84 protein-coding genes and 3 pseudogenes are annotated in these 95,268 nt (G+C 59.5%); 47 read left to right on the top strand and 40 right to left on the bottom strand.

Features of this window, described 5'->3' with window-relative positions; translation table 11 throughout:
• Positions 1-211: 211 nt before the first annotated feature.
• On the bottom strand, positions 212-1,432 hold the full coding sequence (locus tag TRP66_RS20920; protein WP_333406727.1) for a CaiB/BaiF CoA transferase family protein: 1,221 nt from the start codon (positions 1,430-1,432) through the stop codon (positions 212-214).
• Positions 1,433-1,444: 12 nt separating this feature from the next.
• A complete protein-coding gene (locus TRP66_RS20925) occupies positions 1,445-2,623 on the bottom strand; it encodes an acyl-CoA dehydrogenase (RefSeq protein ID WP_333406729.1) in 1,179 nt (392 codons plus the stop codon).
• Between the two features lie 150 nt (positions 2,624-2,773).
• Here TRP66_RS20925 and TRP66_RS20930 point away from each other — a divergent pair, with 150 nt between their 5' ends.
• The 10 genes from TRP66_RS20930 to TRP66_RS20975 all read left to right on the top strand — a co-directional run bounded on the left by TRP66_RS20930 (position 2,774) and on the right by TRP66_RS20975 (position 12,532).
• Positions 2,774-3,682 carry a LysR family transcriptional regulator gene (locus tag TRP66_RS20930; protein ID WP_333406731.1) on the top strand — a complete coding sequence of 303 codons (909 nt, stop codon included), beginning with the start codon at positions 2,774-2,776 and terminating at the stop codon, positions 3,680-3,682.
• Between the two features lie 406 nt (positions 3,683-4,088).
• Positions 4,089-5,210 (top strand): Re/Si-specific NAD(P)(+) transhydrogenase subunit alpha, encoded by a 1,122-nt coding sequence (locus tag TRP66_RS20935; protein ID WP_333406733.1) that lies wholly within the window; start codon positions 4,089-4,091, stop codon positions 5,208-5,210.
• An 11-nt stretch (positions 5,211-5,221) separates the two neighbouring features.
• Positions 5,222-5,542, top strand: coding sequence for an NAD(P) transhydrogenase subunit alpha (locus tag TRP66_RS20940; RefSeq protein WP_333406734.1), 321 nt, complete (start codon positions 5,222-5,224; stop codon positions 5,540-5,542).
• A complete protein-coding gene (locus TRP66_RS20945; RefSeq protein ID WP_333406736.1) occupies positions 5,542-6,987 on the top strand; it encodes an NAD(P)(+) transhydrogenase (Re/Si-specific) subunit beta in 1,446 nt (481 codons plus the stop codon). The genes TRP66_RS20940 and TRP66_RS20945 overlap by 1 nt, the downstream gene beginning before the upstream one ends.
• A 185-nt stretch (positions 6,988-7,172) precedes the next feature.
• On the top strand, positions 7,173-8,666 hold the full coding sequence (locus TRP66_RS20950) for an acetyl-CoA hydrolase/transferase family protein (RefSeq protein WP_333406738.1): 1,494 nt from the start codon (positions 7,173-7,175) through the stop codon (positions 8,664-8,666).
• A 320-nt stretch (positions 8,667-8,986) separates the two neighbouring features.
• The gene (locus TRP66_RS20955; protein ID WP_333406740.1) at positions 8,987-9,202 is read left to right on the top strand and encodes a DUF1127 domain-containing protein; all 216 of its coding nucleotides are present in this window, start codon (positions 8,987-8,989) and stop codon (positions 9,200-9,202) included.
• A 295-nt stretch (positions 9,203-9,497) separates the two neighbouring features.
• The gene (locus tag TRP66_RS20960) at positions 9,498-9,815 is read left to right on the top strand and encodes a DUF2388 domain-containing protein (RefSeq protein WP_333406742.1); all 318 of its coding nucleotides are present in this window, start codon (positions 9,498-9,500) and stop codon (positions 9,813-9,815) included.
• A 93-nt stretch (positions 9,816-9,908) separates the two neighbouring features.
• Positions 9,909-10,214: a DUF2388 domain-containing protein gene (locus tag TRP66_RS20965; RefSeq protein WP_333406744.1), complete on the top strand. Its 306-nt coding sequence runs from the start codon at positions 9,909-9,911 to the stop codon at positions 10,212-10,214.
• Positions 10,215-10,253: 39 nt separating this feature from the next.
• Complete coding sequence (locus TRP66_RS20970) at positions 10,254-10,574, top strand: DUF2388 domain-containing protein (RefSeq protein ID WP_333406746.1); 321 nt, start codon at positions 10,254-10,256, stop codon at positions 10,572-10,574.
• On the top strand, positions 10,571-12,532 hold the full coding sequence (locus tag TRP66_RS20975; protein ID WP_333406748.1) for a DUF7844 domain-containing protein: 1,962 nt from the start codon (positions 10,571-10,573) through the stop codon (positions 12,530-12,532). The genes TRP66_RS20970 and TRP66_RS20975 overlap by 4 nt, the downstream gene beginning before the upstream one ends.
• Positions 12,533-12,571: 39 nt before the next feature.
• Here the strand turns inward: TRP66_RS20975 and TRP66_RS20980 are convergent, their stop codons facing one another.
• From TRP66_RS20980 to TRP66_RS20995, 4 genes are all read right to left on the bottom strand, one after another.
• Positions 12,572-13,018: a hypothetical protein gene (locus TRP66_RS20980; protein ID WP_333406750.1), complete on the bottom strand. Its 447-nt coding sequence runs from the start codon at positions 13,016-13,018 to the stop codon at positions 12,572-12,574.
• 260 nt (positions 13,019-13,278) lie between these two features.
• Positions 13,279-13,554: an HU family DNA-binding protein gene (locus TRP66_RS20985; RefSeq protein WP_125829470.1), complete on the bottom strand. Its 276-nt coding sequence runs from the start codon at positions 13,552-13,554 to the stop codon at positions 13,279-13,281.
• Positions 13,555-13,738: 184 nt separating this feature from the next.
• Positions 13,739-14,887 (bottom strand): NAD(P)/FAD-dependent oxidoreductase, encoded by a 1,149-nt coding sequence (locus TRP66_RS20990; RefSeq protein ID WP_333406752.1) that lies wholly within the window; start codon positions 14,885-14,887, stop codon positions 13,739-13,741.
• Positions 14,888-14,901: 14 nt separating this feature from the next.
• The gene (locus TRP66_RS20995) at positions 14,902-15,069 is read right to left on the bottom strand and encodes a rubredoxin (RefSeq protein WP_333406754.1); all 168 of its coding nucleotides are present in this window, start codon (positions 15,067-15,069) and stop codon (positions 14,902-14,904) included.
• 187 nt (positions 15,070-15,256) lie between these two features.
• On the opposite strand from TRP66_RS20995, the gene TRP66_RS21000 reads away from it, so the two are divergent.
• Positions 15,257-15,817 (top strand): chorismate--pyruvate lyase family protein, encoded by a 561-nt coding sequence (locus tag TRP66_RS21000; RefSeq protein ID WP_442965240.1) that lies wholly within the window; start codon positions 15,257-15,259, stop codon positions 15,815-15,817.
• Positions 15,817-16,707, top strand: a complete 891-nt coding sequence (ubiA, locus tag TRP66_RS21005) for a 4-hydroxybenzoate octaprenyltransferase (protein ID WP_333406756.1) — start codon at positions 15,817-15,819, stop codon at positions 16,705-16,707. The genes TRP66_RS21000 and ubiA overlap by 1 nt, the downstream gene beginning before the upstream one ends.
• Before the next feature lie 30 nt (positions 16,708-16,737).
• On the opposite strand, the gene TRP66_RS21010 is transcribed toward ubiA, so the two are convergent.
• Positions 16,738-17,115 carry a COG4315 family predicted lipoprotein gene (locus TRP66_RS21010; protein WP_333406758.1) on the bottom strand — a complete coding sequence of 126 codons (378 nt, stop codon included), beginning with the start codon at positions 17,113-17,115 and terminating at the stop codon, positions 16,738-16,740.
• Positions 17,116-17,262: 147 nt separating this feature from the next.
• Between TRP66_RS21010 and phoB the strand changes: the two genes are divergently transcribed.
• The 3 genes from phoB (at position 17,263) to TRP66_RS21025 (ending at position 20,766) form a co-directional block, all read left to right on the top strand.
• On the top strand, positions 17,263-17,952 hold the full coding sequence (gene phoB, locus TRP66_RS21015; protein ID WP_322166693.1) for a phosphate regulon transcriptional regulator PhoB: 690 nt from the start codon (positions 17,263-17,265) through the stop codon (positions 17,950-17,952).
• 87 nt (positions 17,953-18,039) lie between these two features.
• Positions 18,040-19,326, top strand: a complete 1,287-nt coding sequence (gene phoR, locus TRP66_RS21020) for a phosphate regulon sensor histidine kinase PhoR (RefSeq protein WP_333406884.1) — start codon at positions 18,040-18,042, stop codon at positions 19,324-19,326.
• Between the two features lie 99 nt (positions 19,327-19,425).
• A complete protein-coding gene (locus TRP66_RS21025; protein ID WP_333406762.1) occupies positions 19,426-20,766 on the top strand; it encodes a hemolysin family protein in 1,341 nt (446 codons plus the stop codon).
• A 103-nt stretch (positions 20,767-20,869) separates the two neighbouring features.
• Here TRP66_RS21025 and TRP66_RS21030 read toward each other — a convergent pair whose 3' ends face one another.
• From TRP66_RS21030 to TRP66_RS21065, 8 genes are all read right to left on the bottom strand, one after another.
• Entirely contained in the window at positions 20,870-21,772 is a 903-nt protein-coding gene (locus TRP66_RS21030) for a M23 family metallopeptidase (RefSeq protein ID WP_333406764.1), read from the bottom strand.
• A gap of 160 nt (positions 21,773-21,932) precedes the next feature.
• On the bottom strand, positions 21,933-22,829 hold the full coding sequence (locus TRP66_RS21035; RefSeq protein ID WP_333406766.1) for a response regulator: 897 nt from the start codon (positions 22,827-22,829) through the stop codon (positions 21,933-21,935).
• A gap of 204 nt (positions 22,830-23,033) precedes the next feature.
• Positions 23,034-23,795, bottom strand: a complete 762-nt coding sequence (gene phoU / locus TRP66_RS21040; RefSeq protein ID WP_333406768.1) for a phosphate signaling complex protein PhoU — start codon at positions 23,793-23,795, stop codon at positions 23,034-23,036.
• 69 nt (positions 23,796-23,864) lie between these two features.
• Complete coding sequence (gene pstB / locus TRP66_RS21045; RefSeq protein ID WP_333406770.1) at positions 23,865-24,698, bottom strand: phosphate ABC transporter ATP-binding protein PstB; 834 nt, start codon at positions 24,696-24,698, stop codon at positions 23,865-23,867.
• A gap of 69 nt (positions 24,699-24,767) precedes the next feature.
• Positions 24,768-26,384, bottom strand: a complete 1,617-nt coding sequence (gene pstA, locus TRP66_RS21050) for a phosphate ABC transporter permease PstA (RefSeq protein WP_333406886.1) — start codon at positions 26,382-26,384, stop codon at positions 24,768-24,770.
• A 69-nt stretch (positions 26,385-26,453) separates the two neighbouring features.
• On the bottom strand, positions 26,454-28,736 hold the full coding sequence (locus TRP66_RS21055; protein ID WP_333406772.1) for an ABC transporter permease subunit: 2,283 nt from the start codon (positions 28,734-28,736) through the stop codon (positions 26,454-26,456).
• A gap of 131 nt (positions 28,737-28,867) precedes the next feature.
• Positions 28,868-29,869, bottom strand: a complete 1,002-nt coding sequence (locus tag TRP66_RS21060) for a phosphate ABC transporter substrate-binding protein PstS family protein (protein ID WP_333406774.1) — start codon at positions 29,867-29,869, stop codon at positions 28,868-28,870.
• Positions 29,870-30,035: 166 nt separating this feature from the next.
• Entirely contained in the window at positions 30,036-31,325 is a 1,290-nt protein-coding gene (locus TRP66_RS21065; protein ID WP_333406776.1) for an MFS transporter, read from the bottom strand.
• 437 nt (positions 31,326-31,762) lie between these two features.
• Here TRP66_RS21065 and TRP66_RS21070 point away from each other — a divergent pair, with 437 nt between their 5' ends.
• Together TRP66_RS21070 and TRP66_RS21075 are read left to right on the top strand one after the other, a co-directional pair.
• Complete coding sequence (locus TRP66_RS21070; protein WP_333406778.1) at positions 31,763-32,164, top strand: acyl-CoA thioesterase; 402 nt, start codon at positions 31,763-31,765, stop codon at positions 32,162-32,164.
• 233 nt (positions 32,165-32,397) lie between these two features.
• Complete coding sequence (locus TRP66_RS21075; protein WP_333406781.1) at positions 32,398-33,315, top strand: D-hexose-6-phosphate mutarotase; 918 nt, start codon at positions 32,398-32,400, stop codon at positions 33,313-33,315.
• A 15-nt stretch (positions 33,316-33,330) separates the two neighbouring features.
• On the opposite strand, the gene TRP66_RS21080 is transcribed toward TRP66_RS21075, so the two are convergent.
• The 5 genes from TRP66_RS21080 to TRP66_RS21100 all read right to left on the bottom strand — a co-directional run bounded on the left by TRP66_RS21080 (position 33,331) and on the right by TRP66_RS21100 (position 37,604).
• Positions 33,331-33,864: a DUF3299 domain-containing protein gene (locus TRP66_RS21080; protein ID WP_333406783.1), complete on the bottom strand. Its 534-nt coding sequence runs from the start codon at positions 33,862-33,864 to the stop codon at positions 33,331-33,333.
• Between the two features lie 159 nt (positions 33,865-34,023).
• Positions 34,024-34,272 carry a GlsB/YeaQ/YmgE family stress response membrane protein gene (locus tag TRP66_RS21085; RefSeq protein WP_333406785.1) on the bottom strand — a complete coding sequence of 83 codons (249 nt, stop codon included), beginning with the start codon at positions 34,270-34,272 and terminating at the stop codon, positions 34,024-34,026.
• Positions 34,273-34,852: 580 nt separating this feature from the next.
• Positions 34,853-35,935, bottom strand: a complete 1,083-nt coding sequence (locus tag TRP66_RS21090) for a 5-(carboxyamino)imidazole ribonucleotide synthase (RefSeq protein ID WP_333406786.1) — start codon at positions 35,933-35,935, stop codon at positions 34,853-34,855.
• A 10-nt stretch (positions 35,936-35,945) separates the two neighbouring features.
• On the bottom strand, positions 35,946-36,437 hold the full coding sequence (purE, locus tag TRP66_RS21095) for a 5-(carboxyamino)imidazole ribonucleotide mutase (RefSeq protein ID WP_333406788.1): 492 nt from the start codon (positions 36,435-36,437) through the stop codon (positions 35,946-35,948).
• A gap of 228 nt (positions 36,438-36,665) precedes the next feature.
• Positions 36,666-37,604, bottom strand: coding sequence for a LysR substrate-binding domain-containing protein (locus TRP66_RS21100; RefSeq protein ID WP_333406790.1), 939 nt, complete (start codon positions 37,602-37,604; stop codon positions 36,666-36,668).
• A 221-nt stretch (positions 37,605-37,825) separates the two neighbouring features.
• Here TRP66_RS21100 and aspA point away from each other — a divergent pair, with 221 nt between their 5' ends.
• From aspA to TRP66_RS21115, 3 genes are all read left to right on the top strand, one after another.
• Positions 37,826-39,250 carry an aspartate ammonia-lyase gene (gene aspA / locus TRP66_RS21105; RefSeq protein WP_333406792.1) on the top strand — a complete coding sequence of 475 codons (1,425 nt, stop codon included), beginning with the start codon at positions 37,826-37,828 and terminating at the stop codon, positions 39,248-39,250.
• 266 nt (positions 39,251-39,516) lie between these two features.
• On the top strand, positions 39,517-40,965 hold the full coding sequence (locus TRP66_RS21110) for an alanine/glycine:cation symporter family protein (protein ID WP_333406794.1): 1,449 nt from the start codon (positions 39,517-39,519) through the stop codon (positions 40,963-40,965).
• Positions 40,966-40,997: 32 nt separating this feature from the next.
• Positions 40,998-42,002, top strand: a complete 1,005-nt coding sequence (locus TRP66_RS21115) for an asparaginase (protein ID WP_333406796.1) — start codon at positions 40,998-41,000, stop codon at positions 42,000-42,002.
• Positions 42,003-42,204: 202 nt separating this feature from the next.
• Here TRP66_RS21115 and TRP66_RS21120 read toward each other — a convergent pair whose 3' ends face one another.
• From TRP66_RS21120 to pdxR, 3 genes are all read right to left on the bottom strand, one after another.
• Positions 42,205-43,086 (bottom strand): bestrophin family protein, encoded by an 882-nt coding sequence (locus TRP66_RS21120; RefSeq protein ID WP_333406798.1) that lies wholly within the window; start codon positions 43,084-43,086, stop codon positions 42,205-42,207.
• Between the two features lie 124 nt (positions 43,087-43,210).
• Positions 43,211-44,422, bottom strand: coding sequence for a YeeE/YedE family protein (locus TRP66_RS21125; RefSeq protein WP_333406800.1), 1,212 nt, complete (start codon positions 44,420-44,422; stop codon positions 43,211-43,213).
• A 66-nt stretch (positions 44,423-44,488) separates the two neighbouring features.
• Positions 44,489-46,048 (bottom strand): MocR-like pyridoxine biosynthesis transcription factor PdxR, encoded by a 1,560-nt coding sequence (gene pdxR, locus TRP66_RS21130; RefSeq protein WP_333406802.1) that lies wholly within the window; start codon positions 46,046-46,048, stop codon positions 44,489-44,491.
• Positions 46,049-46,139: 91 nt separating this feature from the next.
• Between pdxR and TRP66_RS21135 the strand changes: the two genes are divergently transcribed.
• The 3 genes from TRP66_RS21135 to TRP66_RS21145 are packed head-to-tail and all read left to right on the top strand — an operon-like array spanning position 46,140 to position 47,943.
• Positions 46,140-46,775 (top strand): FMN-binding negative transcriptional regulator, encoded by a 636-nt coding sequence (locus TRP66_RS21135; protein WP_333406804.1) that lies wholly within the window; start codon positions 46,140-46,142, stop codon positions 46,773-46,775.
• Positions 46,772-47,218, top strand: a complete 447-nt coding sequence (locus tag TRP66_RS21140; protein WP_333406806.1) for a GNAT family N-acetyltransferase — start codon at positions 46,772-46,774, stop codon at positions 47,216-47,218. The genes TRP66_RS21135 and TRP66_RS21140 overlap by 4 nt, the downstream gene beginning before the upstream one ends.
• Before the next feature lie 14 nt (positions 47,219-47,232).
• Positions 47,233-47,943: a GNAT family N-acetyltransferase gene (locus TRP66_RS21145; RefSeq protein ID WP_333406808.1), complete on the top strand. Its 711-nt coding sequence runs from the start codon at positions 47,233-47,235 to the stop codon at positions 47,941-47,943.
• 100 nt (positions 47,944-48,043) lie between these two features.
• Here the strand turns inward: TRP66_RS21145 and oadA are convergent, their stop codons facing one another.
• Positions 48,044-49,867 (bottom strand): sodium-extruding oxaloacetate decarboxylase subunit alpha, encoded by a 1,824-nt coding sequence (gene oadA, locus TRP66_RS21150; protein ID WP_333406810.1) that lies wholly within the window; start codon positions 49,865-49,867, stop codon positions 48,044-48,046.
• Positions 49,868-49,878: 11 nt separating this feature from the next.
• Positions 49,879-51,294 carry an acetyl-CoA carboxylase biotin carboxylase subunit gene (locus TRP66_RS21155; protein WP_333406812.1) on the bottom strand — a complete coding sequence of 472 codons (1,416 nt, stop codon included), beginning with the start codon at positions 51,292-51,294 and terminating at the stop codon, positions 49,879-49,881.
• A 177-nt stretch (positions 51,295-51,471) separates the two neighbouring features.
• On the opposite strand from TRP66_RS21155, the gene TRP66_RS21160 reads away from it, so the two are divergent.
• Positions 51,472-52,422, top strand: coding sequence for a LysR family transcriptional regulator (locus TRP66_RS21160; protein WP_333406814.1), 951 nt, complete (start codon positions 51,472-51,474; stop codon positions 52,420-52,422).
• Here the strand turns inward: TRP66_RS21160 and TRP66_RS21165 are convergent.
• On the bottom strand, positions 52,376-52,561 hold the full coding sequence (locus TRP66_RS21165) for a PA3496 family putative envelope integrity protein (protein ID WP_333406888.1): 186 nt from the start codon (positions 52,559-52,561) through the stop codon (positions 52,376-52,378). The two genes, TRP66_RS21160 and TRP66_RS21165, sit on opposite strands and share 47 nt — an antisense overlap.
• A gap of 149 nt (positions 52,562-52,710) precedes the next feature.
• Positions 52,711-53,577 (bottom strand): transcriptional regulator HexR, encoded by an 867-nt coding sequence (gene hexR / locus TRP66_RS21170; RefSeq protein WP_333406816.1) that lies wholly within the window; start codon positions 53,575-53,577, stop codon positions 52,711-52,713.
• A gap of 344 nt (positions 53,578-53,921) precedes the next feature.
• Between hexR and uvrD the strand changes: the two genes are divergently transcribed.
• The 3 genes from uvrD (at position 53,922) to TRP66_RS21185 (ending at position 57,718) form a co-directional block, all read left to right on the top strand.
• Positions 53,922-56,105, top strand: coding sequence for a DNA helicase II (gene uvrD, locus TRP66_RS21175; RefSeq protein ID WP_333406818.1), 2,184 nt, complete (start codon positions 53,922-53,924; stop codon positions 56,103-56,105).
• Positions 56,106-56,335: 230 nt separating this feature from the next.
• Positions 56,336-57,178 carry a Tim44 domain-containing protein gene (locus TRP66_RS21180; RefSeq protein WP_333406820.1) on the top strand — a complete coding sequence of 281 codons (843 nt, stop codon included), beginning with the start codon at positions 56,336-56,338 and terminating at the stop codon, positions 57,176-57,178.
• Positions 57,179-57,310: 132 nt separating this feature from the next.
• The gene (locus TRP66_RS21185) at positions 57,311-57,718 is read left to right on the top strand and encodes an SMI1/KNR4 family protein (RefSeq protein WP_333406822.1); all 408 of its coding nucleotides are present in this window, start codon (positions 57,311-57,313) and stop codon (positions 57,716-57,718) included.
• 33 nt (positions 57,719-57,751) lie between these two features.
• Here the strand turns inward: TRP66_RS21185 and TRP66_RS21190 are convergent, their stop codons facing one another.
• Positions 57,752-59,515, bottom strand: a complete 1,764-nt coding sequence (locus TRP66_RS21190) for a cation:proton antiporter (RefSeq protein ID WP_333406824.1) — start codon at positions 59,513-59,515, stop codon at positions 57,752-57,754.
• A gap of 283 nt (positions 59,516-59,798) precedes the next feature.
• Between TRP66_RS21190 and TRP66_RS21195 the strand changes: the two genes are divergently transcribed.
• A complete protein-coding gene (locus TRP66_RS21195) occupies positions 59,799-60,284 on the top strand; it encodes an acyl-CoA thioesterase (protein ID WP_333406826.1) in 486 nt (161 codons plus the stop codon).
• 22 nt (positions 60,285-60,306) lie between these two features.
• Here TRP66_RS21195 and pdxY read toward each other — a convergent pair whose 3' ends face one another.
• On the bottom strand, positions 60,307-61,173 hold the full coding sequence (gene pdxY, locus TRP66_RS21200; RefSeq protein WP_333406828.1) for a pyridoxal kinase PdxY: 867 nt from the start codon (positions 61,171-61,173) through the stop codon (positions 60,307-60,309).
• 115 nt (positions 61,174-61,288) lie between these two features.
• On the opposite strand from pdxY, the gene TRP66_RS21205 reads away from it, so the two are divergent.
• Positions 61,289-61,681, top strand: coding sequence for a DUF3301 domain-containing protein (locus tag TRP66_RS21205; RefSeq protein ID WP_333406830.1), 393 nt, complete (start codon positions 61,289-61,291; stop codon positions 61,679-61,681).
• Between the two features lie 3 nt (positions 61,682-61,684).
• On the opposite strand, the gene TRP66_RS21210 is transcribed toward TRP66_RS21205, so the two are convergent.
• Positions 61,685-62,656 carry a CobW family GTP-binding protein gene (locus TRP66_RS21210; RefSeq protein ID WP_333406832.1) on the bottom strand — a complete coding sequence of 324 codons (972 nt, stop codon included), beginning with the start codon at positions 62,654-62,656 and terminating at the stop codon, positions 61,685-61,687.
• Between the two features lie 59 nt (positions 62,657-62,715).
• Here TRP66_RS21210 and TRP66_RS21215 point away from each other — a divergent pair, with 59 nt between their 5' ends.
• Positions 62,716-63,093: an NADH:ubiquinone oxidoreductase gene (locus tag TRP66_RS21215; protein ID WP_333406834.1), complete on the top strand. Its 378-nt coding sequence runs from the start codon at positions 62,716-62,718 to the stop codon at positions 63,091-63,093.
• Between the two features lie 6 nt (positions 63,094-63,099).
• Here the strand turns inward: TRP66_RS21215 and zigA are convergent, their stop codons facing one another.
• Together zigA and TRP66_RS21225 are read right to left on the bottom strand one after the other, a co-directional pair.
• Positions 63,100-64,308 carry a zinc metallochaperone GTPase ZigA gene (zigA, locus tag TRP66_RS21220; RefSeq protein WP_333406836.1) on the bottom strand — a complete coding sequence of 403 codons (1,209 nt, stop codon included), beginning with the start codon at positions 64,306-64,308 and terminating at the stop codon, positions 63,100-63,102.
• A 185-nt stretch (positions 64,309-64,493) separates the two neighbouring features.
• Positions 64,494-65,015 (bottom strand): DUF3617 domain-containing protein, encoded by a 522-nt coding sequence (locus TRP66_RS21225; RefSeq protein WP_333406838.1) that lies wholly within the window; start codon positions 65,013-65,015, stop codon positions 64,494-64,496.
• Positions 65,016-65,165: 150 nt separating this feature from the next.
• Between TRP66_RS21225 and cls the strand changes: the two genes are divergently transcribed.
• On the top strand, positions 65,166-66,605 hold the full coding sequence (cls, locus tag TRP66_RS21230; RefSeq protein ID WP_333406840.1) for a cardiolipin synthase: 1,440 nt from the start codon (positions 65,166-65,168) through the stop codon (positions 66,603-66,605).
• Between the two features lie 11 nt (positions 66,606-66,616).
• Here cls and cfaB read toward each other — a convergent pair whose 3' ends face one another.
• Positions 66,617-67,801, bottom strand: a complete 1,185-nt coding sequence (gene cfaB, locus TRP66_RS21235) for a C17 cyclopropane fatty acid synthase CfaB (RefSeq protein ID WP_333406842.1) — start codon at positions 67,799-67,801, stop codon at positions 66,617-66,619.
• Between the two features lie 507 nt (positions 67,802-68,308).
• Here cfaB and TRP66_RS21240 point away from each other — a divergent pair.
• From TRP66_RS21240 to TRP66_RS21255, 4 genes are all read left to right on the top strand, one after another.
• On the top strand, positions 68,309-69,931 hold the full coding sequence (locus tag TRP66_RS21240) for a glucan biosynthesis protein D (RefSeq protein WP_333406844.1): 1,623 nt from the start codon (positions 68,309-68,311) through the stop codon (positions 69,929-69,931).
• Positions 69,932-70,233: 302 nt separating this feature from the next.
• Positions 70,234-71,547 (top strand): hypothetical protein, encoded by a 1,314-nt coding sequence (locus tag TRP66_RS21245; protein ID WP_333406846.1) that lies wholly within the window; start codon positions 70,234-70,236, stop codon positions 71,545-71,547.
• Positions 71,548-71,593: 46 nt separating this feature from the next.
• The gene (locus TRP66_RS21250; protein WP_442965241.1) at positions 71,594-72,853 is read left to right on the top strand and encodes a hypothetical protein; all 1,260 of its coding nucleotides are present in this window, start codon (positions 71,594-71,596) and stop codon (positions 72,851-72,853) included.
• A 69-nt stretch (positions 72,854-72,922) separates the two neighbouring features.
• Positions 72,923-74,803, top strand: a complete 1,881-nt coding sequence (locus TRP66_RS21255; protein ID WP_333406848.1) for an acyltransferase family protein — start codon at positions 72,923-72,925, stop codon at positions 74,801-74,803.
• Between the two features lie 56 nt (positions 74,804-74,859).
• Here TRP66_RS21255 and TRP66_RS23710 read toward each other — a convergent pair whose 3' ends face one another.
• The 3 genes and pseudogenes from TRP66_RS23710 to TRP66_RS21265 all read right to left on the bottom strand — a co-directional run bounded on the left by TRP66_RS23710 (position 74,860) and on the right by TRP66_RS21265 (position 77,240).
• Positions 74,860-75,777, bottom strand: a complete 918-nt coding sequence (locus tag TRP66_RS23710) for a methyl-accepting chemotaxis protein (protein WP_442965242.1) — start codon at positions 75,775-75,777, stop codon at positions 74,860-74,862.
• A pseudogene (locus tag TRP66_RS23715) lies at positions 75,763-76,782 on the bottom strand (methyl-accepting chemotaxis protein); the annotation flags it as partial. The gene TRP66_RS23710 and the pseudogene TRP66_RS23715, both read right to left, overlap by 15 nt.
• 233 nt (positions 76,783-77,015) lie before the next feature.
• Positions 77,016-77,240 carry a DUF6555 family protein gene (locus tag TRP66_RS21265; protein ID WP_333406852.1) on the bottom strand — a complete coding sequence of 75 codons (225 nt, stop codon included), beginning with the start codon at positions 77,238-77,240 and terminating at the stop codon, positions 77,016-77,018.
• A gap of 407 nt (positions 77,241-77,647) precedes the next feature.
• Between TRP66_RS21265 and TRP66_RS21270 the strand changes: the two genes are divergently transcribed.
• The 3 genes from TRP66_RS21270 (at position 77,648) to TRP66_RS21280 (ending at position 79,412) form a co-directional block, all read left to right on the top strand.
• Positions 77,648-78,529, top strand: coding sequence for a manganese catalase family protein (locus TRP66_RS21270; protein ID WP_333406854.1), 882 nt, complete (start codon positions 77,648-77,650; stop codon positions 78,527-78,529).
• Between the two features lie 50 nt (positions 78,530-78,579).
• The gene (locus tag TRP66_RS21275) at positions 78,580-78,777 is read left to right on the top strand and encodes a hypothetical protein (protein ID WP_333406856.1); all 198 of its coding nucleotides are present in this window, start codon (positions 78,580-78,582) and stop codon (positions 78,775-78,777) included.
• 371 nt (positions 78,778-79,148) lie between these two features.
• Entirely contained in the window at positions 79,149-79,412 is a 264-nt protein-coding gene (locus TRP66_RS21280; protein WP_333406858.1) for a DUF1652 domain-containing protein, read from the top strand.
• Positions 79,413-79,472: 60 nt separating this feature from the next.
• Here TRP66_RS21280 and TRP66_RS21285 read toward each other — a convergent pair whose 3' ends face one another.
• A complete protein-coding gene (locus TRP66_RS21285; RefSeq protein ID WP_333406891.1) occupies positions 79,473-79,985 on the bottom strand; it encodes a DUF4142 domain-containing protein in 513 nt (170 codons plus the stop codon).
• Between the two features lie 259 nt (positions 79,986-80,244).
• Between TRP66_RS21285 and TRP66_RS21290 the strand changes: the two genes are divergently transcribed.
• From TRP66_RS21290 to TRP66_RS21315, 6 genes are all read left to right on the top strand, one after another.
• Positions 80,245-80,745, top strand: a complete 501-nt coding sequence (locus TRP66_RS21290) for a CinA family protein (protein WP_333406860.1) — start codon at positions 80,245-80,247, stop codon at positions 80,743-80,745.
• A 146-nt stretch (positions 80,746-80,891) separates the two neighbouring features.
• A complete protein-coding gene (locus tag TRP66_RS21295) occupies positions 80,892-82,334 on the top strand; it encodes an iron-containing redox enzyme family protein (RefSeq protein WP_333406862.1) in 1,443 nt (480 codons plus the stop codon).
• On the top strand, positions 82,331-83,317 hold the full coding sequence (locus TRP66_RS21300; RefSeq protein WP_333406864.1) for a class I SAM-dependent methyltransferase: 987 nt from the start codon (positions 82,331-82,333) through the stop codon (positions 83,315-83,317). The genes TRP66_RS21295 and TRP66_RS21300 overlap by 4 nt, the downstream gene beginning before the upstream one ends.
• Positions 83,318-84,093: 776 nt before the next feature.
• A complete protein-coding gene (locus tag TRP66_RS21305; RefSeq protein ID WP_333406866.1) occupies positions 84,094-85,944 on the top strand; it encodes an AAA family ATPase in 1,851 nt (616 codons plus the stop codon).
• A gap of 609 nt (positions 85,945-86,553) precedes the next feature.
• Positions 86,554-88,413 carry an SIR2 family protein gene (locus TRP66_RS21310; protein WP_333406868.1) on the top strand — a complete coding sequence of 620 codons (1,860 nt, stop codon included), beginning with the start codon at positions 86,554-86,556 and terminating at the stop codon, positions 88,411-88,413.
• Positions 88,413-89,861: an argonaute/piwi family protein gene (locus tag TRP66_RS21315; protein ID WP_333406871.1), complete on the top strand. Its 1,449-nt coding sequence runs from the start codon at positions 88,413-88,415 to the stop codon at positions 89,859-89,861. The genes TRP66_RS21310 and TRP66_RS21315 overlap by 1 nt, the downstream gene beginning before the upstream one ends.
• 514 nt (positions 89,862-90,375) lie before the next feature.
• Here the strand turns inward: TRP66_RS21315 and TRP66_RS21320 are convergent.
• Positions 90,376-91,128, bottom strand: coding sequence for an abortive infection family protein (locus tag TRP66_RS21320; protein ID WP_333406873.1), 753 nt, complete (start codon positions 91,126-91,128; stop codon positions 90,376-90,378).
• A gap of 218 nt (positions 91,129-91,346) precedes the next feature.
• On the opposite strand from TRP66_RS21320, the gene TRP66_RS21325 reads away from it, so the two are divergent.
• The gene (locus TRP66_RS21325) at positions 91,347-91,946 is read left to right on the top strand and encodes a hypothetical protein (protein WP_333406875.1); all 600 of its coding nucleotides are present in this window, start codon (positions 91,347-91,349) and stop codon (positions 91,944-91,946) included.
• Between the two features lie 414 nt (positions 91,947-92,360).
• Here the strand turns inward: TRP66_RS21325 and TRP66_RS21330 are convergent, their stop codons facing one another.
• Entirely contained in the window at positions 92,361-93,248 is an 888-nt protein-coding gene (locus TRP66_RS21330) for a LysR family transcriptional regulator (protein ID WP_333406877.1), read from the bottom strand.
• A gap of 164 nt (positions 93,249-93,412) precedes the next feature.
• Here TRP66_RS21330 and TRP66_RS21335 point away from each other — a divergent pair, with 164 nt between their 5' ends.
• The gene (locus TRP66_RS21335; RefSeq protein ID WP_333406879.1) at positions 93,413-94,402 is read left to right on the top strand and encodes a zinc-dependent alcohol dehydrogenase family protein; all 990 of its coding nucleotides are present in this window, start codon (positions 93,413-93,415) and stop codon (positions 94,400-94,402) included.
• Positions 94,403-94,471: 69 nt separating this feature from the next.
• On the opposite strand, the pseudogene TRP66_RS21340 reads toward TRP66_RS21335, so the two are convergent.
• Positions 94,472-94,668: pseudogene (locus tag TRP66_RS21340) on the bottom strand (LysR family transcriptional regulator); the annotation flags it as partial.
• Between the two features lie 122 nt (positions 94,669-94,790).
• Here TRP66_RS21340 and TRP66_RS21345 point away from each other — a divergent pair.
• Positions 94,791-95,003, top strand: a pseudogene (locus TRP66_RS21345) (hypothetical protein); the annotation flags it as partial.
• Positions 95,004-95,268: the final 265 nt, after the last annotated feature.

Raw genomic sequence — 95,268 nt, forward strand, 5'->3', positions numbered from 1 at the left:
CGATCAACCGGATCGACGCTGCTTCTTCGCTGACTTCACTTCAAAACCTTGTAACTCATTGAATCAGAAGGCTTTTTCGTTTCCGTCTGCGCCGGAAGTGGGGCGAATTATAGAGACATTGAGAGGCGCGTCAACACTTAATTTCAAATCAGGCGAAATTAACCGCCAACCCCTTTTGCCTATATATAGAAGAGCTCCCAGGAGCTGATCATCAGATCACTCCCGCCTGGCGCAGCAAAGCGATTTCATCCGCACCCAGGGCCAGCCAGTCGTTCAGCACTTGCTCGCTATGTTCTCCCAGAAGCGGCGGAGCCCGACGGTACTCGACGGGAGTCTCCGACAGTCTTATCGGGCTGGCCACCTGCGGGACAACACCTCCTAACGCATGCGGCAGTTCGATCGCCAGCCCACGCGCCTGCACCTGGGGATCGGCGAACACCTGTGCCAGGTCATTGATAGGCCCGCACGGCACGCCTGCCGTTTCCAGTTCCGCTACCCACTGGGCGGTGGTCTTGAAAACCGTGGCCTGCCGAATCAAGGGTATCAACGCACTTCGGTTGGCAACCCGCAGCGTATTGGTCAGGAACCTGGGATCCTCCGCCCATTCGGGGTGCCCCGCCACTTCGGCGAACTTCCTGAACTGACCGTCATTGCCCACGGTAAGGATGAAATCACCATCAGCCGTTGGAAAGTCCTGATAAGGGACTATGTTCGGATGCGCGTTGCCCAGCCGGCGCGGAGCTGTTCCGGTCGTCAGGTAGTTCATCGCCTGATTCGCCAGACAGGCCACCTGCACGTCGAGCAGAGCCATATCGATATGCTGCCCTTCTCCGCTGCGGTCACGACTCGCAAGCGCCGCGAGTATGGCCGTGGCGGAATAGACACCCGTGAGAATGTCGGTCAGCGCGACACCCACCTTTACCGGTCCCGCGCCCTGCTCGTCGTCGCTGCGCCCCGTAAGGCTCATCAGGCCGCCAAGCCCCTGCACCATGAAATCGTATCCGGCGCGCCTGGCATAGGGCCCGGTCTGACCAAAGCCTGTGATCGAGCAATAGATCAGGCGAGGGTTGATTGCCTTGAGCGCGGCATAGTCAAGGCCATAGGCCCGTAGCCCGCCCACCTTGAAGTTCTCGATCAGAATGTCGGCCTTGGCAGCCAGCCCTTTGACCAGCTCTTGCCCTTCGGGCCTGGTGAAGTCGATGGTGACCGACTGCTTGTTGCGATTGGCGGAAAGGTAGTAGGCGGCCTCGCTGGAGGATTCGCCAGAAGGCGTCTTCAGAAACGGCGGCCCCCAGGAACGGGTATCGTCCCCGGTGCCGGGACGCTCGACCTTGACGACCTCGGCACCCAGATCGGCCAGGATCTGTCCCGCCCATGGCCCGGCCAGCACGCGCGACAGATCCAGTACCCGAAGGTGTGAAAGCGCTCCCATTGGCTTGCCTCCTTAATAGAAGGCCTGGATGCCCGTCTGGGCGCGGCCGAGAATCAGCGCGTGGACGTCATGGGTGCCCTCGTAGGTATTGACCACTTCCAGGTTGACCAGATGGCGAGCAATGCCGAACTCGTCGGATATGCCGTTCCCGCCCAGCATGTCCCGGGCCATGCGTGCCACGTCCAGCGCCTTACCGCATGAGTTGCGTTTCATGATGGAAGTGATCTCGACGGCAGCCGTGCCTTCGTCCTTCATGCGCCCCAGACGCAGGCAACCTTGCAGGGCCAGAGTGATTTCGGTCTGCATGTCCGCCAGTTTCTTCTGGACCAGTTGATTGGCGGCCAGCGGGCGACCGAATTGCTGACGATCGAGGGTGTACTGGCGCGCCGTGTGCCAGCAGAACTCCGCCGCTCCCAGGGCTCCCCAGGAAATGCCGTAACGCGCCGAGTTAAGGCAAGTGAATGGCCCTTTCAGACCGCGCACATCGGGGAAGATGTTCTCCTGCGGCACGAACACGTTATCCATCACGATCTCTCCGGTGATGGAAGCGCGCAGCCCGACTTTGCCGTGGATCACGGGTGCACTGAGTCCTGCCCAGCCTTTCTCAAGCACGAAACCCCTGATATCGCCTTCATCGTCCTTGGCCCAGACGACGAACACGTCGGCGATAGGGCTGTTGGTGATCCACATTTTGCTGCCCGTCAGACGGTAGCCGCCTTCTACTTGCCGGGCCCGGGTGATCATCGCTCCCGGATCGGACCCATGATTGGGCTCGGTCAGGCCGAAACAGCCGATCCATTCTCCCGAGGCCAGCTTGGGAAGGTATTTTTCCTTCTGCGCCTGGGTGCCGAATTCATTAATGGGCACCATGACCAGCGATGACTGAACACTCATCATGGAGCGATAACCGGAATCGACCCGCTCGACTTCACGGGCAATCAGCCCGTAGCAGACGTAGTTGAGACCACTGCCGCCGAACTCGGCCGGAATGGTCGCGCCGAGCAGACCCATTTCTCCCATCTCGCGAAAGATCGCCGGATCGGTCCGCTCATGCCGAAAGGCTTCCAGAACCCGGGGAGCGAGTTTGTTGCCGGCGAACTGCGCGGCACTGTCGCGAACCATTCGTTCTTCTTCTGTCAGTTGCTGGTCCAGCAACAGTGGGTCGATCCAGTTAAAGCTCGCCTTGCTCATGCCTCACCTCAGGGTATCGGGTCTGGAAATCGATCCTAGACCCGGGGAATGCCGGGCACAAACGATGAATACGCAATAGCGTGTGCTAATTTCTCACTCCGAAACTCCCTAAATGGGGTCGTTCCTTCACCCAAGGTGAGAGTCACGCACATGCGCCGCAAGATCCCCAGCACCGCCGCACTCGTCAGCTTCGAAGCCGCCGCTCGTCATGAGAGCTTCACCCTCGCCGCGCAAGAGCTTTCGCTGACGCAAGGCGCGGTCTGTCGCCAAGTCGCCGCCCTGGAAAGCTTTCTGGACGTACAGTTGTTCAAGAGAACCCGACGCGGGGTGAAACTGACTGAAGCAGGTCTCTCATACAGCAGGCGCATAGCCGCGCAACTTGACGCAGTGGAACGCGATACGTTGTCCGTGATGGGGCAGCAAGGTGCCAATGTGATCGATCTGGCCGTCGTTCCTACGTTCGGTACCCAGTGGCTGCTGCCGCGCCTCAAGGATTTCCAGCGTCTGCACCCGGAAGTGACGGTCAACCTGACCAATCGCACGCGACCTTTCCTGTTCGCCGACACAGAGTTTGACGCGGCCATCTATTTTGGCGATGGCGACTGGCCCGGCACCCAGGCCCATCGTCTGATGGGCGAAAACCCGATGCCGGTGTGCAGCCCTTCATTGATGGAGGATCAAAAGAGCCTGAGCACTGAAGTCATCGCCTCTCTGCCGCTGCTCCAGCAGACGACAAGACCTTACGCCTGGCGGCAATGGTTCAACGCCCAGGGAGCCAGCGTCGCCCGCGATCTTGCCGGGCCTCGGTACGAACTGTTCTCCATGTTGGCCCAGGCTGCCACCCATGAAATGGGGATCGCTCTGATTCCTCCGTTTCTGATTCAGCGGGAACTGCAAGACCACCGGCTGGTGATCGCCAACCCGCAAGCTCTTCAAAGCGACAAGGCGTATTACCTGGTGATTCCGGAACGCAAAACCAAGGCAGCGTCGCTTGAAGCCTTCAAGCTGTGGTTGGCCACGCAAACCGCCGCGTACCGGCTGCCCCGCGCCGAGGAATAGCCCTGCCACCATCAGGTAGTAGCACATCATCAGCACCTACAAATGTAAGGTAATGTCGCATCTGAGTAACTTGCCCGAAAACGAAGGAAGTAGGTCGACAAGCGCATTTCGCACACTTTCAGGCGATTTTCCTTTAAAAAACTTTGTTTTCCACTGAAATCTCAGGGTTTTTCCTCCAGCCCGCGTCTATCAAGGCCTCTAGCAGACTGCTGCGACAATAGGTCACAGGATGACTTGTAGTTAATCTATAGTCTCGTTACAGAATGTGTTGAACCCCCATTTCCGGACCTGCAAAATGCCTCGCCTCGTACACCACGGGGCGTGCTGATCGGCCTCGACAGACGCACCAGCCGTAGTGCCCTGGCCTGTCTATGAAGATAAAAAAAGATCGCGCAGGAGATTTGACGTGCACATTGGTGTTCCTCTTGAAACCCTACCGGTTGAGACGCGGGTTGCCGCAACCCCGGAAACCATCAAAAAGCTGGTCAGCCAAGGCCACAGAATCACTGTGCAAAGCGGAGCCGGCATTCAAGCCAGCGTCCCGGACAGTGCCTATGTCGCCGCGGGAGCAACCATAGGCAGCCTCGAAGAAGCGTTCGGAGCGGAACTGGTTCTGAAAGTGACCGCGCCCAATGACGCTGAACTGGCATTGATGAAACAGGGCGCGCTGCTCGTCGGCATGCTCAATCCGTTCAATGACCAGACCATCGCCAGAATGGCCGCCCAGGGCGTCACCGCTTTCGCTTTGGAAGCCGCGCCGCGCACTTCCCGAGCGCAGAGCCTCGACGTGCTGTCCTCCCAAGCCAACATTGCCGGTTACAAGGCCGTGCTGCTGGGCGCCCATCATTATCCGCGCTTCATGCCGATGCTGATGACCGCTGCGGGCACTGTGAAGGCTGCGCGGGTGCTGATCCTGGGCGCCGGAGTCGCCGGTCTGCAGGCTATCGCCACCGCCAAGCGTCTGGGTGCCGTGGTCGAGGCTTCCGACGTACGTCCCGCGGTGAAGGAGCAGATCGAGTCGCTGGGTGCCAAATTCATCGACGTGCCTTACGAAACCGATGAAGAACGCGAATGCGCCGAAGGTGTTGGCGGTTATGCGCGCCCGATGCCTGCCAGCTGGATGCAGCGTCAGGCGGCGGCGGTCCACGAGCGTGCGAAACAGGCAGACATCGTGATCACCACTGCGCTGATACCCGGTCGCAAGGCCCCAGTGCTGCTGAGTGCCGACACCGTTGCGCAAATGAAGCCCGGTTCGGTGGTCATCGATCTGGCAGCCGCTCAGGGCGGCAACTGCCCGCTTACGGTCGCGGATAAGGTCGTGGTCGAACACGGCGTGACCATCGTCGGCCATACCAACCTGCCCGCGCTGGTCGCCGCCGATGCTTCGGCGCTGTACGCACGCAACCTGCTGGATTTCATGAAGCTGCTGTTCGACAAGGAAGGCATGCTTTCGATCAACCTCGAAGACGACATCGTCGCCGCGTGCCTGATGTGCCGCGACGGCCAGGTCATCCGCAAGAACAGCTGAGGACGCTACCCATGGAAGAGCTGATCTCTCCCGGTATCTACAACCTGATCATTTTCGTGCTGGCTATCTATGTCGGCTATCACGTGGTCTGGAACGTTACCCCCGCCCTGCACACCCCTCTGATGGCGGTTACCAACGCAATTTCCGCCATCGTGATCGTCGGTGCGATGCTCGCGGCGGCGCTGACCGTTACGCCTCTGGGCAAGACCATGGGCACGCTGGCCGTCGCTCTGGCGGCGGTGAACGTATTCGGTGGTTTTCTCGTCACCCGGCGCATGCTTGAGATGTTCAAGAAAAAGGCACCAAAAACCAAGGACGAGGTGCAGAAGTAATGAGCATGAACCTGGTAACCCTGTTGTACCTGATCGCCTCGGTCTGCTTCATTCAGGCGCTCAAAGGGCTCTCGCACCCGACCACTTCCCGGCGCGGCAACCTGTTCGGCATGCTGGGCATGGCCTTGGCTGTCGTCACCACCATTGGTCTGGTCTACAAGCTGGCCGCGCTGTCGACGGCGAGCGCGGGCATCGGCTACATCATCGTGGGCTTGCTGGCAGGCGGCACCGCCGGCTCGATCATGGCAAAGCGCGTCGAGATGACCAAGATGCCGGAACTGGTGGCCTTCATGCACAGCATGATCGGTCTGGCGGCCGTGTTCATCGCAATCGCCGCGGTCGTGGAGCCTCAGTCGCTGGGCATCGTCCACAACCTCGGCGATGCGATTCCGGTGGGTAACCGTCTGGAGCTGTTCCTGGGCGCGGCCATTGGCGCGATCACTTTTTCCGGTTCGGTCATCGCTTTCGGCAAATTGTCCGGCAAATACAAGTTCCGCCTGTTCCGGGGCGCTCCGGTACAGTTCGCCGGCCAGCACAAGCTGAATCTGGTGCTGGGCCTGGCGACCCTGTTCTTCGGCCTGACCTTCATGTTCACCGGCAACCTGGCCGCGTTCGCCATCATGCTGGCTCTGGCGTTCGTGATCGGCGTGCTGCTGATCATCCCCATCGGCGGCGCGGACATGCCCGTGGTCGTTTCCATGCTCAACAGTTATTCAGGCTGGGCGGCGGCGGGAATCGGCTTCTCGCTGAACAACTCGATGCTGATCATCGCCGGTTCGCTGGTCGGTTCTTCCGGCGCGATCCTGTCGTACATCATGTGCAAGGCGATGAACCGCTCCTTCTTCAACGTCATCGGCGGCGGCTTCGGAGGCGCGGCGGATGCCGGAGGCCCGGCGGGCGCCAAAGAAGCGCGGCCGGTCAAATCCGGTTCGGCGGACGACGCCACCTTCCTGCTGACCAACGCCGACACCGTGATCATCGTGCCGGGCTACGGTCTGGCAGTCGCCCGCGCGCAGCATGCACTCAAGGAGCTGACCGAAAAGCTGGTTCATCGCGGGGTGACGGTCAAGTACGCCATTCACCCGGTTGCCGGTCGGATGCCGGGACACATGAACGTGTTGCTGGCTGAAGCCGAGGTCCCTTACGACCAAGTCTTCGAGATGGACGACATCAACTCCGAATTCGGCCAGGCTGATGTAGTGCTGGTGCTGGGCGCCAACGACGTGGTCAACCCGGCCGCCAAGAATGACCCGAAATCGCCGATCGCGGGCATGCCGATTCTCGAAGCGTTCAAAGCCAGGACCATCATCGTCAACAAGCGCTCCATGGCGAGCGGTTACGCCGGTCTGGACAACGAACTGTTCTATCTCGACAAGACCATGATGGTGTTCGGCGACGCCAAGAAGGTGATCGAGGACATGGTGAAGGCCGTGGAAAACGCATAACGTCACTCGCCTGCCGTGAAGGCTCCGGATCGCTCAACGACCGGGGCCTTTTTACATTCCGCGTAACAGTGTTTTGCGCTGAAAGCCGCTAATTAGAGCCCTCCAATGCGACCTTGGTAGCGGGACGGATAATCTCCAACTCACTAGACTTGGCGCTCGCTTCCTCTATCCGAGAACAAGACTCCATGTACCGTGATCGTATTCGCCTGCCCTCCCTGATGGACAAGGTAATGAGCGCCGCAGACGCTGCTGCCTTGATCGAAGATGGCATGACCGTCGGCATGAGCGGCTTTACCCGCGCCGGTGAAGCCAAGGCCGTTCCGGTCGCGCTGGCCGCCCGCGCACTGCTGACGCCGCTCAAGATCAGCCTCATGACCGGCGCCAGCCTGGGCAACGACCTCGACAAGCAGCTTACTGAAGCGGGCGTTCTGTCGCGGCGCATGCCCTTCCAGGTCGACAGCACCCTGCGCAAGGCGATCAACAGCGGCAACGTGATGTTCATCGACCAGCATCTGTCCGACACGGTCGAACAGCTGCGCAACCGGCAGATCAAGGCAGTGGACGTCGCGGTCATCGAATGCGTGGCGATCACCGAGGACGGGCATCTGGTACTGAGCACCTCGGTTGGCAACTCGGCCAGCTTCGCAATCCTGGCGAAACAGGTCATCGTCGAGATCAACCTGTCCCAGCCGCTGGAACTCGAAGGGCTGCATGACGTTTACATCCCCAGCTACCGCCCCACGCGGCTGCCGATTCCGGTTCTGGAAGCCGACTCGCGAATCGGCAGTCACGCCGTACAGATCGATCCGTCGAAGATCGTCGGCATCGTCATCAGCGACCGGCCCGACTCACCTTCCACCGTTTTGCCGCCTGACGAAGATACCCAGGCCATCGCCAGCCATCTGGTGGAATTCTTCAAGAAAGAAGTCGATGAAGGTCGCTTGACCAACAAGCTGATGCCGCTGCAAGCCGGCATCGGGACCATTGCCAACGCGGTGATGCATGGTCTGCTCGATTCGCCTTTCGAAGATATGACGATGTACTCCGAAGTGCTGCAGGATTCGACCTTCGACTTGTTCGACGCCGGCAAGCTGAGTTTCGCCTCGGGCAGCTCGATGACGCTGTCGGCGACCAAGCATGCGCAGGTGTTCGCCGACTTCAATCGCTATAAATCCAGGCTCGTGCTGCGCCCGCAGGAGATCTCCAACCATCCGGAAGTGATCCGCCGCCTGGGTATCATCGGGATCAACACCGCGCTGGAGTTCGATCTGTATGGCAACGTCAACTCGACGCATGTCTGCGGCACGCGAATGATGAACGGCATCGGCGGTTCGGGAGACTTCTCGCGCAACGCCCACCTGGCGATCTTCGTCACCAAGTCGATTGCCAAGAACGGCGCGATCTCCAGCGTGGTGCCCATGGTCAGCCATGTCGATCACACCGAGCATGATGTCGACATCCTCGTTACCGAGCAGGGCCTGGCTGATCTGCGCGGCCTCGCTCCCCGTGAGCGCGCTCGGGTCATCATCGACAACTGCGTGCATCCGAGCTATCGCGAAGCTTTGAACCGTTACTTCGCAGCAGCATGCGAACGTGGCGGCCACACTCCCCATGTCCTCAGTGAAGCCCTGAGTTGGCACATCAACCTTGAACAGACCGGCAGTATGTTGGCCGTGTGACAAACACAGTTTCCAGTGGGTTGCGATTCCTAGCGCCCACTGACACAGCTTACCCGTCGCAGATTTCAAAAACTGTACTTCTGTACCGGTCAAAAACCCACTCAAACGAGGGTAATTCCACAGGGGCCGGGATTAAATGCACTGATAAGGTGCGGACCGATACAGTTGCCCCATTTATGAACAAAACAGTACCCCTAAACAGTTAACTGAGCTCACACAATACAGACCAACTGTGTCTATGGAAGCTGTCTGACCGAGAGGAAAATGGGCACCAGTCAAGTCACCGTCTAATCCCGCCACAAGCGGAAGGAAGTCGCACCATGGAACGTACAGTCAGTTCCGACCTGTTCAACACCAGCTCCACCACTGCTCCAAAAGCTGCTCTGCCCCTGCGCATGTTCGCTAACCTGATGCTCTGGCAGCGTCGCCTCTCCAGCCGCCACCAGCTGGCTCGTCTGGACGCACGTCTGCTCGCCGACGCAGGTATCAGCGAAGCCCAGCGTTACGAAGAGCTGAGCAAGCCGTTCTGGCGCTAATACCGCGCCCGCTGGCCCAGGCTTGATGCCTCCCGCCAGCACCGAATTCTTCAACGAAACCCGCCCGGGCATACCAGGCGGGTTTCGTCGTTATGAGCCTGCGGAAAACGATCCGGCGAACAGATACAGTTGAACAAGATCATAAACGTATCAGTACAGTTAAAATCGATCACTGGCATTGCGCTGCGATGACAAGGCAGGCGGGCCTGCGCTAGGCTTAGGTTCATTACGCCCCATGCCGTCATTGCACGCTCGGGGTTCGGATATCTGGCTATCTCACATGACGGACTCAATCATGACCCTGGTACGAATTTTCGGCGCAGCTGTACTGTTGACGGCGGCTGTAAGCGCAAACGCTTCGAGCTTCATCGTGACGACCGACACGATCGTCGACGCGGTGGCAGCATCGACCGACGCTACTTCGGACCTGACGTCCTCGCTACGAGACGACAAGATCGTGCGAGAGGCCCGGGACGAGGCCGCAAGTTTCGTTGGCAGCGATGGAGAAATTCGTGGCGCCCGGCTGGAAAGCGCGTTGAACCATATCCGTCAGCAGCTCCCGCAACTGCAAGCCACGGATACGCAGCTGGCCCAGGCGATTCTGGCCATCTGAGCAACCACTGCCCCGGCAGCCGGCCTGCCGGGGTAGCCCTCATGACAGCATTACGCTAGCCTTGCCGCTCGTTCCGCCGCTTGACAGAAAACCATGCGTTCATTGCCCCTCGTACTCCTGGCTTCCATTGCCTGCCTGCTCTGCATCAGTCCCGCTCAAGCGTTCGATACGACTACCCAGGGCCTGGTCAAGACCGGGTATGTGACCAGTCAGGTCACCTCCGCGCCGTTCGATAACAAAGTGATACTTGCAGCCCAGGATGACGCCGCAGCGTTCGTCGCTTCGGACGGTCAGTACAAGGGCGCGAGGCTGGAAGCCGCGTTTCGCAGCCTGCGACACAATCACGCAAAACTTCATGCCAGCGACCTTGAACTGGCGCAGGCAATCCTCGTCCAATAAGCACTTTTTTGAACCTAGCGTTACTGGAGACGTTTCTACATGCGCACCCCGCTGATAGCCGCCACCCTCGGCCTGCTGTTGATCGCTGATTTCGCCCAGGCCCAGACCGTTGTGGCAACGAGCAATATCATCGTTCGCGCTTTCGGTCGCTCCATCGATTTCACCTCCGACACCACCACTTCCATCCGTGACTCGAAAGTCGTCGTGGAAGCCAAGGACGATGCCGCCAGCTATGTCGCAACCGGTGGCGACATTCATGGCGCGCAACTCGATGCGGCCTTCGATGCACTGCGCAGCCGCGTACCGGAAGCACGCGATGCCAGCGACCAGACTCTGGCCGAAGCAATTCTCGCACTGTGAGGCGTCTTGGCGTCTGGCTGCTGGCCGGCGCATTGTCGCTGGCCGCGACTCATGCCATCGCCGGCCTGAAGCTGCAGCTCGACGCCAATGAGCTGACCCCACCGCAGCGTCAGGCGAGCCAGACACTGCTTGACGAAGCCGTAAGCGCGTTGCCGCCCGGCTTCGTCACCCGGCTGGACCGAACGATCGAAGTCAGCTGGTCCGACGACATGCCGGCCAATGCCTACGGCCAGGCCGCCGGTCCCTATCAGCTGTATCTCAATTCCCGTCTGCTCGCGCCGCTCGCCGACGGCACGGCCGCGAAGGAACAGACCGGTCGCCCGCACGGAACGGTCCGTCGGGAACTGCTCGCCACCGTGCTGCATGAGCTGACCCACGTTTATGATCGCGCGCGCCTGTGGTCATCGGCTGACCGCGCCCTGATCTTCCAGTGCTCGCGCCGTGGCAGCACGCTGGGCAAAGTCGGATTGCCCGACGAATGCCGAGGACAGACGGAACGGCGCTTTACCCTCAGCGACGATCCACGCCTGCTGGACCTGGCCGGCTGGCCGCAATATGTCGGGAAGCGTGGCGAGCGGGAGCAACACAACGGCCAGGTTGTGCGTAGCCCGGATCTATACGAAGTCAGCAGCCCGCTGGAATTCGTGGCGGTCAACATGGAGTACTTCCTGCTCGATCCGGCCTATGCCTGCCGTCGTCCCGCGCTTTATGCGTGGTACAAGGCGCACTTCGGATGGGCGCCGGCGGCAAAAAGCGAGTGCCCGACTGTTTATCCGTATCTGAATGCGGGTAACGATTTCGGACGCGAACCGTTGGGCAAGCTGGATCCGGAACGCGTTTACGCGGTCGATTACCTGCTGGCAGAGGCCAACCAGAACTGGGTCAGCCGCTGGGGTCACAGCATGCTGCGACTGGTGATCTGCAAGCCAGGACGCCCGCGCGGGCCGGACTGCCGACTGGACCTGGACCAGCATCTGGTTCTGTCCTATCGGGCTTTCGTGGGCGATGTGCAGTTGTCCAGCTGGGACGGACTGATGGGTGCCTACCCGTCCCGACTATTCGTTCTGCCGCTGGGCCAGGTGATCGACGAGTACACCAAGACCGAACTTCGCAGCCTGGCGTCCGTGCCGCTGACGCTTTCGCGCCCGGAGATCGAAGGTCTGGTGCAGCATGCCGCCGAGATGCACTGGAGCTACGACGGCAACTACTACTTCCTGTCCAACAACTGCGCGGTGGAAAACCTCAAGCTGCTGCGCAGCGGCACGCATAATCCGAAGCTGGTCGGCCTGGACAGCATCCTTCCCAACGGCCTGCTCGAAGTGCTCAAAGGCCGTGGTCTTGCCGATACCAGCGTGCTGGACGACCCGAAGGAAGCCTTGCGCCTGGGTTATCGGTTCGATTCCTACCGGGACCGGTATCAGGCCATGTTCGAGGTGCTGAAGAAAAATCTGCCGATCGATCAGACAACGGTCGAGGACTGGTTGTCTCTACCTGCCGAGAAGCGCCGCCAATGGTTCGCCAATGCGGACCTGCGTACGAGCGCTGCGATTCTGCTGCTGGAACAGGCTAGCCTGCGTCGCCAGCTGCTGGTCGCCCAGGACGAAGTGAAGCAGCGCTATCTCGGGGCTCGGGAGCAACAGCCGGACAACGTGTCGAATGCCACACGCACGCTGCAGCAGCTTCTGGAAAGCAGCGGTTTTCTGAGTCGTCCCGCCGAACTGCTGGGCAGTGACGGTTACGGTCTGCCGCAAGCCGGGGAATGGACACGTCTGGAAGCGGAAAGCAGTCAGCGTCAGAAGCAGTTGAAGCGACTGACCGGAGATCTGGATAAGGAAGTTCGCGCTTTGCTGGAGCCGGAACGCGCCAGGGAAATCGCGGCCAACGAAGCTAACCTCAAACAGGTCGGCGAACACCTGCGGACGCTGCACAAGGCGGCGGGCGGTCTGCAACTGCCCTGATCGATGGCGCTGCCTCGGTGAAGGCAGCGCGCAGAAGCATCAGCGAATGCTGTTGATGCTGCCTTTATTGCCGGTCACTTTGACGTCGACCTTCTTGAAGATGAAGTAGTCCTTCACGTTGACTTCGTAGCGTGGCGCAACGATCAGGTCGGCGCCGGAGGATTTCACTGCCTTGTAGGCGGCAGCCGCTTTGGTCGTGGCGACCGGATCGGGGAATGGCAGTGCCAGACCGCCACCGCTTGCGCCCGCGCCGCCGTAGGTCACGCCGTCGGCGAACTGGGTATCGCCGCCAAAGGCCAGGAAGTTGAACAGAATGTTGGTGGACGACTCACCGGTGATGGTGCCGCCAACCTTGACGTCCGCCTTGAGATCCGCCTTGACCGTGCTGTCCAGAGGGGCGACCGGCTGGCTCGCGTTGTAGCTCACGCAGCCGCTGGTGGTAACGATCAGGGTAGCGACCGCGGCGGACATCCATAGCTTTTTCATCATGACTTTCCAGTTGTTGTTTATAAAGTGCAGCAGGGCCGCGACTTTAAGGGAATAACCAAGAGGAAGAAGTCAGGCGAATCCGCATGTGGCTGAGGTAAACAAACGCTGATAAGTAGGAAAAGTCTCTGCATGTGGCCAGCATGATCCAAAGGAGAACGCTCTCCTTTCATCGACCGGTATGACGAAAAACGGGCACCCAACCTGGTTGGCGCGCCCGTTTCAGTGACCGCCCGCCTGTACGGGGCGTGCAGCGTCTATCAAGGATTCACACTGTCTTTGAGCGCTTTGCCCGGCTTGAAGGCTACGGTGTTGCTGGCTTTGATTTTTACCGGCTCTCCGGTTTGCGGGTTCTTGCCGGTACGCGCGCCGCGATGACGTTGCAGGAACGTGCCGAAACCGACCAGCGTGACGCTGTCCTTGCGATGCAGGGCGTTGGTGATTTCTTCGAGGACGGCGTTGAGGACGCGATTGGACTGTTCTTTGGTGAGGTCCGCCTTTTCAGCAATGGCGGCTGCTAGATCTGGTTTACGCATATGAAGCCTCTTTATGGTTTTTGTTTTTATGTCCCGCGCCGCTTGGGAGACGGCAACCGGCACCGCAACGGCTCTGCGCTGCGGTCAACGTGAACGAGGATGGCATGCCGTCCGTGCCCGCGCCAGCCCATGCGGCGCGATATTCGAAAGAAAACGGCGGGCTATCCGACAAAATGAACCGAAATCAGCTCATCAGTGCAGGCAGCGCTTTGTTCAGCGCCAGTTTTTGCATAACGGCCGTTCCGGTCAGCGCGTAGCCAAGCAGCTCGCCTTGAGCGCCGTGGCATAGCGCGGTGATGTCCGCCCCCTGCCCTTCGATTCTCCAGGTGCCTTCGACGCCACGCGGGGGTGGCGAAACCACCAGAGGACAGGCCGGGGTCTTGACCGTAATGGGCATCGGGCCGTACTTCACCGCTGTCGGCGAACCCGCAAGCGTCTGGGCCAGCGCCCGGGCGCACGACATCAGCGGCATCACGTACAGCAGGTTGAGCCCGTCGACTTCGGCACAATCGCCCAGCGCGTAGATGTTGGTGTGGGAGGTCTGCAAATGGCGGTCAACCTGAATGCCTCGATTGATCTGCAATCCGGCCGCGGCGGCCAGTTCGACTCTGGGGCGAAGACCAATGGCCGAGACCACCAGATCGCATTCGATGATCTGACCGTCGGAGAGGTGCGCTTCCAGGCTGTCTTCAACGCGTTGCAGGCGCGTCAGCACTGGCCCCAGATGAAATCTGGCTCCCAGCGTTTCAAGACCGGTCTGCACGGCGGATGCGGCTGCCGGCGGCAGCAGGGTCGGCATGATCTGCTCGCAGGGCGCGACCAGATCGACTTCATACCCACCGAGCATGAGGTCATTGGCGAACTCGCAACCGATCAGGCCGGCCCCGAGGATCAGCACACGTCGCTTGCCATGTGCCGCTGTCCGGAACCGGCCATAGTCCTGGAGATCGTTCACCGAGTAGACAGCATCGGCGGCATCGCCCTGCACGGGGACCAGGATGCTTTCGGCGCCCCAGGCCAGAATCAGGTCGCGGTAATAAAGCGCTTCTTCATTTATCCACACCCGCTGGTGGCCCGGATCGATGCCACTGACTCGGGTATGGGTGCGGATCTCGGCCTTCAACTGCTCGGCCATGAGGCTCGGCTCAGCCATGCTCAAGCCGTCGGCGTCCTTGTTCTTGCCGAAACCCGTGGACAGCATGGGTTTGGAATAGGAGCGGCCATCGTCGGCCGTAATGAGCACCAGCGGCGTATCGCCATCCAGCTTGCGAAATTCCCGGGCCAGGTTATAGCCCGCAAGGCCGGTTCCGATGATGACGACAGGTGCGCTCATTGCCACTCCAGGGTTCAGGCGATTTCGATCATTTCAAAGTCGGTCTTGCCGACGCCGCAGTCGGGGCAGAGCCAGTCTTCCGGCACATCTTCCCAGCGGGTCCCCGGCGCGATGCCGTCGTCCGGCCAGCCGTCCGCTTCGTTATAGATCAGGCCACAGACGATGCATTGCCACTTCTTCATGATTCGGACTCTCTCGGTATTCAGGCTGAACGTTGCGTGGCGGTCTGTTGCCGCCTGAACGGGTTTGTACTGATCGACGCGCCAGTATGCAAGTCTGTTTATGTAAGCGGCGCTGCGCCCGACGCTCAGTCGAGGGTGGCAATCATGCTAAGCTCGCGGCCTCGATGATTGCCGATAATCGCTAACCGTGACCCAGCAGACCTCCGCATTGATGCTTGCAGCCTGGCTTGAGCGCGAGCAGTTGAACGACACTCCAGAGCCGGCGATGCTCGAATGGCTGTTCAATCAGGACTCCCTGACCCGCCGCCTTACACACCTTTCGCAAGACAGGTTCAGCGTCTTGCCGCTGCAGGAAGGCTGGCAGATCTTGCGTGACGATGAATGCGCGGCGTTGCACATTCCGGTCGCCAGTGAGGGCTGGGTGCGCGAGGTCTATCTGCTCGGACATGACGAAAAATGGGTGTTCGCTCGCAGCGTCGCCGCGCGCAGTGCGCTGCTGGCCAGTGGCTTGAACATGGAGGCGCTTGGCACGCGCTCGCTGGGTGAGTTGCTGTTCAGCGACCCCGCCTTCGAGCGCGGCCCGCTGCAGGTGTGCCGATATCCGGCAGACTGGTTGCCGGCATCCGACGCCATGCCGGGTCTCTGGGCTCGTCGCTCGTGCTTCAGCCGTGGTCCGCTGAGCCTGGTGGTCACCGAAGTTTTCCTGCCCGACCTGTGGAATGCGATTCAGACCAAGGAACACGCCTGATGTACCTCTCGCTGCTCAAGTCTCTCAATCGTCTGAATCCCCGCGCCTGGGACTTCATTCAGCTGACCCGCATCGACAAGCCAATCGGCATCTACCTGCTGCTCTGGCCGACCTTGTGGGCGGTCTGGATCGCCGGGAAAGGCTCGCCGTCGCTGGCGAACGTGCTGATTTTCGTCGTTGGTGTGTTCCTGATGCGCGCCGCGGGCTGCGTGATCAATGACTTTGCCGACCGCAAGGTCGACGGACACGTCAAGCGCACTGAGCAACGCCCGCTGGTGAGTGGCAGGATCAGCGGTCGCGAGGCTCTGGTGCTGTTCGCGATTCTGGTGGGCCTGAGCTTTCTGCTGGTGCTCATGACGAATGCCACGACCATATGGCTGTCATTCGGCGGCTTGGCGCTGGCCGCGTGTTATCCATTCATGAAGCGTTACACCTACTACCCGCAGGTGGTGCTGGGCGCTGCGTTTTCATGGGGCATGCCCATGGCGTTCACCGCCGAAACCGGTGAACTGCCGGCCGCGGCCTGGCTGCTGTATATCGCCAATCTGTTGTGGACCGTGGGATATGACACCTACTACGCCATGGTGGACCGCGACGATGACCTCAAGATCGGCGTCAAATCCACCGCCGTGCTGTTTGGCGACGCGGACCGGACCATCATTCTCGTCCTGCAAGGCCTGGCGCTTGGCTGCCTGGCACTAGCGGGCGCACGTTTCGAACTGGGCGGCTTCTTCTATGCCGGCCTGGCGGCAGCCGCCGCGTGCTTCGCCTGGGAGTACTACAGCACTCGCCTGCGGGACCGCGACGCCTGTTTCAAGGCGTTCCTTCACAACCACTGGGCAGGGCTGGCGATCTTCCTGGGAATCGTGGCCGATTACGCCGTGCGATAAGCGGCCGGCCTCTGACCGGCCGCCCTGCGCTCAGGGTTTGGCGACGTGCCAGACGCCACCTTTGCCATCGCCTTCGATGTCGCCTGCCTTGGCGTCATTCTTGAAGGTATACAGCGGCTTGCCCGCATACGCCCACTGGCGTGTCTTGTCGTCGCGGGTGACCACCGTCCATTTGCCTTGCGCGGCGCTGTCGGCCTCGGCAGCGAGCGGCGGCCAGTTCACGGCGCACTGATCGTTGCAGGCAGATTTGCCGGCCGAGTCCTTGTCGAACGTGTACAGCGTCTTGCCTTCGAGATCCACCAGCTTGCCGCCTTCGATCATGGCCGGTTCGGCGGCGAAAGCCATCGCGGGCGCGGTCAGGGCGACCGCCAGCAGCATGCGCATCAGTACAGCGGAGAGATTGACCATCGGATGCCTCCTCTTATTGTTGTCGGCCCGATCAAGCTTAGCTTCGCGCTCGGCTACCGTGCTAGCCTCCTCGCAATCTGTCACACGACTGCAATAATTCCGTTATCTAATGCGCCCCAAGACAGTTGAATGACAAGAGGTTCAAGCATGGCTGGCAGGAGCATCCTGATCGTTGACGACGAAGCGCCGATTCGCGAAATGATCGCTGTTGCATTGGAAATGGCCGGCTATGACTGCATGGAAGCCGAAAACTCTCAACAGGCCCATGCGATCATCGTCGATCGCAAGCCCGACCTCATTCTGCTCGACTGGATGCTGCCCGGCACCTCCGGCATCGAACTGGCCCGCCGCCTCAAGCGCGATGAGCTGACCGGAGACATTCCGATCATCATGCTCACCGCCAAGGGCGAAGAGGACAACAAGATCCAGGGCCTGGAGGTCGGTGCCGACGACTACATCACCAAGCCCTTCTCGCCACGCGAACTGGTCGCGCGCCTCAAGGCCGTGCTGCGCCGCGCCGGGCCGACCGACGGCGAAGCGCCGATCGAGGTGGGCGGTCTGCTGCTGGACCCGATCAGCCATCGCGTGACCATCGACGGCAAACCGGCGGAAATGGGGCCAACCGAGTACCGCCTGTTGCAGTTCTTCATGACCCACCAGGAACGCGCCTACACGCGCGGCCAGTTGCTGGACCAGGTGTGGGGAGGCAATGTCTATGTCGAGGAGCGTACCGTTGACGTACACATCAGGCGCCTGCGCAAGGCGCTGGGCGATGCCTATGAAAACCTGGTCCAGACCGTGCGCGGCACCGGCTACCGCTTCTCCACGAAAAGCTGAAGCGGTACGCCCAGACACGGGGCGCAAGCCAAGACAAGGATGTACGCTTAATTGAACCAGAATTGGTACGGCACCCTGATACGCCACATGTTGCTGCTGGTCTCGGCATGCCTGCTGGTCGGGCTGGTCAGCGGCGAATATGGCTGGAGCCTGGCGATCGGGCTGGGGCTGTATCTGGCCTGGACCCTCAAACAACTGCTGCGCCTGCACGACTGGCTGAGCAGCCACAAGGCCGATGAGCCCCCGCCCGATGGCTATGGCCTCTGGGGCGAGGTGTTCGACAGCATCTACCACCTGCAGCGTCGCGATCAGCGCGTACGTGGCCGGCTGCAAGCCGTGATCGATCGCGTTCAGGAGTCCACCGCCGCCCTCAAGGATGCGGTGATCATGCTCGACAGCGAGGGCAACCTGGAATGGTGGAACCGCGCCGCTGAAACGCTGCTTGGCCTCAAGACTCCTCAGGACAGCGGGCAACCGGTCACCAATCTGGTCCGGCATCCGCGCTTCAAGGAGTACTTCGCCCACGGCAACTATGCCGAGCCGCTGGAGATCCCCTCGCCCAGCAACGATCACATGCGCATTCAGATGCTGATCACCCGGTACGGCAACAACGAACACCTGATGCTGGTGCGCGATGTCACCCGGATTCATCAGCTGGAGCAGATGCGCAAGGACTTCGTCGCCAACGTATCCCATGAGCTGCGCACCCCGTTGACCGTGATCTTCGGGTACCTGGAAACGCTGCTGGACAACGTCGAGGAAGTGAACCCGCGCTGGGTTCGCGCACTACAGCAGATGCATCAGCAAGGCGGACGCATGCAGACGCTGCTCAATGACCTGTTGTTGCTCGCCAAGCTGGAGGCCACCGACTACCCGTCGGACAACTACCCGGTGGACACCGCCGAGCTGCTCAAGACCATCAAGGGCGATGCCCAGGCACTTTCGGGCAGCAAGAACCAGACGATCGTGCTGGATATCGAGAGCGACATGCGCCTCAAAGGCAGTGAGACCGAGCTCCGCAGTGCCTTCTCCAATCTGATTTTCAATGCGGTGAAATACACGCCGGCTGAAGGACACATCCGCATTCGCTGGTGGGCAGACGGCCGAGGAGCACATCTGAGCGTGCAGGATTCGGGCATCGGTATCGAAAGCAAACATCTGTCGCGCCTGACAGAACGCTTCTATCGCGTCGATACCAGTCGGGCTTCCAACACTGGCGGCACCGGGCTGGGCCTGGCGATCGTCAAACATGTGCTGTTGCGCCATCGCGGCACGCTGGAGGTCAACAGCGTGCCGGGCAAAGGCAGTGTTTTCATCTGTCACTTCGCGGCCGTGCAGCTCGCCAAAGCCGGCGACGGGGAGCCTGCCTACTAGGCAAGCTGGCCCGCAGCCGCTACATTGCCTCGTTCAAGGCGCAACATTTCGCCACAGTCTTACCCTTTTCAGACTCTACGGACTCCGTAAAACCCCACCATGGACCCTTCCCCTAGTTTTACCCTGGCTTCCCTGTTCGCCGATTTCGGCATGATTCTTTTCGCATTGTTCCTGGTTCTGCTCAACGGCTTCTTCGTCGCCGCCGAGTTCGCCATGGTCAAACTGCGCTCGACCCGCGTCGAAGCCATTGCCGACAAAAGCGGCTGGCGCGGGCATATCCTGCGCAAGGTCCATGGCCAGCTGGACGCTTATCTGTCGGCCTGTCAGCTTGGCATCACCCTGGCGTCACTCGGCCTGGGCTGGGTCGGAGAACCCGCCTTCGCGCACCTGCTCGAACCGTTGCTCGCGGCGTTGGGCGTGGATACTCCGGAAGTCATCAAGGCCATCTCTTTCTTCACGGCCTTCTTCATCATTTCCTATCTGCACATCGTGGTCGGCGAGCTGGCCCCCAAATCCTGGGCGATCCGCAAGCCCGAGCTGCTGTCGCTGTGGACGGCGGCACCGCTGTATCTGTTCTACTGGCTGATGTATCCGGCGATCTACCTGCTCAACGCCAGCGCCAACACCATCCTGCGCATCGCAGGCCAGGGCGAGCCGGGCCCGCACCACGAGCATCACTACAGCCGTGAAGAACTCAAACTGATCCTGCACTCCAGCCGCGGCCAGGACCCGAGCGACCAAGGCATGCGTGTTCTGGCGTCGGCGGTGGAAATGGGCGAGCTGGAAGTGGTCGACTGGGCCAACTCCCGGGAAGACCTGGTGACTCTGGACTACAACGCGCCGCTCAAGGAAATCCTGGCCCTGTTCCGCCGCCACAAATTCAGCCGCTATCCGGTCTACGATGCCGAGCGCGGCGAGTTCGTGGGCCTGCTGCACATCAAGGACCTGCTGCTCGAACTGGCGGCGCTCGATCACATCCCCGAGTCGTTCAACCTTGCCGAGCTGATCCGTCCGCTGGAGCGTGTGTCGCGGCACCTGCCGCTGTCCCAGCTGCTGGAGCAGTTCCGCAAGGGCGGCGCGCACTTTGCGCTGGTCGAGGAAGCGGATGGCAAGGTCATCGGTTACCTGACCATGGAAGACGTGCTCGAAGTGCTGGTCGGCGACATCCAGGACGAACATCGCAAGGTCGAGCGCGGCATTCTGGCCTATCAGCCGGGCAAACTGCTGGTGCGCGGCGACACGCCTCTGTTCAAGGTCGAACGCCTGCTGGGCATCGACCTGGACCACATCGAAGCGGAAACGCTGGCCGGCCTCATTTACGAAACCTTGAAGCGGGTGCCGGAAGAGGAAGAGCAGATGGAAGTCGAGGGCCTGCGCATCATTATCAAGAAGATGAAAGGTCCGAAGATCGTGCTGGCGAAGGTGTTGAAGATCGATTGATCACGTATAACCTGTGGGAGGGAGCGCAGCTCGCGACACAAACAACGCGGTCTGTCAGGCAAACCGTGTCGGTTCTGTCGCCAGCTTCGCTGCCTCCCACAAATCAATTCCCGCCCACGGCAAAATTGGGCAGGCTCTGCACCGGCTGGGCGAATTCATAGGGAATGGATTCCAGCGCCAGGCCGGTATTGCGTTGGACCACGAAGTGCAGATGCGGCCCGGTGCTGTTGCCGGTATTCCCGGATTTGGCCAGTGCGCTGCCGACGTTCACTCGCTGGCCTTCCTGAACGACCACCGAGCCGCGCATCAGGTGCAGATAGACGCCCATGGTGCCGTCGTCGTGCAGGATCCTGACGAAATTCCCCGCCGGGTTCGATCCACGTCCGGTCTGGTCGTTCTCGACCTTGACCACGGTTCCCGCTCGCGCCGCGATGATCGGCGTGCCGACCGGCATGGCGATGTCTCGCGCATAGCGCCCTTTGGGACCGTAATGGCTGTATTGGCCACCCGGCCCCTGCGTCAGCCGGAACGGCCCGCCTATCCACGGCAGCGGATAGCGGTAGGCATGGGTCGCCACCTTGGGGTCGCCCAGAGTCGAGGTGAGCATCGAGGCGTAATTCATGGCCTTGCCGGGCACTTTGGGGCTCAGCACGACCACACGCTGATTGCTGCGCGCCGCGATGGTCCTGCGCAGCGTCGAGGATGAGCCCGAAACGCCCAGCACGTTCTTGATTCCCGAGAGTTTCAGCTCGACTTCGACCGGCGCATACAGATCGTTGCGCACGTAGAGGCTGTGAACACCTTTATCGCGCTTGACGCTCAGATGCACCTGGCGCTCGAAGCGCTCCACCATCCGGTCCTTGAACACCACCACCGAAGCGCCACGGGCCGGTCGGTCCGTGAAGGACACCACGCCATCGGCATCAGTGAATTTGTAGATCGTGACTGCCCCGGCCGTTTGCGCGGCCAGCGTCAAGGCGAACAGTATCAGTAGGCGCTCAAGCATCGGGGCAGGTCTGGATCGTGGCGATGAATGCCCAGCCTAGCAGCGTTGCAGGCAAAAGAGGAATCGCGGGTATCAATCGGCAACAGGCCGGGCGTCAATAGTTTCGCGCCAGCGCAGAGATTATGAGGCGATCCTGACCGCAGGACGCCCCATCGGACGATCAGGCGCCTGGAACGAAGTGTTTCTGCGCCGTGCCGCGCGCTATCAGGCGCGACAGGTAATCGAGCTTTTGCGCGTCCTGATCGACGAAACGGAAGGTGAGTTGCAACCATTCGCTGTCAGGCTTCTGCTCGAACGCAACGATGGCGTGAACGTAACCATTGAGACGCGCGACTTCATTGCTTTCGCCCTGCTCCAGATCCAGTACCGCGCTGTCGAGAATCTGCGGCAGGTTCTCGGTACGACGCACGACCAGCAGCGCTTCCTTGAGACTCAGCGCCTTGATCACGCAGGACTGCACGCCATTGGGCAGACGCAACTGGCCCTGTCCGCGCCCAGCCGGCTCCGCTGATTTGGTCGGTACCGCCGGCGCACGGGCGATGCCGCCCGCTGCCGGGGCTGCCGCGGCTGCGGGTCGCACGACTTCCGCCTTGCCGCCGGTCAGGGCGCTCAGCGAATCATTGAGCGGCGAGCTCATGCGCGCGGGCGCCGAGGACATCACTGCATCCAGCTTGCCGACCCGGGCCAGAGCTTTCTTGACCTTGGTCAGCAGTTGTTCGTTGGTGAACGGCTTGCCGACGAAGTCAGTTACGCCGGCCTGAATGGCCTGCACGACGTTTTCCTTGTCGCCACGGCTGGTCACCATGATGAAAGGCACGGTTTTCAGATAGTTGTTCTGCTCACGGCACCATGCAAGCAGCTCGAGACCGGACATCTCGGGCATTTCCCAGTCGCACAGAATCAGATCGAAGGATTCCTTGCTCAGGATGATCTGGGCCTTGCGCCCGTTGACCGCATCCTCGGTGTGAATGCCGGGGAAGTAATTGCGCAGCCCTTTTTTCACCAGATCGCGAATGAACGTCGCGTCGTCCACCACCAATACACTGACCTTACTCATCGACGCTCCTGCGGACGTGTTCACCACGAAGGCGACTGCGGTATGCCAACACGCCCTATGTTTCGGCAAGCATAGCGTTGACTCATAGCCAACTGCCATATTGATTGACTGCGCCAGGCGCTTTTCTACGCGGGCGACTTGGATGTTCGCGCCTGGGAACGAAAAACGCCCAGCGCAGGCCGGGCGTTTTTTTCGCAGGCAATCTTACTTATCGTCAGGGCTGCCTGGAACATTAGCGGTTTCGCTTGAGATACCTTGCACTTCTTCCTTCATGCGCTTGAGGCCCATGTGGCGTACGTCGGTGCCGCGTACCAGATAGATGACCAGTTCAGAGATGTTGCGGGCATGGTCGCCGATACGCTCCAGCGAACGCAGGACCCAGATCACGTTCAGGACCCGGGAAATCGAACGTGGGTCTTCCATCATGTAGGTTGCCAGTTCGCGCAGCGCGGTCTTGTACTCGCGGTCGATGACCTTGTCGTACTGGGCGACGGACAGCGCCAGCTCGGCATCGAAACGAGCGAAGGAATCCAGCGCATCGCGGACCATGTTGCGCACCTGATCGCCGATGTGGCGCACTTCCACATAACCGCGAGGCGCTTCACCTTCCTCGCACAGCTGAATAGCGCGGCGCGCGATCTTGGTCGCTTCGTCGCCGATGCGCTCCAGGTCGATCACCGACTTGGAGATGCTGATGATCAGACGCAGGTCGGAAGCCGCCGGCTGGCGACGCGCGAGGATGCGCAGGCATTCCTCGTCGATGTTGCGCTCCATCTGGTTGATCCGGTCATCGACTTCCCGAACACGCTGCGCCAGGCCCGAGTCGGCCTCGATCAGCGCGGTCACCGCATCGTTGACCTGCTTCTCGACCAGCCCGCCCATTTCGAGCAGATGGCTGCGAACGTCTTCGAGTTCAGCGTTGAACTGTTGGGAGATGTGATGTGTATGGCTGTCTTTATGGATCATGCTGAATATCCTTGGAACGTCCGGTGAATGCGAAAACGCAGCGGTGATTCAGGTTCGAGGAAGCACGTCCTAGCCGTAACGACCGGTGATGTAGTCTTCCGTCTGTTTTTTTGCCGGATTGGTGAACAAGGTATCTGTGTCACCGTATTCGACAAGCTTGCCCATGTACATGAACGCGGTGTAATCCGACACCCGAGCCGCCTGCTGCATGTTGTGGGTGACGATCACAATGGTGTATTTGGATTTCAGTTCGTAGATCAGCTCTTCGACTTTCAGCGTCGAAATCGGGTCGAGCGCCGAGCAGGGTTCATCGAGCAGCAGCACTTCGGGTTCCACGGCAATCGTGCGGGCGATGACCAGACGTTGCTGCTGGCCGCCGGACAGGCCCAGGGCCGACTCGTGCAGCCGGTCCTTGACCTCGTCCCAGAGCGCCGCGCCCTTGAGCGCCCACTCCACCGCCTCGTCGAGCATCCGCTTCTTGTTGATGCCCTGGATGCGCAAGCCGTACACCACGTTTTCGTAGATGGTCTTGGGAAACGGGTTGGGTTTCTGGAACACCATGCCGACGCGCCGACGCAGCTCCGCGACTTCTTCGCCGCGGGTATAGATATTGTGGCCGTAGAGGTTGATCGCCCCTTCGACCCGGCAGCCGTCGACCAGATCGTTCATCCGGTTGAAGGTGCGCAGCAAGGTCGACTTGCCACAGCCGGACGGGCCGATGAACGAGGTGACCTTCTGCTTGGGAATGTTGAGGGCGATATCGAACAGCGCCTGTTTGTCGCCATAGAACAGGTTCAGGCCGGGGACCTCGATCGCCACCGTTTCGTCAGCCAGATGCAGGCCTTGCTTCTTGCGCCTCAAGGGGGACATGTTCACGCCTTGAGTGGAGCTGTGGTGTTGCATGGTCTGCTCCTGTGCGAACCATTGATTTCATCAGGCCACCCGTCCAGGTTGGAGGGCAGCGCTCTCGGATCAGGTGTCCAGCGCCTTGTACTTTTCCCGCAGATGGTTGCGGATCGCGACGGCCGACAGGTTCAAGAACGCGATCACCAGCACCAGCAGCAGCGCGGTGGCGTACACCAGCGGACGCGCCGCTTCGACATTCGGGCTCTGGAAGCCGACATCGTAGATATGGAAGCCCAGATGCATGATCTTCTGATCCAGGTGCAGGTAGGGGTAATTGCCATCCACGGGCAGCGACGGCGCCAGCTTGACCACACCCACCAGCATCAGCGGCGCGACCTCACCGGCTGCCCGGGCGACCGCCAGAATCAGGCCGGTCATCATTGCCGGGCTGGCCATTGGCAGGACGATCTTCCAGAGGGTCTCGGCCTTGGTTGCGCCCAGCGCCAGCGAACCTTCGCGCAAACTGAGCGGAATGCGCGCCAGCCCTTCCTCGGTCGCGACAATCACCACCGGAACCGCGAGCAAGGCGAGGGTCAGCGATGCCCACAGCAGGCCGGGCGTACCGAAGGTCGGTGCCGGCAGCGCTTCAGGGAAAAACAGCCGGTCCAGCGACCCGCCCAGCACGTAGACGAAGAAACCCAGGCCGAACACACCGTAGACGATCGCCGGAACACCGGCGAGGTTGTTCACGGCAATCCGGATCAGGCGGGTCATCGGCCCCTGGCGGGCATATTCGCGCAGATAGACCGCCGCCAGCACCCCGAACGGGGTCACGATGACTGCCATGATCAGCGTCATCATCACCGTGCCGAAAATCGCCGGGAAGATTCCGCCCTCGGTGTTGGCTTCCCGCGGTTCTTCACTGAGGAATTCCCACAGCTTCTTGAAATAGAACCCCAGCTTGCTGAAGGTGCCCATGCCGTTGGGCTGGTAGGCGTGAACGACCTTGCCGAGGCTGATTTCGACGTCCTGGCCATTGGCGTCGCGGGCGGTGAGGCTGTCGCGACCGATGGACTGGTGCAGCTCGGCGAGTCGTTGTTCGATCGCCTGGTAGCGCGCGTCCAGCTCCGCCCGTTCGGCGTCCATGTCGGCCTGAGCCGCGGCATTCAGGCTGCCGTCCAGTTCCAGCTTGCGTTTGTGCAGGCGCAGGCGCTCGATGCCATGGTTGATGGCGCCGATGTCCTTGCGTTCCAGATCATAGAGTTCGGCGGCCAGTCGCGTGACGCGCTCGATGCGTTCCTGAAGCATGGGCCAGGCTGCCTGACCTTCGCCGATGACTTTGCCGTTTTCCTTGATGTTGATCAGATAGCCGTAGAAGTTGCCCCACTCGCGGCGCTCAAGGGTCATCAGGTCGAGCGGATGGCTGCGTTCGGTCAGCCAGTCGCCGACCACCCACACGAAGTCGCCGGCACCGAGATCCCGGTTGCCGACCTTGAACAGCATCCGGGTCATGAGCTCCGGTCCGTCGTCGCTGACCGGCAGGCCGGAGCCTTTGAGCCGCGCGCGCGGCACCTGTTCGGTTTCCACCTGCTCACCCACCATCATCCGCGCCGGCTGGCCGGGGATCTGATAGTGCGCGGCGACCAGATCGGCAGGCCAGAAATGGCCCAGGCCGCGTACCGCAATGACGATCAACAGACCGATGGTCATGATCACCGCGATGGAAACCGCGCCCGCGCTCATCCAGATGCCGGGAGCACCGCTTTTGAACCAGCTGTTGAAGGATTTGCGCTTCACGTACTTCTGCCTTCCTTAAAGCGACGAGTATTTCTTGCGCAGACGCTGACGAATCAGCTCTGCGAAGGTGTTCATCACGAACGTGAACACCAGCAGCACCAGTGCGGCAAGAAACAGGATGCGGTAGTGACTGCCGCCCACCTCCGATTCGGGCATCTCCACGGCGACGTTCGCAGCCAGGGTGCGCATGCCCTCGAACAGGTTCATGTCCATGATGGGCGTATTGCCGGTCGCCATCAGCACGATCATGGTTTCACCGACCGCGCGGCCCATGCCGATCATCAGCGCCGAGAAAATACCCGGGCTGGCGGTCAGGATCACCACGCGGGTCAGGGTCTGCCAGGCGGTGGCGCCCAATGCCAGCGAGCCCAGCGTCAGGCTGCGCGGAACGCTGAACACCGCGTCTTCGGCAATGGAATAGATATTCGGGATCACCGCAAAGCCCATGGCGATCCCGACCACCAGCGCATTACGCTGGTCGTAGGTGATGCCCAGGTCCTCGCGGATCCAGGTCCGCATGTCACCGGCGAACAGCCAGCTTTCCAGGTTCGGGCTGATGCTCAGGGAAAACCAGCCCACCAGCAGAATGACCGGGACCAGCAACGCACTTTCCCAGCCGTCCGGAACGCGCAACCGGATCGAGTCAGGTAACCGTGTCCAGGCGAATCCGGCCAGCAGAATGCCAAGCGGCGTCAGCAGCATGAGGCTGAACACGCCCGGCAAGTGCGCTTCGAGATAAGGCGCCAGAAACAAGCCTGCGAAGAAGCCGAGAATCACGGTCGGCATCGCTTCCATCAACTCGATGACCGGCTTGACCTTGCGGCGCATTCTCGGCGCCATGAAGTACGCGGTATAGATCGCCGCCGCGACTGCCAGCGGCGCGGCCAGCAACATCGCGTAGAACGCGGCCTTGAGTGTGCCGTAGGTCAGCGGCGCAAGGCTGAGCTTAGGCTCGAAGTCCGAATTGGACGCGGTGGACTGCCATACGTACTGCGGACTGTCGTAGTTCTCGTACCAGACCTTGCCCCACAGCGAGCTCCAGGAGACCTCTGGGTGCGGGTTGTCCAGGATCATCGGCAGCAACTGCCCGCCACTTTCGAGCAAAACGTGGTTGGCCCGTGGAGACATCGTGAGAATGCCGGAGCCTTGTGCGACCTGCTCCAACAGCAGGGTTCGGTGCGCGGTGCTGTGGAACACCCCCAGGCGACCCGTTGCGTCAAGGGCAATGAAACCCTTGCGCCGCTGTTCGGACTTGATCTGGGTGACCGGTGAATTTCCGAGCTTGAAGTCGCGGATACGTGTGAAGCGCGGCTCGCCGTCGACATCCCGAGCCATGAACCACTGCGCCATGCTGCCCTTGGAGTTGCCGATGATCAGGGAGATACCGCCGACCAGTTGAGCGCTGGCGGTGATTTCGGCGTTGGCGTCTTCCAGCAGCTTGTATCGGCCATTGAGCGTCCGGTCGCGCAGGCTGAACACATCCGCCTGTGCCCGGCCGTTGATGACATACAGCCACTGCTGGCGTGGGTCGATATAAATCGCCTTGACCGTCGCCGACAGCTGCGGCAGATCAATGCGTGCCTGCTCGCGGGTGACCTCACCGGTCATCGGGTTCTCGATCTGGTCGAGGGCCAGAACATGCAGCTGGGTTCCGGTCGCTCCGGCCAGCTTCATATGTTCACTGTCGGCCGTGAGCGTGACGTACTCCACCGGACGGCCTTGCTCGTCGAGTACCAGCGGTGTTTCCCCATAAGGCCAGATGACTTCCGGCGTGATGGTCTTGCGATTGTCGGGATAAGTGGTCTTGTAGGTATGTCGGAAAACCAGCACCTGACCGTTCGACAGGCCCAGTGCGATCAGGGGCGCGCCCGGCTGGTCCTTGCCGATGGAGACCACATGGGCGCCGGCCGGCAACGGCACGTTCAGGCGTTGCAGTTCGGCCCCGCTCTGCAGATCGAAGAACACCATCAGGCCCTTGTCGGAGATCCGCATGGCGACCTGGTTCTGTTCCTCGATGGTGATCATCAACGGATTGCCTGCGTCCTGCACCCAGGGCGCGGGCAGCGCAGGCTGCACGGTCAGGGTCGCCCCCTTGAACAGCGGCGCGACGACGTAGGCCAGATAAAAGAAGATCAACGTGATGGCCGCCAGCACCGCCAGGCCGCCCACCGCCACATACCAGCGCGTCAGGCGATCCGTGAACGCCCGGATACGGCGCTTGCGCTGCATCTGCGGGGTGTTGAAATCGATACGCTTGGTCAACAGACGCTCATCCGTGGAATTGCCCAGATCATTCATGCACTAGAAACCGTAGCCCGTCCCGTGGATAACGTTGATTACAACAGCCTGACACAAAAAAGGCCCGCCGCCTCATGGGTTGGCAGCGGACCGCTCGGTACGGCGAAACCTGATCGAGCCTCGCTGATCATTCAGGGCCTGGCCGCAACGCCAGCGGCGTTCTGCAATCCCAGATCCGCCAGAGCTTTTTCGACGACCTTGGGTGGAAGCGGAATGTAACCATCCTTCATGACCACTTCCTGACCCTGCCGCGACAGCACTAGTTTGACGAACTCGGCTTCCAGCGGCGCCAGTGGCTGATTGGGAGCCTTGTTCACATAGACATAGAGGAAACGCGACAGCGGATAAGAGCCGTTCAACGTGTTGGCCTCGGTGTCCTCGACGAACGCCCCGCCTTCCTTCCTGGCAAGCGGCACGGTTTTGACGCTCGATGTCTTGTAGCCGATACCTGAATAACCGATGCCGTTGAGTGAGCTGCTGATCGAGCTGACGACGGACGCAGAACCCGGTTGCTCGTTGACGTTGGCCTTGAAGTCGCCTTTGCAGAGCGCCGCTTCCTTGAAATAACCGTAGGTGCCGGAAACCGAATTGCGGCCGAACAGCTGAATTGGCTTGCCGGCCAGATCACCGGTTACGCCGACATCGCCCCATGTTTTGACGTCATTCCTGGCGCCGCAGAGTCGGGTCGAGGAAAAAATGGCGTCGATCTGTTCGATCGTCAGTCCCTTGACCGGGTTGTCCTTGTGCACGAAGACGGCCAACGCGTCGACCGCCACCGGAATGGCAGTCGGTTTATAGCCATGCCGCTGCTCGAACGCCGACAACTCGCCGTCCTTCATCTTGCGGCTCATAGGGCCGAGATTGGCGGTTCCTTCGGTCAGCGCGGGCGGCGCGGTCGAAGAGCCGGCCGCCTGGATCTGGATGTTTACGCTGGGGTATTCCTTCTTGTAGGCCTCGGCCCACAAGGTCATCAGGTTGGCGAGCGTATCGGAGCCCACGCTCGACAGATTGCCCGATACGCCGCTGGTCTTCGTATAGGGCCGGATCGCCGGATCCACCGCCGCGAACGAGCCGGCCGTCATCATGCCGGCGGCCACGAACGTCAGTGCAGTGATCAGGGTCTTGAGTGTCATGCCGTGCGCTCCTGGTCGGTACGGGAAGTACCCACCATCGATATTTGCTCGTCGGATGAACACTTTATGAACTGATTATGACAATAAGATGAAAAAGGCCACCCTCTCGTCGAGATAGTGGCCTTTAGCTGTCAACCTGTCACCGAAGCGACGGTTTCAGGGACATTCAGCGTTTTTGCGACAGCAGGTAAGCCCCGATAGCCAGCCCCATGCCGCACAGGATCGCGACATACCATGCCGGACCCATCGGACTCGATTTCAGCATGAAGGTCACGACCATCGGCGTCAGGCCGCCAAAGATGGCGTAGGCCAGGTTATAGGAAAACGACAGGCCGGAGAAACGCACGACCGGCGGGAACGCCTTGACCATCACGTAAGGCACCGCACCGATAGTGCCGACGAACAGACCCGTCAGGGCATAGAGCGGGAACAGCACCTGCGGCATGTCGCCGAGGATGTGATAGAACGTCCATGAGCTGACCAGCAGCCCGGCGCTGCCCAGCAGGAAGACCCAGCCCGCGCCGATACGATCCGCCAGTGCGCCGGCGCCGATGCAACCCAGGCTCAGAAAGACGATTGCCACGCTGTTGGCTTTCAAGGCCGTCGCCGCCGGAAAACCGTAGACAGTCTGCAGAATGGTCGGCGTCATCAGAATCACCACGATGATCCCGGCCGACAGCAGCCAGGTCATCAGCATCGACAGTGCCACCGCGCCACGGTGATCACGCAGTACCGCCTTGAGCGGTACTTCTTCGGCCAGCGCCTTGCGCAGCTGCAATTCAGCGAACACCGGCGTTTCGTGCAGCAGACGGCGCAGGTAAACGGACATCAGGCCGAACACGCCGCCCAGCAGAAAGGGTATGCGCCAGGCGTAATCCGAGACTTCGACAGGGGTGTAGATGCTGTTGATGGCGGTCGCCACCAGCGAGCCCAGCAGGATCCCGGCAGTGAGGCCGGCGGTCAGCGTGCCGCAGGCGTAGCCCACATAGCGAGCCGGCACGTGTTCGGATACGAACACCCAGGCACCGGGTACTTCGCCGCCGATGGCCGCGCCCTGAATAACGCGCATCAGCAGAAGCAGGATAGGCGCCCACAGGCCGATCTGTTCGTAGGTCGGCAGCAGACCCATGATCAAGGTCGGCACGGCCATCATGAAGATGCTCAAGGTGAACATCTTCTTGCGCCCCAAGAGGTCGCCGAAGTGCGCCATGATGATGCCGCCCAGCGGCCGCGCCAGGTAGCCGGCCGCGAAAATGCCGAAGGTCTGCATCATGCGCAGCCAGTCGGGCATGTCCACCGGGAAGAACAGCTTGCCGACCACGGCGGCGAAGAAAACGAAAATGATGAAGTCGTAGAACTCCAGCGCTCCACCCAGAGCGGAGAGCGACAGGGTTTTGTAATCGCTTCGGGTCAGAGGCCGCGACGGCTGCGCGGCACTTGAGGTAACGGATGACATGACAAAGGCTTCTCTTAACTTTCTTTGAGGGGGCAAGCGACAGCTACGCTGGCTGCGGCGGGTTGGCATGCAGAAGCGAATGTCCGGCGGCAATTGTGCGGGTGGGCACCAAAATTGCCTGTACAGGAAATCTTGTTACCTGTAAGGGGTCAGTGAAGATACCAAATTGTTTCAAAAAACACATAGGAGATGTGTGGCAATACGCAATGAAAACTCGGCGGTCGTCCTGTGACGCTATGGCCGATATACTCGCAGGCTGTCTGAGGCCATGGGAATTTGTGCGAAAACGTCTGGTTCAGCGGCTTTCGCAGAGTTTCCCTCCAAAGGCCATCCAAAATGCATTCGCGACATGCACGCATTGTCACCCGCACAGTTTTGAATGGTACCGGTCAACCGCGACAACACCCTGAGAGTCATGGGTCAGAGGCACCCCAGGCATGATTGAGCTCGAACAAGAAGATCCAACCCCGCAAGGCGATCTCGCTTTGCAAATCACAGCGCTTCCCCGCGAAACCAATGGTTTCGGGGATATCTATGGCGGCTGGCTGGTTTCCCAGATGGACCTGGCGGGCACTGCGATGGCCAGCAAGGTCGCGGCGGGACGCGTGGCGACCGTCGCAATCGACAGGATGGCCTTTCTCGTCCCCGTCGCCGTGGGCGAGCAATTGTCCTTCTATACCCGCACGCTTGAAGTGGGCCGCACCTCGATCAAGATGATCATCGAGGTGTGGAGCGACGACCCGCTGAGCAGCGAATGGCGCAAGGTCACCGAGGCCGTGTTCGTTTTCGTGGCCATCGACGGCAGCGGCAGAACCCGTTCGGTACCGGCTCGACGCTGACGGCCTGCGGCTATTGGGCATCGGTCGGTTAGAGGGTGTTTACAAAATGGCTGCGCTCGGCAATACGGCGTTGAAATCGGTCTCAAAATGCTCATTTACTCCATGTAAACTCCGCTTTTTCGACCGAATTCGCCTTGTCTTGCCTTCGCTCGCCTATTTTGTAAACACCCTCTTAAACTCGACGCCTGGAGATGAGTCTATCTCCGTCACAGTCCCCTGAGCGAGAACCGAGCATGTCCAACACCGCGGCCACACCTTCCATCGAATCCATTCAATTCGACGAACTTGACGGCTGGCGCATTCGTCACCGCGATGCAGAGCTGCTGATCGCGCGCCAGGGTGCCCAGATCATTGGCTATCAGGTCGACGGACAGCAGCCGCTGATCTGGCGCAACGAAGCGGCGGTCTTCAAGCAAGGCAAGCCTGTGCGTGGCGGCATCCCGGTGTGCTGGCCCTGGTTCGGCAATCTTGAGCGCAACCCGGACAGCGTCCAGGCCATGCGTCAGAGCAGCGAACCGGCCAAGGCCCACGGCGAAGTGCGTGCGTTGAACTGGGAACTGCTGGGCGCGGGCGAGGATGGCGACGCATTGCTGGTCGAACTGGTGCTGCCGGAAGCCGAAGGCCAGCTGCCGGGCTGGCCGCATAATGTCGCACTCAAGCTGAGCATCCGCCTGGATCAGGCCTTGAACGTGAGCCTGGTCAGCTTCAATGCCAGCGCCGAAACGGTAACGTTCAGCCAGGCGCTGCATACCTATTTCGCAGTCAGCGATGTCCGTCAGATTCGCATTCAGGGTCTGGACGGGCTGAGCTACATCGAGACGCTCGAAGGTTGGGAAAAGCGCCAGCAAAGCGGTGATCTGACCTTTACCGGCGAAACCGACCGCATCTACCTGGACACGCCGAACCTGCTGGGTATCGTCGACCCGCAATGGCAACGGCGGATTCTGATTCAGACTTCCGGCTCCAACTCAGCTGTGCTCTGGAACCCGTGGATCGAAAAGACCCAGCGCTTCACCGACATGGCCGCGGACGGCTGGCAAGGCATGGTCTGTGTCGAAACCGCGAACGTATTGGGTGATGTGGTGACGTTGGCGCCAGACGAAATGCATGTCATGAGCGTCAGTATCTGGAGCGAAGCGCTGCAGGAGTGAGCGCTTCACCCACCCTCAGAGGTCCGATTCGACCACGACTCGGGCCTGTGACGCATCCAGCGCATAAGCGGCGTCGGCCAGATCGTTGTTGACCTTCTCGATCTTCAAGGTGCCGGTAACCCAGAGCGGTGTGTAGATGTCATCGAGCTTCACGCCCTTAGGGTAGCGCACCAGCACGAGCTGATTCGGTGGTGGAGGCGGTACGTGGATACAGGCGCCTGGGTATGGCACGAGAAAGAACAGCGTGGCGTTGCCTGTGGCGTCGGTTTCCAGTGGAACCGGATAGCCGCCCAGACGAATGTGCTTGCCGTTCATCGCAGCGACCGTTTTGGTCGAATACATGACCGCCGGCAGACCCTTGCTCTGCTTCAAACCGTCCTTGCTGTCGAAAGTCCCCATCGCCTCGGGCGAGTTGTGGTCGATCTCCGGCATCGCTTCCAGCGCCTTCTGATCCGACGGCGGCATGAGTTCCAGCCAGTCGGTTTCAGGCATCTCGGCGTAGGCCAGCCCTGTGAACAATAATAAGGTGATAAACGCGAAACGACGCATGGACAAGCTCGGCAGAGGCTGAGAGAAGGCGCGTATTCTAATGCGCTACGGCCTGAATACAGCGTTCTTTCGTCGTCGCATGTGCTTGGCGTGGAGGAAGACACTGCAGCCCTTGCGCCATGTCGGGCAAAGGCTGGCAGGTCATTTGCGGCTATTCGATCAGGCTTTCTTTTTGATCAGGCCGTACAGGACCAGCAGGATGATCGCGCCAACCAGAGCGCCCAGGAAGCCCGCGGCTTCGTCTGCTTTGTAAATACCTACAGCCTGTCCACCATAGGTTGCGGCCAGCGAACCGGCAATGCCCAACACAATGGTCATGATCCAGCCCATGCTGTCATCGCCGGGCTTGAGGAAGCGTGCCAACAGGCCAACGACCAAGCCAATGAAGATGGTTCCGATAATACCCATGCCATTTCCCTCTGTATGATTTAGACACACAAACGCTGTTTTACGGCGTTGTTAGCCTATCTGAGAACAGTGGGTTGGAATGGTTCCGTCCAGTCCGGACACTGCCGGTCTGTGTGGGGGGAGCTTGCTCGCGACCGGCCATGACACGGTCTGGCTGATACACCGCATCGTTTGCTTCGCCAGCAAGCTGGCTCCCACAAAAGCTGGCCTGCGCCGAACCTGTGGGAGAGAGCTTGCTCGCGACCGGCCATGACACGGTCTGGCTGATACACCGCGTCGTTTGCTTCGCCAGCAAGCTGGCTCCCACAAAAGCTGGCCTGCGCTGAACTTGTAGGAGGGAGCTTGCTCGCGACCGGCCATGACGCAGTCTGGCTGATACACCGCGTCGTTTGCTTCGCCAGCAAGCTGGCTCCCACAAAAGCTGGCCTGCGCCGAACCTGTGGGAGAAAGCTTGCTCGCGACCGGCCATGACACGATCTGGCTGATACACCGCGTCGTTTGCTTCGCCAGCAAGCTGGCTCCTACGGGACCAGTATCGGTAGGAGCCAGCTTGCTGGCGATCAGCATTACGTTTCAGCGATCAGTTTTTGATCAGCGCTTCGACCTGCTTCACCTGCCGGTCCAGGGTTTCCCGGTCTGCGCTGCGTACGGTCGCGTGTCCGACCTTGCGACCGGCCTTGAACGCCTTGCCGTAGTGATGCAGATGGCAGTCGTCGACCGACAGCACCTTGTCCACGGCCGGCACTTCGCCGATGAAGTTCAGCATCGCGCTTTCACCGACCTTGGCCGTCGAACCCAACGGCAGGCCAGCAACGGCCCGCAGGTGGTTTTCAAACTGGCTGCACTCGGCGCCTTCGGTGGTCCAGTGTCCGGAGTTGTGTACGCGCGGCGCGATTTCGTTGGCCTTGAGGCCGCCATCGACTTCGAAGAACTCGAAAGCCAGCACGCCGACGTAGTCGAGCTGCTTGAGCACGCGCTCCGCGTAATCCTGCGCCAGCGCTTGCAGGGGATGATCGGTGCTGGCGACGGACAGCCGCAGAATGCCGCTCTCGTGGGTGTTGTGCACCAACGGGTAGAAACAGGTTTCTCCGTCGCGGCCGCGTACGGCGATCAAGGAAACCTCACCGGTAAACGGCACGAAGCCTTCCAGCAGGCACGGCACGCTGCCCAGCTCGGCGAACGTGCCTGTCACGTCGGCAGCGGTGCGCAGCACTTTCTGACCCTTGCCGTCGTAACCTAGGGTGCGGGTCTTGAGGACAGCGGGCAGACCGATGCTGGCCACGGCAGCGTCAAGATCGGCCTGGGACTGGATGTCCGCGAAGGCAGGCGTCGGGATCCCCAGATCCTTGAACATGCTCTTTTCGAACCAGCGATCACGCGCGATGCGCAAGGCTTCGGCGCTCGGATAGACCGGCACGAACTGCGAGAGGAAGGCCACGGTTTCAGCCGGTACGCTTTCGAACTCGAACGTAACCAGGTCCACCTCGTCGGCCAGCTGGCGCAGGTGGTCGAGATCGCCGTAATCGGCACGCAGATGTTCACCCAGCGCGGCGGCGCACGCATCGGGCGCGGGGTCCAGAAAAGCGAAGCTCATTCCCAGCGGCGTTCCCGCCAGAGCCAACATACGACCCAACTGGCCGCCACCGATTACACCGATCTTCATTGGAAAAACCTCAGGCGTCGCGCGGATCCGGATTACCCAGAACGCTGTCTGTCTGATCGGCGCGGAACTGCTTCAGCACCGTGTGGAATTGCGGGTGCTTGGCGCCCAGGATGCTGGCCGACAACAGCGCGGCATTGATGGCGCCGGCCTTGCCGATGGCCAGCGTCGCGACCGGAATGCCCGCGGGCATCTGCACGATCGACAGCAGGGAGTCGACGCCCGACAGCATCGAAGACTGCACCGGAACGCCGAGGACCGGCAGATGGGTCTTGGCCGCGCACATGCCAGGCAGATGAGCCGCGCCGCCGGCGCCGGCGATGATGACTTCGATGCCCCGGCCTTCCGCTTCTTCCGCGTACTGGAACAGCAGATCCGGCGTCCGGTGGGCCGACACCACCTTGACTTCGTAGGGGATGCCGAGCTTGTCCAGCGTATCGGCGGTGTGGCTAAGGGTGGACCAATCGGACTTGGAGCCCATGATCACGCCAACCAGTGCGCTCATCGTCGTGCCTCTCATCGGGCGCCCGCAGGCGCTGCAAAAAACAAACAAGCCACGCGGGAGGACCGGCGTGGCTTGCTGTACGAAAAATGACCGATCAAACCGGCCAAAGGCCGCGCAGTATACCGCAAAGCAGCGGGATGGCAGCCCCCTCGATCAGGCTTCTGTACGGCTTTTTTAAACACTCGATTGATCACAGCGCGTCATGGGAACGAGCCGTCCGTTCCCAGTTCATGCACCGTTGTCCGCGAGTCCGTCACGGGACGCCTCCAGAGCTGCAGCGCTTTCGAGCTTGCGCCACAGCAGCCGCACGTTGGCCTTGCGCACCAGTGCACAACGGTAAAGGCGAATTTCCAGCGGCACGTGCCACTGCGGTCCGCCGCAGACCACCAGCTCGCCACGAGCCAGTTCGGCGCGCACGCTCAAATGCGGCACCCAGGCGATACCCAGCCCTTCGAGCGCCATGCCTTTGAGGCTGTCGGCCATAGCGGTTTCATAGACCGTCGTGGAGCGCAGGTTCCGCTGTCGCAACAGCAGGTTGACGGACCGCCCCAGAAACGCACCCGCGCTATAGGCCAGCAGCGGCACGCTGGCTTCGCCTTCCAGGTCGAACAGCGGATGCCCGTCAGCGTCCGCGGCGCAGACCGGCAGCATTTCGGTCTGTCCGAGGTGCAGGGACGGGAATATCTCGGCATCCATCTGCAAGGCCGCGTCCGGATCATAGAAGGCGAGCATCAGATCGCAGCCGCCTTCGCGCAGGGCGTGAACGGCGTCGCCGACGTTGGTCGCCACCAGACGGGTGGCGATGTTCAGGCCTTCATTGCGCAATTGGGCGATCCAGCTTGGGAAAAAGCCGAGAGCGAGCGAGTGCGCTGCCGCAATCTGCATCACTTCGCCCTGCCCGCCTTCCAGGTGATGCAGGTGACGAACCACTTCCCCGAGCTGCTCGACCACCGTTCGCGCAGTCACCAGGAACAGCTGGCCGGCAGCGGTCAGCTCGATAGGCGTACGCGACCGATTCACCAGGGTCAGCCCCAGTGCGGCCTCAAGACTGCGGATGCGGCGACTGAACGCAGGTTGCGTCACGAAACGTCGCTCCGCTGCCTGGGAAAAACTTCGCGTTGCGGCCAGAGCACTGAAATCCTCCAACCATTTGCTTTCCAGATTCATCACATCCCCCGGACTGGTGCTGCACTTCGGATCATCAGTCGCCGTCAGCCCGCACACACGCGATAACAGGCGATCACGCTCCGCAAACGCGGGGCGTCACATCATCGTTATGCCGTTATTGCATAGGTCAGCTCGTAACAGCATTGGTCAATCATAACCGCAAAGCCCACTATTCGGGGCGTTCCGGCATCGCCGATGCCTTTCCTGAGACTCGATCTATCATGTCCTCGTCTGCATCATCGCGCATTGAAAAAGACCTGCTTGGTGTTCTCGAAGTACCTTCCCACGCCTACTACGGTATCCAGACCCTGCGAGCGGTGAACAACTTCCACCTCTCCGGCGTACCGCTTTCCCACTACCCCAAGCTGGTCGTGGCCCTGGCGATGGTCAAGCAAGCGGCGGCAGATGCAAACCACCAGCTCGGACACCTCAACGAGGCCAAGCACGCGGCAATCAGTGAAGCCTGCGCGCGGCTGATTCGCGGCGATTTCCACGATCAGTTCGTGGTGGACATGATTCAGGGCGGCGCCGGCACTTCGACCAACATGAACGCCAACGAAGTCATTGCCAACATCGCGCTCGAAACCATGGGTTTCGAGAAGGGTGAGTACAAGCATCTGCACCCCAACAACGATGTGAACATGGCGCAGTCGACCAACGACGCCTACCCGACCGCCATCCGTCTTGGCCTGCTGCTGGGCCATGACGCCCTGCTCGCCAGCCTGTCCAGCCTGATCCAGGCTTTCGCGGCCAAGGGTGAAGAGTTCAGCCACGTCCTCAAGATGGGCCGCACCCAGCTGCAGGATGCAGTGCCCATGACCCTGGGTCAGGAATTCCGCGCCTTTGCGACCACCCTGACCGAAGACCTCAATCGCCTGCGCACGCTGGCGCCGGAGCTGTTGACCGAGGTTAACCTGGGCGGCACGGCCATCGGCACCGGGATCAACGCCGACCCTGGCTATCAGCAGCTGGCCGTGGAGCGACTGGCAACCATCAGCGGCCAGCCGCTGGTACCGGCAGCCGACCTGATTGAAGCAACCTCCGACATGGGCGCCTTCGTATTGTTCTCCGGGATGCTCAAGCGCACCGCGGTCAAGCTGTCGAAGATCTGCAACGACCTGCGTCTGCTGTCCAGCGGTCCGCGCACCGGCATCAACGAGATCAATCTGCCCGCGCGCCAGCCTGGCAGCTCGATCATGCCCGGCAAGGTCAACCCGGTCATTCCCGAGGCGGTCAACCAGGTGGCATTCGAGATCATCGGCAACGATCTGGCGCTGACGATGGCGGCCGAGGGCGGCCAGTTGCAGCTCAACGTGATGGAACCGCTGATCGCCTACAAGATTTTCGACTCCATCGGCCTGCTGCAACGCGCCATGGACATGCTGCGCGAGCATTGCATCGTGGGCATCACCGCCAACGAGCAGCGCTGCCGTGAGCTGGTGGAACACTCCATCGGGCTGGTCACCGCGCTCAACCCTTACATCGGTTACGAAAATTCGACCCGCATCGCCCGCACTGCCCTGGAAACCGGGCGCGGCGTGCTGGAGCTGGTTCGCGAGGAGCGTTTGCTGGACGACGCGATGCTCGACGACATCCTGCGGCCCGAGAACATGATTGCCCCGCGACTGGTCCCACTGAAGGCCTGACGCGGCACGCTCACCAGGTTGAGGGCCTAGACATCCCTTGGCTTTTTGAGGGTCTGGAGTGATTCTCCAGACCCTTTTTTTTGGCCGTCGGTCGGAGAAGGCACGCAGCTTTCTACCCAGCCGATGTCACGATTTTCCCGTAACGGCGGGGAAAAACCCGGTTCTTCAGCGTAAATGAAGAATCGGTCACACAAGAAGACGCCTACAGACGTAAAAACTTCGCACCGGTATAGTGCGCCCCCTCAAATTGACGAGGAATAACAAAAATGCTGGAAATGGTTAATGACTTCCTCTCGGGCAAGGTCCTGATTGTCCTGATTGTAGGTTTGGGTGGTTACTTCACGATTCGCTCTCGTTTCGTTCAATTCCGCCATTTTTTCCACATGTTCGCTGTTTTTCGTGACAGCCTACGTAGCAGCTCGGGACAACTGAGCTCCTTCCAGGCGCTGATGCTCAGCCTCGCTGGCCGTGTTGGTGCGGGCAATATCGCCGGTGTCGGCATTGCCGTGACACTGGGTGGTCCGGGCGCCGTGTTCTGGATGTGGGTAACCGCGCTGGTCGGCATGTCCAGCAGCTTCATCGAATGCGCGCTCGCGCAGTTGTACAAGCGCAAGGACGCCGAAGGCCAGTTCCGCGGCGGACCGTCCTACTACATTCAGCATGGGCTAGGTAAACGCTGGCTGGGGATGGTCATGGCCGTCCTGCTGCTGGTCACCTTCGGTTTCTCGTTCAATGGCCTGCAATCCCACGCGGTGACCGATTCGCTGCACAGCGCCTTTGGCGTCGATTCGCTGACCACCGGCATCTGTCTGGTCGTGCTGCTGGGCATGGCGTTCATCGGCGGCATCAAGCGTATCGCCGCGATTTCCGACCTGCTGGTTCCGGTCAAGACCCTGATCTATATCGCGGTGACGCTGTATGTGATCGCCGTTCAGATCGAGCATGTTCCGGCCATGCTGATGACCATCGTCAAGAGCGCTTTCGGTCTGGACCCGGTATTCGGCGGCCTGATCGGCAGTGCCATCGTCATGGGCGTGAAGCGTGGCGTATTTGCCAACGAAGCCGGCCTGGGCAGCGCCCCGAACGTCGCGGCCGTCGCGCAGGTGGAACACCCGATTGCCCAGGGCGTGGTCCAGGCCTTCAGCGTATTCCTCGATACGTTCGTCATCTGCACCTGTACCGCGCTGCTGATTCTGCTGTCGGGCATCTACGACGTGGGCTACAGCGGCAACGGCATCGTGCTGGCGCAGAACTCGCTGGCTGCGGTCGTCGGCGATTGGGGCCGGATCTTCATCAGCGTGGCGCTGGCCCTGTTCGTGTTCACCTCGATTCTCTACAACTACTATCTGGGCGAGAACAACCTGCGCTTCCTGGTCGGCGAAAAACGCAGCTGGCTGATGGGCTACCGTGTGCTGGTGCTGGTGCTGATCTTCTGGGGCGCGGTAGTCGACCTGAACACGGTCTTCGCATTTGCCGATATCACCATGACGCTGCTGGCCTTCGTCAACCTGATCGCCCTGGCCATGCTGTTCAAAGTGGCTCGCCGTATTCTGGTGGACTACGATGCGCAGCGTAAGGCCGGGATCAAGACGCCGGTGTTCGACTCCAGCAAGTTCCCCGACCTGGACCTCGATCGTTCCGCATGGCCTGCCAACCCGCAGCAGCAGCCGGTGAACGGTGCCGAGTCCTCGGCAAAGCCCGCACAAGCTCACTGACTCTCGACGTACCGCCCTCAAGGAATGGAACCATGACTCATGATGTAAACCGTGCAGCCCAACGAGTGATGGTTCTTTACACCGGGGGCACGATCGGCATGCAGGCCGGCGCCGGTGGGCTTGCGCCCGCTTCGGGTTTCGAAGCCCGCATGGCGGAGCAGCTTGCCGCGCTGCCGGAGCTGGTCGTTCCCCAATGGCGGTTTCGCGAGATGTCTCCGCTGATCGACAGCGCCAACATGACTCCGGCCTACTGGCTTCGCTTGCGCGACGCGGTGGTCGAGGCGGTGGACAAGGACGGCTGTGATGCGGTCCTGATCCTGCACGGCACCGATACCCTGGCCTACAGCGCGGCCGCCATGAGTTTCCAGCTGCTGGGGCTTGATGCCCCGGTGGTGTTCACCGGCTCGATGCTGCCGGCCGGCGTGCCGGACAGCGACGCCTGGGAGAACGTCAACGGCGCACTGTTGGCGCTGGGCGGCGGCCTGGCGCCGGGGGTGCATCTGTACTTCCACGGCCAGCTGATGGTGCCTACCCGTTGTGCGAAGATTCGCAGCTTCGGGCGACATCCGTTTGCTGCGCTGGAGCGCTTGCGGGGTGGTCAGGTGGCCGATGCGCTGCCGGAAGCCTTGAGCTATCGCCACGCCAAGGCCCCGGCACGTATCGCGACCTTGCCGCTTTACCCCGGCATCGGTGCTGCTCAGATCGATGCGATCGTGAACAGCGGCATTCAGGGTCTCGTGCTGGAATGCTTCGGCAGCGGCACCGGCCCGAGCAATGATCGACAGTTTCTGGACAGCCTCCTGCGCGCCACCGAGCGGGGCATTTGCTTGGTTGCGATCACCCAGTGCCATGAGGGCGGCGTGGAACTGGACGTCTACGAAGCAGGCAGCCTTCTGCGCACGGTCGGTGTGCTGTCGGGCGGCGGCATGACTCGTGAAGCGGCGCTGGGCAAGCTTCACGCACTGTTCGGTGCCGGGCTGGATACCGCCGAGGTACGCCGGCTTGTCGAATTGGACCTGTGCGGCGAGTTGCGCTGATAAGGCCCCTTGCAGCATAGCCCCTCCAACGTGACCTTGTAGGAGCGGATTTATCCGCGATCTGGCGCGCAGCGGCAGCAAACCGGATGGTTTGGGTGTGTCAGGTATCAAGAATCGCCAGCAAGCTAGCTCCCACGGATTCCGTGAACCTTGTGGGCTTGCTCGCGATCTGCCGCACAGCGGCAGAAATCCGCCGGTCGGATCAGGCCAGGCACTCCTCTTTGGCATCCCGCAACATCGAATCCAGATTACGCTCGATGTTGTTGCACAGCGCCGCCATCTGGATTTCGTGCTCGCTGGCCTTGAAGGGGCTCTGCAGGTCGGTGCCGATGCGCTCGATCGCCAGCAGCATGAAGCCCACGACCGTCGAGGCCAGAGGCGTGAACCATTCCAGCGTCTCTACGAGCCCGATGGGCACGATCAGGCAGAACAGCGTGATGAACAGCCGTGGAAAAGCCACGTACGGATAAGGCAACGGCGTATTGGCGATACGCTCCATGCCGCCCTGGCAGTTGGAGATATCCACCATGGTGGACTCCAGGCGCGCCAGACGAATGCTGTCCAGGCGCCCCGCCGCGTATTCCTTGGCGAGCAAGGCCGCGGAGGCACTCAACAGGTCGTTGGGAAAGTTGTTGGTGTCGTGACGACGCTCGTATTCGTCGCGAGGAATCAAGGCACGCACTTCATCGCCACAAGTCGTGCCCTTCAGGTGCGCGGACAGGCATTTGACGTAAGCGACATGGCGACGCAGCAGCACGGCCTTGACCGGGTTGATACCGTCGTCATCCTCAACCAGGGTCAGCACCTGGCGGGCGAAGCTGCGCGAGCTGTTGACCAGCGCGCCCCATAGCGTGCGGGCTTCCCACCAACGGTTGTAAGCGCTGGAGTTGCGAAAGCTGGTCAGTACGACCAGCGCGGAGCCCAGCAGCGTCAGCGGCATGGCGGGCAGATCGACCTTGCGATCGAGATAGAGCATGTAATCGACTGTGACGATCACGTCCCAGATCAACAGCCAGAACAGCGACCAACCCACATACCCGAAGGTCTTGCCCAGAAACCGGAGTTTTCCCTGAATCGTCTGCATCGGCGCACCCCGTCGTTCAATAAGCAAGCCCCCTGCGAACCCGCCTCGCTTTGCAAGGCTTTTGAATGCCTTTACGGCAGTTGGTTCGCGCAGGGCCTGCTCAAGACCGTGGATGCAGAGCGGTTCAGCAGCCGCTCAGGGCAACTTGTGGACGTTCGCCGGCGAAGAAAATCGGGCGCAACCGGACGCCGGCCACGTTGCCGATATAGGCAGCGACCAGCCATAGCCAGCCATGCAGACTGCCGGACGCAATGCCGCTGAAGTAAGCGCCGATGTTGCAGCCGTATGCCAGACGCGAACCGTAACCCAGCAGCAAGCCGCCAATCACCGCCGCCACCAGTGAGCGGGTCGGGATGTCGAGGCTCGGCGCGAAACGACCGGCCAGGCCCGCGGCCAGCAGCGCTCCCAGCATGATCGCGAGGTCCATGACGCTGGTGACGTCTTCCCAGACCGGCGCGGCCAGGGCCTTGGCGTTGGCGGCCATCTGCCAGAACGGCCAGCTGCCGACATCGACGCCCAGACTGCCGGCAACCTTGGCGCCCCACAGGGCGAAGGCTGAAGTGATACCCCACGGACGTCCGGCCAGTGCCAGGGTCGCGTAGTTCAGCAGCGCCAGCGCGACGGCGCCCCAGACCAGAATCCACGGACCACGCAGCACACGGCGCAGGCCGGTGTGCTCACTGGTCACCGGTGCTTCGAGCTGTCCATGACGACGCTTTTCCAGCTTCACAGTAACCAGGGCAATGAGCGCGAAGACGACCAGATTCAGGATCAGCGCCGGGAACACGCCGAAGGTCTTCACCACCGAGGTTGCCGGCAAGGACGGCAGCGCGAACCACCAGTCCACGTGATGGGTGGCGATCAATGAACCGATGATGAAGAACACCAGGGTCACCAGCATGCGCGCATTGCCGCCGCCAGCGGTGAACAGTGTGCCGGACGCGCAGCCGCCGCCCAGTTGCATGCCGATACCAAAGATGAAGGCACCGACGATCACCGAGACACCGGCCGGCGCGACCAGCCCGTTGACCGGCTGGCCGAACAGTGTCCCCGCGCCAAAGGCCGGGAAGAACAGTACGACCGCAACGGCCAGCATGACCATCTGGGCGCGCAGCCCGGCACCGCGTCGCTCACGAATGAACACGCGCCATGCCGACGTGAAGCCGAACGCGGCGTGATACAGCGTAATCCCCAGAGCAGCGCCGACGATCCACAGCAGGACCTGACGAGCACCGACACTCATCAACAGAAACTGCGCGCCCAGCAACAGCAGGAACAGCGCGGCCAGGGGAGCGCCGAGCTTGCGCCCGGGCATGGCTACAGCAGAAATACTCATGATTCGCTCTACGAAAAAGTGAAAAAATGGCGCCGATTATACCCTGCACATGCTTTCATCAGGCCATCACACTGACCAGGCGTAGCGCAATTTGCGCAGCGCTTCGGCAATCGCGTGCTCGTTGACCGCCGCGAACCCCAGCACCAGCCCGGCACGGTTATCCACAGGCTCGGTCGAATCCGGCAACCAGTAATCGCTTAACGGATTGATCTCGACATCGACCGCAGCCGCTTTTGAGACCAGTTCCTGCTCACGGGCCAGGCTGGAAACTCTCACCGTGGCGTGCAGCCCGGCCACGACTCTGGGCATGGGTTCGCAGCCTGGCAGATCACTCGGCCACCCTGCCAACAGCGCGTCGCGCCGCCCCGCCGCCGCCCGTCGCATGCGCCGGATATGCCGCTGGAAGTGCCCTGAAGCCATGAACTGCGCCATGACCATCTGGGTACTGACTTCCGAGTGCCGCATATCCAGTGCCTTGCGCTGCCCGAACGCCTTGACCAGCGCCGCCGGCAACACCAGGTAACCCAGCCGCAAGGCGGGAAACAGCACCTTGCCAAAAGTGCCGACGTACAGGACCCGTCCCTGTCGATCGAGGCCCGCCAGAGGCGCCAGCGGCGCGCCGCTGTAGCGGTACTCGCCGTCGTAATCGTCCTCGATGATCCAGCCCCGGGAGCGCTCGGCCCAGTCGAGCAACTCAAGGCGCCGCGCCAGGCTCATGACCACCCCGGTCGGATACTGATGAGAAGGCGTGACATACGCCAGTTTGCAACCAGCCTCATGCAGTTTGTCACAGCGCATGCCCTCGGCGTCGACCGCCATTCCTGCGACGTACGCCCCGGTAATTGCCAGCGCATTTCCGGCGGCGCGATACCCCGGGTTTTCCACAGCCACGGTATCGCCGGGGGCCAACAGCAATTGTGCACAAAGGCTGATGGCCTGCTGCGCACCGCTGGTGATCATAATTTGCTCAGCCTCGCAGTCCAGCCCGCGTGAAGAGCGTAGGTAGGTCGCGATGAGTTCGCGCAGTTGCCATTCTCCCGCTGGCTCGCCATAGCCCAGCTTTTGCAGTTCAGGCTTGCGCCAGAAACCCGCGTGCAGCTTGCTCCAGACATCGAACGGAAAAAGATCGAAAGCCGGAACACCGACCCGAAAAGCGCGTGGTGCTCCCTGAGCGGGGGGCTTCAGATGGTGAAGATCCAGGCGTTCCAACGCAGGGCTGTGGATAACTTCATCCTTGAATTGCGGGTTCGATTGAATGGAATCTGTGGATAAACCTGTGCGCAACCCTGTCGATAACCCTGTGGATGAATAAGTGGATAACTTATGCCCTGTGGTTCTATCTTTCTTCATATCTGGCAGAAGAGCCGCTACATAGGTGCCATCGCCTGTCCGCCCTTCGACGAAACCTTCGGCATAGAGCTGCTCATACGCTTTCATCACTGTATTGCGCGAAATCGACAATAAACCGGCCAGCTCGCGGCTGGCTGGCAGACGCATTCCGCCGCCAAGGCTACCGTCGAGGATGCGCTGCCGCAGGGCGTGGTAAAGCTGGCGTCCGATTCCTCGCCCGCGTTGCAACTCGATGCCAGCCAGGCTAGCCGGAAAAATCGGCGCAGGCGTACGCATTTGATTGGCCCTCTCAAATTTCCGAATAGTGGCTCTTACAACATGCCAATAGCCTGCCTAGGATTCAGCAACAGGCCAAGGGGGCAATCTTATGTACGTACCAAAAGCATTCGCTGAAACCGATATCCCGGCGTTGCACGCGCTGATGGACCAGACGCGTCTGGCAGTACTGGTGACGCATGGCGAGCAGGGCTTGCAAGCTTCGCATTTGCCGCTGTTGCGTACATCCGACGGGAAGTTCGGAACCTTGTACGGGCATATGGCGAAAGCGAATCCCCAATGGCGGGATCTTGCGGCCGGCGCCGAAGCGCTGGTGATCTTTCCCGGCGCGGATGCCTACGTGACGCCTTCCTTCTACCCCGGCAAGGCCGAGCATCACAAAGTCGTACCCACCTGGAATTATCAGGCCGTTCATGCCTATGGTCAGGCGGAAGTGTTCACCGATGCCGAGCCTTTGCGCCAGTTGGTGAGCGACCTGACCCGCAAGCATGAGGCCGCGCGCCCTGCCCCCTGGTCGGTGGATGATGCGCCACAGGACTACATCGCCAGCATGCTGCGAGCTATTGTCGGTTTCGCCTTGCCCATTCAGCGTCTGGAAGGCAAGCGCAAGCTGAGCCAGAACCGCACTGCGGAAGATCAGGCGGGCGTGCGCGCCGGCCTGGCTGCCAGTTCCGACCTCCAGGATCGGGAGGTCGCTCGCCTGATGACCCAGGAGATTGCTTCATGAGCAACGTACAGATTCGTCCTGTAACGACTGGCGACCACAACGCCTGGTTGCCCCTGTGGCAAGCGTATCTGCGATTCTATGAGACCGATCTGGCGCCCGCGGTCAGCGATGTCACCTGGCAGCGTCTGCTGGACCCGGCCGAGCCTTGCCATTCGGCGCTGGCATGGCAAGAAGGTCAGGCAATCGGCATGGTGAACTTCATTTATCATCGCTCGAACTGGAGCCTGAATAATGCCTGTTACCTACAGGACTTGTTCGTGGCGCCGAATCGGCGCGGAACCGGGCTGGGCCGGGCGTTGATCGAACACGTCTACACCAGTGCCACGGCCGACGGCTGCGACAAGGTGCACTGGCTGACCCACGAAACCAACGCAACGGCCATTCAGCTGTACGAACGTATCGCGCAGCGCAGCGGCTTCATTCAATTTCGCAAAACGTTCTGATCCGGAGTCTCACGATGTCCAAAGCCGATCTGTCCTGGCAGCCTGCCCGACTCCCTGCAAGTACGACGCTTGAAGGGCGCTATGTCCGCCTGGAGAAACTCGACCCCGTGCGCCACGCGCAGGATCTGTGGACAACTTTGCAAGGTCCGGACGCCGATCCCAGACTCTGGGATTACCTGCCTTACGGCCCGTTCAGCGAACGACAAGGCTTCGACGCCTGGCTGGAGGGCCACGCCCGGTCAACCGATCCGTGGTTTTACAGCGTGATCGACAGCCGCAGTGGCGAGGTTCAGGGGATCATCAGTTTCCTGTCGATAATCCCCGACCATGGGCGGATCGAGATCGGTCACGTCACCTTCGGCGCCGCCATGCAGCGATCCCCGAAAAGCACCGAAGCCGTTTACCTGCTGGCTCGCGAAGCCTTTGCCCTGGGCAACCGGCGGCTGGAGTGGAAGTGCAACGCCGACAACACCCGCTCCAAACGAGCGGCAGAACGCCTGGGCTTCAGCTATGAAGGCCTTTTTCGTCAACACATGGTGGTCAAAGGCAAGAACAGAGACACGGCCTGGTACTCGATCATTGATCAGGAATGGCCGGCCATCGCCGCAGGCTTCGAAACCTGGCTGGCCACCGAGAACCAGCAGGCAGACGGGCAAGCCCGAACCCTGGAAGACTGCCGGACCGACGCGGGGCTATCGCGGGTGGGTCAGCTCAATCGTCCATGACGCCGTATCACGCCCATCTGCAAGCCGAATGGGTGTCCGGCATAAAAAAGGGAAGCTTGCGCTTCCCAATGAGGTTAACCGACAGCGGAGCGATGCAGGTTCAGCCTTCGATCTCCACCAGAATTTCGCCGGGATTGACCCGGTCCCCTTTCGCGACATGAATGGCGACCACCTTCCCTGCGATGGACGCCTGGATTTCCGTTTCCATCTTCATGGCTTCGGTAATCAGTACCGACTGGCCGGCCTTGACGCTGTCGCCCTCCTTGACCAGCACGTCGACGATATTGCCGGGCATGGTAGTGCTGACGTGGCCCGGCGCATGCGCCTGCTTGCGTTTGCTGGAGCCGCCGCTGACGAACTCGTTGAGCGGTTCGAACACGACTTCTTCAGGCATGCCGTCGATAGACAGGTAGAAGTGACGCTTGCCCTCGGCCTTCACGCCCACGCCTGTGATGTCGACCCGGTAGGTTTCGCCATGCACGTCGATGACGAATTCGGTGGGTACGCCTTCCCCGCCGGCCTGGGCAACGGCCCCGGCTTCCGGAATAGGCAGCAACACTTCCGGGATCAGCGTGCCCGCGGCGCGTTCTTCAAGGAATTTGCGACCGATATCGGGGAACATGGCGAAGGTCAGCACGTCCTCTTCACTGTTCGCCAGACTGCCGATCTCGGCCCGCAGCTTGTCCATTTCCGGCTTGAGCAGGTCGGCAGGCCGCACGTCGATCAGCTCTTCGTTACCGATGGCCTGGCGCCGAAGCTTTTCATCGACCTGACCGGGCGCACGACCGTAGCGTCCTTGCAGATACAGCTTCACTTCGTTGGTGATGGTCTTGTAGCGCTCGCCGGCCAGTACGTTGAAGAACGCCTGGGTGCCGACGATCTGCGAAGTCGGGGTCACCAGCGGCGGATAACCAAGGTCTTTGCGCACGCGCGGGATCTCGGCCAGCACTTCGTTCATGCGGCTGAGAGCGCCCTGCTCCTTGAGCTGGTTGGCCAGGTTGGAGATCATGCCGCCGGGCACCTGGTTGACCTGCACGCGGGTGTCGACTGCGGTGAATTCGCTCTCGAACTGGTGATATTTCTTACGCACTGCGTAGAAATACAGGCCGATTTCCTGCAACAGCTCCAGATCCAGCCCGGTATCGAACTCGGTGTCCTTGAGGGCCGCTACCATCGATTCGGTGCCCGGATGACTGGTGCCCCAGGCGAAGCTCGAAATCGCCGTGTCGATATGGTCGGCGCCGCATTCGATGGCCTTGAGCTGACACATCGCCGCCAGACCGGCCGTGTCATGGGAGTGCACGAACACCGGCAGCGACTGCTCGGCCTTCAGCGCGGTCACCAGCTTGCCGGTGGCATACGGCGTCAACAGGCCCGCCATGTCCTTTATCGCAATCGAATCACAACCCATCGCTTCCATCTGCCTGGCCTGAGTGACGTAGGCATCGATGGTGTGCACCGGGCTGGTGGTGTAGGCGAGCGTACCCTGGGCATGCTTGCCGGCCGTTTTTACGGCCTCGATGGCAACGCGCAGGTTGCGCACGTCGTTCATGGCATCGAAGATTCGGAACACGTCGATGCCGTTGTCGGCCGCCTTGGCGACGAACGCTCTGACCACGTCATCGCTGTAATGCCGATAACCCAGCAGGTTCTGTCCGCGCAGGAGCATCTGCAGGCGGGTGTTAGGCAGGGCCGCGCGCAGCTGGCGCAGACGCTCCCAGGGGTCTTCCTTGAGAAAGCGCACACAAGCATCGAAGGTCGCGCCGCCCCAGACTTCCAGTGACCAGTAGCCGACCTTGTCGAGCTTGTCGCAGATGGGAAGCATGTCTTCGGTGCGCATCCGGGTGGCGAGCAACGACTGGTGAGCGTCACGCAGGATGGTGTCGGTGACCGTGATACGTTTGGTGGTCTGAGAGTTGTGCATTGTTCTAATCCTCACAGGCCCGCATGGGCGGCGATAGCGGCAGCGATGGCCAGGGCCAGCTCTTCGGGTTTGCGCTTGATCGAATAGTTGGTCAGTTCCGGATGGGTTTCCACGAAGCTGGTATTGAACCGGCCGCTGCGAAATTCCGGATTGCGCAGGATTTCCTGGTAATAGGCCGCGGTGGTCTTCACGCCTTGTACGCGCATGTCATCCAGCGCCCGCAGGCCGCGATCCATGGCTTCTTCCCAGCTGAGCGCCCAGACGATCAGCTTCAGGCACATGGAGTCGTAATACGGCGGGATGGTGTAGCCGGTATAGATCGCCGTATCGGTCCGCACGCCTGGGCCGCCCGGCGCGTAATAACGGGTGATCTTGCCGAAGCTGGGCAGGAAGTTGTTCTTGGGGTCTTCGGCGTTGATGCGGAATTGCAAGGCGAAGCCGCGATGAATGATGTCTTCCTGCTTGACCGACAAGGGCAGGCCGGAGGCAATCCGGATCTGCTCACGAACGATGTCGATGCCGGTGATTTCCTCGGTGATGGTGTGTTCCACCTGCACACGGGTGTTCATTTCCATGAAGTAGACCTCGCCATCGGCGAGCAGGAACTCCACGGTGCCGGCATTCTCGTAACCCACCGCCTGGGCAGCGCGTACCGCGAGATCGCCAATGTAGGCGCGCTGCTCGGGGGTCAGTTGAGGGCTTGGGGCGATTTCAATGAGTTTCTGGTTGCGCCGCTGAATCGAGCAGTCTCGTTCGAACAGATGCACCACATTGCCAAAACTGTCGCCCAGAATTTGCGCTTCGATGTGCTTCGGATTGACGATGCACTTTTCCAGGAAGACCTCAGCAGAACCGAATGCCTTGGTGGCTTCTGAGATGACTCTCGGGAAAGCCTGCTCCAGCTCATCGCGACTGTTGCAGCGACGTATGCCTCGCCCGCCGCCGCCCGACGTGGCCTTGAGCATGACCGGATAGCCGATCCGGTCACCTTCACGCAGCGCTTCCTGGACATCGGCCACGTTGCCTTCCGTGCCCGGCGTGACCGGAACACCCGCCTGAATCATGCTGCGCCGGGCTTCGGTCTTGTCACCCATGCGCCGGATGACGTCAGCCGCCGGCCCGATGAATTTGATGCCGCGCTGTGCGCAGACTTCAGCCAATTCGGCATTTTCCGAAAGGAATCCGTAACCCGGATGCAGAGCATCACAACCGGTTTCCACCGCGAGACCTACCAGCTTGCGGGGATTGAGATAGCCCTCAAGCGGCTCGGCGCCAATGCTGTAGGCTTCATCGGCACGTTTCACATGCAAGGCGTGGCGATCAGCTTCCGAGAAGATGGCCACCGACCGAATGCCCATCTCTGCGCAAGCGCGCACGATGCGAACGGCAATCTCCCCACGGTTGGCAATCAATATTTTTGTTATCACTGGCGTTTCCTCGACCATAAGGAGGATCAGCCCGGTCGGGCCGACCCGCGTGTGACGCGATGACGCAGAAGTCACCCTAGGCCGGATCGAGGATTAATAAAAATCAGTAAAATTTGGGTCGGGCATAAGCTAAAGCTTATAGTCCCGGTTTCCAGATATCGGAATGGAGATGTGGCCATGCGTAAGTCGTTGATGAGACTGACATTGCGTCAGTTGCGAGTCTTCAATGAAGTCTGCGACTTACGCTCCTTCAGCCGCGCGGCGGAGGAAATGGCGTTGACCCAGCCTGCCGTGAGTTTGCAGGTTCGCCAGTTGGAAGAACTGGTAGGTCAGCCGTTGTTCGAATACGTGGGCAAAAAGCTTTACCTCACTGAAGCGGCAGAAGCCTTGCAGCAAGCCAGTCGGGATATTTTCGGACGTCTGGAAAACCTCGACATGCAGCTTTCCGACATGCAGGGCTCGCTGCAGGGCCAATTGAAACTGGCCGTCGAATCGAGCTGCAAATACTTCACCCCGCATCTGTTCGCCGCGTTCAAGCGCGACTATCCGGAAGTCAGCCTCAACCTGACGGTCGCGAACCGTAATCAGATCATCCGGCGCCTGTCCGATAACCGGGACGACCTGGTCATCATGTCGATGGTGCCGCAGGACATGGGGCTGGAATTCATGCCCTTCCTCAACAATCCAATCATCGCCGTCGCGCCGCCGGATCATGCGCTGTGTGCCCACGAGCAGGTCAGCCTGAAAGATCTGGAGCCCTGGCCCCTGCTGATCCGTGAATCAGGCTCGGGCACGCGTCGCGCATGCGAAGAGTACTTCAAGGAAAAACGCGTGCATTTCGAGCAGACACTGGAAGTGTCGTCCAGCGAAGCGCAACGCGAATGTGTCGTGGCAGGCCTCGGCCTGGCGCTGCTGACCCGCCACGCCGTCAGCCAGGAACTCGCGGCCGGGACGCTCAGGGAACTGCCGGTTGCCGAGCTGCCGCTGTACCGCAGCTGGTGCGTGGTGAATGCCAAGGACAAGCGCCTGTCGCCGGTCGCTCACGCTTTCCTTGGCTTCATCCGCACCGAACGTGCCCGCATCAGCCAGCTTGTCGAACGTTTCGACGGCCATCCACGTCAGGCGTAGCGGCTTGCCAGAAATGATCGGTCGCGGCGTCTAGATAGTCACACAGATCCTGATTCAGCCGACGCGCTTCGCTGTAGCTTTCGATCGCGCGGCGGAATTCCATGCGGCGCTGGTCTTCCATCTGGCGACGGGTCTTCACAGCGCTCTTGGGTAAATCATCGTAATGCCGAGCCATGGTCTGTCTCCCAATACGTGGTGTGGGAGCATCAGCATGGGCGGTCGTGGTGACCGTTAGGCAACGCGCAGGTGACAGAACGATGAATTCTGCGGGCTGCCATTACGCTCGGATCAGTCGTCGTGCGACTTGATCGACTTTGGCGACAGGCGCAACCCACGCAGGCTGCGCTTGACGCTCTTGAGGTGATTGACCAGGGTTGGCCCGCGTGCCATTGCGACGCCCATTGCCAGTACATCGATGACCACCAGATGCGCGATACGCGAAGTCAGCGGCGTGTAGATCTCGGTGTCTTCATGCACATCGATCGCCAGATTGACCGAAGACAACTCGGCCAGCGGAGTCTGGCTCGGGCATAACGTGATCAGGGTCGCTCCGGCGTCCCGAACCAGATTGGCCGTGATCAGCAGATCCTTGGAACGCCCGGATTGAGAGATGCATACGGCAACGTCAGTGGGCGTGAGCGTCACCGCCGACATCGCCTGCATGTGCGGGTCAGAATACGCCGCGGCGGTCAGCAGCAAACGAAAGAACTTGTGCTGCGCATCGGCCGCCACTGCGCCGGAGGCCCCGAAGCCGTAGAACTCGACCCGATTGGCCCCGGCCATGGCCGTAATCGCTTGCTGCAAGGCGTGAGGGTCGAGGTTTTCCCGAACTTCCATGAGCGTGTGCAGCGTGGTGTCGAAAATCTTCAGACTGAAGTCGGCGACCGAATCGTCCTCATGGATCGCGAACTGCCCGAAGCTCGCCCCTGCCGCCAGGCTCTGCGCCAGCTTGAGCTTGAGGTCCTGGAAGCCCGTGCAACCGATGGCCCGGCAAAACCGCACGATGGTCGGCTCACTGATACCCACGCTGTGGGCCAGATCGGCCATGGAGCTGTGCATCACGGCCGCAGGGTCGAGCAGCACATGATCGGCCACCTTGAGCTCCGACTTGCGCAACAAATGACGAGACTGGGCGATGTGCTGCAGCAGATTCACAGGTAGGACTCTATAAAGATAAGTATGGGCGGGTTGTAGCTTTCTTGTAGTTATACTACATGACCCGCAGAACGCACAGTTAAACGAAGCTCATTACTCTGCTTGATATGTAAGCAGGGCAAATCGGCCAGATTTGTGGGAATAATCCTACATTCAAGGCCTGATAGCCTTGTGCGGTGGGTGAAGCGTAGTCGTAATCCTGTGCGTTGCCGTTCGAACAGATGTAATCCGTATACGGTCCGAACGAGCAAGCACCGATGACCGGTCGTCACCGCCGCGACTTTTTTCGCGCCAGCCATGAAGCATGGTTTGCCCGCCTCGGCGTGGCATCCTAGAATGCGTCGATGCGCGATGATCTCTCTCTGCTTCTCAATTCCCTCAACGATGCCCAGCGGCAGGCCGTAGCGGCTTCGCTTGGCCGTCAGTTGGTCCTGGCCGGCGCTGGTTCCGGCAAAACCCGTGTGCTGGTGCACCGTATCGCCTGGCTGATGCAGGTCGAGCAAGCCTCGCCGCATTCCATCCTGTCGGTGACTTTCACCAACAAGGCCGCGGCCGAGATGCGCCACCGCATCGAACAGCTGATGGGTATCAGCCCGGGCGGCATGTGGGTCGGCACTTTCCACGGCCTGGCACACCGCCTGCTGCGCGCGCACTGGCAGGAAGCCGGTCTGGTGCAGACGTTCCAGATCCTAGACAGCGATGACCAGCAACGACTGGTCAAGCGCGTCATCCGTGAGCTGGGCCTCGATGAACAGCGCTGGCCCGCCCGCCAGGCGCAATGGTTCATCAATGGCCAGAAGGACGAAGGCTTGCGCCCGCGGCATATCCAGGCCAACGGCGACCTGTTCCTGACCACCATGAAGGCCATCTACGAGGCCTACGAGATTGCCTGCCAGCGCGCCGGGGTCATCGACTTCTCCGAACTGCTGTTGCGTGCGCTCGATCTCTGGCGTGACCACCCTGGCCTGCTGGAACATTACCAGCGCCGCTTCCGCCATGTGCTGGTCGACGAATTCCAGGACACCAACGCCGTGCAGTACGCCTGGTTGCGCCTGCTCGCCAAGGGCGGCGACAGCCTGATGGTAGTGGGCGACGACGATCAGTCGATCTACGGCTGGCGTGGCGCGAAGATCGAGAACATTCACCAGTATTCCGACGACTTCCCAGATACCGAAGTGATCCGGCTGGAGCAGAACTATCGCTCGACGGCCAGCATCCTCAAGGCCGCCAACGGCTTGATCGTCAACAACAGCGGCCGTCTGGGCAAGGAGCTCTGGACGGACGTCGGTGAAGGCGAACTGATCAATCTGTACGCGGCCTTCAACGAGCATGACGAAGCGCGCTACGTGGTAGAAACCATCGAAAGCGCGCTCAAGACCGGCATCGCCCGAAGCGATATCGCCATTCTCTACCGCTCCAACGCCCAGTCCCGGGTACTGGAAGAAGCACTGTTGCGCGAACGCATTCCGTACCGCATCTATGGCGGCCAGCGCTTCTTCGAACGGGCCGAGATCAAGAACGCCATGGCGTACCTGCGTCTGATCGAGGGACGCGGCAACGATGCGGCGCTGGAACGCGTCATCAACGTACCGCCACGCGGTATCGGAGAAAAGACCGTCGAAGCGATCCGCGAGCATGCACGTCACGCGCACGTGTCGATGTGGGAGTCCATGCGCCTGCTCATCGCCAATAAAGGCGTGGCCGGACGGGCTGCCGGCGCACTGGGTGCATTCGTCGAGCTGATCGAGAATCTGGCCGCCAAGGTCAGCGACATGCCGCTGCACCTGATGACTCAGACCGTCATCGAGCAATCCGGCCTTATCGACTATCACCAGCAGGAAAAGGGTGAGAAAGGCCAGGCACGGGTGGAAAACCTTGAGGAACTCGTCAGCGCCGCGCGCAACTTCGAGAACACCGAGGATGACGAAGAACTGTCGCCGCTCGCGGCCTTCCTCGGCCACGCTTCGCTGGAAGCGGGCGATACCCAAGCCGAAGAGCACGAGGACAGCATCCAGCTGATGACGCTGCACAGCGCCAAGGGCCTGGAGTTTCCGCATGTGTTCCTGGTCGGCATGGAAGAAGGCCTGTTCCCGCACAAGATGAGTCTGGAAGAGCCGGGCCGCCTTGAGGAAGAGCGCCGCCTTGCCTACGTCGGCATCACCCGCGCCATGCAGCAGTTGGTCATGACCTATGCCGAGACTCGCCGGCTGTACGGCAGCGAGACCTACAACAAGGTGTCACGCTTCGTACGTGAAATTCCACCAACCCTGATTCAGGAAGTTCGTTTGTCCAACAGCGTCAGTCGCCCGTTCGGCGGCACGCAGAAGGTCAGCAACAGCAGCCTGTTCAGCGGCAGCGGCATCCCGGAAACCGAGTTCAAGCTGGGCCAGCGTGTCCAGCATTCGGTGTTCGGCGAAGGCACCATCCTCAACTTCGAAGGCGCCGGCGCCCAGGCTCGGGTGCAGGTCAACTTCGCCGAGGGGAGCAAGTGGCTGATGATGGGTTATGCGAAGTTGGTGGCGTTGTAGTCTGAAAAATCGCCAGCAAGGCCGATCGCCAGCAAGCTGGCTCCTACACGTACCACGTAGGAGCCAGCGGGCGGCGATCCGTCTTGCTGGCGATAAATGTCACGCCCTATAGACAGCGCTGAAAATTCCTACGCCATTTGTGCAAAAGTCCGAAACATTAAGCCGCTAGCCATGTGCCCCCCGACTGTGCAACATGGCGGGCGTGCAATTCATAAAACGGGAATCCCTTTATGCAACGTTTTCTAAGCATCGCTATGGCGCTGTGCATCGGACTCACTCTGAGTCTGGATGTAAACGCCGCGCGCTTCGGTGGTGGCAAGAGCATGGGCTCCGCGCCGACTCATCAGGCGCGTCAAACCGCCCCTGCCACGCCTGCCGCAGCTCCGAACGCTGCCGGACGCCCTGCGCCGGCCGCCAGCGGTGCTTCTCGCTGGCTGGGTCCACTGGCCGGCATCGCCGCCGGCGGCCTGCTGGCTTCGATGTTCATGGGTGACGGCTTCAACGGCCTGCAACTGTTCGACATCCTGATCATGGGCCTGATCGCCTTCCTGATCTTCCGCTTCATCGCTCGCCGTCGGCAGCAGCAACAGCCAAAGATGGCCGGTGCCGGTGCGCCTTATCAGCGTGAAACCAGCCAGCCGGTTCAGAACCCGATCTTCGGCAGTGCCTCTTCGGCTCAAGCCGCGCCTGTGATCAACGCACCGGCCTGGTTCAACGAAGAGCGCTTCCTGGAAGCCGCTCGCAGCCACTTCCAGTCGCTGCAGCAGCATTGGGACGCCAATGAGATGGACAAGATCGCCGAGTTCGTCACGCCACAAATGCTGCAATTCCTGAAAAAGGAACGCGCGGACCTGGGCGACGGCTTCCAGTCGACCTACATCGACAACCTGCACGTCCAGCTGGAGGGTGTCGATGATCGGGCTGACAAGACCATCGCGACCCTGACCTTCTCCGGTGTGTCGAAGAACTCGCGTTTCGACCAGGGCGAAGTGTTCAGCGAAAGCTGGAATATGGAGCGCGCCCAAGGCGACAACCAGCCGTGGCTGGTAGCAGGAATCCGCCAGAACGGTTGAACCAGAACCTGATCTCGCGTTCAGAACCCCGGACTAGTCCGGGGTTTTTCGTTCTGTCCGATCGGATAGTTATTTTGAGAAAGCCTTTACGCTACTGTATAACCCGCGCCATCAAGCAAGAGGATCCATGTCGTGGAAGAAGTCATCGAACAACTGCGTGAAGCAAACGAAAAGGTTCCGGTCCCCCTCGAACTGCCGGACGAAGACCTGCTCGTCGAGATCGAAGAACAGCTGTTCATCAATATCCCGTTCGTATTCAAGGAATTTCTGCTGACCGTAAGCGACGTCGTCTACGGCAGCCTGGAGCCGGTGACCGTCACCGATCCACAGTCGCACACCTACCTGCCGGACGTCGCGGCCGAAGCCTGGGACGTCGGCGTACCGCGTGAACTGATCCCGATCTGCCAGGACGGTGACGACTACTACTGCGTCGAGGAAGACGGCACCGTGGTGCTGTGGTCCGGCGAAGAAGAGTTGGTGACCGAAGAAAACTGGGAATCGGTCTGGCACTGGGCGCGGGATGTCTGGCTGGAAAGCTGAGTCATCCCGAGCAGGTGGCTAGAGGTCACCGGATCAATGCCCGGATGACTCACTGTTGTTGCCCAACGTGTCGAGCAAGGCAATCTGCATCCGCGTATGTACCCGGATGAACCAGCGCCACAGCAAAGCGGCGACGAGCGCCGCGACCACCAGGATGACTATCAGCGACTCCCGGGTCGGCACGATGCTGGCCGACAGGGCCGTGAGCATGATGAAGATTACCAGCAGCGACAACAGTGGAATGACCTCTGCCACCACCCTGCGAACCCGGGCGGTATGGCGGCCAGCCATCTCGGGCTTGACGCCCATTTCCGCCAGCAGCATCGAAAGCGCCTTGAGTTTGCGATAGGCGGCAATCAGGAACGGCAGCGACAGGACGACTGCCGCGCCACATATCCATGCCTTCTGGGTGCCGACATCCGCCACCCAGTCGCTCAGGTAGGACCCGAGTCGCTCGGCGAAATAGCTGCCGCAGAAGAATATCGCCATCACGAGCGCCAGGTTCACGCCCACCTGCAACAGAATCCGTCGAATCATCGACGCCAGTACCGCGCCCTGCCCGTGGGGCTGAATGCTGCGCAGCCACTCACCGTACATGCCGAAGACACGCGCCAGCCGCTGCGGCATGACGCCTGCCAGCCTGTGCGACAGAGGATCGGCGCCCCGAATCAGGTAGGGCGTGAGCAGCGTCGTGATCGCCGATACGGCTACCGCGACCGGATAGAGGAAGTCGCTGGTGACCTGCAGGGTCATGCCGAGCGCCGCAATGATGAAAGAGAACTCGCCGATCTGCGACAAACCCATGCCGACTCGCAGGGAAGTTCGCCCATCGTTACCGGCGATGAACGCGCCCAGACCGCAGGACAGCATCTTGCCTAGCACGACGGCCACGGTGATGACGGCGATCGGCCACGCGTATTCGAGCAAAATGCCGGGATCGATCATCAAACCGATCGCCACGAAGAAGATGGCGCTGAACATGTCGCGAATCGGCTCGACCAGCCGCTCGATCTTCACCAGTTGCCGGGACTCGGCCATGATTGCGCCGATCAGGAAAGCGCCGAGCACCATGCTGTATTCCAGTTTGACCACCAGCAGGCAGAACCCGAAGCACAGCCCGAGTACCGTAACCAGGAGCATTTCGTCGCTTTCGAAGCGCGCAACGTAGGCCAGCAACCGCGGCACCAGCAGGATCCCGATTACCAGCGCAACGATCATGAACAGCGACAGTTTGCCGACCGTGGAGAACACTTCTCCCGAGCTGACGGTGCCGCTCACGGCAATACCGGAAAGCAGGGCAATGATGCCGATGCCCAGAATGTCCTCCACGATCAAAACACCGAAGATGAGCTGGGCGAAGCGCTCGTTCTTCATCTTCAGGTCGTTGAGCGCCTTGACGATGATGGTGGTCGAGGAAATCGCCAGAATCGCGCCGAGGAACAGCGAGTCCATGGTTTTCCAGCCGAAGAACTGGCCGATCTCGTAGCCGATCCAGATCATCAGCGCGATTTCCAGGAAAGCGGCGATGAATGCGGTTGCGCCGACCTTGAACAGCTTCCTGAGACTGAATTCCAGCCCCAGGCAGAACATCAGAAAGATGACCCCCAGCTCGGCAAGGGTCTTGATGGTTTCCTCGTCATGAATCAGCCCCACTGGCGGCGTATGCGGGCCGATGATGAAACCGGCCACGATATAACCGAGCACGACAGGCTGCTTGAGCCGGTGGAACAAGATGGTCACTACACCAGCCACGAGCATGATGACTGCCAAGTCCTGAATAAAATTAATGGCATGCACGACGTACGGCTCCTTTGGTGGTGACGCTGTTTCTGACTGCGACGACGCCTTATGGAAATGCTCCATATGCATCGCTGAAAAGTCTGATAAACATGTGGGAAACCCCGATCCTCGGGTTTTCGCAGGTTAACACCGCGCTCTCTGTCAGAATGGCGGTGCAATATATGGAAACAGATCCAGCGAAGGTCGTGTGACGGCCCTCAGGCTGGCTGCGTCCCGATGACATCCATTCAGAGCGCCAGACCCAGGCGCCATCCAACTATCTTGACCGTGTGAGTACGCTATGGAACCCGGAAACGCCCAATTGTCGATGACCGTTTTGATGACCCCGGACATGGCCAACTTTTCTGGCAACGTGCATGGCGGAACCCTGCTCAAGTATCTGGACGAGGTCGCTTATGCCTGCGCCAGCCGTTACGCGGGTCGGTATGTCGTCACCCTGTCGGTCGACCAGGTGATTTTCCGCGAGCCGGTCCACGTAGGAGAGCTGGTGACGTTCCTGGCCTCGGTGAACTACACCGGTAACACTTCGATGGAGGTGGGAATAAAGGTCGTCACCGAGAACATCCGCGAGCGCTCGGTGCGTCATACCAACAGCTGCTTCTTCACCATGGTTGCCGTGGACGATAACCGCAAGCCGGCAAGCGTCCCACGCCTGGAACCGGAAAGTGCCGACGGCAAGCGCCGGTTCATTCAGGCGCAACAGCGTCGGCAGATCCGCCAGGAGCTGGAGAAGCGTTATCAGGAGATCAAGGAAGAGGCGCTCTGACCGGCCTGGAGCGCCAGACGTCCTAGAGCCGTACAGCTTCGAATTTCACGCGAGGGTGCGCGATCCGGTCCTGGGCGCGCACCAGCTCCAGCTCGTAGCTGCCGCACGCCTGGGTCTCCAGCAATACCTCATGAACGGCTGCCGCGGTGTATTCGAACGCCGCAACCAGATCGTCGCCCAGCAGGACCCGGCCAAGAAACAGCCCGGAAGTCAGGTCACCGACGCCCACGGGCTGGCGCGGGAATGCCAGGAGCGGCCGACGCAGGTGCCAGCTGGCGTCCGCGGTGACCAATAGCATTTCGAAACCATCGGCCGGCTTGCCTGGATAATCCAGGTGTTTGACGACGATCGCCTTGGGACCACGGCTCAACAGTGCGCGAGCCATGGCGAGACAGTCGAGCAGCGACTCCGGCTTGCGGCCCGAGAAGCTGTCCAGCTCAAGCTGGTTGGGACACAGGAAGTCAGCCACCGCCGCCGCTTCTTCGAGCAGGAAGTCACTGACTTCCGCCGGAACGATGCAGCCTTTTTCCGGATGCCCCATCACCGGGTCGCACAGGTACAGCGCGCCGGGGTTGGCGGCCTTGATTCGCGCGACGCCGGTGAGAATTGCCCGCCCCTGCGCCGCGCTGCCCAGATAACCGGACAGGACGGCGTCGCAATTGCCCAGTTCGCCGATGGCGGCGATCCCGTCAATGAGCGCGGGGATCTGCTGGGGCGCAAGCACCTCGCCTGTCCAGTGCTTGTACTGCGTGTGGTTGGAGAACTGAACCGTATTGAGCGGCCAGACGTTGACGCCGATACGCTGCATCGGGAACACCGCTGCACTGTTGCCTGCATGGCCGAATACCACATGGGACTGGATGGCGAGCAAGTGAGGGGTACGTTTCATTGGCGGGTCCTGAACACGATGCAAATGCAATAATAAGAAATATAAAGCGCGCAGTATGGCTGGAAATCACTTCGGGCAGTTAAGCTGATGACTCCTTTGTTAGAGCACCATTGCCATGCTGACCCTGGGAAACATTTTCGTGCTGATGCTGTTCGCGAGCGCTGGAGCCTGGTTCTGGCATGCTCATGGCCTGCGCGAGCGAGCGCTGGAGCGGGTCAAGCAGCACTGCGCGAAGCTCGATCTGGAGCTGCTGGACGATAATGTCGCCTTGCGTCGCGTGACTTTCGCGCGCGATGTCCAGGGACGCAAGCGTCTGGCGCGCATCTACAATTTCGAGTTCACCGTGACGGGCGAGCAACGGCATCCGGGAACCATCACCATGTTCGGCGCGCACACCGCGCATATCGAGCTTGCGCCCTATCCGTTCGAGATCAAGACCCCGCCACCCAGCGCCAATATCATTCAGATGAATGAATGGCGTCAGTCGCATCAGAAGTGGAAACAGTGACCCTCAAAGCCGACAGGCATCGAGTCGCGCCGACAGCGCGTCGGCGTCCTGGGCTTTGGTGAAAATCAGTTCCAGCCGCGAGTCCTGACGCCAGTCGCTCGACTCCCAGATCACGTCCTCCCTGTTCACTGCATTCGCCGAGACCCAGCCGCTTGCGCCGTGCATGACCATCTTTGCCCGTTGCCAGCCCTCCTCGCCCAGCCAATGACGCAGACGCTCCAGATCGAAGCGCTGCGAAGGATGCCACCGCCATCCGATGCTCCAGCTGGTCGGTGCCGCGTGACTGGCGCAGATTGGCTTGTTCGGGTTCGTCCAGACCGTCGGCAATGGATTTCCAGTACCCGTCAGGGCCGGGTTATCCACAATCTCGTTATCCACAGGCACCGACGTCATGAAACCGGGCAGCTCAGCCACGGGCATCTGTCCATGTCGAGTCCAGATCAGGGAATGGCCCGCCAGACGTTCGGCAATTTCGCGACGTTCGGGCTTTTCGACAGATTCAGATTTGTTGAGAACCAGCAGCCCGGCATCACTGAGTGCGGCCTCCTGGCTGGCGGCAAGCGCCTCTCCCCTCGCCAATGCCGCCGCGTCCAGCACCATCACCGCAGGCTGCACGGAGAGCACGCCTTGCCACGGCGGCTGGCGAAGCTGCTCCATGAGCTGGGCGGGATGCCCAAGGCCCGAGGGTTCGATCAACAGCCGATCCGGACGCTCCTTACGCAGCAATCGGCCGAGTCCTACCTGGAATGGCACGCCGTTCACGCAACATAGACAGCCGCCAGCCACTTCGCCAAGTGCGATACCATCGGCCGCGGTCGTCAGCAGAGCCGCATCGAGCCCGACCTGACCGAACTCGTTGATCAGCACTGCCCAGCGCTCCTGCGCAGGTTTGTTCGCCAGGAGATGCTTGATCAGACTGGTCTTGCCCGCACCAAGCGGACCGCCGATCACATGAGTAGGAATATTCTGGAGCATGGCGGCACTGATCAGAGGGTAACTGTGGTCGTGGATGAATTCAAAACGAAGGATGGGCAATGACGCAAGCGAAGCCTTGGTTCACCGCTCTGGCGCTGATAGTCGGGACGACCCTGGCGGACGCCTCATGGGCGCAAGCCTGTCTTGTCCACAGCCAGGCAGAGCGGCTGGATGTCAAAGTCTGCCAGCAAAACATCAGCGTACCCGCCGAGATGTTCCGCGAGAGCTTCTGCCAGCCGCAGCTGTCGGGCCAGAAGGTCGCTACTCAATACTTCGAAAGCTGCCCATCGGGTGCGTTCGGAGTCTGCAAGAATGCGCAGGTCGCCAATATGCCCTATCGCGAAGACATCCACTATTACGGCGTGGCGAGCGATGCCCTGTATCTCAAGCCCTTTTGCGAAGGACAGAGCCAGGGCAGCTGGGTCGTGCCTCGCTAGAGATGTTCAGGCCGCTTCGTCCGTGTGCCAGGGACCGAACGGGTCGGGCATCCGCAGCCAGTCCTCTGGTCCCTGCGCCATCTCGTCGTCTGTCAGCAGGCAATCGTCCAGTTCCGCGGTGAGCTGTGCGAAGTCGATGTTTTGCCCGATGAAGACCAGTTCCTGCCGGCAGTCGCCCGCGTCGGTGGTCCATTGATCCAGGATAGACGCCACGCTTTCCCGGTCCTCAGGCCAGCTGTCACGCGGCACGAAGCGCCACCATCTTCCCGCCAGACCATGGCGCATCAGGCCGCCGGCCTGTGACCAACTGCCCGCCTCTCGGTACTTGCTCGCCAGCCAGAAGAACCCCTTGGAGCGTAAAAGCTTGCCATTCGTCCAGGGCCGGTCGATGAAGCTGAAAAAACGCTCGGGATGAAACGGACGCCTTGCCCTGTAGGCGGTGGAGCCAATTCCGTACTCTTCGGTTTCCGGGACATGCTCGCCACGCAGCTCCTTCAGCCAGCCCGGCGCCTGCTCCGCGCGCTCGAAATCGAAGCGGCCGGTTCCCAGCACCGTTGCCAGCGGAACGGCGCCCATGACCATCGGCACGATCTCGGCATGGGCGTTGAGCCTGCGCAGGATCGCCAGCAGCTCTTGCCGCTCGCTGGCGCTGATCAGATCGATCTTGCTCAACAGCAGCACATCCGCGAATTCGATCTGCTCGATCAGCAGGTCGGTGATCGAACGGTCATCCTCATCCCCAAGCGACTCCCCACGGCTGGTCAGGCTTTCCGCGGCCTGGTAGTCGAGCATGAAGTTCACACCGTCCACCACCGTGACCATGGTGTCGAGCCGGGCCAGGTCGGACAGGCTCTTTCCGGCCTCGTCCCGGAACGTGAACGTTTCGGCGACCGGCAGCGGTTCGGAAATACCGGTCGACTCGATCAACAGATAATCGAACCGGTCTTCGCGTGCCAGCCGGCTGACTTCTTCCAGCAGATCTTCGCGCAGTGTGCAGCAGATGCAGCCGTTGCTCATTTCGATCAGCTTTTCATCTGCGCGATTGAGGCTCACGTCACGCTGAACTTCGCCTGCGTCGATATTGATTTCGCTCATGTCATTTACGATCACTGCGACCCGCAGACTTTCGCGATTGCGCAGGATGTGATTGAGCAGGGTACTTTTCCCTGCTCCAAGGAAGCCGGATAGCACAGTGACGGGTAAACGATTAGGCATCAGTCTGAATCTCGGTCGAGGTAAACGAATCGCGGCAAAATAGCGTTTCGTTATAATATAACAACCGTACGGCTTTTCATCAGGCTTTATGTGACAGGCTTCGGATTTGGCATCTGAAGAAGAATCAGGTCGTGGAACATCCATGATGTTCCACTTTCAGAATGTTCCACGTGGAACGCTCAAATTTAACTACGAGGTGCGACCGAGCCGCACTGCGCACCCAGCCAGACTGCCCTAGTGTCCATACTTCCGTTCTGCTGCCGGCCAGTCGCGTTGAAGGTACCGACGACTTTGGTCGTGAATTCCTTGTCGCTCAGGAATTGGGCCTGACCGGTACCCTGCGCCTTTGGACAACTGAACTGGAAATTCCAGGTCTTCCCATTACGCGCCGTGATCTTTTGCGAGCATCCCGACTTGGGATCGGTCAGCGGAATGTCATTGGACTGCACCTGCGCCGGGGTCAGACAGATTTGCACGCCGTTCCCGCCCAGAGTAACGCCCTGCTTCTGGAGCATCTGCTCCATCATGGCACGCTGTTCAGGTGGCAGGTTTTTCAACTGGCCCATCATGAATTGCATATCGGGCATCTGCTGCCCATCGACCTGCATATTGCTCGAAGTGACTTCCCATAGGCCCGGCTGGAGCATCTGGGCATGAGCCGCCGGTGCCAGCAAACAAAACATCCACGCCAAGGTGCGCTTGTTCATAAAAGAATTCCTGAGTGATGATCCTGTGAAGCCATGTCGCAGACTGTCCGTTAGACGGCGAATGACCATACCGGTTGCACTTGGGAGAAAAAAGCGACATTCATATCTTGGCATGGTCTGCTGAACACCAAGACAGGAGCTTGCCGCCATATGGATTATCACAGCCCGTATTTCTTTGGCTACGTTCTGGGTTTCATTCATTTGCTGGGTATCGGAGCGGCCATCCACGCGCTGCTGACGGTGCGCACAGCCCAGGGCGCAATCGCATGGGCGATGTCGCTTCTGTTTATCCCATACTTCACGCTGATCCCCTACCTGGTGTTCGGTCGCAGTTCCTTCGACGCCTATATCAGGGCCCGACGCGATGCCAACGCCGAAATGCGGACCGCCATCGCCAGTCTGAACTGGCGGCCCTGGGTCGAGCGAGCAGTCGCCGCGCGTCAGTCGGATGCCTATGCTTCCCTGCGGGCGATGCCGAAACTGGGTTACACCCCGGCGCTGGCGAACAATGAAGTGAAGCTGCTGATCAATGGTGACGCGAGTTTCGCTGCGATGTTTAGAGCGATCCGCGAGGCCCGGCAAACCGTCCTCGTCCAGTTTTTCATCATTCATGACGACGCGCTGGGCCGCCATCTTCAGGATCTGCTACTGGAAAAAGCTGCCGAAGGCGTGGCCGTTTTTGTTTTGTATGACCGGATAGGCAGCCATGCATTGCCGGGCTCCTACAGCGAAAAACTCCGCGCGGGCGGCGTTCATATCAAAGCATTCGCTACTCGGGGGGGCTGGCTGAATCGCTTTCAGATCAACTTCCGCAATCACCGCAAGATCGTAGTTGTCGACGGGGTCAAGGGTTACCTGGGTGGCCATAACGTGGGCGACGAGTACATGGGGCTCAAGCCTCCCCTGGCGCCGTGGCGAGATACGCATGTCGAAGTGATCGGCCCGGTCGTCGCCTGCCTGCAGGAGTCGTTCGCCGAAGACTGGTTCTGGGCCACTCGCGAACTGCCGCCACTCAGCCTGCCGGAGCAATTTCCCGAGAAAGGTGTGCTGTGCCAATTACTGGCGAGCGGTCCCGCCGACGCGCAGGAAACCTGCTCGCTGTTCTTCGTCGAAGCGATTCATGCGGCCGAGCAGCGCGTGTGGATAACCAGCCCTTACTTCATACCGGACGAAGCCGTGTCGGCTGCGTTAAGGCTGGCCGTGCTGCGCGGAGTCGATGTCAGGTTGTTGCTGCCCGGTCGTCCAGACCATTATGTGGTGTATGCCGCTTCCAGCCTGTTCGCATTCGATGCGGTACGTGCAGGCGTCAGGGTCTATCGGTACGAGCCAGGGTTCATGCACCAGAAGGTGGTGCTGGTGGACAACGAAATCACGGCGATCGGCAGCGCCAACCTGGACAACCGGTCCTTCCGGCTCAACTTCGAGCTGATGCTGCTGACCGTCGACCCGGAGTTTTCCGGGCAGGTCGAAGCGATGCTGATGGCGGACTTCGCCCTTGCCCGGGAGATCACCCTTCAGGAGAGCCGCGAAACGCGCCGCTTGCATCAACTGGGCATGCGCGTTGCGCGGCTGATTTCGCCGATTCTCTGAATCGCAAACCGCTAGCGATAAAGGTCCTCGCGGGTCAACGGCAGACCGGTGGAACCATCGGCAAAGGGCTTGACAGCCAGTATCTGATGAAGATTGATCCAGCCTTTCGAAAAGGCGTAAGCACAGCCTGCCAGATACAGCCGCCAGATCCGCAGCGTCTGGGTCGGGACCAGACGTGCCGCTTCATCGAGGCGTGATTCCAGCCGGCTGCTCCAGTGTTCCAGGGTGCGCGCGTAATGAAGCCGCAGACTTTCGACGTCGACGATCTCAAGACCTGCGTTGCTGATATCGGCGCTGATCATCGTCAGATGCGGCAGCTCGCCGTTAGGGAATACATACCGGTCAATGAACTCGCCGGCGCCGCGGCCGACCGGACGGCCATCGGTATAGCGAGCCGTGATTCCATGGTTCATCACCAGCCCGCCTTCCTTCACCGCACCGAAGAGTTTTTGCGTGTACATCGCCAGATTGGCATGTCCGACATGCTCGAACATACCGACGCTGACGACCTTGTCGAAACGACCGTCCTGGGGAAGATCGCGATAGTCGAGCAGTTGCAGATCGACCTGATCGGCAAGGCCCTCCTCGTCGACGCGCCGGCGCGCCAGTTCAAGCTGCTCGCGACTGAGGGTGATACCAAAGACCCTGACCCCGAAATGTCGGGCAGCGTACCGCGCCAACCCTCCCCAGCCGCATCCGACGTCCAGCAGGTAATCGCCGGATTTCAGGCGAAGCTTGCGACACAGGTGCTCGAATTTATCCAGCTGAGCCTGCTCGATCGATTCGTTTCCGGTCTTGAAGTAGGCGCACGAGTAGGCCATCTCCTGGTCCAGCCAGAGCTGGTAGAAGTCGTTGGACAGGTCATAGTGGTAGGAAATCGACGCAGCGTCGGTGTCCTTGTCATGCTGCGTGCGGCTTGGCGAAGCAGGCTCTGGCTCACTGGCCATGACGCGGGTCAGCTCGTCGCACACCCGCACCACCTCGCTGATGGGTCCTTCGAGCTCCATCCTGCCTTCGACGAAAGCACTGCCAAGCAGATTGAAACTGGGATGGGTGAAGTCAGAGACCAACTGTGGGTCCTTGACCAGAATCGTCACGCTCGGATCGGGAACGAGATCAACCTGGCGTCCGTCCCAGAGCTTGAGTCGCAGCGGCAACTTGAGGTTCCGAAGAGCCGGGGGAAGTTGCGCGATCATAGGTAACACCCCTCATCCAGAAGCTGGAAAAAAGGATAGTCCAAAAGCGGATTCCACCCGGAACCGTCAGGCTGACGGCAAGCTGGTGACAACATCAATCGACAGCGGGAATGACACGCGAACCCACGATTTCAAACCAGAGAAGCAGCCCGTATCTGGATCACCCTGCGTTGGAAGCTCATATTTTGTAACAGAGTTCGTCGGCTCGCGTCCATGAAGATTGCATCACGGCAACACGCATGAATCCGGCTGGCAGAAGATGAGCGCCACGCAGGCCTTGCGCCACGCGGGGCAGAGCATGATTGACCTGATTGGGGTCCCGTTATCGCCACCCGGCCGGGCCTTTCGCCATGAGGCTGGCTTCCTTTGCCCGCCATTTTTTTTCAGGCTTTTTTCGAACCGCATCTCGTCTTTGTTATCTGTTGTGGGTAGTTTGCGTTCGGCAAGGAGTGGTTGGCGCGCATTTTTTTGTGCAGGACGCACAGCATTACTCAGAGGCTTCACCTTATGAATCGCAGGAATCTCCTGAAAGCGTCGATGGCGTTGGCGGCTTATAGCAGCGTGCCAGCCTCGGGGCTTTTCGCTGCGCGCGCGCTTGCCGCGGCAGCCGACGGCGAAATCGAGCATTTCGACTTCGCGGCGTTGCAGGCTCATGCCAAGCAAATGGCCGGCAAAGGCTACGTCAGTACCAAACAGGTGTTGCCGCCGGTGCTGGCGGACATGACCCCGCAGCAGTTCAACGCTATCCGCTATGACCCGAACCATTCGCTCTGGAAAGAAGTTCGGGGCCAACTGGACGTGCACTTCTTCCATGTCGGCATGGGTTTCAAGACGCCCGTACGCATGTACAGCGTGGATGCCAAGACCAAGCAGGCGCGGGAGGTCCACTTCCGCCACGACCTGTTCAATTACGAGAACAGCGGCATCGACAAGAACCTGGTCAAAGGTGACCTGGGTTTTGCCGGTTTCAAACTGTTCAAGGCGCCTGAAATCGCCATTCACGACATCGTTTCATTTCTGGGTGCCAGCTATTTCCGCGCCGTCGATGGCAGCAAGCAGTACGGCCTGTCCGCGCGCGGCCTGGCAATCGACAGCTACGCCAAGCGCCAGGAAGAGTTTCCTGACTTCACCAAGTTCTGGTTCGAGACGCCGGACAAGAACGCCACCCGGTTCGTGGTGTACGCGCTGCTCGACTCGCCAAGCGCGACCGGTGCCTACCGCTTCGATATCGATTGCCAGGCCAATCAGGTGGTCATGGAAATCGATGCCCACGTGAACGCACGGACCGACATCGAACAACTGGGCCTCTCGCCGATGACCAGCATGTTCAGTTGTGGCACCCACGAACGCCACATGTGCGACACCATTCATCCGCAGATTCATGACTCCGACCGCCTGTCCATGTGGAACGGCAATGGCGAATGGATCTGCCGCCCGCTGAACAACCCGAAGAAACCACAGTTCAGCGCGTTTGCGGACAAGGACCCGAAAGGCTTCGGTCTGGTCCAGAGCGACCATGAGTTTTCCAGCTATCAAGACACCGTCGTCTGGTACAGCCGCCGTCCAAGCCTGTGGGTAGAACCGACCACGCCTTGGGGCGAAGGCGCGGTAAGCCTGCTGGAACTGCCGACGACCGGCGAGACGATGGACAACATCGTGGTGTTCTGGACACCCAAGAAGCCGGTCAAGGCTGGCGACTCGCTCAATTACGGCTACAAGCTGTTCTGGAGCGCGCTGCCGCCGGTGAGCACGCCGTTGGCGCAGATCCATGCCACGCGTTCAGGCATGGGCGGCTTCCTCGAGGGCTGGGCACCGGGCGAACATTATCCCAAGACCTGGGCTCGCCGCTTCGCGGTCGATTTCCACGGCGGCGGCCTGGACCGCCTGCCCGAAGGCGTCGGCATCGAACCGGTGGTCACGGTATCGCACGGCAAGGTTCAGGACTTCAACATCCTGGAACTGCCGGACATCAAAGGTTATCGCGTGACCTTCGACTGGATACCTACCAGCGACTCAGTGGACCCGGTGGAAATGCGTATGTTCATCCGTTCCTCGCGGGAGCGGACCTTGAGCGAAACCTGGATGTACCAGTATTTCCCGCCTGCTCCGGACAAACGCAAGTATCCATGATCGACACCGCGTAGCCCGCGTGTGAGGACGCGGTGGTCAGCGCCACCGCGTCACTTAACGCCCGCCAAGCGTGGTCTGTTTTGCGCCACGCCCGGCTGACCAATCGCCTTGCGCAATTAATTCTGTCGAATTAATTGACAGGCTCGCCATCAGCGGCTGATATATCCCCTGTCACGCCGTTGCGAGCATTCGCTCCAGACCTCTCTCCCTATCCTGGCTCCCCTGAATCGACCCCTTCCGCGCGGTCGATGGGCGGTAGCTTTGTCCGTTCGTTCCCTGACGCTATTCAGAAGGCAGACATCATGGAGTTGAATCCTGCGCACAGTGGTGGCGAGAAATCGTCGATCATGTCTTTCGACACCTCAACCGCGGCGGTATGGGTTGCCATCGGCCTGCTGCTGGTCGAAACCTTTTCCGGCGCCTTGCGTTTCTATTTCGATAAAGCCGGCGTAGGCCCACTGCTCTACTTGCCCAAGGTGGGTTGTGTGCTGCTGTTTCTTCTAGAGCTGCGCGCCTACAAGGCCGGGCGGCTGTTCTGGGTGTTCATGGTGGTATGGCTGTTGTCGGGGCTGCTGGCCATGCTTCATGGCGCCAGCCTTTCCAATCTGGCGTTCAGTCTGTTCGCGTTGAGCCCCCTGCTCTTCGGTCTGGTGTGCAGTCAGCATCTGCTGCATCGCAAGAAGGCACTGTGCTGGGCCATGGGGTTCTGTCTGGCTGCTTCCCTCATCGGTGTCGCGCTGGACAAGTACAGCTACGTGCCCTGGAAGGGCTACAGCTATCAGGTCGGTGACACCGAACTGAGCGCCAACACGGCCTGGAGCGCTGACGAGCAGGATCGGATCGCCGGCTTCGCTCGCGTGTCCAACGTGCTGTCGATCCTCATCGCGCTGTATACGATCTACCTGCTGACGTTCATACGATCGACACTGCTGCGACTCGCCCTGAGCGCCGTGGCCATGTACGGCATCGTACTGACCACCAGCAAGGCGCCAGCCGCCGCCTTCGCCTTGACCATGGGCCTGCTGTTCATTCAGCGTATGACCTGGACCTGCCGGATCCTGTGTGTAGTGGTCGTAGGTATCGGGCTGGTGCTGCCGACGCTGGGTCTGATGTACGACTTCGATATGCGGACCGTCAGCAGTGGAGGCAGCTCGCTGGCCTCGCTGTATGACCGCTTGAACAACACCTGGCCACGGCTGGTGGAGGCCATGAATACCAACGGCTGGGGACTCACGGGTGCGGGCTTCGGCATGGTCGGCAGCACCATGGCGATTTTCCCGGTTCCCGGCGGCGAGATTCTGCTCGGGGCGGACAGCAGCGCCATGTACCTCTGGGCCATGTTCGGCGTACTGGGCATTTTGCTGTACATGCTGCAAATCCCCATGCTGTTTCGTCTGAGCAATGATGCCTCACGCATGGGCCGCATGCTGCTGGCGAGCGGTTTCTGCTGGTGCCTGATCAGCTGGACCACCGATATGTTCGAAGTCGCGGTCGCCAACCTCTTCATCGGCATGGCGGCCGGCTACGCGCTGACGGGGAGTCGGGTCGAAGATCCCTCAGGCGTCCGGCCCCGACCGGTCAAGCTGAACCCCCTCTCCGCTCCAGCTGCCTACTGAGGGGCTTGCCATGAAGCTGCGCATGCGCAACGTGCTGAGCCTGATCATGACCGGCAGCCTGCTGTGCGGTTCGGCCATGGCCGCCGACTCGCCCTTCATCCTGGGTATCTCCACCCACTTGATGAATTACGAACGTTCGGCAAAGAAACCCCTGATGCTGGCTGCCGATGCCGGATTCAACGCTCTCAAGGACGACGTGTTCTGGTCAACTGCCGAGCCGCAGCGCAACCGGCTGCGCATCATGCCGCAGTGGCGCAGCTATCTGGAGACGGCCAGCACCCTGAACATGAGCCGGCTGGCGATTCTCGGTTACGGCACGCCGTACCACAAAGGCGCCAAACCGCGGACCCCGGAAGTCACCAAGGACTGGCTGCGGTACGTCGATTACGTCAGCCGCCAGCTGGGCAACCGGGTCAACTACTACGAGATCTGGAACGAGTGGGATCTCGAAGCGCCGAAAGATCGGCAGTTGAGTCTGGACTACGCGAAGCTGGTGCAGGAAACCGCACCGCTGCTGCGCAAGAACACCCAAAGCCTGGCGGGCACACCCGCGAAAATTCTGGCGGGCGCAGTGACCCCCGACGGAATGCGCTTCGGCTTTGCCGACAGCCTGATCGAAAGCGGCGCGCTGGATCTGGTGGACGGCTTGTCCGTGCATCCTTACGCGCACTGCGCGGCCAACGACGGCAATACGCCGGAAGCCTGGGTCCGCTGGATGAGCGATTACGAGCACCACATTCGTACCAAGGCTGGACGCGATGTGCCGCTGTATCTCACGGAAATGGCCTGGCCGAGCCACCAGGGGCCTTGCGGCAAGAGCGAGGTGACGCAGGCGGTCTACATGGCGCGAATCTTCTTTCTCGCCCGCACCGTGCCCAATGTCAAAGGCATGTGGTGGTACGACCTGTACAACGACGGGCCTGACCGCCATGACCAGGAGCACAACTTCGGTATGCTCCATGAAGACCTTTCACCCAAGCCGGCCTACACCATGATGCGGGCCATCGCTCCGATCGTTCGCGATTTCACCTACGAACCACAGGCGAGCGTTCTGAGCGACAACCTCTACCAGCTCCATTTCCATAAGGGATCGGAACGCGTGCTGGTGGCCTGGGCGATCGGCAAGCCCCGAGAAGAACGCATCGTCACCTCACTGGCGATGAGCGGTCCGGTGCGGCTGACCGATACCGTCAAGGCCGAACAGGGCCTGGTCGAGAGCGATCGGCAATGGCGCTGCGAGAACGATCAATGCTCGGCCTCGATGACGCTGACCAACTTTCCCAAGATCATCCGGCTGAGTCCTTAGGTCGATGCTCTTCGCAAGGCCCGCCTCATCCCGCCATACCCTGTCCTTCCCTCTCACTGGGGCACGCTCATGGATTTTCGAAAAGATATCAATGGACTGCGAGCCATCGCAGTTATCGCGGTGCTGGTCTACCACTTTCAACCGGCCTGGCTGCCCGGCGGTTTCGCCGGCGTGGACGTGTTCTTCGTGATCTCAGGGTTCCTGATCACCGGCATCATCATGCGCGGCATGCGAGCCGGGACCTTTACCCTGTCGGGTTTCTACAGATCCCGGGCAAAACGGATCATTCCGGCTCTGGCGGTGCTGTGCCTGGTTCTGCTGGTGGCGGGCTGGTTTTTCATGCTGCCGCTGGATTACAGCGCGCTGGGCACGCATGTGGCGAGCAGCCTGGGCTTCGTGTCCAACTTCGTCTACTGGAGCGAGGCGGGTTACTTCACTGCCAATGCTCATGAAAAGTGGCTGCTCCACACCTGGTCGCTGTCGGTGGAATGGCAGTTCTACCTGCTGTATCCCGTGGCGCTGCTGATTCTGGTGCGCTTTGTCTCATTGGCCAATCTACGCTGGTGGGTGTTGGGCGGCTGCCTGGCAGGCTTCGGGCTTTGTGTGTTCGCTTCTCACATGTGGCCTGAACCTTCGTTCTATCTGCTGCCGACCCGCGCCTGGGAACTGCTGCTCGGCGGCGTCGCGTGTCTGTTTCCCGTGACGTTGCGTCCCCTGGCACAGCGGCTGCTGGAAGGAGCCGGTCTGGCGCTGATCCTGGCCGGTTTTGTGCTGCTGACAGCACAGGACGTCTGGCCGGGCTATCTGGTCCTGCTTCCAGTGCTGGGCACATACGCCGTCATCGTCGCCGCGCGCCAGGACTCCGTGTTCACCGATACCCAGCTCTCGCAGGCCACGGGCACCCTGTCGTACTCGCTGTATCTGTGGCACTGGCCGGTCGTCGTGCTGATGAACTATGCCGGCTGGCTGGGTGAGACTTCCTACGTTCTGCTGGGCATCCTGACGGCGTTTGCGCTGGCGGCGGCCTCTTATCGATTGGTGGAGAAACCCACCGGCCAGATCGGCCAGCAAGGCTGGGCGTTTCGTACGGCTGGCGCCCTGATCGCTCTAGTATTCGTCGGCGGGGCCGCAGTGACCGCAAGCGGTGGCGCGGTCACAGATGTCCGGACCATCAGCGTGTCGGATAAAGCGCGATTTATTCAGGACTATGTAGAGCGCCAGCAGAATCTGTATGAGCCCTACTGGCTCAAGTGCGACGCCTTTTCCGCGATCAATGTGCGAGGCCAGTCGGGCATCGATCCGTCCTGCATCGCCAGTCGCGGCGAAGGTGGCGTATTCCTGTGGGGCGATTCCCATGCTCAAGCGTTGTCGCTGGGGCTGCGGACCTTGCTGGCGCGCGATGTTCCCTTCTATCAGGTGGCCTCGGCCAGTTGCCGCCCAAGTCTGCTACCCGAGCGTGGCCGGATGACAGCCATTCGGGAAGCCTGCACCTATTCCAACCGCACTGCGCTGAAAAGCATCGAGGCGTTGCGGCCGGACATCGTGGTCATCGCGCAGAAGGATGGCCACGACAAAACCCACTGGAGCGACATCGCCGCCCGGCTCAAGAGTTATGGCGTTAAACACATCGTACTGATAGGACCGCTGCCGCAGTGGAATCCGTCGCTGCCCAGCGTCATTGCCAACCGACACTGGGACGTGCAGGACTCCTACATCAGCGACCCGGCACTGGACCGAAGCATTCTGGCCGTGGATCAAGCCACCCGTCAGCTGGTCAACCCGGCGGACGTGCAATTCGTCTCGTTGATCGACAAGCTGTGCGAAGGCGACGCCTGTCTAGTACGGCTACAGGACAGCCAGGCATTGTTGCAGATCGACTCAGGCCACTTGAGCGCAGAAGGCTCAGTGTTCATCGTCAAGAATTATGTGCTGCCGCAGTTGATCAACTGAAAAACACGCCAGCCGCATGACGGGGACACGCCGGAACCGGCATGCCCCCGTTCGACCTACACGCGGAAATGGCTGACCATGGTCTGCAACTGACCGCCCAGGCGGGCCAGTTCGACGCTCGACGCAGCGGTTTCCTCGCTCGCCTCGGCGGTCTGCTCCGAGACATCCCGCACGCTCATGATGCTACGGCTGATTTCGTCAGCCACGGAACTCTGCTGTTCGGCAGCCGCCGCGATCTGCTGGTTCATCGCCTGGATATTGGAAACGGTCTGGGTGATGGTTTCCAGCGAAGCGCCCGCCTTGCGAGTCAGGCTCACGCTGCTGTCCGTCAGGCTGCGACTGCTGAGCATGATGTCCGATACCTGACGTGTGCCGTTCTGCAGGCCGGCCACCAGACTCTCGATCTCCTCCGTCGACTGCTGAGTGCGTTGCGCCAAGCCGCGAACTTCATCGGCCACCACCGCAAATCCACGCCCCGCCTCCCCCGCCCGCGCCGCTTCGATTGCGGCGTTGAGCGCCAGCAGGTTGGTCTGCTCGGCGACCGCCTTGATCACATCCATGACCTTGCCGATCTTGTCGCTTTCCTGTTCGAGCACTGACATGGCATCGGACGAGCGCATGACCTCCGCGGCCAGCTTCTCGATCTGCGCCACGGCCTCGCCCACCACCTGATCACCTTCACGAGCCTCCTTGTCAGCGGTGGACGCCGCGGAAGAAGCCTGCTCGGCGTTGCGCGCCACTTCGTGCACGGTGGCCGACATTTCCTGCATCGCGGTGGCGACCTGATCGGTTTCGACCTTCTGGCTGTTCACGCCCGCGCTGGTCTGCTCGGTGACCGCTGACAATTGTTCGGCCGCGCTGGCGATCTGCGTGACGCCGTCGCGAATACCGGAGATCAGATCACGCAGCGTGGCGCCCATGCGCTGGATGCCTTGCTGCAACATGCCCATCTCATCGCGGCGAGTCACGGTCATGCTGTGAGTCAGATCGCCCGCGGCAATCCGGTCGACGGCTTCCAGTGTCTCTTGCAGCGGCTGGGTAATCTGGCGGGTGATGATGATGGCCGCGAACACGCCCAGCAGCAGCGCGATCAGAGCACCGGTCAGCTGCATGGTGCGAGCCTGAGAGGTGTCGTCCTTGGCGAGCGACATTTGCAGGCCATACAGCTCCTGGCCCAGGCTGAAAATGGCGTCGCCTTCGACGACCATTTCCTGACGTGCCACGTTGATATCGGCATCGGCCGCCTTGAACGCTTCTACCGAACCACGGTACTCGCGCAGTGCGGTTTCCAGCTGCGCAACCTTGTCGGCATCGGCGCCACTGAAAACGGGCTTGAGGCGGTCGACTCCATTGATCGAGGTTTCCAGCTGCTTGAAAGCCAGCTGTTCAGTGCGGGCAGTGGGGTTGCCCGTGTAGCCGCGAACTTCATAGCGAACCAGTTGAACATCCATTTTGGCGCTGGCCATCAGTTGCAACTGGTCAGAACGGGCGGGGTCGTAGGGGTCGCGGTTGGTCACAGTGTCGCTGAGCGAAGCGATCAGGCCGAACGCCTTGCCGGCATTCACGCCCATTTCCGCGCGGACCTTGGCGCTGGTCTGGTAGGCGGAGCGCATCTTGTTGAGGGAAACCTGGTATTGCCCGGTAACTTCGGCCAGTTGGTTCAAGGGCTTGAGATTGACCGGGTTGGTCAGTGTCTTGAGGAGTTGCTGCTGGTAAGCCGCGAAGGCTTCGAGATGGGTCTGAACGTTCTGGGCGGCGGTTTCGTCGCCGTTGCTGAGCATGTACTGCATGCGAGCCATGCGCAGTACAGTCAGCTTGTTGCTCAATTCGGTGATGTCGCTGGTGCGTTCGGTTCGAGTGATCAGTTTGTCGAGGCTAAGCCAACTGACAAGCGCCAGGAGCGCCGTGAAAACCAGAACCGCGCCGAATCCCAGCGCCAGCTTCATCTTCACGCTGACATTCGCAAATCTGCTGTGCATACAATCTCCTTGATGTGCGTTGGTGCGCACGAAAACGCTGAGGAAATTGTTGTTATTGCCAGCAGACCTGCGCGCTAGAGCTATCGGCAGGAAAACCCGAAAACTTGACCAAAAAATCCAAATCAGTTCTCAAGATCCGGTCGGCGGGGGCTGCAGAGGATGTACGGGCGGCGCTGAAGGACATATCTGATGCAAGAAGCGCCGCGATAAGACGGCGCTTCCGTACCTGGCCATCAGGCCATCGTCCACTCGACGTTCGACAGCCCCAGCTTTTCGGCCTGGGGTTTGCTCAGCTTCGGAACCTTGTCCGAGCGATATTTGGGAATAGCGCCAAAACCGGCATCGACCGTTGCCCAGTGCCAGGCTTCCTGGTTGTCCATGGCGCCTGCCCGGATGTAAAAGGTCTTGTAGTTGCCGTGAAGCAAATAGTCGATCCGGTAGTGTTTCTCATCAGGCATGACTTGATCCTCCTTATACACACGCAAAACAGATCGTAATGCGTCGAGAAGATTCCAACCTTTTTTCAACTTTCAAACAGCAATATCAAATAGCCAGCTATTTAAGGTTCTTTCTCCCTGGTATACGCATCCTTTAGTTCATAGGTTTTTTCAATGAAAGTCGGGGCAAGCCCGTTTCGCTTGATATCCCGTTTTCAGCTCGCAAGCCCGCAAAGGGCGTATCTAGACGCTCCAGTAGCGACGAAAAATAAAATCTATGGAACCAGACTTTTCCTACCGTTTGTCCTGTTTTGCTGCGTTTTTTCGCAACATCGCCGGCTGGCTCATTTCTTAACCTGTGACCGCGTTGAATTAAGCTCATGCAAATGAGTAAACGCTTCCGAAGAAATAAGCCTGAGGAAACGACAATGTTTATTCATAACAAGCGTCTGCAGTACACCGTCCGTGTCGCCGAGCCCAACCCGGGCCTGGCCAACCTGCTCCTCGAACAATTTGGCGGAGCACAGGGCGAACTCGCCGCTGCCGCTCGCTACTTCACCCAGGGTCTGAGCGAAGATGATCCAGGTCGTAAGGACCTGCTGATGGACATCGCTACCGAAGAGCTGAGCCACCTGGAAATTGTAGGTTCCATCATCGTGATGCTCAACAAAGGCGCCAAAGGTCAGCTGGCCGAGGGCGTTCAGGAAGAAGGTGAGCTGTATCGCGCGATCAACGGCGACGGTAACGACTCGCACATCACCAGCCTTCTCTATGGCGCAGGCGCGCCGTTGATCAATTCGGCTGGCGTGCCATGGACCGCTGCCTATGTCGACACCATCGGTGAGCCTACCGCAGACTTCCGCTCCAACATTGCCGCCGAAGCACGCGCCAAGATCGTGTACGAACGTTTGATGAACGTCACCACTGACCCAGGCGTGAAAGATGCGCTGGGCTTCCTGATGACGCGTGAGATCGCTCACCAGATGTCGTTCGAGAAAGCACTGCATTCCATTCAGCCGAACTTCCCGCAAGGCAAGCTGCCCGGCATGCCGGAGTTCACCAACAAGTACTTCAGCATGTCCGGCGAGCCGAATGTCCGTGGCCCGTGGAACCAGGGTCCGGAGTGGGAATACGTGGAAACGCCAGAACCTGCTGTCGACGGCGGTGATGGGTCGGCTTCAGTGACCCTGAACGCCCAGGACGCCGAAGTCCTGGAAGCCATGAAACTGCGCACCATGTCCGATCCGACTGCCAAACCTGTAACCGGCGCCGATCTGGGCTCCGGCCTGGTCCAGGGCAAGGACAAGTAACTTGAGTCCTTGATGCAATGACCTTCGTGAACATGGATGGAGACTGCATCATGAAAAAGTTACGTTCCGCAGTTGCTGTACCCCCTGGCCGCGCCTCGCGCGCGGACAGGCGGGACCAGGCATTCCTGTCAGGCCTGCAGGCCTTCGAGATCGATGCACTGAACGCCTGCAGAGGTTTTCAGGTTTCGATGGCGGTGAATGTCTTTGGTGTAGGAACCCTGCTGGAGAACGAGTTGCCCAGACCATAAACGTCAGCCCTCGATCCAGGCACCGCCCGATGAACAGCGTTACTCAGGTTCATCGGGCCTCAAATGGCCCATTCTTGAATGGGCCATTTTTATTAGGCATCAAGAATCACTGCAACTTGCCATTCTGAGCTCGCAAGTGCCTTGTTGAACCATTCAGGACAACTATTCAAAAGAGTTGCCTCTTCGGTATTTGCCAGCCATTTGGATTGAATGGATGCATCAGAACTTCGCACTGCGCACCAGTACGTCCACTGATCCCGGCACTACTTGAAGCGTCGGATCTAATCTGGCTGAATGCTGACTCACCCCAACTAATCCAGTATGTCCAAAACAGCTCCGGGCTAACTGGAATACTTCATCAGGACCCGTGATTGCTCTCGACTACAGAGATTCGTCAGATCATTGAATCAGGGTTCGCGCCGCTTGCATGCAGATGCGAACTGACCAGCAACGATGCACTTACAGTCAAAATCCACGAAGTGGATACAGGAAGGGTTGAGCTATTCGTAACGGGGATTGCCCTGGCCGATCTACAGACGAGCCGTCAGGTTATGAGAATGATCGCGGAATTACGCACGGAGCTGGCGCTTGCCCGACTTGCCAATGAGCAGCGCGTTCAAGCAGGCCAGAGTTGAAACCTGAACGGGGCGGCCCGGATTTTTCCAGCCACCCCGAACGGATATAACCAGCAGAGATCAGTTCTTGGCTGCTTCGCCGCCATGAGCTGCGGCCAGCTTCTTGGCGTGCTCCAGGTGTTCTTTCAGCTTTGGCAGCGTATCGGTTGCGAACTTCTTGAGGTCGGCGTCTTTGCCATCCTTGATTTCTTCTTCAAACAACTCGATGGTCTGCTCGTGAGCAACAACCTGGTTGTTGGCGTAAGCCTGATCGAAGGACTTGGCACCACGCAGTTCCAGGATCATTGCCTTGGCCTTGTCCAGCAGCATGGCATCGTCAGAAATCTCGAGTTTCTTGGTCTGGGCAAGAGTCTTGAGCTTCTGGTTGGCTTCGGTGTGATCTTTGATCATCTGCTGAGCGAAGGTCTTGACGTCCGCGGAAGTACCTTTTTCCTGCGCCAGCTTGCCTGCTTCGATTTCGGCAACCCCCTTGGCGGAAGCGTCTTCGACGAAATCTTCCGAATCAGCCATCGCCGCCTGGCAGCCTAGCGAAAGCACAACAGCAAGAGCGCTCATACGAAATTTATTGGTCATCTTGATCATTCCTTTTCTTGGGCTGGGGTGGGCCGTCGGCCAGCGACGGCACAAAATCTGTGACTGACACGCTGAAGTGACGTTCATCTTTTTTTGCATTCATGGTGATCAGACGGCCATACGCCGGATGAGTGGAACGCCTGCGCGCCGCCTCAAGTCAATCGACAGACACCAGGCTGCGTTGCGCGGCCTCTCCAACCGATGCGAGGCGCAGGCTCTATTTATCCGGCCGCTTCGCCATGCATGACAAGGTTCGATCATGAAGACCATCGAAGAAGTTGTGGGCTATCTACAGGATCAGGAATTGCTGCTGGCCACCGCCGAATCCTGTACGGCCGGTGAAATCGTCACGTTGCTGGCAACGGTGCCGGGCAGCGGCTCGTTCATCGAATGCGGCTACGTGGTGTATTCACCCGAAGCCAAACAGCGCCTGCTGGCGGTCAGCCCACAGACCATCGAGCAGTTCAATCTCACCAGCGTCGAGGTCGCCCGGGAAATGGTGCTCGGCGCCTTGCACGACAGTCCGGCAACCGTGGCTGTCGCCACGACAGGTCTCTGCGGACCGGACGACATGGACGGCATTCCCGCCGGCACCGTCTGTTTTGCCTGGGGTTTCATTCGTGATGAAAAACCGGTCGTATTCACCCGCAAACACCGTTTTTCAGGAAGCAGAGAAGAGGTTCAGCATCAGGCGGCCATGCATGCGCTGACCCATATCGCGCATTTTCATAAACGTGTATTGAACGGCGAGCATCCTTGAACGAAATGATGAGTTGCCGCCCATCGGTCAAGGAACGGATCCGGTGAATTTTCCGACATCAGCGGCACTCAGTTGAAAGAGAACAACAGACGGGCATCGCGTGTTCTTTTCTTGCGCGATCTTCAAACTGCCAAGGAATGATTTCTATGACGTCTCTTCAGCTGATGACAAGCCGTGTTGTCGTCAACCCAGCCGTGGTCGAGGACACCAGTGCGAAAGCGCTCTATCAGGCATGGATGAGCGAAACCGTGTCGGAAGACAAGTCTGAAACCGCTGCATTTCTCAACCACTGCCTGAGCCTGGCGGACAGAGAGCCTTGTGACCTTCCGGCCAACGCTCAGGAACTCGAACAGTGGATGGAACGAGGCGTTACCGAGGTCGCCGAGCAATATGCGCTCTACCTTGAACAGCGTCGTACCGGCCAGCCCCGTCGTTTCTTTCGTAACAAAGCCCATGCGTTGTACTTCATCCAGCAAGTTGCGCCGACCAAGCTGGTCGACGGTGCCTGGCTATACGGCCTGCTGCCGCATTGGGGCGATTACCGTTTTCATGGGCTGATCCGCACCTACCTCGAAGAGCTGGGAGATGGTGAGCAGGCGCTCAATCATGTGTCCTTGTACCGCAAACTGATCGCGGATCTCGACTGCGACACAACTGCTCCCCTGCCCGATGAACTCTATACCCAGGGCGCCATTCAGCTCGCGCTTGGCCACCTGGGCGAGCAATACCTGCCCGAAGTGATCGGCTACAACCTGGGCTACGAACAACTGCCGCTGCATCTGCTCATCACGTCGTTCGAGCTGAACGAACTGGGCATCGACCCGTATTACTTCACGCTGCATGTGACCATCGACAACGCAAGCACCGGCCATGCCCGCAAGGCGGCGCAGAGCGTGATGGGACTGCTGCCGGTCGGCGAGGAACGCGAGGAGTTTTATCGCCGTGTCATCCGTGGCTACAAGCTCAACGAGCTGGGTGTCGGGTCCTCCGCCGTCATCAAATCGTTCGACATGGAGCAGGAGATGATCTCCATGCTCGAACGCAAGCGCACCTTCGGCCAGCACATGCATTCGGACTACTGCCGTCTGGACGGCAAGACTGTCAACGAATGGCTCGCCAAACCCGACCAGATCGCTGAGTTCCTTGCCGTGCTGGAAAACCGTGGCTGGATCAAACGTAACCAGGACCCGCAGGAAAGCCGGTTCTGGCAGTTGATCGAAGGCGCTGGCGCACCGATGTTCGGCGTCTTCAACGGGTATGAGAAACAGCTCGTACACGACTGGATCGCCGGAGAGTCGATTTCCGACGGCAGTGCGCCGATGCCGACCGGCAAGCGCTTGCCTGAAGCCTTCCGCTCTCGTTTCCGTACGACCTCCGGCACCAACCAGATGCCCTCGGTGCCGGTCGAAGAAATCGATCCGGATGTTCACGAGCTGGACGAGAAGCTACGCTGCGCCGCGCCTGGCGAAAAAATGCTGATGCTGATTCAGAGCATGTCGCCGGCGCGGCATTCCAGCCAGGCGGGCTTGCACGCTACTCGCCTGTTCGTCGACGCGATGTGCGAGCGAATGGTGGGTGCAACCGCATGAGCGCATCCCGACAGCTGTGCCCGGAAGTGCTCTCCAACGCCAACCTGCCGGACCCGGCGGCATTGATCGAACTGGCGGACCGCCTGAACAGTGAACACTACTATTTCATCACCCCGACGCCCGTGACCCACCAGAGAGTCAATCAGCGCCCCGGCAGTCAGACTGCCAAATCACTGCGTGACGTATTCGGCTGGAGCCGGATCATGCCCGCTGATTTACTGCCCGCCAGCGAGTCCGAAGCACTGCTGGAGGCCGGCATTCTCGAAAGCCATCTTGATGGCTTCAAAAGTCGGGTTCGGTGGTCGAGCCTGGATGGGTTACTACTGACTCACTCGGCCTTCCCTACCACCGATGAAGATTCTGTCTTCTTCGGGCCTGACACCTACCGCTTTGCCCATTCGATCAATCTCCATCTGCAGACCACGACCCATCCGATATTGCGGGCTGTGGATATCGGCTGCGGAAGCGGCGCAGGCGCCCTGTTGGTTGCACGCGCCCGGCCCGAGGCGGAAGTCTTCGCTGTGGATATTAATCCCAAGGCCTTGCACTTTGCCCAAGTGAACAGTCGCGTAGCGGGTGTGGATAACCTGGAATGTCGCTACAGCAACATTCTCGGCGGTGTGGAAGGCGCTTTCGATCTGATCGTCGCCAACCCTCCGTACATGAAGGATTCGCGTCGTCGAGCCTATCGCCATGGCGGCGATGCATTGGGCGCCGATCTCTCGGTCAAGATCGTGCGTGAATCGATGCACCGGCTGGCCCCCGGCGGATCGGTGGTGCTCTACACCGGTGTCGCCATGGTGGGAGAACACGACCCGTTCTTCGATGCCGTGGAAGAGGATATCGAGCAGCGGGGCTTTAGCTGGACGTACCGGGAACTTGATCCTGATGTGTTCGGCGAAGAGCTCGCAGAGCCGGGGTATGAAGAAGTTGACCGCATTGCAGCGGTCGAGCTGATCGTGACTCGGCAGGCGGAGGCGTGACGGATTTGGCTGGTAAGTTTTCTTGACCGAAAACTTGCCAGCCATTCCCCTTCATTCAAATTCCAGCTTGAATTTAGAGAATTAAAGCTGTCGCAGAAGGCCCTCGTTTTTCGCGGCTTCCAGCTCGTTTGCGAAATCTCGCAAAACTGTCGCAACCTCTCAAAGAGCCGGTCACGCCGAACGCTCTAGAGAATTAAAATTGTCGCCGCCATGAGCGGCGCGGCCTCCCACCCTATCAAGAGTGTCACTCGGGGTAAGGGGAATCCCGGACTGACGGCTGACCTTCCTTGCCCTGTGAATGACCAGACGCGGTTCTATTCAACACTCCGAGGCCAAGCATCCGGCGATGGCACAAAGCCTTGCACCCAACGCTTGAACGCATTGTACTGGTGACACATACAGTTTCGTGTACGCGTTTCATCTTCTCTTGGCTCAAACCAGATTGGAGCAATGATGCCAACAACCGATTTCATGGACTTCAAGACCTTAGCGGACCGTCCAGGTAAATTTTAACACTGCCCTCGATCTATTGCTTAAGATAGAAAATTCCAGCCACGGGAAGTGGCCGTATAAGCTCTCTCTAAGTGAAGCAAGCTGCCGGCATGAAAAGCTTGGTAAGCAATGTGGTAAACCTGACCAGGAAGGTTACATCGTTGGTTGTAGGGATGATTCAGTGGTTATGATCGTTGATTGCTGTTCCCACAAGTATTTAACCTGACTGCATGTCGATGCATGATAATACCTCTTCACTTAACACATATTACACTAGGCAAAAAATGAACATTAACTCGATCTGGTCATCCAAACTTACCAAATACGTGATAGAAAACTCCGATTCACAAATACACACAGGACGTTTCAATCTACTCATAGGCCCCAATAACAGCGGCAAAAGCCGGCTGTTACGCACACTATTTACAAGCAACCAATCAGAAATGCAGATTGCCTTTGGTACTGATCTTGAAGAGGCGCTCCAAGGGGCTAGCGCGATCAAAAGCTTTATGATAGCCAGACCTAGAATTAGCAATTTTAATTCTGAAGCATTTATAAAATTGTCACAGGGCATGAGTTATGCTATTTCAGAAATCAAACTTCTTTCAGATTCTTTTTTAAAGGTACTTGCAGAGGCAAGAAGGCATACGTACTCATTATCGGGTGGAGGAGATGACGTTGCGGCCTTTCAAAGTTTCCAACAGATGTTTTCCATTCCTGGAAGCCACGAAACAGACGCCGACACAATTGCTGAAATACTCTCCAACCTGAATCAATCCCTTTCACTTAAGCATCATTACGTTCCAATCTTGAGAGGAATGCGCCCTTTAGACCCAGAGAATGACGCATTTCGAAATCGCACCATCAAAGATTATTTCCCTGATGCGAAAACCTCAGGCGCGCCTAATATTATAACTGGATTTGATCTCTATCAGTTATTAGTACGGTTCTTATTGGGCCATCCTGGAGACCGGGAACGAATCAGAGCGTATGAAAAAATTCTAGGTCACGAATTTTTTGGAGGCGCGGAGATCACTCTTATTCCCGAATACGGCAAGGATACTGTATCAGTCAAAATTGGGGATGACGACCAATTTCCAATATATGATCTAGGTGACGGGCTGCAACAGGTCATTATAATTACCTCCTCCGCATTTCTTGAGCGAGAAAATTCGATTTTCTTCATCGAAGAGCCTGAAGCGTGCCTACACCCAGGCCTCTTGAGAAAGCTCGCGCTTTTCTTGTTGAACCATACGAACCATTATTATTTTGCAACGACGCACTCCAACCATCTGCTTGATCTGGCAGAAATAGACACACGTGTGGTCATACAAAAGGTCACAAAAATAGGAAACAGATCAAAGGCGACATATCGTGTGCAGGAGAGCACTAGGGATAGAGAACTGTTGGCAGAGCTCGGTATCACGGCGTCATCAGTGTATCTAGCCAACTCGACTATCTGGGTAGAAGGTATCACCGATAGGTTGTACCTTGCGGTGTTTCTGAAAAAATACATCGAAACACGCAGTGACCTTAGAAGAAAATCTGAGCTTGAAGGACTGCTGGAGAACTTTCACTACGCCTTTGTGGAATATCAGGGCGGCACCTTGGGGCACTGGTCATTCGATGAAGATGATGATTTGGGGTATCTAAGCGCTTCCAACATCTGTTCCTCCGCTTTCGTAATCGCGGATGGGGACATCGCGGGAAAAGGTGATCGTGCCACCATTCTCGAAGCTCAGCTTGGCATGCGCCTACACATCCTAAAGTGCAAAGAAATTGAAAATCTTCTGCCGCGTAACGTAATACTCGATGCGGCGAAGGCCATTTACTCGCGCAAGCATAAGGGCACAGTTTCCGGGTTATCAGCCGATAATCTCGACAAGCTTACCGATAAGATAGAAGACTCCGCGAATGGCATAGGTTACCTCCTGGACAAAGCCCTTGGTCTCAAAGGAAGAGGCAAGCAGGAGCGTCGCGTGTTTGCCGACCAGAGCGGCACCATCAACGACAAGGTCAAATTCTGTCTAGAAGCCATTGAAGTCATGAACCGATCACCGTGGGATCTTACGCCGCCATTGACGGACTTATGCAACAAGGTTTTCGACCATATTCTCGCCGTGAATCATCAATAAGGTGATTCACTAAAAAGCTCATCGCACTCGGAGACTCTTCATAGGCATCGACTCCTTCGAGTGTCAACCCACGCTGCGTGGCAAGACCTCGATGATGCGATCGCTCAAGCGTAGAGATCTGGAGAGCCTTTACACCGCTGCGGGTGAACCTGAGATTTGGGCGGGTCACCCTGCCAAGGACAGATGCCAGCGAGAGACATTTGAACCCTATTTGCCTCTCTCTTGGCCTTTGAAACTGCGCTCATTGTCATAGACTGTTATCGCCATCGCAGGATTGACCTAGTTACCGAAATTTCACTAACCCAGGCTCCTGCCTTGTGAACCATTACCGGTGTTATGGCTAGCATCAAGCCCTCGGCCACGATGGAAAAGCAGCAAACAGGGAGCCTGTCCTCGCCAAAGGCTGATTTCAGGATTTGCTCGGGGCGATCATGGACTGTCGAGCCCTTAGCCTGGCAGATCCCTCTGACCACTACAAAGCACGGCTGACACAGTTGCTGACAATGACGAGGTAAAAGTGGAGTAGGCGGTAGGCTTGCATTAATTTGAAATACGTTAAAGAGTGCAGGTGTACGCCGTTCGGTCGGTTTCAAGGAAGGAATAGATATCTTGTCGCAAATCGTTCCCACGATGTCAGCTCAAGCCTTTGCCACCGCGTTGGCACTTAGGCCTAACCTGGTGGCCTGGTTTCTAGGCGCCGGAGCCTCAGCAGCTTCAGGAATACCAACGGGTTATTCCATGATCCGCGATTTCAAAGCGCAGATCTTTTGTCGCGAGAACAATCTCTCCAAAAGAGAAATTGATAACGGTGACCAAGTCTGGATTGACCGAATTGATGATTTCTTTCGGCGGACCTCGCTCCTTCCTCCCGATGGTGATCCAACGGAGTATGCCGCTGCATTTGAGGCCGTTTACCCTCAACCAAGACATCGACGGCAATACATCGACGATGCGATTTCCAAAGGTACCCCCTGTTTTGGACACAAGGTACTCGGAAGCTTGATCGCAGCAGGAAAAGCAGACTGTATCTTCACCACGAATTTTGATCCACTGATTGAGGAGTCTGCCCAAGCCGCAAACGCTTTGCTACCGGCCTCATTCCAAAACCGGCCGACAGTCGCTGCCATCGACTCAGCCGAGCGCGCCATGCGGTGCTTGACTGAATCGGACTGGCCATTAGTGGCGAAGCTGCACGGCGACTACCAGTCCGTTTCCATCAAAAATACTGGCCCAGAACTAGAGGTCCAAGATCAACACATGAGACATGTACTGGTCGAGGCAAGTAAAAGATTCGGGATGGTATTCATCGGCTACAGCGGGCGGGACGCGTCGGTGATGGAAGCCTTGGGCTCGGTTTTGAGGGAGACGGCGCCTTTCCCAAATGGGCTGTACTGGATAACAAGCTCAAGCTCTCGACTGTTGCCGGCCGTCTCTGAGTTTCTGGAAAATGCTCATCACGCGGGCGTCGATGTCTCAGTGGTCGAGTGCAAAACATTTGATGAATTGGCGGGGGATGTGATGAAACACATCGATCTGCCACAACCGCTCATGGATCACATCATGAGGGGCCGCCCCGTACCCCGGCTCGTTCCTGTCAATCCGCCGGATAACGAAGCCAGACGCTTCCCCATCCTTCGCTATTCTGCTCTTTTGGTGGAGTCGCTCCCCTCCACTGCGCGACGCATTACCCTGAAAAACGCGGCAACATCCCCTCAAATTAGAGAACTACTCAAAGAGCATAAATGCCGTGCGATCGTCGCAGCTCAAGGGCGGGAACTCGCGGTTTTTGGCCGCGATGCAGAACTGTTGAAGGCCCTAGCTCCACTGGGAGCGCAGCTCGCTGGCAATATGGAGCTCGATGCCACGAAAGACAGTTGGGCGCATGGTCTTCTGTACGATGCGCTGGTGAACGCGTTGTCGCGATACCGCCCACTTATCCCAAGATTCAAGAGATCTGGACATTCGTTAATTGTGGCAGCGCCTAAAGAAGGCGAAAGCCCGGACCGTACTGTGCAACGCACCGAGCAGCTTGCTCAGCTTCGAAAAGCTTACGAAGGCCCTTTAACAGGCAACGTACCCAAGCTGGGCTTCCCCTTTCATGAAGGTGTGCACCTGAAGCTGGAAAAAATCGAAACTCGCTGGTGGTGTGGCTTCGAACCATACACATTTGTGAACGTCCCGCGAAAAGGACAGCCTAGCCAGAGCGCAACGGAGGATTATCACGCAGAGGTCCGAGGGGGCGACCCTGTCGGAGACTGGCGACGGGAAAGATGGGCCCTTCGGTACAACAAACAATGGGCAGGAATCATCGACGCTTGGGCTTCACTTCTGACAGCCACTAAATCTGGAGAGCTGCCTGCTTTTGGCCTTGATGCCGGTAGTGGAGTAGATGCAATCTTCACAATATCCAAATTCACGGGCTGGAGCCGACCAGGCCATCACGACGCTTATTTCGATAGGACCAAATGATGCCGAGCTCTCCGCAAGCCTCAAGACTCCCGCCGTTCACGCTGCTAAGCGAACCGCTTCTAACTTTTTCACCCTCTGATCCTCAGCAGGTAGACGAGCATCCTCTGCGCGGGCTGCTGAACTACGGTCCATTTTCCAAAGGATCTTTTGGGGGCTACACCGCACAAGTTCGAATCGCGACGATAGGTCCTGAGGGGGCATTCAAGCAGCGTGGTGACCTGATGGCATCGTTACGCAACCCCCATCGTCCAACGGAGAGAACTGAATACGTACCGGCCTATCCAGGCTTTGAGGAGCTATTCCATGTTGCGCTGGTTTCAGCTCCCGCCAGTGCCCACATCAAATGGCCAGACTCACTCAGCCAGATGCCGGGATCTGGTGATCTTCAAGTCCGCCTTTTCCAAGCACTGGACGCAGCACTCCAGCGTCTGGCGTCGATCCGAAATGAGTTCGATGTTGCCTTGGTACACCTACCCGATTCATGGGCGCCAGCCACCCGTAATGAGCATTTCGATGCCCACGACGCACTCAAGGCTATAGGTGCTAAATACAATATTCCTACGCAGGTCCTGAACGACCGGACTTTTCATTTCGGCCATAAAGCCGCACTAGCGTGGCGTCTAGCGATAGCTCTCTACGTTAAAGCGGCAGGAACGCCGTGGAAGCTCTCGACGCTACCTGGCGTGCCTCGGGACACCGCGTACATTGGTCTCGCCTACGCGTTGCGAGGGGACCAGCGCAATGCACACTACGTCACCTGCTGTTCACAGGTCTTCGATATGGATGGCGGGGGTATGCAGTTCGTTGCCTTTGAGGCACGCGATCCGGTAAGCAACGTTGAAGAAGCACGACGCAATCCGTTTCTGAGTAGGGACGACATGCGAGCAGTTCTGGCACGAAGCCTGGAGCTTTATCAGGGACGTAATGGTGGGACACTGCCCAAAAGGTTGGTTATCCATAAAACCACGGCATTCAAGCAGGAGGAAATTGATGGGGCATTTGACGCCCTGTCGGGAGTAGAGGAAATCGAGTGCATAGAGATTGGTGCCGCCTCTTGCTGGAGAGGAGTCTGGCTGGTCGAAGACGGTCGGATTAGCAAAACACGACCCGCCAACTATCCCGTGCCACGAGGAACAGTGATTGCTCGCTCAGGTAACTCGGCTCTTGTCTGGGTCGCGGGTAATGCGCCTACGGTTTCCTCTAAGGGCGACTACTACCAAGGCAAAAAAAGTATTCCCAAGCCGCTGCTACTCACTCGACATGCCGGCAGTGGGCCACTAGAGCTCGTTGCACACGAGGCGCTGGCGCTGACAAAAATGGACTGGAACAACGACGCGCTCTATGACCCAGTGCCGGTGAGCATTCGATATTCTCAGACACTAGCTCGCACGATTGCCAGCGTCCCAGATCTTCCTGGACACGTTTATCCCTATAGGTTGTTTATGTAATCCCTACATCCCAGGCACGGTTGCAGAATCACTGCGGCAACGCGCTAGCCTGATGGCACAGATTCGTGGGGATGTCGGTAAATAAGCCCCCGGTGAACACCCTTACCGGATTCCCAGGATGAAGGGCGATCTTGTCCCTCTATAGTTCAGCGGACGCGATCACCCTTATAGCTAGGAATTCCATGCTCCAACGAATCTTACCCGAAGCCCTTCAAAGCCCAGGCGTGCAGGAGTACCTGTAAGCAGGTGCTATCGACTGCTGCTGACCACTGAGCCGCCCCCAGCCGGCGTTGCTGCCGGGACTGATCCATCTGTCTGCCCCAGACTTCTCTGTATCTAGGACGACACAAGCCCAGCACAGGCAATAGTTCGGGGGCAATCAGATTGGGTCAGCCCTCTTTAGGTCGCTGGAACGTGGAAATAAAGAATGAAGACTATAGCAACCGGCAACGACGCTACGTGCAGGATGATTTAAAACTGTCGCGGCTAACAGTGACGCGGCTTGGAGGAGTTTTTAACGCTGCTCTTGGGCTGATCGGGACTCCCAAGTCGCAAGTAGGAACATTGCCATGGAGCCAGCCAGGTTTACGGCCAGTTCGGCATGTCGGGGTGCTGCCTTCGCACCATTTTTACCCTTTCCGTGCGCATCGCTGAGGCGATTTCTCAATGAGCCCAGTCCCTCCACAACTGCAGTACAGCCTCCCAATATTTGCTTAAAAACTACCTCTTCATGCTGCGCCTTTGTCAGGTTGAGCAGCGAGGCTGTTTGCTTGTAGAGCTTGTTGAGATCAGGATTTGCTTCATGCTCGCTATCGCCCGCTTCTTCCAAGATATGCTTGCAGACGGACTCAAGAAGCGTCCGAGCCATGGTGATCGCTCCCTCAGGATCCGAAGCACGGCGTTCAATCGCTTTAGTCCATGCACCACGTACATGCTCGACGTCGAAGCGGTTCATCGCCTCAGACACCACCGCATCAGACGGATGCACATCGCCGGACTCTGCGTAATCAGCAAGTGCTCTGAACTCATTCCATATGAAGCTTCTACGTTCCGCGTACGACCCAAGTTTTGGCTTTATGAAGCCCCAGAACTGATCTAGGTTCCGGTGCCGTTTCACCCAAGCAGGAACAAGCGAAGCTGCACGTGGGTCGTCCAAAATTCTCTGACGGTAAAGTGGATAATCTCGCTCGTCGTCATTGTTACCGAGTCCGGTCGCGCGGTTTACGTAGATAGCCTGTAAAGCATCAACATCGTCGATCAGAGACACTGACGTCTTACCTCCAATGTAAGCCTATATTGGGACAGCGATTCCGGAAGCGCTCCCTCGTGCGTCGTTCTGGAGCGTATTATTGGAATCGCCGTTCTCTACAGCACAAAGATATCATCTGACTAGGCGCTTGGTGGCAACGCTCATGGGCCTAGCCATTGATTTCATCCTCCTCTGGCCTGATGCTTCCAGCTTTGCATCCGCACAGGGAGTCTCCATTGCTATCATGGATCAAGCAGCTGATTGGCCAACCAGCTTGCGACTACGAAGAACGTTTTGCCCAAGCCTTGAAGCGCAGCAAAAGCTGGGGCTTGGCGCCCTCAGGTTTCAGGCGCACCGACGAGCGCTTTGTCAGCGAGCACAACCTCCAAATCTTTCAGCAAGTGGCGGCAGCGCATCTATCCCATTTCCATGCTGAAGATGTTTCTCAGCAGTGCTTTGCCGTAACCGCAATGCTGAAAGCCCCATTAGAAGAAGCTCTGGGGGTGCCGCTCACGTTCACCCTAGGTTATGTCGAGTACAACGGGCACAATGTTTTCCATAGCGATACCCGTGATCTCAAGACGATGCTGAAAAAAGGCGTACCTTCCCTAGCTCTGAATCTGCATGCGTGGCTCACGCTGCCAAGCCATGAGGTAATTGATATGACATTTGGCACGACCTACGGCGTGGTCAATGAAGTGCCGGATGTCATTGGCCGCATGTGTTTCCTGCATCCGGATGACATGACCGCCGATATGCAGTATCACCCGCAGCTGATTGGGTGGGATTACCTGGAGCGGATCGGTGCTACGCACATCTTGCTGATGCCGTCTTGAGCCTCAATCACACCGAATGAGCCTGCTGATAATTGAAAGACGCTGGCTCTAACCAAACGATGATTCACGCTCCAGCACGCATGCGCTACTGTCTTGCGATCAGATTGAGCTGACTTCGTCATAGAACCGCTGGAACACAGGGTCTGTCGCCCGCAGCGCCCTCATGTCCAATGTCAAAAGCGCTTTGGAGTAGACCTCGAGGCGCGGATAGCGTCTCACCTGCTCCTTGGTGAAGCCCAGCCATTGTTCGATTCTGGATAGATAATGATGGGAGCCCAGTTGGTAGAGGTGATGATCTTATCCAACATCGACTGGGTGCCTTTTTAAACCATCAACCTGGCCGCCGCATCGCCCTCATAACCGTAATGGTTTCTCCCTGATATCAATTTTTCGACAAGCCGCCAATCGGCGCCCTTACCTGCTCCCGAACGCCTCCCAAGAGAAGTCGAGAAAACTGCGCAGCTTGGGCGTCAGACGTCGGTCGGGGGCGTAGAGGATGTGCATGGGGGTTGCTGGCACCATGTACTGCGGAAGCAGGCTGACCAGCGTGCCGTTTTGCAGTGCATCGCTGACCAGCTCCAGCGGCTGGAGCACGATGCCCAGTCCGGCAACAGCTGCGGCCACCAAAGGGTCACCCTGATTGATCGTCAATCGGCTTGTAATCGGCACGTCAATACGGCCTTCCGGGCCTTCGAAGCTCCAATGCGAACGCCCGTCGGAATAGGCAAAGCCCAGGCATTCGTGTTGTTGGAGGTCCCACGGGCTGGCGATTGTGGGGCGCCGGGCCAGGTAAGCGGGGGCGGCGCACAGAGCCAGCGGATAAGGCCGCAACGGCAGCGCCTTCAGGCCGTAATGGGTCAGTTCGCCGATACGAAACACGGCGTCATAGCCGTCGTCGACCACATCCACCAGCTCATTGGATAAGGTCAGGTCCACCGACACCTGGGGAAATCTAACCATGTATTCCAGCAGGCGCGACGCCAGCGTGTGCATCCCGAACGTCACAGGTGCATTGATCCGCAGGCGACCGCTGGGCACGCCTCGAGTGACTGCAGCCAGATTTTCCGCCGCCTGCATGTCAGCGAGGATCAACTTGGCGCGCTGATAGAACGCCCGGCCGAAGTCGGTGAGGCTTTGGCGTCGGGTCGTCCGGTTCAGCAGCGAAACGCCAAGGTGCTGCTCCAGCAACTTCACGTGTTTGCCGACCAATTGCGGGGACAGGTTGAGGTCGTCCGCGGCCGCGCTGAACGAGCCCAATTCGACGGTTCTGACAAAAGTAGCCATGTGGCTCAGGCGATCCATTATAAACACTGCGTTTCTAGTCTTGGGCCATTCTAGGCCTTTTTCTACCGGTGACCAGCGCCTAAGGTGGGCATCACGCTTTGAAGCGCCAGCGTTCAATCCACCTGCGCTTCGCGGCTTTTTCCTTTTCAGCCATATGGCTGAGCAAACCATGAGGTATCCAGATGGCCCGCATTGTCAGAATCCACGAGTACGGCGACGCCAGTGTGCTCAAACTTGAAGAGCTGGAAGTCCAGGCGCCCGCTGCCGATGAAGTCCAAATCAACGTAAAGGCCATCGGCCTGAACCGCGCTGAAGTGATGTACCGCAACCACGCCTACCTGCAGGAAGCCGAGTTTCCCAGCCGGTTGGGCTACGAAGCGTCGGGCGTGGTCACAGCGGTTGGCAGTGCGGTAAGCGAGATCGAGGTTGGCGACAAGGTCGGCCTGATCCCGCCGCTCGACATTGCACGCTGGGGCACTTACGGCGAGGTGACGAATGTGCCGGCTTACCTAGTGGTGAAAAATCCCGAGAACCTATCTTTTGAGCAAGCCGCTGCCTCCTGGATGCAGTACGTCACCGCGTGGGGCGCACTGGTCGATCAGGCAAAACTGGGCAAGGGTGACTTCGTTCTGGTCACGGCCGCGTCTAGCAGCGTGGGCCTGGCCGCGTTCCAGGTCGCCAGAATGGTCGGGGCGACCGCCATCGGCATTACGCGCTCTGCTAGTAAAAAGCAAGCGTTGCTGGACGCAGGTGCGGCTCACGTTATCGTCAGTGACGAGGAAGCTATTGTCGAGCAGGTGATGGCGTTGACCAACGGCCAAGGCGCACGTGTGGTATTCGACCCGGTAGGCGGGCCGGCGTTTGAGGCGCTTACCCAGAGCATGGCTCGCGGCGGCATCCTGCTGGAATATGGCGCGCTCAGCCCCGAACCTACGCCGTTTCCGCTGTTCACCGTATTGGGCAAGAGCCTCACGTTGAAGGGCTACCTGTACAACGAAATCGTCTCTGACCCACATGCCCTTGGACGTGCCAAAGCGTTCATTCTGGAAGGGCTGGAATCGGGAGCGCTGCGGCCGATCATTGCCCGCACATTCGCTCTAAGCGACATTCAGGACGCCCATCGTTTCCTGGAAGCCAACCAGCAGATCGGCAAGATCGTCGTCACGGTCTGACTGCCACTCACAGGCTGAACATTCAAATGTTCAGCCTATTTTATTACTAGCGATATGAAGAAAACAGCATCAGATCCGATGCCGCTCCAGCAGGAAATCCACAAACACCGAACCCGCGTCGGCATCGCCGCGCCGCCAACGAACACGGCGTGAATCGGCTCCCGGTCGCCGGGGTGCCAACCTTCCAGCAGCGGCACCAGATCGCCGCGCTGCAGATCTTCAATTACAGAGAACTCACCAATGCGCGCGACAGCCGCGCCTATGCGCGGTTGTGCCATCACCAGAGTGGTGGGTTTTGGGTGAGGCTCTGGGAGTGGTGGACGCTGTGAAGCAGCGGGTGTAGGAGTGACGGCTTTCGACCCAAAGCTGCCCTTCGCCATAGCTTCTCCGATGCCGGCACACCTACGCCAGTCGACTATTGACCACTGGAGTGGCATCCATCGACTGGAACGCAGAGCAGATGGGGCACACGAGTGGGAATATGATTCGCCAACATTATGGGACATGGATCAATGAGGACGGCCCCGACGTGATTGGAATGTTGCAGCTGGCGCTAGGACTTGAAGGAGATTGTAGCAGTAGGCCAAAAACGCCTCCATGAATCGACTAACCTAAGCGGGGCAGAGCTAGCTCATCGGATGAGATGAGGGAGCTCCGCCTCCAATTCGTCTTGAGTGCGATAATTGCGTAGAACCGATGAATTGCTGTAAAAAAGAGAAGGTATCAAAGGGATGCCAGACTGAACTGACCCCCAAAAGTTGGACATCCAGTTCGACCCAAGGGGACAACCATGACGAAGTACAATCCGGCGTTCAAGCTCAAGCTGGTCAAGCAGTGCTTGTCCAGCGACAGTCTCAATAGCGTGG

Origin of the sequence: Pseudomonas sp. JDS28PS106 (genome assembly GCF_036706555.1) — a bacterium.
In the GTDB taxonomy this organism is placed as follows: domain Bacteria; phylum Pseudomonadota; class Gammaproteobacteria; order Pseudomonadales; family Pseudomonadaceae; genus Aquipseudomonas.

Coding starts and splice junctions, on each gene's coding strand:
- TRP66_RS21205 (WP_333406830.1), top strand. CDS start 61,289: ATGCTGACCCTGGGAAACATTTTCGTGCTGATGCTGTTCGCGAGCGCT.
- zigA (WP_333406836.1), bottom strand. CDS start 64,308: ATGCCTAATCGTTTACCCGTCACTGTGCTATCCGGCTTCCTTGGAGCA.
- TRP66_RS21065 (WP_333406776.1), bottom strand. CDS start 31,325: ATGTCATCCGTTACCTCAAGTGCCGCGCAGCCGTCGCGGCCTCTGACC.
- TRP66_RS20940 (WP_333406734.1), top strand. CDS start 5,222: ATGGAAGAGCTGATCTCTCCCGGTATCTACAACCTGATCATTTTCGTG.
- ubiA (WP_333406756.1), top strand. CDS start 15,817: ATGTACCTCTCGCTGCTCAAGTCTCTCAATCGTCTGAATCCCCGCGCC.
- TRP66_RS20980 (WP_333406750.1), bottom strand. CDS start 13,018: ATGAAAAAGCTATGGATGTCCGCCGCGGTCGCTACCCTGATCGTTACC.
- pdxR (WP_333406802.1), bottom strand. CDS start 46,048: ATGCGTACGCCTGCGCCGATTTTTCCGGCTAGCCTGGCTGGCATCGAG.
- TRP66_RS21315 (WP_333406871.1), top strand. CDS start 88,413: ATGCCGAGCTCTCCGCAAGCCTCAAGACTCCCGCCGTTCACGCTGCTA.
- TRP66_RS21215 (WP_333406834.1), top strand. CDS start 62,716: ATGACGCAAGCGAAGCCTTGGTTCACCGCTCTGGCGCTGATAGTCGGG.
- oadA (WP_333406810.1), bottom strand. CDS start 49,867: ATGCACAACTCTCAGACCACCAAACGTATCACGGTCACCGACACCATC.
- pstB (WP_333406770.1), bottom strand. CDS start 24,698: ATGCAACACCACAGCTCCACTCAAGGCGTGAACATGTCCCCCTTGAGG.
- uvrD (WP_333406818.1), top strand. CDS start 53,922: ATGCGCGATGATCTCTCTCTGCTTCTCAATTCCCTCAACGATGCCCAG.
- TRP66_RS20920 (WP_333406727.1), bottom strand. CDS start 1,432: ATGGGAGCGCTTTCACACCTTCGGGTACTGGATCTGTCGCGCGTGCTG.
- phoB (WP_322166693.1), top strand. CDS start 17,263: ATGGCTGGCAGGAGCATCCTGATCGTTGACGACGAAGCGCCGATTCGC.
- TRP66_RS21300 (WP_333406864.1), top strand. CDS start 82,331: ATGAGCGCATCCCGACAGCTGTGCCCGGAAGTGCTCTCCAACGCCAAC.
- TRP66_RS20945 (WP_333406736.1), top strand. CDS start 5,542: ATGAGCATGAACCTGGTAACCCTGTTGTACCTGATCGCCTCGGTCTGC.
- TRP66_RS21135 (WP_333406804.1), top strand. CDS start 46,140: ATGTACGTACCAAAAGCATTCGCTGAAACCGATATCCCGGCGTTGCAC.
- TRP66_RS21285 (WP_333406891.1), bottom strand. CDS start 79,985: ATGACCAATAAATTTCGTATGAGCGCTCTTGCTGTTGTGCTTTCGCTA.
- TRP66_RS21100 (WP_333406790.1), bottom strand. CDS start 37,604: ATGAATCTGGAAAGCAAATGGTTGGAGGATTTCAGTGCTCTGGCCGCA.
- TRP66_RS21160 (WP_333406814.1), top strand. CDS start 51,472: ATGCGTAAGTCGTTGATGAGACTGACATTGCGTCAGTTGCGAGTCTTC.
- cfaB (WP_333406842.1), bottom strand. CDS start 67,801: ATGATCGCGCAACTTCCCCCGGCTCTTCGGAACCTCAAGTTGCCGCTG.
- TRP66_RS20990 (WP_333406752.1), bottom strand. CDS start 14,887: ATGAGCGCACCTGTCGTCATCATCGGAACCGGCCTTGCGGGCTATAAC.
- TRP66_RS20925 (WP_333406729.1), bottom strand. CDS start 2,623: ATGAGCAAGGCGAGCTTTAACTGGATCGACCCACTGTTGCTGGACCAG.
- TRP66_RS20995 (WP_333406754.1), bottom strand. CDS start 15,069: ATGAAGAAGTGGCAATGCATCGTCTGTGGCCTGATCTATAACGAAGCG.
- TRP66_RS21030 (WP_333406764.1), bottom strand. CDS start 21,772: ATGCTTGAGCGCCTACTGATACTGTTCGCCTTGACGCTGGCCGCGCAA.
- TRP66_RS21070 (WP_333406778.1), top strand. CDS start 31,763: ATGATTGAGCTCGAACAAGAAGATCCAACCCCGCAAGGCGATCTCGCT.
- pdxY (WP_333406828.1), bottom strand. CDS start 61,173: ATGAAACGTACCCCTCACTTGCTCGCCATCCAGTCCCATGTGGTATTC.
- TRP66_RS21145 (WP_333406808.1), top strand. CDS start 47,233: ATGTCCAAAGCCGATCTGTCCTGGCAGCCTGCCCGACTCCCTGCAAGT.
- TRP66_RS20955 (WP_333406740.1), top strand. CDS start 8,987: ATGGAACGTACAGTCAGTTCCGACCTGTTCAACACCAGCTCCACCACT.
- TRP66_RS20960 (WP_333406742.1), top strand. CDS start 9,498: ATGACCCTGGTACGAATTTTCGGCGCAGCTGTACTGTTGACGGCGGCT.
- TRP66_RS21195 (WP_333406826.1), top strand. CDS start 59,799: ATGGAACCCGGAAACGCCCAATTGTCGATGACCGTTTTGATGACCCCG.
- aspA (WP_333406792.1), top strand. CDS start 37,826: ATGTCCTCGTCTGCATCATCGCGCATTGAAAAAGACCTGCTTGGTGTT.
- TRP66_RS21060 (WP_333406774.1), bottom strand. CDS start 29,869: ATGACACTCAAGACCCTGATCACTGCACTGACGTTCGTGGCCGCCGGC.
- cls (WP_333406840.1), top strand. CDS start 65,166: ATGGATTATCACAGCCCGTATTTCTTTGGCTACGTTCTGGGTTTCATT.
- TRP66_RS21085 (WP_333406785.1), bottom strand. CDS start 34,272: ATGGGTATTATCGGAACCATCTTCATTGGCTTGGTCGTTGGCCTGTTG.
- TRP66_RS21140 (WP_333406806.1), top strand. CDS start 46,772: ATGAGCAACGTACAGATTCGTCCTGTAACGACTGGCGACCACAACGCC.
- TRP66_RS21075 (WP_333406781.1), top strand. CDS start 32,398: ATGTCCAACACCGCGGCCACACCTTCCATCGAATCCATTCAATTCGAC.
- TRP66_RS21255 (WP_333406848.1), top strand. CDS start 72,923: ATGGATTTTCGAAAAGATATCAATGGACTGCGAGCCATCGCAGTTATC.
- TRP66_RS21265 (WP_333406852.1), bottom strand. CDS start 77,240: ATGCCTGATGAGAAACACTACCGGATCGACTATTTGCTTCACGGCAAC.
- TRP66_RS21035 (WP_333406766.1), bottom strand. CDS start 22,829: ATGAGTAAGGTCAGTGTATTGGTGGTGGACGACGCGACGTTCATTCGC.
- TRP66_RS21010 (WP_333406758.1), bottom strand. CDS start 17,115: ATGGTCAATCTCTCCGCTGTACTGATGCGCATGCTGCTGGCGGTCGCC.
- TRP66_RS21290 (WP_333406860.1), top strand. CDS start 80,245: ATGAAGACCATCGAAGAAGTTGTGGGCTATCTACAGGATCAGGAATTG.
- TRP66_RS21210 (WP_333406832.1), bottom strand. CDS start 62,656: ATGCTCCAGAATATTCCTACTCATGTGATCGGCGGTCCGCTTGGTGCG.
- TRP66_RS20985 (WP_125829470.1), bottom strand. CDS start 13,554: ATGCGTAAACCAGATCTAGCAGCCGCCATTGCTGAAAAGGCGGACCTC.
- TRP66_RS21055 (WP_333406772.1), bottom strand. CDS start 28,736: ATGAATGATCTGGGCAATTCCACGGATGAGCGTCTGTTGACCAAGCGT.
- TRP66_RS21025 (WP_333406762.1), top strand. CDS start 19,426: ATGGACCCTTCCCCTAGTTTTACCCTGGCTTCCCTGTTCGCCGATTTC.
- TRP66_RS21305 (WP_333406866.1), top strand. CDS start 84,094: ATGAACATTAACTCGATCTGGTCATCCAAACTTACCAAATACGTGATA.
- TRP66_RS20970 (WP_333406746.1), top strand. CDS start 10,254: ATGCGCACCCCGCTGATAGCCGCCACCCTCGGCCTGCTGTTGATCGCT.
- TRP66_RS21270 (WP_333406854.1), top strand. CDS start 77,648: ATGTTTATTCATAACAAGCGTCTGCAGTACACCGTCCGTGTCGCCGAG.
- TRP66_RS21080 (WP_333406783.1), bottom strand. CDS start 33,864: ATGCGTCGTTTCGCGTTTATCACCTTATTATTGTTCACAGGGCTGGCC.
- phoU (WP_333406768.1), bottom strand. CDS start 23,795: ATGATCCATAAAGACAGCCATACACATCACATCTCCCAACAGTTCAAC.
- TRP66_RS21120 (WP_333406798.1), bottom strand. CDS start 43,086: ATGCAGACGATTCAGGGAAAACTCCGGTTTCTGGGCAAGACCTTCGGG.
- TRP66_RS21250 (WP_442965241.1), top strand. CDS start 71,594: ATGACCGGCAGCCTGCTGTGCGGTTCGGCCATGGCCGCCGACTCGCCC.
- TRP66_RS21295 (WP_333406862.1), top strand. CDS start 80,892: ATGACGTCTCTTCAGCTGATGACAAGCCGTGTTGTCGTCAACCCAGCC.
- TRP66_RS21110 (WP_333406794.1), top strand. CDS start 39,517: ATGCTGGAAATGGTTAATGACTTCCTCTCGGGCAAGGTCCTGATTGTC.
- TRP66_RS21275 (WP_333406856.1), top strand. CDS start 78,580: ATGAAAAAGTTACGTTCCGCAGTTGCTGTACCCCCTGGCCGCGCCTCG.
- pstA (WP_333406886.1), bottom strand. CDS start 26,384: ATGAGCGCGGGCGCGGTTTCCATCGCGGTGATCATGACCATCGGTCTG.
- TRP66_RS20965 (WP_333406744.1), top strand. CDS start 9,909: ATGCGTTCATTGCCCCTCGTACTCCTGGCTTCCATTGCCTGCCTGCTC.
- TRP66_RS23710 (WP_442965242.1), bottom strand. CDS start 75,777: ATGACCGTGACTCGCCGCGATGAGATGGGCATGTTGCAGCAAGGCATC.
- TRP66_RS21115 (WP_333406796.1), top strand. CDS start 40,998: ATGACTCATGATGTAAACCGTGCAGCCCAACGAGTGATGGTTCTTTAC.
- TRP66_RS21225 (WP_333406838.1), bottom strand. CDS start 65,015: ATGAACAAGCGCACCTTGGCGTGGATGTTTTGTTTGCTGGCACCGGCG.
- TRP66_RS21125 (WP_333406800.1), bottom strand. CDS start 44,422: ATGAGTATTTCTGCTGTAGCCATGCCCGGGCGCAAGCTCGGCGCTCCC.
- TRP66_RS21330 (WP_333406877.1), bottom strand. CDS start 93,248: ATGGATCGCCTGAGCCACATGGCTACTTTTGTCAGAACCGTCGAATTG.
- TRP66_RS21090 (WP_333406786.1), bottom strand. CDS start 35,935: ATGAAGATCGGTGTAATCGGTGGCGGCCAGTTGGGTCGTATGTTGGCT.
- TRP66_RS20930 (WP_333406731.1), top strand. CDS start 2,774: ATGCGCCGCAAGATCCCCAGCACCGCCGCACTCGTCAGCTTCGAAGCC.
- TRP66_RS21335 (WP_333406879.1), top strand. CDS start 93,413: ATGGCCCGCATTGTCAGAATCCACGAGTACGGCGACGCCAGTGTGCTC.
- TRP66_RS21180 (WP_333406820.1), top strand. CDS start 56,336: ATGCAACGTTTTCTAAGCATCGCTATGGCGCTGTGCATCGGACTCACT.
- TRP66_RS21245 (WP_333406846.1), top strand. CDS start 70,234: ATGGAGTTGAATCCTGCGCACAGTGGTGGCGAGAAATCGTCGATCATG.
- TRP66_RS20950 (WP_333406738.1), top strand. CDS start 7,173: ATGTACCGTGATCGTATTCGCCTGCCCTCCCTGATGGACAAGGTAATG.
- purE (WP_333406788.1), bottom strand. CDS start 36,437: ATGAGCGCACTGGTTGGCGTGATCATGGGCTCCAAGTCCGATTGGTCC.
- TRP66_RS21240 (WP_333406844.1), top strand. CDS start 68,309: ATGAATCGCAGGAATCTCCTGAAAGCGTCGATGGCGTTGGCGGCTTAT.
- phoR (WP_333406884.1), top strand. CDS start 18,040: ATGTTGCTGCTGGTCTCGGCATGCCTGCTGGTCGGGCTGGTCAGCGGC.